We start from the raw sequence: 115343 nt of genomic DNA on the forward strand, positions 1-115343 counted from the left end.
CCTTATCAGGTATCGTTGTTGTATTTTCCCGAGCTACTGCATCTACCGGGCGGATTCGAGAGATATTGGACACATCTAATGAAGATGGGTCAGAGCTGGAGTCTGTTTCAACACATCATACACGGATTAAGGGACAGGTGGAAATGGACCGGGTGAGCTTTCATTATCCGGGCAGTGATTTGGCTGTACTAAAGGATATCTCTTTTAGGGCGCGAGCGGGCGAGCGGATAGCTATTATGGGGGCCACTGGCTCGGGAAAATCTTCACTTGTGCAGTTGATTACGCGTCTGTATGAAGAAGATGAAGGTCATGTGCGCTTTGACGGAAAGGACGCTCGTGAACTGGATGCGTCCATATTACGAGAGGCTATTGGCTATGTGCCTCAGGAGGTACTGCTATTCACCGGCTCGATTCGGGATAATATTGCTTGGGGGCTGGAGAATGCCAGCCTGGAGCAAATTCAGGAAGCCGCACGCATGGCGCAAATCCATAATATGATTGAACGCTTGCCGCAAGGCTATGACACGATGCTCGGGCAGCGTGGCGTCAATCTGTCTGGCGGACAGAAACAGCGGCTTTCGATTGCCCGCGCACTGGTACGCCAGCCGGCAGTGCTGATTTTGGACGACAGCACAAGTGCGCTGGATGTAGGGACAGAAGCAGCACTACTGAATGCACTCGATGGTCTGTCCTGCACGACATTTCTCATTACGCAGAAGATCAGCTCGACCGCATCGGCAAATCAGATTTTACTGCTGGATGAGGGTCGCCTGATGGCAAGCGGAAGCCATGAGCATCTCATGGATAGTTCGGATCTGTATCGGCGTATCTATGAATCACAATATGGAAAGGAGGAGTCGCATGTTCAAGGAACTCATTGAACCGTTCCGTCAGCCTACACCGCCGTCTGGTGTGCTGCGAAATCCGGCGGGAGCTGAAGGGCGCCACAAGGCCAAAGCGAAGAACTGGTCTGGCACCTTAGGACGGATATGGGCTTATCTGGCTCGCCGTAAGGCCAAACTGATGCTGGTATTGTTCATGGTCCTGCTCAGCTCCGGGCTAGCTCTGCTGGGTCCATATCTGGTCGGCGTAGCGGTGGATGATTTTCTCGAAGGTCCGGGTGGACGCATGTGGATTTATTTTCTCATCGGATTAGGAGCTGTATATCTGCTCAACTCGCTGACCTCCTGGCTGCAAAATATCTGGATGATCGAGATTGCCCAAGAGACGGTGTACCGCATGCGTTTCGATCTGTTTTCACATTTGCATCGACTACCGATTCCTTTCTACGGCAAACGTCAGCAGGGAGAGATCATGAGCCGTTTGACCAATGATATCGAAAATGTCAGTTCTACGCTGAACAGCTCCGCCATTCAGATTTTTTCGAGCATATTGACGCTAATCGGTACACTCACGGTGATGCTGTGGTTAAGCCCGCTGATGACCCTGCTGACTTTTATTGTGGTGCCGTTAATGGCTGCCGGGATGCGCTGGATCACACGTCGTACCGGGCCCTTATATAAGGAACGCCAGAAGAATGTGGGCGAACTGAACGGATACATCGAAGAAACGCTGTCCGGGCAGCAGATTATTAAAGCATTTTCGCAGGAAAAGAGAGTCATCCATGGTTTTGGCGAGCGTAATGACCGTATTCGGCTGTCGGGTTTCTGGGCCCAAACGATTTCAGGCTTCATACCGAAGCTGATGAACGGACTGAATAATCTCAGCTTTGCTATTGTAGCGGGGATCGGTGGGATTTTGGCCATTCGCGGCTCCATTACTATAGGTACAATTATTGTATTCGTAGAATATGCCCGCCAGTTCACCAGACCGCTGAACGATTTGGCTAACCAGTGGAACACCCTGCTGTCTGCCATTGCCGGAGCTGAGCGTGTATTTGAAATATTGGATGAAGATGAAGAGTCCAAGGATGAACGCGGCGCAGTGGAAGTAGGGCATCTAGAGGGGGCGGTGCGGTTTACGGATGTTTCCTTCGGTTATGATGAGGGAAGCGCTACGCTGGAGGGTATTTCCTTTGAAGCCAAACCTGGTGAAATGATCGCACTAGTCGGCCCGACCGGGGCAGGGAAAACGACACTGATCCAGCTTCTTTCCAGATTCTATAGCCCCGACAAGGGAACGATTACGCTGGACGGGCGCGACATTATTACCATCCGGCGTGAAAGCTTGCGTTCCCGCATGGCATTTGTGCTACAGGACTCTTTCCTGTTTCAGGGGACAATTCGTGAAAATATCCGCTTCGGCAGACTGGACGCCACCGATGAGGAGGTTGAACAAGCATCGAAACTGGCTAACGCCCATTCCTTTATCATTCGGATGAAGGACGGATACGACAAGGTGCTGGAAGTGAACGGCAGCGGCATCAGTCAAGGGCAAAAACAGCTGCTGGCTATTGCCCGTGCTATTTTGGCCAACCCTTCTATCCTTGTACTCGACGAGGCAACCAGCAGCATTGACACCATTACAGAGATGAAGATACAAGAAGGACTGGAGCGGCTTATGCAGGGTCGAACAAGTTTCGTCATCGCGCATCGGCTGAATACCATTCGTCAGGCTGACCGGATTCTGGTCTTGAAGGATGGCCGTCTGGAGGAGCAGGGTTCTCATGATGAATTGCTGGCTCACAAAGGCTTTTACAGTGATTTATATTATGGTCAGTTGAGAAAGCAAAGCTCTTAAGCGGCTCGCGATTAACAGCTTTGCAGGTATACTTAAAAAGGGCTACCCCGGGGTGGTCCTTTTTAAGTATGCCTTTTTACAGGTACGTACTATTAAAGGTTTACATCATCGAATATACCCATACCCCGTATATGTATGTTAGTATGAGTGTGCAAGAATAAAATCCCACTTCAAAGGAGAGATCATCATGAAAATCGCAATCATGCTTTTCGATGGAATTACAGCGTTAGATGCAATAGGTCCATACGATGTGTTTGCTGCTACACTGAAATGTGAAGTGAAGTTTGTCGCTAAGCAAAAAGGGTTAATCAAGCTGGACTCAAATATGGGTTATTTGCATGCCGATTACAGTTTTTCTGAAGTTATTTCAGCTGATATTCTTGTTGTTCCTGGATGCAGTCCGCCAAATTATAAAACCCCAATGAATGACGAAGAAACGTTAAATTGGATTCGCCAAATACATGAAACTACGAAATGGACCACGTCGGTTTGTAACGGCTCTTTGATTTTGAGCGCAGCAGGCTTGTTAAATGGAACCGTAGCCACCAGTCATTGGGGTTCCTTAGGCCTGCTCCAATCTCTTGGAGCCATTCCAACAGATGAGAGAGTGGTTCGTCAGGGCAAAATGGTTACAGCAGCCGGTGTCTCCTCTGGTATTGATATGGCACTCCAGTTAATAGCTTGGGAATTGGGAGAAGACATGAGTAAAGGAGTCCAGCTGATTTTGGAATACGATCCTCAGCCTCCGTTTGACACGGGTTCACCCAAGAAAGCTCCTGCTAAATTGGGAGAACAAATAAGAGGCATGTTACAGGAGTTTGCAAAACAGGAGCCCAATAGCTAGGCTCAATAGGTCTGTATTTTTATTTACAAGGGCCCCTATATCAACTAATATGGTTTACACATAGTAAGGGGTTACATAGTGTAAATGGTTGGAGGGGGTTACAAACATGAGCAGCTTACCTAAGTCTGCTACATTTCCACTTTTCATTCTGATGCTGAATTTGTTTATTGCTTTATTGGGTCAAGGTATGGTGATTCCCATTCTGCCTGAATATCTGAAACAATTTAATGCGGCAGGAGCTGCTGCGGGGTATCTTATTGCCGCTTTTGGAGCAGCTCAGTTTATTTTTTCGCCCCTAGGTGGGCAGCTTTCGGATAGATGGGGACGAAAATCCATGATCATAACGGGGCTGTTTTTAACCGTCATCTCGGATCTCATGTTTGCTGTTTCTACGACATTGCCTCTTCTATATATTGCCCGATTTATCGGGGGGATAGGTATTGGACTAATGGTTCCTTCCAATATGGCCTACGTCGCTGATATTACCACTTCTGAAACCCGAGCTAAAGGAATGGGATACTTGGGCGCCTCCATGAATTTGGGTATGGTGCTTGGTCCGGGTTTAGGCGGTATGATCGCTGAGTTTGGCATCAGGGTGCCCTATTTTTTTGCTGGTGGACTTGGACTTGTAGCTACGCTGCTTAGCTTGTGTATGCCAGAGACATTACCCAAGGAAAAACGAAAACCCGCTAGCCAATGGGGCCGCCGGGAGCCAATTCGCAGCCAAATCCTAAATTCATTTCGGACATCCTATTTTCGTTATCTCCTCCTCATTCTGGTCATGACATTAGGTTTGATGAATTACGAAACAGTGTATGCTCTTTTTGTAGAACGAAAATACGGTTTTGATGCCACTAAAATCTCAATGATCATTACGGTTGGTGCAATTATAGGCATCGTTGTGCAGATTTGGCTGCTCGATTATCTCATCAAGAGACTTGGAGAGATGAGGCTAATACGTCTCTCTTTGATCATGACAGCCATCGCTTTATTGTTAATGTTACTTAAGATCAATTTAGGTTATTTGCTGGCGGTATCGGCACTGTTTTTTGCTTTTAATGCCTTCCTAAGGCCAACCGTAAGTACAATGATCGCGAACTCAGCTGGTGATCGTCAAGGATATGCCGCCGGATTGAATACAACGTATACTAGCCTAGGCAATATATTGGGGCCTATTTTAGCGGGTTTGTTGTTTGACAAGCACATTCATATTCCTTATATTTTTGGTGCACTTATTCTTGCATCTGCCCTTTTCTTAACCTTACAAAAACCAAAAAATGAGAAACGGATGGTTGCTAATGACTGAGAACTGGCACCAGAATTTGAAAAACAAAAATCGGGAAGAGCTCATTGCTGCTGCGAAGGAACTTTTTATGAAGCAAAGCTTTCTCAAAGTTAATGTTAAGGATGTATGCAACGTGGCTGGTGTAAGCCGGGTCACATTCTATAAGCACTTTCAGTCCATGAACGAACTGATCTTTGAGGTCCAGATGGAAATCCTGGAGAGCATGACCGAATTTGTTAGAAGGGCACCTTCAGCCGAAATGAGCGGTAAGAAGATGCTTACTTCGATGCTTGATGCATGGATTGATTACGCTTGGCAACATCCGGAATACATCAAGTTTATTCTTTTATTCGATCTGCATTACGAAGCTTATGATTCAAATCAAGAACTCAAAGAACAGTACAAAAATTTTGTTAGCAGGGGAAAGGAACGACATTTCCTGATGGATGCTCTGGAAGCTGGATTCCAAGATGGATCATTGAAGTCTGATACGGAACCCTTAAAGACCGCTCATTTTATCTTCACGTCTATGATGGGTATACTCCAGAAAATGAGTCTGACGTCCAAGGACGATTGGAATAACGAACTTGAGGATATAGAAATTGCTAACCGATTTGCGGGAATGTTGATTCAGTATTTAAGTCCAGAAAGTGATAAATCCCCAACCTTTTAGGCAGGAGTCCCCTAACGTAATCCAAAGAATTCCAGATCGTCCGATGGAGTGAAATAGAAGTACATGGCTCAGTCTGTTAAACTGTGAAAATAGAGCGGTTGCAGATACGTTGCTGTGTTAGCCTTATCTATTTTGTGGAGGTGCGGGGATGAACGGAAGTCTGTTTGAGCCACTGCTGCGTGACAGGGATTATATTCCCCGTTTTTTTGCTTACTATTACAAGCAATGGCATGACTATACCATGTCTTACCACGATCATCATTCTACCGAAATTATGTACATGATTTCCGGCTTTTGCAGGGTAGATGTACAAACGGGAGAGAATATGGAAGAAAGCATCACGCTGCGTAAAGGCGAGTTTATTATGCTAGACGCAGGTGTACCGCATCGACTGGTGGTGGAAGGAGAACAACCGTGCCGGATGCTAAATGTAGAGTTTGGTTTTTCGGAGGGAGTGAGAGTAGGACCGTCTATCCGACAAATGGCAGCAGAGGAGCAGGAGGTCACGACGCTCATGTCACGTCCGTTCCCGTATTTGGTACTATCGGACCCGGAAGAGGTATATTATGCGCTGAAAAGTCTCGTGCTGGAGCTGGACCAACGAAAAGAACAGCCGGGTGCAATGGCCGAGATGCTTTTTATGCAATTGCTAGTACGAATTGCACGTCTACGGGAAGAGGCAGAGCGCAGCAACACGCAGCAAACGGATATGTACATCAAACGATGCATTGAATTTCTCCATCTAAACTATGACCGAGATATTGTGGTTAAGGACATGGCGGCAGCCGTGAATCTGCACCCAGGTTATTTGCACCGTATTTTCAAAAAACATACTGGGCTAACGCTCACCGCGTATTTAACGATGCTGCGAATGGACAAGGCCCGTATGCTTCTTCAGCAAACGGACATTCCCATTCAAGAAATTGCCGATTATGTAGGCGTGGCCAGCAGGCAGTATTTTCATATGTTGTTCAAAAAGCACACAGGCCAAACCCCTGTAGAATACCGCTCAGCTGTGGAGCGCAATGTGAGGAACTATGCGGAGGAGGATGGGAGCTGATAATAAAAAACCTCTGAACCATTGCCGATTTAAGGTCGGTATGACTCAGAGGGCGTGGCTAAAGTTGGGTCATTTCCCAAGCCACATATTTTCCATCTGTTCAAGTGATCTCCCCTTGGTTTCGGGAACCTTGCGCCATATAAAGACTACGACGAACAACGAGATGGCTCCGAATAACCAGAATGTATTGGACGGGCCGGCTGAACTCAGCAGAGGAGGGAATGCCTGCGATACCAGATAATCGCCGGCCCACAATGCCATCGAAGCGATGGCTACCGCTTTACCGCGAATGCGGTTCGGAAAGATCTCTGAGATCATAACCCATACGATCGGCCCAAGCGATATAGCATAGGAGGCCACGTAGATCAATATCATGATGAGTACGAGCGGTCCGGTGGTCAAACCCATTTTGAATGCGGCTCCAATAATGACCAAACAGCAGGTCATCAATGAGGTGCCGATGATCAGCAGGACTTTTCGTCCCGCTTTGTCGATCAGCCATACGGATACGATGGTGAACAACACATTGATCAACCCGATCCAAATGGTTTGGGTCAAAGAAGCGTCCGTACCGAGTCCCATTCCTTTAAAGATAACCGGCGCGTAATACAAAATGGCATTAATGCCGGTAATATGCTGCATAATGGCGAGCATAACACCGATAAAGAGAGCGACCCGAATACCGGGAGCGAACAATTGCTTCAATGAGTCGTTCTCATTTTTGAATGATTCCTTGATATCAAGCACTTCCTGCTTAGCGGCTTCTTCACCGTGAATTTTCAGCAAAATCGGCAGCGCTTCATAAGGCCGATTTTGTTTAATAAGCCATCGCGGGCTTTCGGGTATGAAGAGCATCAAGAGCATAAAGATCAGTCCCGGAACGGCTCCCACTCCGAACATCCAGCGCCAGGCTGTTGAGACACCCCAGGCTTCATCCCCCAGGCTGACGATCCACGAATTCTGAAAATAAACCAGGAAAATCCCTGTTACGATCGCCAACTGATTTAAAGCAACCAAACGGCCTCGGTATTTGGCGGGGGCGATCTCCGCGTTGTACACCGGACAAACGGTGGAAGTGATTCCTATGCCAATGCCGCCGATCATGCGAAAGATAACATACCCGGTGAACGTGTCTTGAAGCGCAGAGCAGATCGAGCCGACGACGAATAAAAATCCGGCGGCCAGTAATACCTTTTTTCTGCCGATCTTTTCACTCATGTAGCCGGAGAGAGCTGCTCCGGTGACACTCCCGACAATCAGACTTGAAACGGCCCAACCAACCTGAAATTCGCTCAGCGAAAAACGCTGCTGTAGGAATTCGACTGCTCCCGAAACAACCGCGATATCAAAACCGAACAGGATGCCTCCGAGCGCAGCTACGATGGATACCAACGTCACAAAAAGCATATTGGGTTTTTCTGATTGAAGCGCTTTCTGTTGAGCGCTTTCATTATTGATGATTACTGCCATATGATCATCTCCCCTCCAGATCTCTGGAACCTCATTCCGTTCTTCGATGAGAAGTATAACATGCGCTTATAAAAGAAAGGCCGGTTATCGTCTTCAATAAACGGACCTTTTCATGCACGATTTTGGCTTCGGTTCCCGAATCGGAGATAGAGGGGCTGAACCTAGCATTACCTTGTCATTCGAGCTTAAAAAAATCCATGCCGATAGTCGGCATGGATGAATCTCACTATTTTTGGCCTTTAAACTCAGTGGGAGGAACGCCCGTTATCTTTTTAAAGACACGGCTAAAATAGTTCGGGTCCTTATAACCCACTTCAAAGCTGATTTCCTTAAGAGTAAGGTTGCCAGCCTTAATCAGAGAGATGGCTTTATCAATCCGCAGTCGGGTTACAAAGTCGATGAATGTTTCTCCGTATTCCTGTTTAAAAATTTTGCTGAAGTAGTGAGGATTCAAATGGATAAAATCAGCCACTTCTTCCAGCGAAAGATCATCGTTGAACCGTTCCTCAATATACATTTTCGCCCTACCCAGCATAGTCAGTGTTTGAACCTCCCGCTGTTCGCGTATCCGTTGCAGTGCTGACATGACGTACGTCTGCTGAAGCATTCCATTCTCCGCTTTGACGGCAAGCAAAGAAGCGTTTCCAGCCTCTGATGACTTCAGTTCGTCAAAGTGGCAGTAACCTCCATCCCGTTTGCGTAGGGTGGAGGCAAAAACGGCTTCGAAATAGGACTTGCGAAGTCCTTCCTCGCCGTTATGCAGCGATCCGATTCCAATGGCTGTCTTTATACCAAGTTGCTGCTGGGCAAGCTCGGAAAGCTGCTGAACAAGGTGATTAACCAACTGCCGCCAGTCGTTTTCGCCGGTGGCAGGCGGCTTGCGTAAAAAAGTGGCTACATGATGGTCAATCAAAGAGCTTACAATGGCATTCGGGCCATGCGTTTTTACATAGCTTCGGAAATGATCGTAAATTTTCTTTTTATCTTGCTCGTCCGTATATCCGTCAAAGGCGGCAATGATGGCGCTTCCCTGATCAAGAGGAAAGTCCAGCCATTCTGATAGCTGGGAAGCGCTCGAATCCACGGTCTGGTCGACCATAAGCATTAAAGCCAGCTCATTTTCTGCGAGCGGCATTAACTGTGAGATTTTATGCCTAAGCTCCAATTCTTCCGTACGTGCCCGCTTCTCGCACTCAATTTCTTCAATCAGTCGTTTCAATGTGCCGATGATCAGTTCTCGCTTCGCCGGCTTCAGAATATATTCTTTTACGCCCAAAGAGAGCGCCTTCTGGGCATAGGCAAAATAATCGTAGGCAGTGACGAGCACGAATCGGGTATCGGAAAGCCGCTCCTTTAATTCACGAAGCGCTTCAAGCCCGTCAATTCCGGGCATATTGATATCCAGAATGGCAATATGGGGACGGTGCTCTTCCGCGCATTCAATCGCCATGCGGCCGTTGCCAGCATGAATAAACCGGAATATCCCTGGCATCGCCCGTTCCACTGTCAATTCCAGTCCTTCCCTCTCCAAAGCCTCGTCATCCGCGATCAACAACCGATACATCAGTCCGCTCACTCTCCTTCTTGACTGGAATTCGTATGGTTATGGTAGTACCTCGTCCGATATTGCTATTGATTTCAACCATTCCTTCTTCCTTTCCGTAGAACAACTGCAGCCGCCTAAACACATTTTGCATTCCAAGTCCTGTTGAACTGCCGCTTTCGGCTTCGCCTTTAAGACGGAGTACGGACAGTCGGGTTTCCTCCGTCATGCCCTTTCCGTTATCCGAAATTTCAATTTGTACATCTTCGTTCGCTCTCGACAGCGTTAATACGATAATGGCTCCGCTTTCCATATCTTCCACACCATGAAGAAAAGCGTTTTCAATAAATGGCTGGATCGTCAGGGCCGGAATTTGCTGCTGAAGTACGGAAGCGTCAAAGTGAAGATCAAAGCGAATTCTGTCCCTGAAGCGCGCCTGCTGGATGGTTACGTATTCGCGGATATGATCCAGTTCCTCCTGGAGAGTTACGGGTTTGTCCAGCTTCTGCAGGCTGTACCGTAGCAGATTGGACAGCGAAACGATCAGGTCGCTGGTTTTCTCCGCTCCTTCCAGGATCGCCAGCTTGGAGAGCACATTTAAGGTATTGAATAAAAAGTGCGGGTTAATTTGATTTTGCAGAGCCAGAAGCTCCAGTTCCTTCACAAGCCGCCGCATTTCCAGACTCTGTTTATCCTTCTCGATGAGGATATTTAAATCGGTGGACATTTGCGAAATGGCGTCCGACAGTACGCCTAGCTCGTCATCCCGTCGCGGTTGGGGCCTAATATTCAGATCACCTGTGGCGATTCGCTTCGCCAGTCCGACAAGTCTGCCGACAGGGCCAGTAATGCTGCGCGAGACCCAGATGGCAAGCAAAACCCCCATCAGCGCGTTCATGCCGAATAACGCCACTCCCCATCCGTTCATTCGCTCATTCTTGTTCCGGATGTTCTCAATGATTGGCCGGTAATAAGCCAGTTCAGCATCGATCAGTTGCTGACCCTCCTCATGAATATAGCTGACGGTTTTCTCCGCTTCAATATAATGTTCAAAAGCCGATTGAGGATCTTGTGCCTTTGTATCCAGAACTGCGGCTTGTTTCTGTTCAAGAAATGTGGCCAACAGATTCATGTAATCCTCTTCGGCGAAAGAAGGGTCGGTCGAGTCGGAGACTTCCTGAATTCTGGCCTTCAACTGCATTAATTGGTATTCTGTCGGACCCTGCACAGCCTTATCGCCTCTTGGATTAAGCAGATAGGCATATAGGAGCTTTAAGTTGCTCTCCGCCGATTCGGAGGTTTGCTCAATGAGGAGAATTCGGCCAAGCATTTCATCGTAGCTCTGTTGTACGACTTTTCCGCTTTGGAATACAAAATAAGCGATGATATTGGCGAACACAACTAGAAGAGGGATAAACAGAAGCAGTTTCGTTCTGATCGTCATCGTCTGTCATCTCCGGTCATGTTGTCGGGAGTGTCCGCATGCATCTCATATACCCTGGTGTATGTTAATTCCTGGGGGGTGTTCCCCTTTAGATAATCATTCAGCAATTTTATGGCCTTAGCCCCCATTTCCTCTGGCTGTTGAACAATGGTCAGTTCGATTTTGCAATCTCTGATGGCTTCCAACGTCTCGGCCATATCGTCAAAAGCGAAAATCTGCAAACTCCGCGCGCCGCGCCGCTCCGAGGCTTCCAGAATGCCAAGGCCGTCCAGCGCACTGAATCCGACCATGTAGCGGATCTGCGGATACCGGGTGAGCATGTTCTGAGCTTGCTGTGCTGCCTGAAGCCGTGAAATATTTGAGGAGCGAATCTCCACAATGTGGAGCTTGGGATAGCGACCGATCACGGAACGAAATCCAGCAAGCCTGAGTCGCTGATTCTCGACACGCTCGCTACTGATCATAACTCCGATGTCGCCACGCTCTCCAGAGGCTTTCGCTAATAGCGCGCCCATCCGTTTTCCTGCTCCTTCGTTATCCGTTCCCACGTAAGCTAGTCTACGGGAGTCTGGTTCATCCGTATCGATCGTGATGACGGGGATGCCAAGTCCGGCTGCTTTGTCGATTAATCGGCGATACTCTGGATCATTTATCCCTTGAACCAGAATTGCATCCGCCTTACTAGCGATCGCTTTATCCAGCAGTTTGACCTGCTCGGACGGATTAATGCGGTCCGGCCCGATATAATCGAGCCGCATACCGTACTGTTCCGCTTCCTTTCGGGCTCCTTGTTCGATTGACCGCCAGTAATAATTATCCAACTCCTGTGATATCAGTACGACTTTTGTATCGGAAACCCCGTCTTTTGGAGAAACCGTCTTCAATAACTCTGCAAATTGGTGAATTTGAAAAGAAGACAAAGTGAACTGAAAGAGCAGCCAGGCAAATAGCAGGAAGACGGGGATAAGGATAAATGTCCATTTACGGTTTGACATGTATTGCTCCTTTGTCAATATTTAGAGACTTAACTCATTATACAGCAACAAAAGAAGCGTAGGCAGCTATCGTCAACGGCAAGCAGCATTTATTGAAGCGAAAGTTAGGATTTTTGACACCTAAATACGAAACTGGTCATGATTTTGATAACGCTTTCTACGGGCCTATTGCTACAATGACGGTATATACCCATTCTAATTACCGGAGGTTGAATGCCGTGTCATTTAAAGTAGCGTTTATTGGAGCAGGAAGCATCGGTTTTACCCGTGGAATTTTGCGAGATCTGTTAACGGTGCCGGAATTTAACGATATTGAAGTGGCTTTTACGGACATCAGTCAGCACAATTTGGATATGGTCACTGAGCTGTGCCAACGGGATATTCAGGAGAACGGTTTATCGATACAAATACAGTCCTCTACGGACCGAAAGATAGCTTTAAAGGATGCCAAATACGTCATTTGTACGATCCGGGTTGGCGGTCTTGAAGCCTTTGCGACCGATGTGGATATTCCGCTGAAATATGGCGTGGATCAATGCGTGGGCGATACCCTGTGTGCAGGAGGCATCATGTATGGTCAGCGCGGCATCGCTGAAATGCTGGAGATTTGCAAGGATATCCGCGAGCTAAGTGCACCGGATGTATTGCTGCTGAACTACTCGAACCCCATGGCGATGATGACGTGGGCCTGCAATAAATACAGCGGTGTGCGTACAATCGGTCTATGTCACGGCGTCCAGCATGGGCATCACCAAATTGCCGAGGTGTATGGTCTCGAGAAGCAGGATGTGGACATTGTGTGTGCCGGAATCAATCACCAGACGTGGTACATTCAGGCGTCACATGAAGGTAAGGATCTGACAGCCGGACTGCTGGAGGCTTTTGAAAAACATCCCGAATATAGCCGCACTGAAAAGGTACGCATCGACATGCTTCGTCGTTTTGGCTATTACAGCACAGAGTCGAATGGTCATCTCAGTGAATATGTACCTTGGTACCGGAAGCGTCCGAATGAAATTATGGACTGGATTGATCTAGGCAGCTGGATCAACGGAGAAACAGGCGGTTATCTGCGTGTATGTACAGAAGGACGTAATTGGTTTGAAACAGATTTCCCTAACTGGATGAAAGAAGACCCATTGGAGTACAAGGCGGAAAATCGCGGTGAAGAGCATGGTTCATACATTATCGAAGGTCTGGAAACCGGACGTGTATACCGGGGGCATTTTAATGTCGTTAATAACGGTGTGATTTCCAATTTGCCAGACGACGCGATTATTGAAGCGCCTGGATACGTGGATCGGAATGGTATCTCCATGCCACATGTAGGAGACCTTCCGCTCGGTCTTGCTGCCGTCTGCAATGTAAGTATTTCCGTCCAGCGTTTGGCTGTCGAAGCGGCTGTACACGGAGATGATAAGCTGCTGCGGCAAGCGTTTATGATGGATCCGCTAGTGGGCGCGGTGTGTAATCCGAAAGAAATTTGGCAGATGGTCGATGAGATGCTGGTGGCGCAGGAAGCATGGCTGCCGCAATATGGAGCAGCGATTGCCGAGGCGCGTCAACGTCTGGCTGCAGGCGATCTGATTCCAACCCGACCCTATGAGGGAGCAGCACGACTTAAGGTGAAGACGGTTGAAGAAATGCAACTGGATCGGGATGCCGCCAATAAAAATGCAGGGCAATCCGACAAAGGCAAGGATCGCGAAAAAGTGTAGAACAATAAGAGCAGAGATTGACTTCACTACAATAAAAGGGTGTTTTCATGGTCATGAGGGCCTGAAAACACCCTTTTACTGTCGATAGATCTGACGATTTGGCATAGTTGGCGTGCTGAAGTTTATCATTGTCGATTTAGGCTGACGGAAATTAAAGAATACGGTCTTACTTTTTATGAATTTGCTCTTTTGCCGTCGATCCTAAATCTCCCGAAAGCTTGTTATAGCAGGGATGTTCAACAAATGAAGAAACCGACTTCAGAAAAAGAGGGGCCGCGATGAACCACTAGGGTGGCAATTCATATGCCTAATTAATAATGTAGTCCTTAATTTATTCAATTTACAGCAGATTTCCAGCTCACTATAATCTAACATAGGAGGTGACAAAAAGGGGAAAATGTGAGCGCATGAACAAATAGAAAGCGCTTACCTTTTACAACTATGAACGCCGCTTTTTTTTGGAGAAAGTAGGCGTAACTCACATTTAATCATGTAACAATCAGGTGCCGACATAGGAAGATTCAACAAAATCCACGGAAAGATAGGTGAAGCAATTGAAAACAAAGCAAGTGCTTCGTAAAAGCATGAAGTATGCTTTTGCGCTATCACTCGTCGCAAGCAGCTTTCTACCAGGTGCAGGATTTACGGATAAAATACATGCAGAATCCCATGTGGACAATCCTTACCAAGGGGCGACAAAATATATTAGCCCTGATTATGCGGCTAGTGTCGACACATCGATTGCCAAAATTACGGATGCCAATCTGAAAGCAAAAATGCAAACGGTCAAAACATTCCCGACAGCCGTATGGCTTGATCGTATCGCTGCTATTAACGGCGGTGGAGGCAAGCTTGGCCTGGAAGCGCATTTGGACCAAGTATTGGCGCAAAAGAAAGGCAGCACACCGATTACGGCGGAATTTATTGTGTATGATCTGCCCGGACGGGATTGTCACGCCTTGGCTTCCAATGGTGAATTGCCGCTGACCCAGGCAGGTCTGGAAACCTATAAAAAGGATTATATTGACAAAATAGCTGCTATTTTTGCAAATCCCAAATATAAGGATATTCGTATCGTAGCGATCATTGAACCAGACAGTTTGCCAAATCTGGTAACTAATCTGGATGATCCGAAATGTGCACAAGCCAAGTCTACAGGAATCTATGAAGCTGGCGTGAAGTACACAATGAATAAGCTGAACGAGATTCCGAATGTGTACAAATACGTAGATATCGGTCACTCTGGTTGGTTAGGTTGGGATAACAACCGTTCAGCAACGGTATCCCTGTTTACAACCATTTTCAAAGATACTAGCAAAGGTCTGGCCAGTGTAGATGGCTTTATCACGAATACAGCCAACACTTCACCGCTGACAGAACCTAATTTGCCTGATCCAAATCTGAATATCGGTGGACAGCCGATCAAATCGTCCAAGTACTACGAATGGAATCCTAATTTCGATGAATCGGATTTCGCAGAGGCATTGCATAGAGATTTTGTCAGCGCAGGCTGGCCGAGCTCACTCGGTATGTTAATTGATACAGGCCGTAATGGATGGGGAGGACCTAACCGTCCGACTTCCGCAGTCGGCAGTGATATTAACTCCTATGTAAACTCAGGCCGTGTTGACAAACGCTCGCACCGTGGTAACTGGTGTAATAACAGCGGAGCAGGTATGGGAACGCCGCCACAAACGGCTCCAGCTGGCCATATTGATGCCTATGTATGGGCGAAACCTCCGGGTGATTCCGATGGTTCCAGCTCACTCATTCCGAACGATGAGGGTAAAGGCTTTGACCGTATGTGTGATCCTACCTATACAACCAAGGATGGCACATTAACAGATGCTTTACCGAATGCACCTATTTCAGGAGCATGGTTCCATGATCAGTTTGTAATGCTGGTACAAAATGCGTACCCTGCTATCGTGCCTTCCACTGGTGGTGTGGACCCAGCGCCTACAGCTCCAGCTGTACCGTCAGGCTTAAAGGCTGTTGTGGGCAATGCTCAAGTAACGCTGACTTGGAATGCGTCTACTGGTGCCGATAGCTACACGGTCAAACGCGCCACTAGCGAAGCAGGTCCTTTTACAGCCGTTGCGCCTCTTGTAACGGAAAGAGAGTACACGGATAAGGGACTGACGAACGGAACAACTTACTTCTATGTTGTAAGTGCTACGAATGCGAAAGGAACAAGTAAGGATTCCGCAGCGGTAAGCGCTGAACCTAAAGGTACACCGACAGATCCAACAGACCCTACAGATCCTACAGAACCAGCGGGAGATCTGGTTGTAATGTACCGGGCCGGGGACACTGATCCAGCGAATAACGCAGTCAAGCCTTTCTTTAACTTGAAAAATAAAGGAACAACACCTGTGAAGCTGAGTGAGCTGAAAATTCGTTACTATTTCACGAAAGATGGCAGCCAGGAGCTGCAATCTGCAGTAGACTATGCGCAAGTAGGTAATGATAACGTGCTGCGTACCTTTACTGACAACTATATTGAAATTGGTTTCAGTCCTGCTGCCGGTACGCTTGCTGCCGGAGCGCAAACAGGTGATATTCAGATCCGCATGAACAATAGCGACTGGTCCAACCTGGACGAATCCAATGATTACTCCTTCGATCCAACCAAAACCTCTTATGCAGAATGGAACAAAGCAACGTTGTTCCACAATGATAAGCTGGTGTGGGGAATCGAGCCTTAGGATTTGGTCAGAACATGTGCTCTTGAATGATTGAAAAGTATTAAAAGAAGGTTACGGCATAACTGTCGTAGCCTTTTTTACGTCTTCGAATAAAGAATTTGATGACCAAGGGAATAAGCATTGAAATTGTGTATAATGAAAAAAAGAATGCTGTTCTACTGTGGAGGGTCATCATGAGCAAAAAGTTAATCTTAGATGTAGATACTGGCATTGACGACGCGCTTGCTATTGCGTACGCGGTCCATTCGCCGGAATTGGAGCTACTCGGTATTACAACCACCTTTGGTAATATCTCGGTGGAGGAGGCAACACGTAACTCACTGATTCTGCTGGAAAAACTGGGGGTAGAGGCTCCCGTCGTGTCTGGCGCTCACAAGCCGTATGCTCGGGAGCTGTTTAAACCTTATTCCCGGCATATTCACGGCGAAGACGGTATTGGCAATCAGTTGAAAGGAGCACCTTCCCGTCAGGCTGCGTCTGGGGATGCCGCTGATTTTATAATCGGACAGGCTCGACGCCATGAAGGCAAACTTACCCTGGTAGCTGTGGGACCGCTGACCAATCTTGCGATTGCATTGGATCGCTGTCCCGAATTACCCCAATTGCTTGACCGCCTGATCATCATGGGCGGCGCGGTCACAGTGAAAGGGAATGTAACTCCGACGGCTGAAGCGAATATTTACGCCGATCCAGAAGCCGCAGCCTATGTGCTGGGAGCGGGCTTTCCGCTTACGCTCGTTGGGCTGGACGTCACGATGCAAACGCTGCTTCCACAGCAGGATGTGGACAAATGGCGTGAGCAAGGGACCGAGCTGGGTGCGTTTATGGCAGATATGACAGACTTTTATATGGAAGCTTATCGCAACTTCAGACCTGGTATTGCAGGCTGTGCTTTACATGATCCACTGGCTGTAGGATTAGCGATAGATTCCAGCTTTGTGGAGACGCGTCCAATGCACATTGCCGTTGAGGTGGGCGATTCCACCGAGGTTGGTCGCACCCGTGAGGTGCAAAATGAGAACGAAGCTCAAGCACTGACTACGGTTGACGTGGCACTTAAAGTCGATGCGGAGCGATTTTTGCGTCATTTTCTTAGCCGGGTGGTATAAAAAAATAATTCGAAGATTGCCGATGAATCTGCATCGGCAATCTTTTGTGCATACATGTTTTAAGGGCATTCACCTAAAGGCGGACTCACCGTTATAAAAATTCCATATCATGTTAGAATAGGTATAGTTAGAAAAACTGCCGGACCACAAAGGAGGAGATTCATTGTGTTTTCTGCTGCTCGACGACTGCCTTTGCTGGAACATATGTATAATCATGCCCCGACAGGAATCGTGATTTTGTCGAGGGAGGGGAAGTGCCTGTACGTCAATCCCGCCTTTTGCAAAATGGTCGGATATGAGCAGGAGGAATTACTAGATATCCGATATTACCATCTCTTATATAAAGAGGCTCAGGATCAGCACGGGTTGAGGGAGGCTTACGCAGGTTGGCTTAAGGCTACAGATCAAGTCTATAAGACAGAGCTGCGTTTGAAACATAAACGGGGAACATCCGTCTGGCTATCGCTGGAATTAACCATATTTGATGATGAGGCTACCGAACAATCTTATTTGATTGCGTATGCAATGGATATTACGGAGAAAAAAGATATGGAGCAGGTGCTCTCGGATAATGAGGATTTGTACATGCTGATTACGGAAAATACGCCGGATGTTATCTCATATAGCACAGCGGACGGCATACTCCAATATATTTCTCCTTCGGTGGAAAAACTCCTAGGCTATACAAAGCAGGAAATGCTCGGCAAAAAGCGGCTCCAATTCTACCATGTTGAAGATGCCGATTATATGCGTGTACATGGACTCTTCAAGGAAACAGGCATCATGAAGCGGCGTGTTCGTCATAAGGACGGGCACTATTTGTGGCTGGAAGTATCGTACCGCATTATTCGGGATGAACAGGGCAGAATCAAGCGAGTACTGTCCATCGGACGCAACATCACAGAGCGCCAGAAGAGCGAGGAGAATTTGGCAAAAGCTCAGCAGTTGGCGATGTTCGGCTCATGGGACTGGGATCTGGTCAACAATGTTATGCATTTCTCCAAGGAATTTCGTAGCATTTTTGGTTATCTTGTCAAGCCGGTTGAAACAAGTATTGACGCGCTCATGGCGGCTGTTCATCCAGAAGATACAGAGCGCATGAAACAGATTATCACCAACGTTATATTAAAGGGAGTTCACGAAGAAACCTTTTACCGGATTGTATTGCCCAATGGGGAACAAAAAGTACTGCGTTCAATCTGGGAAGCTGAAATGGACGAGCATGCAGGCAAGCCCGTTCAAGTGGTTGGTATGATCCAGGATGTTACAGAGCACCGGGAAATGGAGCAGCGTCTGCGCGAAAGTGAAAACCGTTATAGGTCACTGTTTCAGCATAATCCACTTGGGATATGCGCCGTGAATATGGAAGGTCATATCTTGAGTGTGAATCCGAGCTTGGTGGAGCTTACGGGTTATACGAAGGATGAGCTGCTTGGGGCTGACATACTTATCATGGCTTCCTCTGAGGAACAGGACAAAATCAAGCGTCATATGGAACTGGCCAAGCAGGGTGAGACGCAAACCTATGAATCGGAATTCATACATAAGGAGGGGGAGCGTCTATTCATTAAGATGACGAATATCCCGATTTTCGTGCAAGAGGAAATTGTAGGCTGCTACGGGATTATAGAAAATGTGACCCCTCTCAAAAGCTACATTGCTCAAATTGAAAAACTTAGTAATGAGCATTCGCTTATTTTGAATGCCGTATCCGAAGGAATTGTGGGTTTAAGTAACGAAGGACATGTCCGCTTTATGAACCCGGCAGCTGTCGAGATGTTCGGTGTAAGTTCGGCCAATCCGCTGAATGGCGCATGCATAGATATGATCCGCCATGCTGACGAAATTGGCAGTCATTTTCCAGACGAACAGTCCTCTATTCTTCAAGCGATTCGAAGCGGAGCCTCTTATCAGGCTGAGGAAGCTGTATTTTGGAAAAAAGACGGGTCCAGCTTTCTGGCCTCCTATCGAATCAGTCCTTTGATGGATAATGGCGAGCGAAAAGGCGCTGTAATGGTTTTTGTAGACAGGACGAATGAAAAGGAGATCATTCGGGCCAAGGAGTCTGCTGAACGCGCCGATCGGGCCAAGTCAGAGTTTCTCTCTGTGATGAGTCATGAGCTCCGTACACCGATGAACGGCATTATAGGCATGGCAGGGTTACTGGCAGATACTGAATTGGATGAGGAGCAGCGTAGCTATATAGACATTATTACCAGCAGCAGCGGTGCTTTAATGCAGATATTGAATGAGATACTGGATTTGAGCAAAATCGAAGCTGGCAAGATGTCTTTGCTACACGAGTCCTTTGTGCTAGATGATGTGGTCGGCAGTGTGGTTGACCTATTCATGACGCAGGCTATGGAAAAAGGCATTGAGCTAGAATGGCATGTGGATCAGGAAATGCCGGGGATGCTGGTCGGTGATCATGTGCGTATTCGACAGGTGCTGGTGAATTTGGTGAGCAATGCGATCAAATTTACGGAGCGAGGGCGTGTAAATATCTTTGTGGAAAGAAAGGCTTACAGCCGTCGTAAAAATAGATGCCTGATTGAGTTTAGTGTAACGGATACTGGAATCGGTATTCCAGCAGACCGCCAGCATCTATTATTTCAGCCTTTTTCCCAGCTTCATCCGGCACTGAACCGAAAATATGGAGGGACAGGACTGGGATTGTCCATCTGTAAAAACTTGGTTAAGCTGATGGGGGGTTCCATTGGTGTGGATAGCGATGAGGCTAGAGGAGCGACGTTCCGGTTCCAGCTGGATCTTAAGCTGCCAGAAGGTTCAACGCTTGCGAATATAAGCCGTGATGAACCTTATGAGTCAAAGGAAGGCTAAAAAGCGATAACCGTGATGCATGATGCATCACGGTTATTTTTGTAAGGAATACCCAAAGAAAAGATTGACAAACTGTTCTAACTGTACTATTAATGATAGTACAGTTAGAACAGTTCAGTATATACAAGTGAATCAGAATAAGTCTTGAAAGGAGGAAGTCCATGTTCGAGCTGGATATCCGCAGCCGCAAGCCGATCTACGAACAGCTTATGGACAGGGTAAAGGAAATGATCGTGTACGGATCACTTCAGCCGGATGAGCAATTGCCTTCCGTACGGACATTGTCCGCTCAGCTCACGGTGAATCCGAATACGATTCAGAAGGCATATCGAGAGTTGGAACGAGAAGGATACATTTATTCCGTTCAAGGCAAAGGCAGCTTTGTCACACCTGCCCAGCATCAGCCACAACAAATCAAGCGGGATGAGATTCGGGTGGCATTGTTAAACCAGATGATTGAAGCCGTCCATTTCGGTTTTACACAGCAGGAAGTGGACGACATATACGTGGAAGCTATACAAACAAAGGAAAGGGGGATGTCCCTTGATTGAATTAAGGGAAGTCACAAAGACATTTACAGAAGAAAAAGCTGTTGATCAGCTAGCCCTTACGGTAAAGAAGGGCTCCATTTTTGGACTGCTGGGCTCGAACGGAGCTGGGAAAACGACCTTGCTCAAAATTATTGCCGGGATTTACCGACCCGATGTTGGCAAGGTGTTAATCAGTGGACAGCCGGTATATGAGCAGCCTGAAGTCAAGCAGCACATTCTGTTTTTGCCGGATGCTCCCTATTTCTTCCCACAAGCGACAATTCGTCAGATGGCCCGGTTTTACCGCTCTATTTATCCAAGTTGGAGTGAAGAACGCTACACACAGCTAACAGGTATTTTTAAGCTGGACCCGAAGCGCAAACTTCACCGATTTTCCAAAGGGATGAAGCGTCAAGCCGCTTTTTTGCTTGCCTTGAGCTGTATGCCTGAGCTGCTGGTTTTGGATGAACCCATTGATGGTCTGGACCCCGTGATGCGCAGAATGATCAAAAATCTCTTGTTCCAAGAAACCGCTGCACGTGAGATGACCGTCGTAATTTCATCTCATAATTTGCGTGAGATTGAAGACATGTGTGATCATGTGGGCATTATGCACCAAGGACGGATGCTGTTGGAAAAAGAGGTCGACGACCTCAAATCTGATACGCATAAGGTGCAGGTTGCTTTTCGGGACAGCATGCATGAGGAAGCTGTCTGTGGCCAACTTTCGGTCGTACATAAGGAGCGGAGGGGCAGTGTTCTGCTGCTTATTATCCGGGGTGAGCGAGAGCGGATTGCAGAGACAATTGAAGCGTATGAGCCGCATGTATTCGATTTGTTGCCGCTGACGCTTGAGGAAATTTTCATTTATGAAATGGAGGACGCAGGTTATGACATCCAACCGATTCTTCTGTAGCGGCGGCGTAATTCGCCAATGCTTGACACAGCATGGCTGGATCGGTCTATTGTACTTGGCGGGATTGCTGTTTACAGTACCGCTGCCATTGTTTATGAGCATTGGTGATGAACAACCGCGAGTGGTTTTAAAAAGCTTGTTCGATAGCACAAACTCGGGTAATGAATTGCAAAAATTAATTTTAATGACCGTACCGGTGCTGGCAGGCGTGATGCTGCTTCGTTTTGTTCAGCGACAGGGGCCATCCGATTTGTATCATAGCCTACCTTTGCGTAGAGAGCATCTATTAACGGCACATTTCATTAGCGGTCTTATTCTTTTACTTGTACCTGTGTGGCTGACTGCGGGAGTAACTGCTTGGGTTAACACGTCAATCGAACTGCCTTATATTTTCCATATCCATGATATTGGATCGTGGGCTCTGGTCGTATCCGTCCTTACGATTTTCCTGTTTACCTTTACCGTGTTTGTAGGGACTTGTGTGGGACAATCGTTGCTACAGGCCGTAGTAGTGTATGTTTTGCTGCTATTGCCTCAGTTTCTATTCATGATGATGGGGCGTTTTCTGGAACGTAATTTATACGGTTATGTGCGGGTACGAGAAACCGTTGTCCAATATATTAACGGTTCGGAGTTTCGTAGTAATAATAATGTTTGGGAAAACTTATCGCCGTTTGTACGCATTGTGGAGAACTTGCCGCAGCGCGCCTTTTCCTACATAGAGCTACTTGCCTATTTAGGTATCTCTCTGCTGTTTGTCGCCTTGAGTTACGGTTTGTATCGTAAACGCTTGGTCGAAAAGGCGACTCAGGCCATAGCATTTCCTTTCTTACAGCCTTTGTTCAAGGCAGGGGTTATACTATGCGCCATGCTAGTACTAGGTGATTATTTTTATAATCCAGGTACAAGAGGAGTAAATTGGTCGATTTTTGGCTATACACTTGGAGCTATTTTAGGCTACATCGTTGTAGAGATGGTCATCCGCAAGACATGGCAAATTGTGCGTGTTCGTGCTTTGGTGGAAATGGTTGTTTACGGTGTGATCATGGGGCTGGTACTATATATCCCGATTTCGGGTTGGTTGGGTTATGAGGGGCGGATTCCAACAGCTCACTCCGTAGAAAAGGTTTATGTCGGGCAAGAGGAGCCTCTAGGGGGAGATGCACAAACAGAAGCTTATTACTCCCAAGACAGGGCTTACATCGCCTCTGTGCTGAATTTACATCGTGAACTCGTACGTGCACATGCAGCTGGTGAGAAAACGTTGTCCAAAAACCTGGCGGTTGAATCGGCAGTCATAGTCTACCGTTTGGATGATGGTTCCACCATGACTCGCCGCTATACATTCCCGGAGAAGCCCTTCCGGACAGAACTGACTAAAGTGATGGAAGCAGAGCCTTACAAAATGGTGAGGTACAAGTTGGATAAGCTGCAAGGAAAAGCAGAGACGATTAATATCCAATCCGTAGATGATAATGAAAGACGAGTGGTTTTAACCAATCCCAAAGAAGCACGTGAATTTGAAGATATACTCAGAGAAGAAGTATTAAATATGAGTTATAGCGAAATGCAATCACATCGATATCCCCTAGGGAGTGTTTCTATTACAAACAAAGAGTCATCCTTTACCAATAACGAACCGAGCTGGACTCGTGAATTTTCATTTGATTGGCCGGCTTCATATCACAAGCTTACAGGTTGGCTAGAGCAAAAGGGGTATGCGGATAAGGTGATCATTGATGCCAAGGATATTTTTTCGATACGGGCTGTTCCTATTATTACTGAAGAGCTTGAACCTTATCAACCCAATCAGTATATTGAAGACTATAAGCTATTTAAAAGCATCCAACAGAAGCATAAAGCAATAACGATTGAAGACCCGAAGCTGTGGAGCACTGTACTGGAAAAGCGTAGATCTAATAGCTATACTCCAAATATGACGAAAGGCACTTACCTGGTTCAGGTCAAGATCAAACCTTTATTTAGTTCAGATCCCCATACACGCTATTACTATTTTACTCCGAACGATATGACACCGGAGCTTGCAAAGGCTTTACCAGCAATTCCTTAAGCCCACGATATGGCTATACAGGATGACAAATCCCCTCCGTTTGGCGATGCCGGGTTCGATCTTGTGCTGAATAAGCATGAGTCATTTTCGCCAACGGAGGTACGACGTATTTTGCACTTGTTTACTATTTAAAAGCCATTGAATGGCAGATTGCAGACTTTCAGCCAGAGAAATATATAGAACAGCTGTATGGCTGTATTTGGATATCCAACGTGATGGGTGCTGGGACGTGAAGCAGCACCGTTTTTTGATCCATGCCAGAGCGATATAAAGAAGATTCGATACCAAAAAGGTCTTTCCCGTGGGGGAGGCCTTTTTTGCCATACGCAGCTTGAGTGCCTCCTCATTCGGATGATCGGATAAGGACATTTTTATCCTCCTCTCGTATACTAATCTTTACCATAATTGTACAATGAAGAAGCAATGGCTTACAGTCTCATTTCATTCATTAGATATAGGGGGATGTACATGTCTGATCCAAAGAGAGTTATAACCAAGCCGGAAAAGGATGAGTCTGTGCGGATAGCATGGTTTTGGCCATGGCTGGGCGGTACGTTTATGTTTGGATTGTTTTCAGTCATGTTTAATGTAGTTTGGAGTATGGTTGTGGCACCCCAAGTGCAGCTTCTGCTGAGGCATGAAGGTGTCACAGATACAACTGTGTTTGTAATATTACTTCTATATGCATGGATTATCGGTCTCATTTTTGCAGCTTATGGTGCCTTGAGTGCGCGTATGTCTAGCATGGGCAAGCTTTCGCTGATGCTGACTGGGCTATTATCATTATTATGTGGGCTGTGGTTGTGGATTGTAGGCATACAAGGGTCTGGTGGCCAACCTGCTGAAGTGGGAGGGGCGTGGGAGCTGTTTTCACTTTATCACGCTTGGGCAGAACCTGTACTAGAGGTATTGGGGTTATATACACAGCGTAGCGGAATCTGGTTTTTGCTGATCGCACTGCTACCCATAGCTGGCATGGTAGTCGGGGTTGGGGTAGATCGTTATCCTGCGGTGACCGACAAGCACGGAAAGGTGGACCATAGATGGCAATGGGTTGTAGCTGCAATATCTGCTGCGCTCATTATTGTGCTGGTGATTACGATCATGCTTCCTCAACGTCCGTACATTGCGGAAAGGGATTTCCCGGTAGTAGATGGAGCTACAGCGGCCATTCCATTCGCGCAGGATATGCTGCATGAATTGACCGGAATGAACAAGGTTCGTGCGGCTCACGAACTGAGATTCAACACAACACATCAGGCTTATGTCAATCTGATTGAAAAGAAGGCGGATTTGATACTGGTGGCGGGTCCATCTGATGAGGAATTACGCCTGGCAAAAAGTCGGGGAATTCAAATGAAGCTTACACCCATTGGGTGGGATGCATTTATTTTTCTCGTTCATAAAGGCAATCCAGTTAACGGACTTTCTTCGGAGCAGGTACGCAGCATATATGAAGGATCTATTCGTAACTGGAGTGAAGTAGGGGGAAAGCATCAGCCGATCGTTGCTTATCAGCGGGAGGAGAATTCAGGAAGTCAAACATATATGCAAAAGAAAGTGATGAAAGGTCATGACATGGCTGAACCTCCTCGGGAACTCCGAATTGGTATAATGGGTGAAATGATTAATGCAGTCGCAGATTTTAACAAGGATCACAATGCGCTCGGTTATTCATTTTATTATTTCGCAAATGTGATGCATAATCGTCAAGAGGTCAAATTTTTATCTATTGATGGAGTGGAGCCGAACAAAGAGCACATTCGCTCGAAACAATATCCATTCACAGCTCAACTGTTCGTGGTCACACGGGAAGGCGAGAAACCAAGCCCTTCGATGCAACGATTACTCGAATGGCTGCAAAGCGAAGCAGGAACCCGGGCCATCGAAAAGGGTGGCTTTGTTCCTGTAAACTCGTAATCCTGTAACGATGATTCGCATACAGTCACCGTATATTCACCTTAAGAGTGAAACGAAGACAGCAGGGTAATACATAGAATATACATGGCTGTGAATACAATACCCGCACAGCCATGTATATCACCAACATAAGGGGATGAACGAAAATGAAGAAAAAAACATCGGTCTGGGTGCTTTTACTCGCCGTAGCCATAGTGACAGCGGGGTGTGAAACAGGCTCACAACCAAGTTCGCAAACAGGACAAACGGCTCAAAATGAGCAAAAGGGTGCCGCCTCGGCACAAGCGAATGGTTCGGGAGCGACTGTAGATACACCGAAAACAGGAGGACAAGCAACCACAGATGCTACTCAAGCGAAGGTCCGCATGGACAATATTACCGCGTTGCGTTTGATTGACGGCCAATCCGGCTGGATCGGCGGAAATGGCTGGATTGCCCGAACGGACGCGGCTGCATCCGGTTCAGTCGGATCGACGTGGAATGTGCAATATCAGGGCCAAGGTACGGTTCAGCAGATTTTTGCCTTGAACGGGCAGCAGGCTTGGGCTGTTATGGCAGATAGCGGAACGCTGCTGGCCACTCGCGATGGCGGCAAACGCTGGGAGGTTGTCGGGACTGTACCTGAGCAAGGGCAAGCGGGCTTTTTACACTTTGTATCATCCAAGGAAGGGTTCAGTGGCAACCAATATACGAAGGATGGCGGGCAAAGCTGGTCCTCGCTCCCCGTGCCTGGCCACTTGGTAGGACAGCCATATTACCATGATCAGCAAAACGGCTGGGCAGTTACGCAGGACACAGACCGTTCGTTTCAGATTTTACACACGGTTAACGGGGGCCAAAAGTGGACTACTGTCATGTCACGGACAACGGAGGCGCCACTAAATGGAGCCATTATTCGTTCGGTAGAACGTGGCAACGCATGGATCGAGCTGGTTGGCGATACGGGGATGAATCAGACGTCGTATTCGCTTTGGCATACTGCCGATAGTGGACAAAGCTGGCGTGCTGTGCTGGCGAATACCACTGCTGGCGGCGGTCCGGCACCAGGTATTAGCCAGCAAGACAACCAGGTTCCCAAAAATGAAGGGGCTGCACCAGGTATGCTCTATGCGGTTAATAGCAATACCGCATGGATGGGCGGCTACTGCGCACCGTGCGACAAGCCCAATACCATCGGCTGGACGACTGACGGCGGCAAGACGTGGAACAATGGCAAGCAAGGCTTTGACGGTTATGGTGGTCAGCAAATCGGGATGGCAAATGCCAAGGAAGGCTGGGCTATTTTCTCGGATTCAGAGCAGGCCCCAGTCATGTATACCACCTCGGATGGTGGACAGCATTGGGCGCAGAGCCATGTATTTGACAAGCCTGTGGCATCAGGCTCCTAAGGAGGGAATGCATATGAGCCAACATAAGAAAAGTGTGATTACCTGGACTGACGGTCGTGATGTGCCGCTAATCGGGCAGGGCACGTGGCATATGGGTGAAAAAGCGTCACTCCGGCAGGAAGAAGTGCGCGCGCTTCAACTTGGCTTGGAGCTGGGCATGACGCTGGTGGACACGGCTGAAATGTATGCGGAGGGCGGCGCAGAAGAGATCGTCGGAGAGGCCATTCGGGGTCGCCGGGATGATGTCTATCTTGTTAGCAAGGCGTATCCTCATCATGCGGACCGTCAAGGACTGGCTCAAGCGTGCGAAGCGAGCCTAACCCGAATGGGAACGGAGTACGTGGACATGTATCTGTTGCATTGGCGTGGGAATATCCCGCTGGAAGAGACGATACAAGGTATGGAAAAACTGCGTGAGCAGGGCAAAATCCGCAGCTGGGGAGTGTCCAATCTGGACAAGTCCGACATGGAGGAGCTATGGAGCCTAAGTGGAGGCGAAGCCTGCGCTGTCAACCAAGTGCTGTATCACGCAGCTTCGCGGGGCATCGAATATGATCTGCTACCTTGGAGCCGTACGCATGGGGTGCCTGTGATGGCCTATTGCCCGATTGCCCAAGGTGGCCGCCTGCGACGGGGGCTGTTGGAGCATCCTGTTATGGTAGACATTGCTGCCAGCCACGGGGTAAATCCATCCCAAATTGCGCTCGCTTGGGTCATACGGGACGGTGATGTCTGGGCAATTCCGAAGGCGGTGCAGGAATCGCATGTACGAGAAAATGCAGCGGCAGCAAGTATTCGGCTCACTCCTGAACAACTTCAACAAATAGACGAAGTTTTTCCTCCGCCAACGCGGAAGCAGCCGCTGGATATTGTTTGAGGAAGGAGGAGCCCATGACAGAGCGAGAGACAGAACTGCATGAGGTAGATGATCATCTGGATTATGGATTATCCGTTGTATTCATCGGCTTTAATCCCAGCTTGAAATCAGGCGAGGTAGGACATCATTATGCGAATCCGCGCAACCGATTTTGGCGCATACTGGAGGGAGCAGGCTTGACACCTCGCTTGTACGATCCATCGGAAGATCGGGAGCTGCTAAAGCTGGGCTTCGGCTTTACGAACATTGTTTCCCGTCCCACGAGGGGAGTAGAGGATATTGCACGCGAGGAATACGCCGAAGGACGTCTGAAGCTATACGAGAAGCTAAAGGAATACCGCCCGAAGGTTGCTTGCTTTGTCGGCAAAGGCGTGTACACCGAATACAGTAAAAAATCCAAAGTGAATTGGGGATTTCAGCCTGAACCGCTCATTCCCGAGATGCATGAATTTGTGGCACCTTCGTCTAGCGGACTGGTGCGCATGTCGCTGGAAGAAATCACAGATATTTATCGCCATCTCCAAACGTTCCTTTCGTCAGAAATCGTCTGAAATGCAGTAAGCACGGTGAATACAGCTAGCACAAAAAGAACCACACGCTTCAGTCCCTGCTGGGAAGAGCGTGTGGTTCTTTGAGTTGTTTCTATTCTATTGTAAGGCTTTCGCCTGCCATGCCTGTTCCACGGGAACATAAGGATATCCCAGATCACGTGCAACCGCTTCGTAGGTAATATGTCCGTTCAGGACATTGGTGCCGCTAAGCAGTGGCTTGCTTCTGCGAAGCGCCTCCTGCACACCCAAATCTGCGAGTTGGAGAGCAAAGGGGAGCGTCGCGTTCGTCAGGGCGAGCGTCGAGGTTTGCGGTACCGCGCCCGGCATGTTTGCTACCGCATAGTGAATGACGCCATGCTTCACATAGGTAGGCTGATCGTGTGTGGTGATATGGTCAATCGTCTCGACTATGCCGCCCTGGTCGATGGCCACATCCACAATCACAGAGCCGGGCTGCATCGTCTGTACCATGGCTTCCGTTACGAGCCGCGGAGCTTTGGCACCAGTGATCAGGACAGCACCGATCAGCAAATCACTTTGCGCCACGGCTTCAGCAATGTTGGACGGGGCGGACACCAGCGTATGGAGCTGATTGCCAAAAATATCGTCTAGTTGGCGCAGTCTTTGCAGGCTCAGGTCGATCAGTGTCACATCTGCCCCGAGACCGATGGCGACCTTGGTAGCATTGGTACCGACCACCCCTCCGCCAATAATGGTCACTTTACCGCGTTTCACCCCCGGCACACCTGCCAGCAGAATGCCTTTGCCACCCTTTGGTTTTTCCAGCAGTTGTGCTCCAATTTGTACAGCCATTCGACCGGCAACCTCACTCATCGGAGTAAGCAGCGGGAGGCTGCCTTCAACATCTAGCGTCTCATAGGAAATGGCGGTTACGCCGTTATCTGTTAAAGCGCGGGCCAGCGCTGGCTCGGCAGCCAAATGTAGATAGGTGAATAAAATCAATCCTGGTCGAAAATATCCGTATTCAGAGGAGAGCGGCTCTTTTACCTTGATAATCAGATCCGCCTGGGACCACACATCCACAGCCTGCTGCACAAGGGTCGCACCTGCAGTGGCATAATCTCCGTCTGTAAAGCCGCTTTCAACACCTGCATGGCTTTCCACAAACACATGATGTCCGTGTTGAATCATTTGAGCTGCACCTGCTGGCGTTAGAGCGACACGATTTTCATTGTTTTTAATCTCTTTCGGAACCCCAATTTTCATTTCATTCACCTCTCCTAAAAATAATTGTTAAGAAAATTACACTATCATTTTTGTGCAGCCTGCCGATTAGTTACATGGACTCAAGCCGATAAATGCAATTCATGTTAGATTAGGTACAGTTTACAAGGGGTGAAGCTCCTTGACATCATACATTTTGTCGGATTATCTGACTTAAAGGCTCGACTTTTTGATGAATATATGTCATATAAAATGACATAAAGACATATACATAAGGAGAATGCCGATGAACGGTAAAAAAACATTTACCATTGCGGATGTGCTGGAACGTCCCGTTTTCCGGCGGGCGAAACTGGCGGCGGGGGAACAGGGTGTACATCGCCTTGTGGGTTGGGTCCATGTGCTAGAAATCACAAATGTTTCTCCGTTTGTGAGCCGTCATGACTTGATTTTGACGACCGGCCTGTGGCTCACCCGGAAGGGGGAAGAGCGTGCCGAGTATATGGAGCAACTGATCCGCTCGGAAGCCGCTGGATTGTGTGTGGAGCTGGGCACGAGCATTCATGAAATCCCCTCTGAAATTCTGGAGTTGGCGGAACGACATCACTTCCCGGTCATCGTATTTGAGCAGCCAGTGCGTTTTGTTGAAATTACACAAGATATTCATTCCCTACTTATTAACCGACATCATGAACTTCTAAAAGATCTGGAGCGATTTTCACGTCAGCTTCAGCAGGAAACCCTGCGCAGCACTGATATGAACGCCCTCTTGCGTGTGCTTCATGACTATGCAGCCCGGCAGGTCATCTACATGTCTTCCATTGAAACCAATCGATTCGTACCTTCCGTCCAGCCGGATCTAGCGGACCGTATTGCAGATTTTTATGCCAATGAAGTGGAATCTAGTATGACCGCCGATCGGGAGGGGCATCTGCTGTTTCACCTAAATGAATCCACTGCCGTCTTGTTCCAGCCCGTTGTATGCTTCGGTCAGGTGTTTTCCGCAGTAGGTTTGGTACTGCATAGTGAAATGCCGACGGAAGAAATGTCGCTGCTACTCGATTACACTGCCAAGGCAGCCGCTACATTGGTGCTGAGAACACAGTTTCTTGAAGACCGATTGCTGCGTAATCAAAATGAATTGATTCAGGATGTGCTGAGCGGACAGCTTCCCAGTGAAGAACAGGCTCAGACCCGGATGGGCCTGCGATTGTTATCGAAGGGGCAGTATTTATTTTGGGCAGGGGTCATTGAGGTAGAACATCAGGACAAGGATGCCAGTCAGGTACGCAAGGAATCCATCAATCAGGATGTGCTAGTGCTGCTTCGTTCATTGTTGAAAAAAGAAACGTTGCACAACCTGCTGATGATGAAGGGAAGTCAATGCTACATCCTTTGTGCCAAGGAGGAATTAACACTGCGTTCCGCAGCGCAAATGAAAAAAGTGCTTGCCCATACTGTTCAATATATTCAGAACTATGCCGCAGGACAGCTTGATAAGGTGCGCATTCATGCAGGCTTTGGTAAGGTAAGGTATCGCATGACGGGGACGGATCGCAGTTTTGAAGAGGCATATGAGGTCATTGAAGTGGCACGAAGCGTCCCAGTTATGAAGGATCGGTTGTTTTACGACAGCATCGGAATCTATCAGTTGTTGAAGGCGGTGCCCCGCATTCCATTTCTACAAGAGTTCGTAGAGGACCATTTGGGCGAGCTGATTGCGCATGATCGTGAGCACCATATGCAGCTTTTGGATACACTGGATGCCTATTTTCAATCCCATGGCTCCAAGCGTGATACCGCCGGAATTTTGTACATTCACAGACAGACCCTTTATAATCGGCTGGATAAAATTAATGAAATCATAGAGGGAAATCTGGCAGACCCTGACAAACGTCGTTGCCTAGAAATGGCACTACTGGCTTACCGGATGCTTCAGGCTGAAAATTGATTCTAAATAACTAGTTCTATTTTCCATTCTACTCATTTACAATGCGTGTTAACACTGAGATAATAGAAGAGATTACGGAAATATCTTGAAAGGGGATTAATATGAATATAAAAAAATGGATCGCCGTCCCTCTTATTCTGTTAATGGTAGCTTTGACAGGTTGCCAGGCAGTAGGTGGATTTGATGTAAGTAAAAGTTTATTGGGAACACTTGATGTGAAATCCCAGCAGACAACGGAGAAAATCTCTCTTAAATTGACTCCAAAAGAAGGAATCACGCAAGGAGATAAGGAAATCGTAGATTTGATTAATTCGATTTCCGTCACTGTGGATGAAGCCAAAGTACAATCGGAGGAACTTGCTTCTGCCAAAGGTACATTGCACATCGATAAGTATAATTTGCCGTTTGAACTTGCTTTAGACCGCCAAGGTTTGGCTATTCAACTGGAAGGTGCCAAAAAACCTTATTACATATCTTTGAACTCGCAAGAGAGTGTGAGCGGTCTGCCTGCTGGATTTGATCCATATGTATATTCCAAAGACGTGAGAGAACTGACGAAAACAGCCGCTGCACTTATGCTCAAGCATGCGCCTAACCCTTCTACCATTTCTGCAACGTCTGTAACCGAGGAAGTATACGGTGAGAAAGACAAAGTGAAACTGACCCATCTGCATGCTGAACTTCGTGGTGATGAGCTGGTAACATTGGTAAAACCGTTCCTGGCGAATCTGGCCAAGGACGAAGCAGGCTTGAAAGAGCTGATCGGGCAAGCCATTGATATGACTAAAACAATTGCTTCCGGCATGAATATTGAAGGTAGTGATAAAGTAACAGCGGAACTGAGTGCTAACAAAGAAAAAATGGTCAATGAGGCTTATACCGAAGTTAAAAAGTATTTGGATCTGGCCGTTGATCAGTATGATGTAGGCGTTAGCACCATGTATGCACAGTCCCCTGAAATCAAAACGGTCCTGAGTGCTAACACGGTTCTGAAAAGCGACATGTATTTTGATGAAAAAGGAAATGTTCGCAAAGCGGCTACAGACCTGACGGTTGCTTTGCCAGATGTGGACGGTCTTCCGGTGAAGTCCTTCACAATTCTGACCGAAACTCAATCCTGGAACGTCAATGGTAGTGTGACGGCTGATAAAGTGGATATTTCTAACGGTGTTATTGACTTGAATAAACAAGCTGAATTAACTCCGGGAGCGACGCTGCGCAATTTTGAAGCGAATTCTCCGATCTACAACATTTTAAAAAATGATTTGAAAATTACAAAAGTAGAAACAACTTTCGATCCTAAAGACGATTACTACGTCTTGGAGAATCGTGGTGGTACTGCCTTTATTCCATTGCGTGAACTGACGAGCGAACTGAACTCCGAGTTAAAATGGGATGCAGCTGCCAAACAGACTACTGTAATTGATGATATTACAGGTAAGACGATTAAGCTGAAAAGTGGCTCCAAACAGGCTGTATTGGAAGGAAGCACATTGACGCTGCCACAAGCTCCATATACGGATGAATATGGTACATTGTATGTTCCTTTCAAATCAGTTGCCGAGGCGCTTGGCGCCACAGTAACTCGTAATAATGATGGGGAATATGTACTGAAACGCGACTAAAAAGAAATTCAAGGAACCGGCCCAATTAGGGGCTGGTTCTTTTTTTGTTATATTGGTAAAATGCTCAGTAAAGCGATTAAAATAAGCGCTTACAAATTTTAAAAGTGCCATACTTTTATACAGGGAGAATTGAGATAATGATAGTATCATTCCAGCATAGCAAAACACATACAATTAGGGGGATATACGATGAAAGATATGGAACTATTGAATTCCAGAGAGGGACAAATGGTGCTTGCCCGAATGTACGGTCAACAGCAAATCTCTGAGCAAACGACTCGATATGAATCCCTTATACAGGCGTATCGGGAGCATTTTGGTGTAGGGGATATTGAACTGTTTAGTGCTCCGGGGCGCTGCGAAATTGGTGGAAATCATACAGACCACAATCACGGGAAGGTGCTGGCAGGCAGTATTACACTCGATACCATCGCTGCAGCTTCTAAAGTGGAGGAGTCTGTAATTACATTCTTTTCTGAAGGCTACAAGACGAAGTACGTCATCGATTTAACCGACTTGTCGCCAAAACCGGAGGATGACAGTACGATGCTGCTGATCCGTGGCATTGCTGCTGGTCTACTTGAATTCGGATACCGTATCGGGGGATTCCAAGCTTATATATCAAGCAATGTGTTCTCTGCTTCAGGTTTAAGTTCTTCCGCTTCTTTTGAAATGTTGATATGTACGATATTAAATCATTTTTATAACGAGGGAGCGTTAGATGCTGTTGTTAAATCCAAAATTGGTCAGTATGCGGAAAATGGCTATTGGAACAAGCCGTCGGGGCTGCTCGATCAGATGGCTTGCGCGTATGGCGGCTTGATTTCCATTGACTTTGAAAATCCCAAGGAACCGATCATAAATCCTGTTCATTGGAATTTTGAACAAAACGGATATTCCCTCGTTATTGTAAATACAGGTGGAAATCATGCTGATTTAACGGACGATTATGCGGCGGTGCCCAACGAAATGTTTGCAGTGGCTCAGTCTTTAGACGCTTCGGTTTGCCGTGACTTATTGCCGGAGGATCTATATGCCAACCTTAAAATGGTCAGGGGAAAAGCAGGAGACCGTGCAGTGCTGCGGGCGTTGCATTTTTTTGAAGAAAATAGACGTGTGGATGAACAGGTGAAATCACTGGAGGAGGGGCGCTTTAATGATTTCCTGAGGCTCGTTACCGAATCTGGTAATTCCTCATGGAAATGGCTCCAAAACGTATATAGAAGTGGGATTGCGCGGGAACAAGACGTATCGGTTGCACTGGCTTTAACCGAAATGTATTTAAAGTCAATTGATAACAGCGCATGCAGAGTACATGGTGGTGGCTTTGCTGGTGTCATCTTGACGATTCTTCCGAATGATCATGTGGATGATTATAAGGAGTGGATCAGCGGCATGCTGGGAACTCCGGTACTTGTTGTCAACGTCCGTGAGGACGGTGCTGTTAATGTTAGTGATTTGATACATGTTGAACGGACTCATTGCGAGTCTACAAACTAGTCAGTCAGTAGAAGACTTTAACCCATGGGTTAAAGTCTTCGTCCTTTTTATCGCCGATACAGCTTGGGTTTGCGTTATAATAAAGAGATGATAGTTTTAATGAAGGAGGGCCTGTCATGGCTATATACCCGTCCTGGTCCTATTCGCAATCGAGGGCTCAAACGTTCGATGAATGCTTACGCAAATACTATTATCATTATTACGGCTCGCATAATGGCTGGAATTCGGCGCAGGGCACTGAAGAGCAAGTTACGTTGTATCGGCTCAAGCAACTGAGCAACTTATATATTTTATTCGGGAATATTACGCATCAAATGTGCGAATCAGTCATACGTGGATGGATGGAAAAAGGGGCTATCCCGCGCACAGCATACCTCGAAACAGCTATGAAGAACATGTTGAATAACAGCTACAAGGAATCGCTACACCGTGAGCTATGGTTACAAGATCCGAAAAATCGCGTCATGCTGGCGGAGGTTTATTACGACGACGAGGTGCTTCCAGAACGGATCGCCCTTATTAAGGAGCGACAGCACGCGGTGATACAGAATTTGTACCGTACTGCGGTTTGGCGTGAACTGCAACAGGGAAAGGCCCGAATTGTAGAAGTGGAGAAGTGGGATACGATGCTCCTTCATGAGACGAAAGTGTATGTCAAAATGGATTTGCTCTATCGTAGAGACAATGGAGACATGGTCATCGTGGATTGGAAAACAGGCAAGGAAGGCGATTTTTCCGACCAACTTTTTTTGTATGCTTCCTATGTGCAGGAGCACTATCAGCTTCCTTTGGAGAAGATTGAGGTACGTGTGGAGTATTTGATGACAGGAGAGCATGAGGTATATCGTCCCGCGCAAGAGGATATCGACAAGGTGGTTGGTAATGTCGGACGATACATCGATGAAATGAAGTCCTGTCTCGATGACGATTACTATAATCGCCCCAAGCCCGAGTCTTTCTTCACTCCGATGCCTTCACGCAGAGCGTGCGGAGGCTGTAATTTTCGCGAGGTGTGTAAGTACCGAGCGGTGTGAAATGACTCGATCGCCTTTGCCCCCGGATTCCTACCCTAATTAAAGCTAGTGAATCCGGCTATATGGCAAATCTATAATTCTTCTATATTTTGAAACCGCTTTATAATTTAGAAGATGCGAGGTATGATAAGGGTATTATTGGAAAATGCGAAGGAGGAAGTTAGGAAGATGATGAGTACAGAACATGCACGTATTCTTTTTCAGGGAGATTCTATAACAGACGGAGGAAGGGGACGGAATGAGGATGCGAACCATTGGCTGGGTCAGAGCTATGTGTATCTGATCGCAGGTGCATTGGGGAGCCGTTTGACTACTACGCAGCCAGAATTTGTGAACCGGGGAATTTCGGGGGATCGAGTTTCGGATTTGTATGCACGCTGGAATGAGGACATGTTTAGCCTGAAGCCAGACCTGCTCAGTATTCTAATCGGAGTGAACGATGCCTGGCGGATCGTCGAGCAGGAGCCGTCCGGGGTGACGGACCGATTTGAACGAGCCTATCGCCACCTTCTGGAAGAAACGCGTGAAGTGATGCCCGATATCGGGCTGGTGTTGTGTGAACCGTTTATTTTGAAAACGGGAGCTACCGAGGCGCGATGGGACATTTGGCAAGAAAAAATAACGGGGTATCAGCGTATTGTACGTCAGCTTGCGGACGAATTTGGGGCCGTATTTGTACCGCTCCAGAGCATGTTGAACGAAGCCGCTACCCAGGCGGACGCCTCCTATTGGCTGCATGACGGGGTTCATCCGACAGCGGTTGGGCATCAGTTGATAGCTGATCAATGGATAGATATCGTGCAAAAGAGTCCGCTGGCGATTCGCTAACAGGGTCATACATAGTCTACTCCTTGTCATTTTTGGGTAATACACGATTATGGACATCATTACTTATGTTATGGTTCCATCCAAAAATGAATGTCAAAGGGGGTGCTTCTTGCTTCGTTATGAACGGAGCAAGAGAGGGCTATGGAAACGATAAATATCATTCTGGTTATATTACTTATCGCATTAACTGCGTTTTTTGTGGCCTCGGAGTATTCCATTATTCGTGTGCGGGTATCTCGCATCAATCAATTGGCCTCTGAAGGCAACAAAAATGCGAAAGCCGTTAAAAACATTTTGTCTCGGCTGGACGAGTATTTATCTGCTTGTCAGCTCGGAACCACATTAACCTCAATGGCGCTAGGCTGGCTAGGGGAATCTACTGTTGAACATCTGCTACACCCCCTGTTTGTATTGGCTCATATTCCGGCAGGCCTGACGGGAGTGCTCTCCTTTTTGCTGGCTTTTTTGATCTTGACCTATTTCGAGGTGGTCATTGGGGAGCTGGTACCGAAAACATTCGCCATACAGATTGCTGAACCCATGGCATTGTTTTTTGCCCGTCCGATCACGATATTTTATAAAATGACCTATCCCCTGAATTGGGTGCTCAGTCGTTCATCGCGTGTCATTACGGGTCTCTTCGGGCTCAAAAAGGTATCTGAAGAAGATGCAGCACTCAGTGAAGCTGAGCTTCGTTTGGCGTTATCTGAAGGCTTTCGTAGTGGTGAAATTACACCGACAGAATATCGATATCTGAACAATGTATTTGATTTTGACGACCGTGCGGCGCAGGAAATTATGGTACCGCGCATCCATATCCGTTCCATCTCCCACCAGGCAACAGTGGCCGAGTTTATGGAGCTGATCGAGGACAAAGTTTATAATTTTCTACCTGTAGCTGAACATGGAGACCGGGATCGTATTATCGGAATGATTCGCGTCAAGGAAGCCCTGCATGATTTGGCACGTGGGCACAGCACAGGGAATACGACGATGGCTTCTTATATTCACCCGGTACTTCAGGTTATCGAGACGGTTCAGGCTCGGGATCTGCTGATTCAGATGCAAAAACGACGCATTCCAGTAGCGGTGCTGGTGGACGAATATGGTGGAACATCTGGACTTGTCACACTGGAGGACATTATGGAGGAGATTGTTGGAGATATTCCTTCCTATACCGACACCGAACCCCCCGCAGCGTTAACTCCACTCATTACAAAAACAGATGATCATCGTTACATACTCAAATCGCAGGCGCTCATTCATGAGGTCAATCGGCGCTTGGAGACGGATATTGAGGCCGGGGACGTATATACGATTGGCGGATGGATGCTTTCAGAGCGTTTTGATATCCAGCAAGGAGAAAAGCTGACCATTGGTGCATGGGAGTTTACCGTACTGGAAAAAAACAGTCACCAAATAGACACAATTGAAGCGATTAAGAAAGCAGTCGTTGAACAGAAAAATGACAATGATTTTTAATAATGGAAATTGACTTTGTCGGTAACAGCTCGCTTAAGATGTGACGAATGGCCTGTAAAGCTTGTGACAGCGCGATTCGTCCGTTTTAAGATGCAAGTTGCTACCTGGTAACATATTGTTTTTTGTAATTAGGATAGGGGACTTAAGACTCTGTATCTTTATGCTCATAAATATATCTGTCTGTGAAAAATTCTACTAGAAATGTAGCAATTTTATGGTAAAATGGAATCAAATTTGAGTTTTTTGGGGTGGGCTACAGTACATGAAGATGTCACTAGGTACGAAAATGGTTACTGCATTTGTCTCAATTTCTGCAATAACCTATGGAACAAGCGCTTTTTTTATTTTTGTACTCAAGGACTGGCTGGCTCAAGGTACACAAGAATGGGTGTACACTTCGATCATTCTGTTATTGGGTGTCCTGTGGAGTGGCATTTTGGGCTGGTTGATCTCAAAATTACTCACACGGCCAATTGTTAGGTTGGCAAAGGCGGCAGAGGAAGCTTCGGCGGGGAACCTGTCTGTTGTAATTCCTGAACGTCGTTCGGAGGATGAAATCAAAGTTCTGTATGATGCATTTCGGCATATGATGCTGAACATTAAAGATATGTTCAATGAGATCTCGTACAGCACCAGAACAACTTCGCAAAGTGCGGAAAATCTGAGCTTGGCTATTGTGCAGGCTACCACACAAATTGAGTCCATGTCTTCGGTGGTAGAAGATATTTTGAATGGCGTGGAGCAGCAAAAGCAAGCATCTGCCCAATCTATTAAAACAGCAGACCGAATGCTGGGCGATTTTAAAATGATGCGTAGCAAATCGGGGCATATGCTGGAACTGTCAGGCCATATGGAGCATTCAGTAGATTCGACGCAGACTGTATTTTCATCCCTGATGGATGGAATGGGAGAGCTGACAGCATCACATGGTCGTTCGCAGCAGGTAATTGCACGACTGGAAAAAGAAGCTTCCCAAATTGAAGCGATTACAAGCACCGTGAAGGATATTGCCGAACAGACCCATCTGCTGGCGTTGAATGCTTCCATAGAAGCGGCGCGTGCGGGAGAAGAAGGGAACGGGTTTGCGGTAGTGGCTCACCAAATTCGCGCACTTGCCGCCCAAAGTACGGAGTCTGTGCAGCAAATAAATGCCATCGTTAGCCGTGTCCAGTCACAAATCGTAGAGACAGTGCAGTTGATGCATCAGCAAACGTCATTGGTCAGTGCTGAGGCGGAACGGACAAGCTCTGTGGATCAGACGCTGAACCGTTTGAACGCTATTGTACGTGAATTTGTCGAGAGCATCCGATTAATGGAAGAAGCCGTGACGGAGCAGACGAATCGGGTAGATCAAACCTTTGAGCAGATCCATCGTATTCAGCAAATGTCAGGGGCCTTCTCTGAAGGAGCTCATAAAATTTATAAGGCTGCTCATGAGGAGACAGCAATTATGCAGGAAATTTCGTCTTCTTCCGAGGATTTGAAAGTGCTTACGAATAAACTCATGATGAAAACACGTGGAATGCAACTATAACAGAAACCATCATGTGAGGCATGATATATACAAACAAAATATAGCCGCTATACACCGGAAAACGCAGCAAAATGGTTCCCCGGTGTGTAGTGGCTATTTTTTAATTTCAAAAAACTCACATTGTTTTCTGGGGTGGTAAGCCAGATCACTGACGCTGGATTGCACGACAATGGTTTGATCGTCAAAACGGATTATGATTCCGCCAGAGCCAATCAATTGGTCATCCTGAAATACCCGGACACGCAGATGACGTTCCAGTGCCTCGCTGAAATCCTGATCTGTAATTAATCGGCGATTAATGGCCATGAGGGTTCTCCTTTGAATATAATATCTTTTATCATAAAGGTAAGGTATGGAACAAGCAAGAAACACGGCTAGAACATAATCGGCTATTGGGTATAAAATAGAATGCAGAGAAAGAGATCAAAGGGGGCTAGCTATGGATAGGTCGTGGTCAGGGCCTTGGTTCGATGCCAACGCGCCAGAAGGGTTCGAGGCTTTTACTCCGTCACATGGGTTGGCTATATTGGGACTCATTGTATGCGCTTTGATGCTGTGGCTGACTCGGGGATGGATTCGGTCGAACAAGCCTATAAGCGAGGGAATTCGCTGGTTGTTAATTACAGTCCTCATTCTGTCAGAGGTGACTCTGAATATTTGGTATGTGATGCAGCATATTTGGGATATCCAGACCTCATTGCCATTAGAACTGTGCAGTGTGACACTGCTGCTGTCAATCCTGATGCTCATTTTTCGAAGCCGCTGGTTATATCCGATTATCCTTTTTGCCGGAATTGGAGGGGCGCTTCAAGCCGTACTCACGCCTAATTTGGCATACGCATTTCCGCATTATCGTTTTATCCATTTTTTCATAGCTCATAGTGCTATTATTCTGGCAGCCTTGTATATGACCTGGATAGAAGGACTCCGACCGACGTGGAAGAGTGTGGGAGGAGTGATGCTTTTTCTGAATGGCCTGGCGCTGAAGGTGTGGATCGTGAACGATGCTCTCGGAGCTAACTACATGTTTCTGGCCGGAAAGCCGTCAACACCGTCGATATTAGATTTTTTAGGGCCATATCCTCTGTATATTGTGGCAGAAGAGGCCATTGCGCTCCTGTTCTTTTCTCTTCTGATGCTGTTGTTCGAGGTGCTTCCGGGAGGCAGGCTGTATGTCCGCTCACGTAAAGGAGCTGTGCATAGTGCTGACAGGTCGTCATAGAGACGACATAGAGAGGTTGTAGAGGCGTTGTAAAGCCATATAAAAGCAGCCTTTTCCACAAGTATATGACTAGGGATAAGGCTGCTAAGAAGCCTAAACAGTTGTACGAATGGGTATAACGTTCCCCATTCTAATACTTAACGCAGTAGTGATTCTGCTCCGTCTACATAAATTTCCGTACCCGATACATGAGATGACTCGTCTGAGGCGAGAAACAGGACCAGATTGGCAACCTGCTCTGGCTCACCAGGGGCATCCTCTAGCGGATGCTCTCCGCCCTTCGGAAATTCGACTGGAATTTGTACCTTCTTCAAGTCTTCCGAAGGGTACGTGTTATCGTCAATTTGCGTGTCGATAGCTCCCGGGCATATCGCGTTGACCCGAATTTTGTAACGTGCCAGCTCCAGCGCTGCCATTTTCATAAAAGCAACCTGAGCTGCCTTGGTGGAGGCGTAGGCTGAGAATCCAATACCCGAAAAGGTTCGATTACCGTTGATGGAGCTGGTAATGATAATGCTGCCACCGCGTTCTTTCAGGTAAGGGACGGCATATTTAACGGTAGCAAAGGTGCCACGAAGATTAATGTTCATCGTGCGGTCCCATTCCTCCAGCTCCAGCGTTTCAATGGGGGCCATGGTTCCGTTAATGCCTGCGTTGGCGAAGACGATGTCCAGCTTTCCGTACGTTTCCACGACTTTAGCGAACCCCTGCTGAATCATATCCGGCTTGGATATATCACATTCCAGTACAAGCGCCTCGCCGCCAGCCTGCTCGATGATTGCTTTGGTCTCCTCTGCATGCTTGGGTGTCCGATCCAGCATGACCACCTTGGCGCCTTGTTCTGCAAAACGGATCGCGGTCGCCTTGCCAATTCCTGAACCTCCACCACTGACCACTGCTATCTTTCCTTGCAATCTCTGCTCTGCCATTGACTATTCCTCCCATTCCGTTCATAAACTAAACCTGACTCGTTATTCCATACCTCTGGACGTTGAGGGTGAAACAGTCACAGCTGGATTTCACCCCATTTGCGAAATATGGTAACATAGGCGAACCAGCAGGAACTTGTAGCAAAAATATATAGCAGGAACAAGTATGGAGAAGACCGAGTGACGGAGGTGGATCGAATTGAGCTATAACGCAAATGACCGACCCGAATCGACAGACGCTATAGCACTGACCGGAAAAATGAAACCGTGGGCACTAAGCGGCCCCAGTATTCAAATCGATCCGTTGTTTCCCTATTACGCCAACCGTTCGCGGGACAGTATAGCAGATGAGATCGCCCTTGCGGGCTACCAGACCGTTCATTATTTTGTCGTACGTGAAAATGAAGTGGATGGAGCGCTTGTTGCTGCTTTTCAACGCAGAGGCATAGCGGTGTGGGCAATGGTGCTAGGCAACGGTTCTTTTGGCGTGTCCCAGCTGCCGCCGGAGTGGAAAGAATGGCGCATGAAGCTGCTGCGCGAACCGAACGACGGATTTCAGCGGCTTTCGCATTTTGCCCAGGAGTATGTGGAATGGAAAAAGAACGCCGCTGCCCGGCTCGTCACCGACATTCCGTTCGACGGGTTCGAGGTGGCGGAGCCTTATTTCCCCGAATGGAACGGGCTGCGCAGTGGAGTGTACGGGGATATTGGGCCGCATGCACAGCGTACCTTTCGCGAGCGCAGCGGTGAGAACATTCCGGATTTCCGCGACAAGCATGCGCGGAATTACTACCGGAAGGTTCCGAACCTGTACGCGCAGTGGGTCGACCTGCGCGTGGACGCCGTGAACGGCCTGATCAGCGAGCTGGTGAACGGCGCAGGCGGTGTGCGCGATGTCCGGCCGGACATCTGCGTGGCGACATGGTCGCTTGCTGTGAGCGGGCGCGGCGATGTTCCCGGCCAGCTGCGGGAATGGCAGGGTCTGGACGCGGTAGCCATGATCGGGTGCGTCGCCCCGGATATGCACGTACTCCAGACCCATTGGCCGGACTGGATGCGCCGCCGTCTGCCGCCACAGTATATTCGCGGCTATGCCCGCATCGCGCAGTCGATTCGCGCCGCTTATCCGGGCCTGCCCCTCGGGGTGCAGGCGGATATCGGTTCGCTCGCGCGGATGGTTCGAGACCGCGAGTGGACGCGGCGGTTCGGGGCTACCGCCCTGGAGGGCGACTACGACGCCTGGACCGCCTATGAATACCATGTGGGTGGTTACATGTACGATGAGCCGCCCAAACCGCTTAGGGCGGAACGTTCAGCCGAAGATGAGGTGGTTATTTCTTTCAGCAAGCGAATTGTCACGCCGTCTGTAGATGAGCTGCGTATTTGGAGCCGGGAGGACAGAGCAGGTACAACATGCGACCTGAGCCGCCACCTAAGGAACGATTCATTAACGTTGCTGGAGCTTGTGGACGCCGTAGCAGACGGAAACCGTCTATTGCTGCGTGTACGCAATTTACCAGCGGGGGCGTTCAGCTTGCGCCTTGATGGTGTGCAGGATACACCGCAGCTATGGCTGCTCAAGGGAAGGAAGGCACATCGCAATCTGCCAGAGGATGAAGTGAGGGTTCCTTAAAATTTGGGTAATAACAAAATAACAGCTGTATAAATGGCTCATTTGCCGTAGCATTTTTGAATTGTATACTTTGAGGCAACATCTTTCAAAACATAAACTATAGTGGAGTGAAAAAAGTATGTGGGATTGGGATTACCTGATTCGGGTCATGTTTGCAGGATTATGCGGCGCGTTAATCGGTTATGAGCGCAAAAGTCGGATGAAGGAGGCGGGCATTCGCACGCATTTCATTGTCGGTATTGGCGCAGCGCTCATGATGGTGGTATCCAAATATGGTTTCCAGGATCAAGCCGTCTGGTCTAACCTGTCGCTGGACCCTTCCAGAATAGCAGCACAGGTTATAAGTGGAGTGGGCTTTATCGGCGCAGGGATGATTTTTACACAAAAAAATAGAATTAAAGGACTGACCACTGCCGCAGGCATCTGGACTACCGCCGGAATCGGTATTGCCGTAGGTGCAGGGATGTATGGGCTTGGTGCAGGTGTAACGTTGTTTATTTTAGCGGCTCAGTCCTTGCTCCATAGTCGTTTTTATCAGATGGCCACCCCGTCCACGCAACAAGTGGTTGTTCAGGTCGACAATGAGCCGGGCGTACTGAATCGGATCAAAGAACTGCTGAAGCACAAGAAGCTGACGATTCACAGCTTTCACGTCGAGCGCATCAATAACGGCGAGCAGTTGGTTATTCATATGCTCTTAAAGCTGTCCCGGTCAGAGGGAGTGGAGGAACTGCTGTCACTGCTTCAAGAGATGGAAGGTATTCGTTCAGTCGAGACCAAGTCCAATTAGACGAATTTACTGCTCATACAGTAGCTTTTTTGTCGAACGCTGGCGGCTTTTATAACGAAAAAAAACTTTAGAAATAATGATTGAAAACGCTTCCTTTTGTGTATATACTCTTACTACATCACAGAGGCAGCAGCCAAACAAAGACCCCATGCATATGCACAGGGCCGTTGTTATCATCCAGATATTACTTTACTTTGACTGGAGCTGGATATTTTTTACCCAGCGTATCCACAGTGACTTTTTTCATCGTAGCCGGTTGGATCGGTTTGTCATTGCTATCCCGCTTGGAATTGACGATAGCATCGACCACATCCAACCCGGACGTTACTTTACCGAAAGCGGCATATTGACCGTCGAGGTAGTCCGCATCGGCAACCATGATGAAAAATTGCGATCCGGCCGAATCCAGATCCGCTGAGCGGGCCATGGATAATACGCCACGTGTATGTTTGAGTGTATTGTTAACACCATTGCTCTTGAATTCGCCTTTGATACTGTAGCCGGGGCCACCTGTACCGTTACCTTGCGGATCACCACCCTGAATCATAAAGCCTGGGATAACACGGTGGAAAATGGTACCGTTATAGGCTCCCTTTTGCACCAAAGAAATGAAATTGTTAACCGTGTTCGGTGCTACTTCCGGATACAGCTCAAGCTTAATTTTCTTGCCATCATTCATGACAATCGTGACAATCGGATGGGAAACAGCCTTGTTCTTGTCTTTAGTCGCAGCAGGAGTTGTAGTGCTTGTTCGGCTGGCAGCTTCCACATCGGCCGCTTTTGTACCGCATCCAGCAACCAGCACGAGCATGATGGCCAGTAGGCACAGCGTGTACCATGGGCGTATCGTTTTTCGGTTCATTGATATTCCTCCTGAAAGGTTGGATGATGTAACATCCTAATTTTAAAGTTTGGGGGCAGCGCAGAACACTTTTCCATTTTCTATCATACCTTTTTTGCTGGGCATAAGGAAATACGGGTTTGAAAGCCGTATTCTTGACCCATACTGCTGCTATTCCCAAGGAAAGGGGCAGGATCATGATGGAGGTAGACAAAAAGCTGGCAAAAGGTCTCATATGGGGTATGGCGTTCAGTCTGCCGGTTTGGGTAGGGGTGCTGTACTCAGTACAACATATTCGTGACTGGCTATAACATAAAGCGTAAAGATAGGCCAAAACCGTTATGGTTTTGGCTTATTTGTATTTGTGCCAGTCCAAATTGCTGTTATTCAGCAGATGCTCAAAGTTGTTATCTAGCTTCTTCTGTTCAGCTTTTTTTGCTTCGACGGCACGCTGCCGTTCGTCTTCTTTACGCTTGTCCTGTTCTGCTTGGGCTTCATTGGCTTGAGCCTTAAGTTTATTCAGCACATCCTGACTCAACAGATCCTTTAACGTAGCAGGTTTGTCCTGAGCCGCAGGAGCAGGGGAAGACGAATTTCTCTTCTTAGCCATGTCATCAACTCCATTCCATTCGATTATATCAGCTTCTTCACGGTTGTTCCACGATTGAAGGATGAGGGGGCGGTAGACTTTTCTAATTTAGAGGGTAATAATGGAATGAGCAGAAGGGACGTGTGGCATCATGCATCTATATTGGAAGCGAAATCTGGTCATTTTGTGGATTGGAGTATTGTTTTGCAGCATGGCCTATTCCGTGTCTATTCCGTTTTTACCTATATTTCTGAATACGGAAATGGGTGTAAATGATCATCTGGAACTGTGGTCGGGGATTGCCTTTGGAGTCACTTTTTTAGCCAGCGCGCTGATTGCCCCATTTTGGGGTTCGCTTGCGGATAAGTATGGACGTAAGCCGATGCTGATTCGTTCAGGCTTTAGCCTGGCGGTGTTGTACCTGATATGTGCTTTGGTGACAGATCCATATGTGTTCGTAGGAGTACGGTTGTTTCAAGGCCTACTATCCGGGTTTATTCCTGCTGCGATTGCGCTGGTCGGAACAGGTTCGCCTGAGGAGAAAACCGGCTATGCACTCGGTATTATGGCGACCGCTGGGGCAACAGGCAGCATTATAGGTCCGTTAATTGGCGGTGTGGTGAGCCATTATTATGGCAATCGGAATGCCTTTTTTTTCTCAGCAGCTCTTGTACTGGTATCTGCGTTAATCGCGACCTTTGGCGCTAGAGAGGACAGCTTCAAGGGAACCAGTACCCGCTCGCATGTTCGTGATGATATCAAGGAGGCTATTGCTAATCGGCCTTTGTGCTTTTTGCTTATTCTGGCGGGATTAAGTACTTTTTCCGTCATGATCTTGGAACCGTTAATTACGGTGTATGTGCTTGAAATGGGAGTTGACCGTAGCCAGGCGTCTTTAAGTTCCGGGATTGTATTCTCAGCCGTAGGCATCGCGGCGGTGCTGATGGCTCCCCGATGGGGACGGATTGGAGGACGGACCGGATTTGCACACGTGCTGCTGATTGGGCTGATCGGTTCGGGAATCGGGAATATCTTACAATTTTTTATAACCAACTTTGTTGGTTTTGGTGCGCTTCGGTTTGGATATGGATTGTTTTATGCGTCCGTCATGCCTGCTATCAACGCGATGACTGTGGAGGTCACCAAGCCGGAGTTTCGCGGACGAGCCTTTAGCTTGAGCCAATCAGCCACTCAACTCGCGACAATGGCAGGGCCGTTGATTGGCGGTATGCTTGGCAGCTGGATGCCGATCCGCTGGATCTTTGTGTTAAACGGTGGCATACTGCTGCTTGCAGCGTTGCTGCTAGGGGTGAAGGGGAAAAACGTGTTCCCGGTTTCAGCCAAGAAGAACGTCACGGATCAGGATATTCATTCTGCCGGATAAGCGAATCACACAGGATTGTCGAAGAGGACAACCTTAGAGTTCATAGAGCAGGTCTTTTTTTGTGTTATTAGATAATTATCCCAAACCTTTACTTTTAGTATACTTATTCATAACCCTCTACACTGATAATATGACAAGGAGGGATATATTATGATAAGAGACGACATTTTGTGTCAACAGCTTGAGAAAGCTCGTCAAAAGCTGTATATTTTGCAAGCAAAATATGGTTTTAATCATGCCAGTGTGCTCAGACAGTCTGTAATTATGGATAACCTCATCAATCAATATAACCACCTTTTTTATATAAAAGAAAAAAAGCCAACTGCATAAATGGAAGCGATGGGCGAGAAACTTTTGGTGAGGTCACTCGCCCTTATATTGTAGCGCTGATACTTATCACAACGATGCTTGTCTTAACTTTTATAACTAGTGTGCAATCTTTCATTTTAGGTACGGTTTGTTTGATGTGCACTCAGTAAAACACCGATAATAACGACCAAACCGCCAATGATTTGGCGCCATGTAATTGTTTCTTGCAAAAGCAACACAGAAAATAAGACTCCAAATATCGGAACCAAATTCATCAGAGAAACGGAACTACTCGGTGACAGCTTGATTAATCCGTAATTGTAGAGCAAAAATGCGATAACGGAGCAGAATACACCCAGATATACTAATAACATAAACGATCCGGTTGTCGGAACCTGCCAACGATCCTTTTCTAATAGAGCCAACGGTATGAAAAAGATACTCCCTGCAACGGTTTGATAAAAAGATAACGTCACAGGCGGATATTTGTCCACAACCTTGCGCGTCATGAAAGTGTAAAACGCCCACGCAAAACCCGTCCCGATTAATATTAAATTTCCGATTAGTTGATTCTTACTATCCGAACTTTCGCCAACTGAAGTCAAGAAATATACCCCGATCATGGCCAGTGCTATGCCGCAAATTTTATATTTGGATATTTTCACTTTATACAAAATAAGTTCAAGCAGCGACGTAATTGCGGGATATGATGCAACAATTAATGCTGCGTTGGAAGCGGTAGTCAGGCTAACCCCTATATTCTCCATTGAAAAGTAGAGAGTGATCCCCAAAACACCACTAAACGAAATCGTAGCCAAATCTTTTGGCTTTACTTTGACATGTTCTTTTTTAATCAGCAAAACGATACCTAGCACAACGGAAGCTATAATAAATCTGGAAAGACCCAAGGTAAGAGGGGGGAACGTCGTGTAGGCTGCTTTGGTGGCAATAAACGATGTACTCCAGATCAATAGGGCCAGAATCGTAGAACCGTAGTAAATCCGGTTGCTTTCGCTGTGATGAGCTATGACTTTGTTCAAGTTAAATCCTCCCTGAAGTAATTCCCTGTGAAATATAATAGTTGCTACTATAGTGACTACTATAAAAACGTTACTAAAAAGATAGTGTGTATATCAGTTTTTGTCAAGGGGAAGTGATATAGTAAGGATGAACACGAATTGAGGAGAAGACGTCATGAAACCAAAACCAAATATATTAGAAATTCTAAGAGATTTGAATTTTAGTGAATATGAAGCCAAGGCTTATGTGACCTTATTGGAAAGCTCTCCACTTTCGGGATACGCCGTTTCATTGAATTCCGGGGTACCGAGATCCAAAATTTACGAGGTTTTGTCTGGAATGGTTAACCGTGGGGATATCATGGTCAGTCAAGAAAATACCCCTCTATATGTGCCGCTTCCGCCACATGAATTGATTGCCCAGAGAAAACGCAAAGCAGAGCAGATTTTCAATGTGGCGCAAGAGAGTTTGGAGCAGTACACAGCATCATTTCAAAATAGAGAGAATATTTGGAATATTTCGGGGTATGAAGCCATTATCAATCGCATAAATGAAGGGGTAAAGGGAGCAAAACACCGAATTTTATTAGAAATTTGGAAAGAGGATGCCGAGGTGTTCCGAGATGCCTTAGAGCAAGTCGCTCAACAAGGAATTGAAGTGATCATTGTAGCGTATGGGGAGCTTAACTTTGATTTCGCTACTGTTTACCGCCATGATATGAGTGAGGAGATTACGTCTGAAATTGGTGGTCGGTGGATTGTACTTAGCATAGACGACCGGGAGGTCGTAGCTGGCATACTTTCACTTGGTGATGACAGCCGCGCTGCATGGACGTTGCATCCGGGGCTGGTGATGCCGATTACTGAAGTGATTATTCATGATATTTATATCATGGAGATCCTATATGAGTTCCGTGAACAATTAGAGGAGAAATTCGGCCCTAATCTAATTCATCTTCGCAATAAATTTGCTATGGGCCCGAATGGCAAAGGATATTATGTTCCTTTGACTGAAAAAAGCATTAAACGTGTATAGAGATTGTCCGAGGTTCGATGTGCAAAAATAAACAGGCCCATGGAGTGTTATTCCATGAGCCTAATTTTATTGATGTTGTGTTCTATTATTTTACGGTTACAATCACACGTTGATAATGCTTTAAAGGATGTTTACCATTGTCCTGTACCTCTGCGATGATATGAATCGTATTTCCAGACTTAGCATCTGCAGGAACTGTGAAACTTGCTGTATTTGTGTCACTTCCTTGCAAGTCAATTGTGTTTACTTTCTCGCCTTTAGCTACTTCTCGGTGAAGCCCAAGCTGCATTTCCCCCAGCAATTCAGGTTTAACTTGTGCGGGTTGGACTTTGGAATCTTCATACGTGTCGGCTTCAAAATATCTCCACCATTTGTAAGACAATTGATCACCGTCGGGATCTGCACCTTCTGCATGCAGGGTTATTTTCTCCCCTGGGCTAGCCGTTAGGTCTAATCCTTCTTTAATGGTCAATGTTGGATTATGGTTGGCATCTTTGTAGTCGGATGCAATAGCCCAATCTGCACGAGCAGCAAAGTCATTTTGAATATCATCAAACCAACGCATCAAAGAATATTCTGCTTCGAATTTTTTCGTATGCACATCATAATCTAACACGGTATTTCTAAACAATTTATCGTTAACGACACCGAAACGACCTCCCCAGCCACCATAGGTTGGATTTTCCATACTCCGCAATCCGTTATCAATTAAATAGAAGAAGGATGGAGAATCACCTTCAGAAATAAAGTCATACTTGTCGTATTGTGGATTTTTCTTTAAGTAGGCTTCACTGCCTCTTTGTTCTTCATCCAACTCGCCTTTGATGATATTGCCATCGCCCATCAAGGCATACATATTGAGCAACTTGCCATGACCCTCTTTAATATTTTTGAAATTCCATTCCCCGTGCAACTTGCTGTTTACTTCTTCTGTGTGCATTTTCCAAGCATAAGCGAAATGCCAGAAGTTAGATTGATCATTAATAATTCTGATGTCAGGCCAATTTTTAGCGATGTAATTATTGTAGCTATCGTCCTGGTCCAGAATGATGTACAGTACGAGTTTATCACTTGCTTTTTTTCGAATCGTTTCCCATTGATCTGTATTTTTATATTCGTCTTCAATGGACTTTAAAGCTCTGGCCGTGGTATTGGTTCCACCCCAAGTTTGTACGTATAAATCTCTTTTGTCATCGTCCAGGAAAAGCGTTTTAAGGAAATTGGAGCCTTCCGTTTCTTTGTCCATTTCACCTTTATTTGAAATGTTACCTATTTTGGTAACGCTCTTGATATATTCAGGCTTTGGATATCCCTCGGCATGTTTAATTAAGTTGGGATAAATCTCTCCGTAGGCATCAATCATATCCGTTACCCATTGGGTTCCGGTCCATCTAAATGGCTTGATACCAGCTTTTTCATCACCTGCATAATGATATACAGAGCTAGTCAGTACAATCCCGGACAAATCCATTTCATTGGAGTAAAGAAGGAAGCGAATGACAGAGTTCATATCATCTACTTCTCCATCGGTAGTGATCACCGTTCTGGCCTTGGTAGTTTTATTTTCTACTTTATTTTCCGTTTGTTTTTCTGTTGGAGCAGCGCTTTCATCTTTCACAACGGCGGGCGCCTTACCACTGCAACCACTGATGATCAGAATACATATCATGGCTAATAGAAAAATGCTTAACCCTTTTCTTTCTCTCATTTCTGTTCCCCTCTCTGAACGTTCCTATGATGTTTTTTGTGGATTATAACCATGTAGGTATTCTTTTTATTCAAGAATTAGGCATAAAAAAAACCTAAACATATATATGTCTCAACAAAAGTCGAGCATATATACATTTAGGTTTTGCCTGCATGATCAGTCACAATCCTGATCCAATTCTACATCATTATCTGAGAAAATGAAAGCGGTTTATGAATGCCGGCATAAAATTAGTTTTACGCTTTGAATAAACCGGATTCTTTGACTTCAGACAGGAAGTTGTGGAACTCAGGAATGTTCAGCTGTTGCTGAGCATCGGACAAAGCGACTGCCGGGTTCGGGTGAACTTCCACCATGATACCGTCAGCTCCAGCAGCTAGGGCAGCTTTGGCGCAAGGGGCCAGGATGTCCTTACGTCCTGTAGAGTGAGTCACGTCTACCAATACAGGCAGATGGCTTTCCTTTTTCAAAATCGGAACAGCGGAAATATCCAGCGTGTTACGCGTCCATTTTTCGTACGTACGAATACCGCGTTCAATCAGCATGACTTGCGTGTTACCACGGGAAACGATGTATTCAGCAGCATGAAGGAACTCTTCCATTGTGGCAGCCAGTCCGCGCTTGAGCAGAACCGGGGTTCTGGTTTCACCCGCAGCTTTGAGCAATTCAAAGTTGTGCATGTTGCGCGCACCAATTTGGATAATATCGATGTATTGGATCGCTTCCTCCAAATGTCTTGGATCGACGATTTCACTGATTGTAGCCAGCCCGAACTCGTCGCCTACACGTTTAAGAATTTGCAATCCTTCTACGCCCAGTCCTTGGAAATCATACGGGGACGTACGTGGTTTGAACGCACCACCACGTAGAATCGGCACACCGGCTTCCTTGAGAGCCGCACCTACTTCGCGAGTTTGCTGGTAGCTTTCCACCGAGCAGGGACCTGCGACCATAATGGAGGCTTTGCCGCCCACCAGCGTATCTTTAACCTTGATAACTGTGCTATCCGGTTGATTTTTGCGGCTGACGATCAGATGTTTTTTGTGTTCTTCTTTTTGATAGTTCAAAGAAGCCTTGAAAATATTTTTGAACAGCTGGCGAATCGTAGCATCGTCAAATGGTCCACGGTTAGCCGCGATCAGCTTGTCCAGCATTTGTTGCTCGCGTACCGGATCAAAGTCAGGTACCCCTTGAGCTTCCTTCAATTTTCCAAGTTGTCCCGCCAGTTCAGCGCGTTGGGACAGCAACTCCAGCAATTGCAAATTTGTAGCATCGAGCTGTTCCCGCAACAGCTCCAAAGAATTTTCATTTGTAGACATACAGTACACCCTTCCCGAATTTAAATTTGTTTTTTCTGTTAGCCCATGGACTTTTTTTTGCAGAAAATAACACAAAAAGGCATTCGCCGCAAGGGACGAATGCCGTGGTACCACCCTAATTACAGAAGTATACATACGAATCGTCAACGTCGTTCAGTCGACGGCAGTAACTTCTGATCTTGATGCCCGTAACGGGGGCTTCCGGAAACCTCTACTGCGGACAAAGGAATGAATCCTTCTGTCGGTTCAAGGCTCGACTCGGGAGTGAATTTCAACGCGGGATTGCGGTACGCTCTCAGCAATTCGTACCTTTCTGTGGGAATCCGTTAAACGTCTACTTGTCTCCGTCGATGTCTTTGTTCATGGTATTCAAAAGATTTGACCTTATTTTAAACAAAGTAGGTGCAGAAGGCAAGCCCTGATTATCAGGTTCAGTTTTCGCACCGTTTTGAATCGGTTATAATGTGAACAGCAACGGGACCCCCTTGCAATCTAAAAGACGTGATGTCCGAGGAGGAATTATGAGCAAAATCAGAGTATCGGCGGTTCAATATCACCTGCATACGATTGACTCATTCGAGCAATTTGCCCTGCAATCGGAGCATTATATCAAAACAGCGGAGGAATTTGGCGCGGAATTTGTTCTGTTTCCCGAGTTTTTTACGACCCAGCTTATGTCGATTGGTGACAGTGAAGGCAAAGCTTTGACGATCAACGACCTGCCGGATTTTACGGACCGGTACCTTGAATTATTCACTTCGTTCGCACGTCGAACCGGGATGCATATTATCGGTGGCACTCATGTAGTTAGGAGAAACGAACGTTTATATAATACGGCACATTTGTTTTACCCGGACGGGCGTGTGGCCACTCAGGACAAAATTCACATTACACCGACAGAGGTGCATGAATGGAATATGGCTCCCGGTGAGGGGCTGAATGTGTTTGAGACGTCCAAGGGCACCATAGCGATGCTGACCTGCTATGATATTGAATTTCCCGAAATCGTTCGCATGGCGAAGACCAAGGGAGCAGATATTATTTTCTGTCCTTCCTGTACGGACGATCGTCACGGATTTTACCGGGTACGGTATACAAGCCACGCCAGAGCGGTTGAAAATCAGGTGTATGTCGTTTTAACGGGGACTGTCGGCGCTTTGTCTACGGTTGATTTTATGCGTGCCAATTATGGACAAGCCGCAGTCATTACACCCAATGACATTCCTTTTCCGCCACGCGGCATTATGGTGGAGGGTGAACTGAACAACGATATGATTGTGACAGCAGATCTCGATTTGCAGCTGTTGTACGATGTGCGCGAGCGGGGCTCGGTTACAACCTGGCGTGACCGTAGAACAGATTTATACACAGACTGGAGCTAATGAAAGGAAATAAGCCATGTATCGCAAAGAATGGTTCATCTTTGACGGCGATCGACCGCTACGGGCGGTGATTCGTAATTATTCTACAGCCGATTATGAGGGGTTGCTGCGTATTCAGCAGGAGAGCTTCCCCCCACCTTATCCGCAGGAGCTGTTATGGAGCCGGGAGCAGATTGCCAGCCAGACAGAGCATTTTGCAGATGGAGCGCTGTGTGTGGAAATTGAGGGGGAACTGGCGGGTTCGGTAACCAGCCTACTGATGCATTATAACCCCGAACATCCCCAGCATACATGGGATGAAGTAGCGGATGACGGTTATATTCGTACGCACTGTGAGGACGGCAAGGCGCTGTATGTGATTGATTTGGCGGTACGTCCTGCTTACCGCAGATTGGGTCTGGGCAAATGGCTGATTTTTTCCTTATATCATCTTGTGATTGAACGGAGACTGGATCGTTTGCTGGGCGCGGGGCGTATGCCTGGTTATCAGCATCATGCCGACCAATTGAGCGCAGAAGCGTATGTGGATGCCGTAGTGTCTGGTGAGCTGAAGGACCCGGTATTAACTTTTCTGCTTCGTTGCGGACGGGTGCCCGTTTGTATCCTGCCGAATTATTTGGATGATGAACAATCGCGTAATTATGCTGTCCTCATGGAATGGCGAAATCCGTTTCATACCCATCACTAATTGTAGAGGAGCGTGTCCTATCCTATGGAATATCATCGCATTACTCATATTGAAGACCCCTTGTTTGCGAGCATGCATCAGCTAATGCAGAAAGTATTTCCACCAGAGGAAGTGCTAGAGTACAGTCTGTGGAAGGAACCGCTGGAAGACCCGGGTATTCGTGTCTTTGTTGCGGTACAGGATGATAAGGTAGTTGGTGCAACAGAGTATCGTTATTATGAGGACTTTAATGTAGCTATGACAGATTTTACGATCATCGGACAATCGGGACTGGGCATTGGCCGTTTTCTTTGGACACGACGCCAGAATGACTTGCACGCGCTTGCTCAGGCCAGCGGACAGCAGTTGCAGGGGATGTTTGCTGAAATCTATGACCCTTACCGTGGCAACGAGCATCCCTTTGGTGGTGTCAAGCCAATGGACCCGTACGTGCGACGTGAGGTGCTATCTCATCTGGGCTATAAGCGTTTGGATCTGTACTACGTACATCCGTCCTGGAATAACGATGGTGTAGCAGTAGAAGGGCTGAATTTAGGCTTTATGCCTGAGGATGATAGTGGAAGAAGTGAACGCCAAATTGGTGGCAGCTTTCCTACGTCGTTACTATACAGTATTGCCGAACAAGCCTGCTGTCTGGAACGAAATGATAGATGGATTGGAAGCCAAATCGACAGTAGCATTGCTGCCTTACAACATGTGAAGTTCAAAAGGGTGCATTCAAGCCATGTGTATCATCTGTGTGGCTTGGGTAGCACCCTTTTTGCATTCTCTATCTGTCCTTTCATATTCCTTGATCCCTGGGTTCGGGCTTCGCAGATGCGACTCCTCGTGGGTTATCTTCGGCCGAGATATCATCTGTAGTTGTCTTGTCCGCAGACCTGCGGTCATCCTCTTCCACGGGATTCAAGGCTTTGTAGCGCTTATACTCCATATCGGCTTGAGACATCGGATCTTTATACATAGGAGATCAGTCAACTCCTTTCGGTTATACACTTCATTACCCGCATAGCAGAATAGGTAACCGTTTTCTTTCACCCGATAAAATGAAGTGCTTAATCCAGCATATCGTCGCTGTCCAGTTGCTCTTCTTCGTCTCCATCGGTACCATTCAGCAAATCGGTACCATGCAGGAATTCGGCAGGAGCAGAAGGGTCAACAGGACTGTTCGGTGTCAGTTCATCGGCATCTGGGACGTCTTCGAGAGGAGTATCTGGGCCCTCGGTTAGATTCTCCCAGTTGGTTTCTGCATTCTGTAGAGAAGGCTCAAAATCATTGTCATGTAGCTCATTAACTCGATCATCACGATTGGCCATGTTGCTCAGCTCCTTTGCTTTTTGTTGCTTATTCCGACCTTACCCAAACAGTAGAACGGCTAAACCTTGAGTTAGTGTGTCTGTAGGAAGTTAAAATCATGCGAATAGGAATATGCCCATTCTCAATTAGCGTTTTTTTGGTAACTGCTGTGATATGATAAAGAGGATAGGGAGGGATATGAATTGGAATGGTACATGTTTGGTCCGATGATTAGTCGTATCCGAGTAGGTCAAAAGGCATCTACCCCGGGATTTTCCCGTACCCTCATTCGGCGCCCGGAAGGCTTATACTGGACAGATGGCGGACAGGCCGGAAAAATAGTAGAAATACGCGATTATTTATTTTCCGATATTTGGACGATCTATGAGGATGAAGATTGTGAACCCTGGTTGGGGCTTAGAGAGCAGAAGGAGCGGCTTGAACAGGAAATGATCATTAATCAATATGAAGATTTTACAAAAAATGAGTAAAAAGAACATGATACCCTTCTTATGAAGAAGGTATGCACATCATCGTATAGAATAATATAATTTCAGGACGTAAAAAATGTTAAAACGTATACAAACTTGTAAATCCTACTATGTAACTTTGAGGTGCTTAACATGAGGCATGTGCCCAAAGCTGTCGCCGCCCTGCTAGCGGTCATTGTGTTGTTGTTGTCGCTGGGCTACTCCGCCTATGCGGCCAAAATGACCCCGGAAAGGGATTATAAAATACCCTCCTGGGATATGAGATGGGGAGCGGTAAACGAGGATGGCTCTTTAGATGAGGTAAAGGATTCCAGCAAGGCCTGGATGCATATTGAAAATGATACACAACTGCTTAGGCAGCCCGGTAATATAGGCTCTGCCTGGATTCGTATGAAGTTACCTTCGCTAAATGATGAAACGCCAGCGGTACTTTTTGAAAATATTTATGGCAGGCATATTACGCTGTATAAAGATGGGACCAATTTTTACGAATCCTACCGTGGGTACAATTATGAGAATAATCGTATTCTGATTCCGCTGAAGCCGGAAGACAGCGGTAAAACATTATACATATGGACGGAAAGCAGTAAGAATAGACTGGGCATTATCGGCAATGTGATGACCGGTGATTATCGTGATTTGTTGGGGACCTTGGTCAGAATGGATGTTTTAGATATTGTACTGGGCAGTACGTTTATCTTTATGGCACTAGTACTACTGATCTGCTCATTTTTCATGTTCCGTCCGAGTATGGCTATGTGGCTGTCCCTAAGTGCAATAGTATTGTCTATTGGTCTGATGATCGTAACGTATTCACCATTCTTGTATACATTCTATCGCGGCTATGGCAAGCTGTACTTACAACTTTTTGATGTGGCACTATTTATTCTGCTGCCTTCATTAGCCTTCTTTTTTGAACAAAATATCAATTCGATTATACTGATTCGCAAATTCAGAAAGTTGTTAACCGCATACTCTTTGTTCTGCTTTACCATGATGATTGTGAATTTAGGAGCACAGGAGCGGTTGAACGATATATATTATTTTTTTAGTGTAGTCATCTTGGGTATATTACTCGTCGCCTTAATGATACTGCTGGTATTTGCTTCGGTTCGCATGGCACTTAAGGGTGATCACGAAGCGATCATTTTATCGACAGGCTTTGCATTTTTTGCAGTCATCTCTATCGGGGAACTGAGCTGGTTCTTCATTCTGGACGGACACTACAATATGTTTTTGTGGAAATGGGGCGTGTTCGGTTTTGTACTGGCGTTGATCGCGATATTGGGCAGAAGGCTGGCAGAAAAGCACAAGCAGGTGGTTCGGTACTCCAGAGAACTGGAAATGTTCAATAATGAGCTTCAACGTTCGGAGAAAATGGAGATTATTAGCGATCTGGCTGCATCTGTAGCTCATGAGGTACGTAATCCCCTTCAGGTTACACGTGGATTTCTTCAGTTGATGAGCAAGCAGGAGGATGGTAAAAATAAAGACTATCTACATATCGCTCTGGAGGAGCTGGATCGAGCTTCCGCGATTATTACTGATTTTCTGACTTTTGCCAAGCCAGAATTTGACCAAACCAAAACGTTGACCATATTAGACGAATTCAAACATATTGAAGGAATCATCAGTCCAATGGCTAATTTGCAAGGTGGAAAAATTTCACTGGATATTCCCCAGGAAATCAAAGTGCGCGGGAATTCCTCCAAGTTCAAGCAGGCGTTCATCAATATCATCAAAAACAGCATAGAAGCGCTGCGAGATCAGGGTCATATTCATATATGGGCTTATGTGGACAACGGAGAAGCGGTCATTCATATTCGGGATAATGGTGAAGGGATGGATGCTCAGACTTTATCCAGACTAGGTGAGCCTTATTTTTCGAATAAGACAAAGGGCACGGGTTTGGGGATGATGGTGACTTTTCGGATTATTGAAACGATGAATGGCAAAATAACTTTTACAAGTGCAAAAGGGGTGGGAACAGAAGCGACCATCCGCTTCCCCGTAGCCGGATAATATCCGGCTTTTTTGCATTCGGAGAAAACGGAGGGAAGCTTGCTGAGCCCACCCACATGAGATTAAGGAATATAGATTAAATAAGCATTAACAACCAATTTACCACATCGAGCGAGGTTTCTGGGATGCAGCGAGCACGCCGGAGGGGTCTGGAGGAATTACCAGAAAAAACTGATCAGGCGTTTCCTCTAACGTTTTGATTTGGATATGATCGGGGATTACGACTCCTAACACATCACGAATTGCAGATTTGGGATCTGACATCAGTTTCTCTCTGAAACTGGCATCCTCCCAAGCTTTTTGAATGACTTGTGTTTGAAGAACTTCAGTAGCCATCAAAAATCACCCTCTCATTCAATTGGTTATATTTACCTAGTCAGTATACCACGAAAGGCTCAGAAAAATCTAGCATTATTTCATATTTTTGGAGAGCCAGTAGTCAAGTCCGCCTCTTCTCAAATGCGCGCGTCCGCCTTCAATTTCCGCCGCCACTTCGCCCAGTTCTGCTGCAATAGAATGTGCAAAGCTACGTAGGCCGTGGATAGAAGGCTCCAGGGTCTCTAACTGTTGGACTGCTTGATCGGCAATGTTCACATAGCTGGCGAGCGCACCGCGTACATAAATTGCTTCCTGAATCTGTTGGGGTCCCAATCCTTCACAGTAAGCTGTCTTTTGCTCGGCACTGATATGGGACAAAAGACAGTTATAGCTATGTTCGACCAAATCTTCTGCCCAATCCGCCCAATCATCCGACATTTGAAGCACGAGTAGCGCCAAGTCCGTCATATTTGTAATAGTCTGGACCAGATCGGCACGGCCTGCGAGCAGTAAAGCACCCGTTCCGGCCATTTTTAATGGACTTGCTTTCAGCGCGACCTTATTTCTTTCTCCTTGAAAATAGTCCTCTGTTCCTTCGGATATCACACTAACGGCCCATTCATCAACATACGTTCGGGCATATGACCAAAAAGGAGAGGTTGCCGGAAAAAGGTCCCGATATACGCTTATACACTCGGTATAGAAGAGCTGGCTTAAGGCGAGTTGCATTTTACGGTTGTCTGCTGCTGTGTCCATCACATCATCTTGAATTAAATAGTGAGCCATGATAAACACGTTGCCAAGTGACAGCTTGTGGCATGTTTCGGGGGGGAGTCCGGTGAGTTCTTGCAGCCAAAATGGAAGCAAATAGCATATGTAATTACGCGTGCTGTCTTCCCGCAACGGATTAAAACGCGCCAGAAAGTCCAAACCCTCTTGCTGAAAGGGAGCTGGAAACGTGGACGTCCGTTCCTCTGCTTGACGAAATACTTTTTCCAATTCGTCTTTGTATGCAAAATACCATTCCATCGCCATCACCTGCATCTCTTATGAATATTTTTATAGCGATTTCTAGTTGTTACCAGCCATTATACAACAGATTGCAATTTTCAAGATTTTGTTATTTTTACATTGAGAATGTTGTAAAAAGGATATCGACAAAAATCCCGGCTGGGAAGATCCCGCCGGGATTTTGTTTTTTTAAATTAGATGATCTCTAAATAGTCAATATAAGCATCCCATGTCCCATCATCGGCTGTTACAACAAGCTCAATCTCTTGATTTCCGGTTCCATGGCTGACATTGTTTAAAGTATAGACCGCAGGACTGCTCCCGCCGAAGTAGAAGGTACCCTTCGTTTGTCCACCAATTTTCAAGTCAACTTTGGCCATGTTGGAATTATTTGAAGCACCACGGAGTGAAAAACTATGGGTGCCGCTGGTAAAATTCTGTGTGAATTTCACTGAATCATTGTTGGAGTATAAAGCCACTCCGTTGAACGGCGAGCTGATATTTGAAGTATACTGACCGCCTTTGGTCATATTCTCTGCTTCCACTTTTGTGCCTTTGTTTGGCGGCGTTTCGCCGTTTCCGCCATCAGGCGCTACCGCCCGGCCATTGCTTGGTGAGATCATACCAGAGCAGAGGTTACGGTTTTTGAGGTTCTGTGCAATTTGTGGAATAGCTTGGAGTGTAGTCTGGTACTGATCATGCATCAGGATCACATCGCCGTTTTTAAGTTTGCCCGCAGCAGCTACGATCTGTGCGGTGGAGGCGCCGTTCCAGTCTTGGGAGTCAACGTTCCACAATACTTCGGTAAGACCGTTTTGGGTCTCAATGGATTTGAGGGTTGCGTTGGTCTCGCCATACGGAGGACGGAACAACTTTGGTGCCGTGCCAGTAATGGACTGTATCGTTTGCTGCGTGCGTGTAATTTCCGATGACATCTGCGATGTGCTCAGTTGTGTCATATGCGGATGTGACCATGAATGATTACCGATCCACATGCCTGCTGCTTGCTGGTCACGTACAAGCGAAGGATTATTCTGCGCGTTTTGTCCAAGATTAAAGAGCGTCGCGCGTAAACCGTTTTGCTTCAGAGCACTAAGCAGCGCTTTGGTGTTAGAGGGATTGGGACCATCGTCGAAGGTTAACGCTACATAACCGCTCGAGCAATCAGCCGCAAGCGCCTGGTTGCTTGAGATCACCAGCGAGCCTGTGAATAAAGACAAGGTGATTGCCATAATCGCCGTCCATTTTCCTGCTTTAGCTATAAACATGGGTCTACCTCCTAGCTATTTTAATATAGTATGGATGTTCCGATACTCCGAACCGATTCAACTCTTTACTAGATTTGAAATTTTAGTCGATCTCCAAATAGTCAATATAAGCATCCCATGTCCCGTCATCGGCTGTTACAACGAGCTCGATCTCTTGGTTTCTGGTGCCATTATTGCCGCCAATCGTAATTGTATTACTAGTTACATTGGCACTCCGACTGCTTTGGTATCCCTCTATAGTAAGTGAAGCTTCATACATCTTGTCCATGTCTTCCCACTTTTTGAAGTGCTCGCTGACCGATATGGTTTTGCTCGTGCGTTTGGATGTCCCTAAAAATAACCTTATTTTTTTGTTTCATTGGACTTTTCTCCTGTAGCCTCACTATGATGCAGTGCATTCTGTAGTAGCTTGATGCAACATGTCTTTCAAAAATCAAATTGTAAACGTTTACAATTTGATTTTATCATATTTTCCTTAATATATAACTTGAAAAATTTCAAGTTATATTGTAGAAAGTATAGTTCTTACTCACTCTACAGGATAGAGTTCCCAAGTAGCGCGTGTAGATCGAAGGTTGGGTGTAATTGTGATAGCAATGTTCATAATTTCTTTTTCCCGTCTTATGGTTACTTAACAGGCGAAAATATGAATAAAAATAGCGGGAAAAGAAAATATTATTTTAAAAAGGATGAAAGAAGGGTCTGCAACATGAAAAAACAATGGAAATTGACCGCTGCTATCCTATATGGAGGAGTGATAATGTATGGTACTGCGGGTGCAGCAGGAGCTTCCGGGACCGAACCGGGTAATTCGTTGCAAACTCTCACTCCCAACGGTTCTATCCAAGGGGCAGCCCACCAATGGAATGTTGAACCACAGGACGACCACGGACATGGGCATGTTCACAGACATAGGCACGGCAAAAGGCCTGGCGGCTTGAATCACCATCTCAACGAGAAAGTAGCTAGGTTGCTGGGCATCACTCCTGTCCAGTTAGAGAAAGAGCTGGGACAAGGGAAGTCGTTGGCCGAGGTTGCTAAAAGCAAAGGCATCAAAGAAGATCAGCTCATTGATAAATTGAAGAATGAAATGACCGTGGATCTGAAACGGCTTGTGAACCGTAAAGGCCCGATTACATTCGATCGTAAGTCCGGAGATTCGAGTGAAGCTCAATTGAAGCGTTAGTCGGGGATACCGTGGTATATCTGCTCTTGAATAAGTCGAGGAGTAGATCGTTTGACAATAAAAAAAGGATGGTGGAAACCCATCCTTAAATTTCTACTTCCTTATCTTGTGTTATGTCATATTTAGTTACTTTACTGGTGTATTTATCTACATAATAGAATCCATAAGTTGCAATGTGATCAGGGAAATCTTCGTAAACTCTTATACAATATTTAGTTCCTTCCAAACCTTCAACCATTAAGTTTAAATTATATTTAACAGCATCCTTTTTTATTTTATCAGAAAGAATATTGAGTGCTTGATTTTCTGTAATCATCTTTTGCTGTTTACCTAAATACAGTTTATTATTAATGAGGCTGATTTGTCTGCTTTCTGCAATCCCAATATCCTTAACAGAGATATACGTGTTTCCGTTGTAAATCAAGCCATCGGCAGTGTTCTTTTTTGTACCCTCTAAAAATACATCAAACTTTTTCACAACAGCATTTACGCTTGTTCCAGATGCAGCCATTGCGGTTGCACCAGTAATCATCATACCAATGGTTAAGCCCACTAATAGCCCCTTTAATTTGTCATTCATTTTAATTACCCCTCTTATGTATGCTAATTCCCTCACTATAGTATCCTAAATATCACCATACATAAAGTGATTGTTGTGGGGGGAGCAGAAGAGTCAACTATCTTTAAAGAGCTTAAAAAAATCAATGGTTTCTTTTAAATCTTCATCATCCGTATAAATGTCCATCACCTTGCCTATTTCAATTGCAAAGTCCACATACTTATTTGGTTTAGCCGTAATGATATTCTTGTATATCTCCAGACCCGTTGGATGATTCACAGGATTCTTATAGGAGACACCTGCTATCTCCAGAAGTTCAGTGGCAGAACAAATGGTCGCTATCACTTTATTATCATTATTCAGTGTATTGATTAAAGCTAAAAGTTGCTTGTTCGTCTTTAATGGAGTGTTATCTCCACCAGGTATAATTAGGAGTTGAATATCCTCCGCAGACACTTCATCAAGGGCTACCGAAGGCGTAACTTTAAAATCCTCATAGGAAATCACTGGGTCTTTGGTTACACCAATCGTAACAATGTCCCCTTTGGTTTTCATAAAATAGGTTGCTAACATAATTTCAAAACTCACATAACCATCATAAATTAGAACATGTGATTTCATTTATACACCACTCCAACATTTAATTTTGTAGCTTTGTATTCGTTAGACGTGCCTTCAGGAAGTTTACATATAGTCAGAATATATCACCTTGATAGGTTTAATTCCATAATTTACAGCAAATATAGTCTGATTGTTTTTTTGGAGTCTCTAATTTTTGTGGTCATGGGTAGGAGTGGTAATTCGTTCAGGTTTAGAAGTTGAAATAACCAGTCGCACGAAATCAACCAGCGACTGGTTATTTAGCTTTGCTAGAATGTGAGCCGAGCGATACCTATAACAGCTTTTAAGCTGGGAAATACGGCCTTGGGATACGCCGAGCCATTCAGCATATTCGCCTTGCTTGGCTGTTGGATGCTCGCGCATGAGTTTTCTTAGATTTTCAACTAATTGTTATGAAGACGACCGATGGTTACTTTTTTCCTTGTACGCAGGTTTCTTTACGACAGGAACAGGTAATGGACTCACGCCTATATTTCCCTTCAGATCGTTTATGCATTTTTTACATAAAAATGAATCCCTGAAATAGCTTAAATCCTGAATCGAATAGCATAAGTGACAGCAGACTCCAATATACTTCCGCATACTCAATAAACCTGTTTCACAATCTAAATAAAATTCTAAGGACTCACCAGCTTGAATGCCCATAGAGGCTCGCATCTCTTTAGGAATAACAATTCGACCTAACGTATCCAATGGACGTGTCATACCTGTATTTTTCAAGTGATCTTCTCCTTCCATTGTCCAACATCCAATGATCTCCTAATAAAAATATAAAAATCAATAAAGTAAAAGTATTTATGTTTGTTCCAAAAGATGGTATTATCGTGAAGGAAAATCAATAATTATACTATTAGTTTCCAAACTATATTGTTTATTGAAATTGAAATTGAAATTGAAATTGAAATTTTATGAAAATGCTGAAAGGGTGGTTTATCCATGGAAATCACACCTACGATACAGGCAGAAATTCAAACCTATTTGAAACGAAAAGGCTTAACGATGACCAAGTTTGGTCACACGATTGATTTGAATGTAGGTACAGTTAGTAGCATTGTGACCGGTAACCGATCTATTTCTGTTCACCAACTGGATAGCATTACTGCGGGAATGAATTTACCATCGGATTATTTTTACGAACGTTATATTGAAGAATGTATTGAAGAATCTCCGCTCAACTGGAAAAAAATCAGCCCTTTCTTATACCGATGTATTGAGCTAGGACGACTGGACTGCTTGCAGCGAGTTGTAATTCTGTTATTGGATAACCCTAATTATCCGCCATCGCTCTTTGAAGTTGCCGAAAATGTATACAAAGACGGTTACAATGAAGCAGCGGCTTACCTTTACAAAAAAGTGGCTGAAAGTGAGAAGCAGCAGCATTCAGAGCGATTGGCGATCTGCCAGTATCGTTTGTTCCAAATCAATATTGGACAAGATAGAGCTATAAATCTTCAAGCTGCCATTGAATTTGCCCCTTTTGTTGATCGTTTAGACGAGATAGAGCAATTAGATGCATTAAAAGATTTGGCGAACGTGTACAGATCATTAAGTATGTGGGACAAGGTGTATGAATTTGCACATCAAATGGGTCAAATGGGAAAGATCCAATATAATTTGGTTCATAACTCTAAGCGAAAAGGAACAGAGCCACGAAAAAAGCTAAGCAGGCCACTGTTTGTATACATAGTTTACTCCGAATTGCTGTGTGCTAATGCTTGCGATGCAAAAGGAGATCATGAACAGGCATTAGAACACATTCGCGGTTATGCTGATCTAAGTTGGGTAAAGGAGAAGGACCCTGATTCACTTTATTGGAAGAAGCAATATCTACAATGGGCAAAAATTAATACTTACGTCAACAGGCTTATGTCCGGGGATATAAGTGTTTTGCCGGATTACGTAGAACATATGGCTGCCGAAAATGAGATTTTTGCCGAGCTACTGAACGTCCTTGAAGTAGCTAATCGATACAATGTAGATGTGGACCATATCTTACAGCGCTTTGAACCCCAAATTGCAGCTCATCAGGAACCGTTGTCTTCTGACATGTATACACAACAGGTTTTACCAGAAGAATACGTAAGGTTCTGGTACAAGTTAGCCAAGTATAACCTGAATAAAGGTAGATATTCATATGGTTTCAAATGTTTAATAGATGCTTTTGAAAAAGCTGTTACTCTTAAACATGCACTTCTTATTGCTAATTGCGTTGGTTTGTTTGAGCGTTTTAGAGCATATGCCGAACCTGAAATACTAGCTCGGTACAACATGTGGGAAAGAAATGATCGAAAAGACGGATTTGCAATTTGTAGCGACTAATTTCTACTTGTATTTGCACTACCAGTTCCAACTGGAATCCCAAGCTCTAACACAATCCAAGTTCAAGGACATGTTGGTACAGCTTAAACAATTTTATTTTTTTATGGGCCAGCTTATCGCTGGTCTATTTTTTTGTATTATTTTGTAATTTTTTAGTTCAAAAAAGATCATGACGTATTTGTACATCCCTCCTTAAAATGAGATTCATTAGGAGGTATGCAGGATGAACAGGTATGAAACGGTAACGTTAATTCAACAGATGGAACACGCCAGACAACATTTGCATGATCTTTACGAAGAGTATGGCTTCGGACATGCTTGTGTACTTGAGCAGTCTATGCTTTTGGATGAACTGATTAATCAGTACAACCGTATGTATCAGACCAGAAAGCAGCCTCACCATGTTTTGGATCAGAACATTAACAACGACGATGTTATGTTCAGTACATCCTCCCCTTTCTCTTTATGCAAAACTGTGGCTTCTCCCACGTAACGTTTATTATTATTCTATATAATGACTTATTTTAAAATAAAATACATATTCATGTCATAAAATGTTAATCACTTTTTTGAGGGGACGGCATACTAAGGCACAGAAAAGCAGAGCTCAATAAGTGAGCCCTGTCAAAGTTCATTGGAATCATAACCCCATGCTGAAACACAGACGCATAAGATTAGCCAAGCTCCTGCGTGCTTTTGGAAGCACGTTTGGAGGAAAAGAACTGGAAACGAAACGAATGCCAGTTCAACCGCTGTCTGCCTTTGGAACCAACAATCCAGTTGCCGCCGGGCAGATGGGCAAAAAGCCAGCTGATGCCCAGAGAAACACTTGCCACGACGATAAACGTAATGAGCGTAGCTGTAAAATGATGATCGCCCAGTGCAAGCGAGCGGGTGTAGTAGGATATGAAGGCCAGCACGAGCGCATGGGCCAGATATCCTCCAAAAGAATAACGCCCGATCCAGTTCAACATACGGCGAAACGGCTCGGATCGTGTATCTTTTTGCAAATGGAGCAGCAGTCCGTACAATAAAAGCAGCTGCGAGACAATGAGCACAAAGGTGCTTGGCTTCAAATAGGTGGAAATATTAAGATTGATCGTATCGCCCGACTGGATCAGCATCGTGTGACCCATGAGCATGAACAAACCAATAAACACAAATACATTCCACGGCAACGTCTGTTTGGCCAGTCCACGCCACGTGTCTGTCATGTAAGCACATACTGCGCCCAGCATAAAATAGAAAAAGTACATGACAAAGTTATAGGTGCGATAATCCAGCAGAGTCTGCCAAAAGGACGGCAACCCAGTGCTCCATGCAGACATGTCATAGTAGGACCATTGTAACAGCAAAGCATAAGCTGTAGCGGCAATCAGCATAATAGCCACAACAAGCTGTTTGCGTCTTTTCGTGCTGTAACGACGTAGAAACGCTTGAACCTGCCCGGCTGCTTTTGCAAATAAAGGAAACAAAATATAAAACTGAAAGATCATCACTACAAACCATAGATGATATCCGCTGACCGGGATGATCATTTCCTCGAACATACCTTTGTAAAAATAAATATTTCCCCACTGCGACGTTGACCAGTTTTGAGTACATACCCAATAAATAACAGTCCAGCAAAGGAAAGGAACATAAATATCTCGAAACCGCCTGCCAATATAGCGAGGATAGCCAATCGGTTTGTTGCCGTTATAAAATAGCAGCGCCGCAGACAGGAAAACGAACGTCGGTGTGCCAAAACGTGTCAAATGATACAGCATCGCGAGCATAACAGAATCTGGCTGTTGGATGTCGCTGCGATAAATATATTCGCCAATGCAATGCTGAAGCACGACAGCGAGGTAGGCAAGGCCCCGTAGTTCTGTCCACTCCGCGATACGCGGCTTACTCATCCATATCACTCCTTTTCCGCAAGATACGCACATGTTTTTCCTAGCACAATTGTAGGTATTGTAACGTAGAAACATTAGTGCAGGATTAACGCCACCTGAAAGTAAGAAGAGTGAAGTAGTTCCAATTTAATATGATTGCGTTTACAATCTAAGTAAAACCAGAATAAATTAAAGTGAATTTATAACTTAAGGATACACACAGGAAGAGGAGAGGAAGGATGAAAAAAACGCTGCTGGTATATATGCTGTTGATTGCGGCCTTTGCTCTCTATGTGTTCAGGTATGAACAATCTGGCCCGTTGAATGGCACTTGGGAGGATAAAGGGCTGCGAGGCAGTATCGGAGAGACCTATATAATGATTACGTTCCAGTCCGGTTTGGAGTATTGGAAAAGCGGGCTCAAGGGCTTCGAGGATGCGGGTGATGCTTTAGGGGTGACTGTGGAGTATCGGGGAGCTACCCGTTATGATGCGCAGGAGCAGACAACTGTTATTGAGCAAGCAATTGCTCGTAAACCCGCAGGGATTGCGATTTCCGCGATTGATCCTCACTCCCTGATTCCGGTGATTAATAAGGCGCTGGATGCGGGCATTCCTGTGGTATTGTTTGATGCCGAAGCGCCGGGGAGCCGGGCGTATTCCTTTTTGGGCACGGATAATTATAAGGCGGGCGTGACCGCTGCGGATAAAATGGCAGAGCTGTTGGGACGAGAAGGTCAGGTTGCTGTTCTGACGCTGCCTGGACAGCAAAATCATGAGGAACGCTCGCGTGGCTTTCGCGATACCATTCAACGGCAGTATCCTGCGATGAAGGTGGTGGAAGTCGCAGATGGCCGCGCAGACGCGATGGTCTCCCGGGATGAGTCGCAAAGGCTGATGAAAGCTTATCCGAAACTGGCGGGCATTTTTGTGACCGATGCAACGGGAGGAACAGGTGTGGGTGAAGCGGTACTGAGCCAAAAAAACAGCCATCCGCTGAAAATCATTTCTTTTGATACGAATAAAGCGACACTGGATATGATTCGTGGTGGGACAATCTCGGCAACGATTGCCCAGGGAACATGGAATATGGGTTATTGGTCGCTTCAATATTTGTTCCATCTGCATCATCATTTGACGATTCCTGCACCTTCTTCCACTGGAGACAACACGCCGTTGCCCGTGCGGGTAGATACTGGGATTTCCGTGGTCACCCGGGCGAATGTAGATGATTATTATGCGAAATAAATTGTGGGAGCGTATCCAATTAGGGGTGCGCCAAATGATGCCGCGGTTACGCTTTCGCAATATGCCTTTACGTTATCAGCTCATGCTGCTGTTCCTGTTGTTTGGCATTGTGCCTTCGCTGGGATTAGGTCTGCTGGTCAATTGGACGGTGGAACGGATTATTGAGCGGCAGGTGGAAGACCATACGATGCAATTGATTGGCAAGGTGAACGAAGCGCTGGATACCAAAATGGAAAATTTGCAAAACATGACGTATCTGATTGCTTTTAACCCCGATATCGGGGAGTTCTGGAAAGGGAAGACGCTGGCTGACGGACACGCGGGTCATGTAAGTATCGTAACGCCGGAAAACCAGGGTGAGCGGGCACAGAACTCGGTGCAAAATCAGGCTCTCAGCTCCAAGCAGGCATTAAGTTCTGTACAGGAGCAGGATACACTATATGAAATGAAGCAATTTTTGCAGGGCTATACTACGTTATATCCTGAAATTGCAGGGATTCTGATCGTAAACGAAAAAGGCGACTATATAAGCAACGAAATGTACGCTCGAAGCACGCGTAGCCTGACGGAAGAAGGCTGGTACCAACAGGCGGCGCAGCATGCAGGCATATTCACTGTGCTAGGACAGCCGAGCCACCGTAATGTGACCACTCATGTCCGGTACAAGGACAGTGAAATTGTCTCCGTCGTTCGTTCGGTTACAGATCCGGAAACCGGACGCGTGCTAGGCGCGATTATGATTGACCTCAAGCTGCGGGCTGTATCGCAGGCTGCCAGAGATGTAACCCTGGGCAAAAGCGGGTATTTAATGGTGACAGATGCTGAAGGGCGCAGCGTGTACAGGCCGGATATGCCTTTGATTGAGCGTATCCCGCCGCAATGGTTCGGGGCAGGTGACAGCGGGATGTTTACCCGTGAAGCTGGAGGCAGGGAATTGCTGTTTATGTTCAGGGCTTCCGAATTCACGGGCTGGAGAACAGTGGGGGTATTCCCGGCACGCGAATCTACACTGGAAGTGCGGCAAATTCAGTTCTATGTCATCTGTTTTGTTTTCATTGTATGTCTGTTTGGCTTAACGGCATCCTTGCGATTATCGAGTTCCATAGCACAGCCGATTTTCCGGCTGATGTCCTATATGCGAACGGCAGAGACAGGGGATCTTACAGTTCGCCAATGGAGTGACCGTGGGGATGAAGTTGGAATGCTGGGGCGGAGCTTTAACCGAATGCTGGAGCAAATTCGCCGTCTCATGTCACTTAGCGAACTGAGGGAACGGCAAAAACGGGATGCCGAGCTGCGCAGCCTTCAGGAGCATATTAAGCCTCATTTTCTATACAATACGCTAGATACGATTCATTGGATGGCCCGAAAAAATGGAGCAGACGACGTGTCCGATATGGTGGGAGCGCTATCGAGATTGTTCCGTCTCGGGCTGAGCAAGGGGGATGACTTTATTCCACTGCGCTCCGAGATTGAGCATATATCTAGCTATATGCAAATCCAGCAAACCCGCTATCGTGACCGACTTCGCTGGGAATTGAATCTACCTGACGAGCTAAAGGATCTGTTCGTGTTGAAGTTAATGCTTCAGCCTGTAGTGGAAAACGCGATTTATCACGGCATCAAGGCCAGGCGTGGTCCAGGCACGATTTGGATAGAAGCTAAAGCTGAGGGCGACAAGCTGCTGCTGACGGTACGTGACGATGGCGCCGGGATGACGGCGGACCGTCTGCGTGAATTGCGTGAATGGCTGGAAATACCCCTGGAGGCGATGGAAGTAAAGCAGAAGCAAAAGGGAGTTAGTACCCATGGCAGAAGCTATGGCATGCTGAATGTACAAGCGCGTATCCGGTTATCTTTTGGCGAGGAATATGGAATTGTACTGGAGAGCAAAGAAGGGACAGGTACCTGCGTGACGATCACTCATCCGTTGCTGCTGGATATGGCGCAACTGAAGAAGCCTTATGAAAAAGGAGAGGGTCAGGATGACGAAATCAAAGGCCACACACAACTCGACAACGGCGAGTCTGATTGACCAGGCCATAACAGAAGTGACCATAGGCACAGCAAAACGTTACCAAGTATTGATCGCAGATGATGAGCCGATCATTCGTGAGGGGATACGAGATTGCATAGATTGGACGGCACTGGGCATGGAGGTGGCAGCAGAGGCGGAGGACGGAGAAGAAGCGCTGGAGCTGGTGGGTCAGCTTCATATCGACATCGTGCTGGTCGATATGAATATGCCGTTCATGGACGGGATTGAACTGATTCGGCGGCTGCGGGAAGAGCGTCCAGAATGCCGCTGTCTGATCATTTCCGGGCATGATGAATTTGCTTATGCGCAGGAGGCTGTCCGACTTGGCGTAGAGGATTATATTTTGAAGCCGGTAAATGCGGATCAGCTTCATGCTGCACTGTTGCGGCTTCGTCAGCGAATGGACGAAGAGCATAAGCGTGCCGCCTATGTAGAACAAGCCGCCGGACAGATTGAACGGAATATTCCGCTGCTGCGCCAGCGTTTTTGCCTGGAATGGATGGAAGGGCAACACACGGGAAAAGACATCATGGAACAGTTGGCGTTTTTACGGCTTCCATCGCGACCGCCTGCTCAGATCGGTGTGGTACGGTGGCCTGCGGCAGAGGCACGGCAGACGATTATGCGTGAGAATGACCGTCAGTTGTTTCTTTTTGCCGCTGAAAATATTATTGGCGAACTGCTGGAGGACCGACCGCATGTGTTGTTCCGCGATGCGAACGGGCTGATCGGCATATGTCTGTGGCAGGAGGCACCCGAGACGATAGGCGCTTCCATGGAACAGGCGATTGGACGCTACTTGAATATAGCGGTTCATACGCATGTGGAGTCCAACGCGGGTGGACTAGAAGGTGCAATTGACGCGTACCGGGTGAGTCGGGATCGAGTGTATGGCGAATCGCAGCTGTCTCCCATTGTACGTCGGGCCCGGCAGCTCATTCAGGAAGATTACGCCGATCGGGAACTGACGTTGGAAGCCCTTGCTTCGCGGCTACAAGTATCCGCCGTATATCTCAGCCGCGTGCTCAAAAAGGAGCTCAACGACAGCTTCGTGACCCTCGTCACGCGTGCCCGTATCCGTAAAGCAGTGCAGCTGTTGGATTCCACGACGTTGTCTATCTATGATATAGCAGAACGTACGGGTTACGACAGTCAGCACTATTTCAGCACCGCTTTTAAAAAGACTATGGGCGTGTCCCCTGTGCAGTACCGTAAAGGCGGGGGAATTCAAGAAAACACGGTGGAGTAGGAAGGATTGAAATGGGGGATGAGTCCCACACTGTCTAATAATAAACTGTAAGAAAAAATGTGTGTGTAATCACACCTACGCATTCAGGGGTTTGTTACGCTGGGGATAACGAACAAATATCTATAAATATTTGGAGGAAAACGATATGTTTTGTTATCAGTGTGAACAGACGCCGAGTGGCGGGTGTAAAGTAGTTGGGGTGTGCGGGAAGGATGAGACGATAGCGAGCTTGCAGGATACGATGATTTTTGCATTAAAAGGGATTGCTGCCTATGCGACACATGCTCGCCAGTTGGGCTATACCGATCCTGAGGTAGATCGCATCACGCATGAAGCGTTATATATGACCTTAACCAATTCTAACTTTAATGTACAAGAACATTTGGAGATGGCGATGAAGGTCGGAAATGCGGCTGTACGGATCATGGATGTGCTGGATCGTGCGCATACGGATCGTTTTGGCATTCCGCAGCCGATTACAGTCAGCCAGAATAAAATCGAAGGCCAATGCATCGTCGTGACCGGGCATAATCTGTATGCGCTGGAGGAATTACTGCGCCAGACGGAGGGTAAGGGCATCAACATCTATACCCACTCAGAAATGCTGCCTGCTCACGGTTATCCAGCATTGAAGAAATATGCACATCTCAAAGGGAATATCGGTAAGGCCTGGTACGATCAACGCAGACTGTTCGAAGAGTTCCCGGGCGCAATTCTGGCTACGACGAACTGTGTAATGCCGATTAAAGGCACGTATGCAGACCGCTTCTTCTCTTATGAAGTAGCCGGGCTGGAGGGAGTAGCCAAGATCATGGACGACGATTTCTCTCCATTGATCGAGCGCGCGTTGGCTCTGCCAGCCGCAGATGTAGATTCAGAGCAGGTGCTTACAACTGGATATCATCACGAGACGGTTATCGGGCTGGCTCCTGAGATTATTCAGGCGGTTAAAGACGGGCATATCCGTCGTTTCTTTGTCATTGCAGGCTGCGACGCACCAGGCAAAGGCGGCAACTATTATCGCGAGCTGGCTACATCCTTGCCGAACGATACGGTCATTCTGACCACATCCTGTGGTAAATTCCGCTTCAATGACGTGGATTATGGAACCGTTGGAGATACAGGAATTCCGCGTTATATTGATTTGGGGCAATGCAACAATTCGGGTTCTACTGTGAAAATCGCTCTGGCATTGGCGGATGCTTTCGGTTGTACGGTGAACGAACTGCCTGTCAGCATTGTGTTGTCCTGGTTTGAGCAAAAAGCCGTTGCCATCCTGCTGGGCTTGTTCAGCCTTGGCATCCAGGATATTCGCATTGGGCCGAAGCCGCCTGAGTTTATTTCTTCTGGTGTACTGGATGTGCTAGTGGAGATGTTTGGCTTGAAGCTGATTACAACAGCAGAGGAAGATATGAAAGCGATGTTGGCATTGTCGTAAGAGATTGGTGGGGAACTGCAAAGTGCAGTTCCTTTTTTGTTTCATCGTTCATCGATTCTTATAAAGATGTCCGTAAGAATCTTTAGTGCCAGTTCAGTATCTTTGGATTCACGAGTTCTTAGGAGAGTTAAAATGGTTTTTATACTCGAATCTTCTTCGGTAAGCTCATCATTTTCCTTCACATATGTAAGCAACTGATAGACGCCCACGTTCAATGCCTTCGCTATTTTCTCCAGATTTTTCAGTGATATATTTCTCTCCGCACGCTCAATGAAACCAATATAACTCGAATTGAATCCTGCTTTTTCGGCTAAAGCTTCTTGGGAAAGCCCTTTAGACTTTCGAATATCTCGAATACGTGTACCGACTAATTCCAAAAGTTCTGACATGAATACACCTCTCTATAGTAAGAATTTCACAAAATTCGATTCCAATCGCTCCAAAATGTAATATATAGACGAACTAGATCATCTCAATCTATATATTATTAATTGGAAGTCGCTTATTGGATTTTGCAAAATCCTCTAGTTAGAAGTGTAGAGAAAGAGTTACATCTAATTAATAAGTGTTAGTAAGTAAATTGAATTAAAAACTACTATATAGTAATATTTATTATGAAGCTTGTCCGGTAGCTAGAAAATTATACATCTTGATGGTTACATAATTGTGCTACGTTGCTCACATTTGTTTCAGGATTTTGCAAAACCCTCATTTATGAAATTTTAATTCAGGAGTTGATTCCCCTTGAAACATTACTCCTTAAGTCCCCAACTACATAGTGATTTCAATTTCAAACTGACTAAGTACAGTGACACCTACATATTCAATTGCATGATGGATTTTCAAAAGCTTGCCGAATACCAGATCAAGCTTGCACAGATGATGCGCGACCATCATCAGTTTCAAAACTGCCTCATTCTTTGTGATCAAGCGATGTTTTCTATGGCTAAGGCCATTTATGTTCATCGAAACCAAATCATACCATTGTATATTCGTCTATCCGTCACCGACCTGTTCCCGTTAATTCACACAGATGCTGAGCCTAATTTAGATATGGTGCTGTTTATCGGTACGGTACATTATCTGGTTTCGGGAGAAGATGATGTATCTAAAGAGCCGATGAAGCTGGGGGAAGTAGACAAGTTGCTTTATAAAACGGACTCTATTCTAGAGTCTCTGTCACAGCGGATCGTAGCTGATCCGTCTAAGCGGTATCCGTCTATTTATAAAGGAAATCCATTTAATGAGTCGTTAGATCTTTTATCAATAATACCCGATTCTTTTTGAGCCAATGATATAATGACGAAAAGGAAGATGTTGGATGCAGGCTAACGCTTCCACATCAGAAAGGGTGTTATTTCATATGCCTACATACAACAAACTGGTGCGGGATCGGATTCCGCATATTATTATGTCTCAGGGCAAGGAATGTCGGACACGCATTTTGGATCCTGAGGAATATAAGCAGGAGCTGAGAACGAAGCTTCGTGAAGAAGCAGAGGAATACTTTGAAGCGGACAAAGATCAGGATGCGCTGGAAGAGCTGGCGGATATACTGGAAGTCATCCGAGCGCTGGCAGAAGTACATGGGGCGAATGCAGAAGAGCTGGACAAGCTGCGGGCAGACAAAGCCGAGGCACGGGGCGGATTTCAGGAACGGGTGTTTTTAATTGATGTGGATGAAGCTTAATGTCAAGTGGTACACATGGAATAAACCTATTTTCTTATATATTATGTATAGTTAACGTTTGATGATTCTTATGTACATGCCATTGATGAGATGTTCGTCTGAATCAATTTTTCAAAAAATCTTCTGTTGTGAAGGCAGTTTTTTTTGTTTTTAACTATAGTTAGCAGTCGTAATATTCTTCCATTTGATGATACAATATAAACATGATTCAAAAGGACTATTTCAAATACGATGATTCGTTTAATTTATTATTTTCCTTGTTTTCACGAAGTTCATAAATAAGACGTTATCTAACATTTCACAATATGAGGAGAGAGAAATGAATTTCATCAAAGATTTTTTGAATTCCTACTTTATATCTCCAGTAGTAGATCAACAAAATATTTTCTACTTGTTTAGCACCGCTGCCCAAACGATTGCTGCACTTATTGCATTAATACTAGCGGGATATGCATTAATCTATCAGGCAATGGATAGTATTGAAAATAAAGATGAGAGCAAGATAGAGGTAAACCATCAGTTGAAAGTTGAATATTATAGTAAAATACTCAGCCTTTCTTGGTTAACTGGTATTACACTGCTTTTATGTTTTATTGTACTTTGGATAAATGGATTTAAAGATTTTTTTATAAGAAAACCGTATTTAATTACAGTAACTTTTGCAATGATTTTAATAACAATTTTTCAAGCGATCAAATTTGTAATTCAAATGATAGATCCAAATAAATTGAAAAAAGCTGCTGAACAAATACTTCAGGAAGATTATAAAAAGCCGATAGAACCGGTTGATGAAAATAAATTTGCCTCTGAATTTATTAAATTAGAAAGAAAAACAAAAGATACATTTGCAAAATACCAAGCATATTTAATTCCGATTAAACTTAAGAATTCACAGAGAGATTATATACCTTTGAGAGAAGTGGTTGAGACGTTTCACAAAAATGGACTTCTTAATCATGATGAATATGAAAGATTTATAGAAGTTATCAAGTATAGAAACTTAGTATTTCATGGACATCTTGATACGGTAGATAAATCAAAAGTTGATGAAACAGTAAAATTAAATGATGTTGTCAACCAGATAGAAGATAAAATTGAGAGTCGATTCAAAGGAGAATGAACCGTCAGATAACAATATATTCACGCGTTAGGCATACGCCCTTGGTCCGGCAAGAAGAATTTTAGAGAAGTAGGAAGCTGTCGGACACACTTGGCATTCGCCAAGCGTCGTGAATACAGGAATGTTATAGGAAATCAGCAAAAATAGATTCTGTCTAATTCGTGATTGAAATTAAAGGAGAATTTATCTTTATGAAACAGTGCTCTTATTGCGGTATGCAAGCTACAAGCTTTACAAAAGAACATATTATTCCTTCGGGTCTGTTAGAAATGTATCCAGATCAGGATGTAACTTTTAATACTACAACTACAAAAAGTAGAATGTATAAAGATAATCAAGGACAGTCCATTAAAGATGTATGTGCTAACTGTAATAATAATTTGCTTGGTAAATTGGATGCTTATGGAGTGAGATTGATTCGGCAATATTTCTTATCGAAATATGCTGAGAATTCAAGTATTAATATGGAATATGATTATCATCTTCTTCAACGATGGTTATTGAAAATAATTTATAATTCAATTCGAAGTGCTGGAATTGAAAGTAATTGGTTTAATGATGAAATTCAATATATTATTACAGACGATATCCAAGACAGGGTACCTCCAGTTTCGATATTTGGAGGCATTCATGTTGATATGACAGCTTTCGGTGAAGATAAGGCATTACTTACAAGCCCAATTAGTTCTTATAAGCCACTTTATGTTCTTCATTCTCCTTCAATATTAATCAATGGTATTCAATTTAATAGAAAACGTGGAAAATCCATTGCTCAGGATAAAATGAAAATTCGTCGTGCAGATCATATTATCACTATAAGATTTGGGTCTGCTATGTTTTTAGTTATTTTATGGAATAAAGAAATATTTCCGAGTGCAATTGAAAAGTTTAATGCTGAATTTGAAGCCAACTATCCATATACATTGATTAAGCCGGATCAAACTAATGTTGTCTTACAGAGGGCTATTGATAGCGTTAGTTGTTTGCAACCAGGAATAATTCAAAGTAAGAGGGCAATGATTGAAGCAGATGAAGATATTAGAATGGTACTAGGTGGAAGACGCATATCTGAGACACAAGAAGAATGGAATAAGAGTTGGTCACAAGAAGATCAGGAAAAAGGTAGAGTTTTAATTGATAGCTTGCTTTTTCCTGATAACAAAAGTGCACAAAAAAAATACGAAGAGTATTTTGGTAGTGAAAAAGTTGAACAAAAATAATTAAATGAATTTGAGAGATTAAGGTTGTAAGAGTATTTCAATGAAGTTGCCGACATCATATAACAGAATATTCACGCTGCGGACATTCGTTCTGGGTCCAGCATACGCTGGGTCGTGAATACAGGAACGTTATACGACAGAATTAAAAACAATAGGAAAGAGGATCATGTGATCCTCTAGATGTTAGAATTTTTCAATTCACTAAAGAGTTGTAGAGCGTCTTTGAAACCTTGTATGTAGATGCTTCTTTCTAAGATGGATTGGAGAGAAATTTGAGCATCTTCGTACAGAAAAGCCGTATGTTGAAGTTGATCGGGTAACGCTTCGCGAAGCGTTCTAAAGTATCGATCTGTCTCCGAAGAAAGCTGATTGTACTCCGTATGGTATTCCAGAAGCTCAGCAAAGAGTAATTCTAAACGTATTCTTATAAGTGGCTCTGTCAATGATTCTAATGCATTAATCATATGTTGTTCCTCCTTTTATTAACTTCATAGAGTTATTATATAACTTTATAGAGTTAATTACAAGGTGAATATTTGACTTTGTAGAGTTAAATCTTTGCTTTTCGTTGATGATTACTGATATGGGAGATAAGATAGAATTATGGAGGGGAAAAGATGACCGTAATCAAGTGTAATATAAGGGAACTCATGGCAGAACATCGAATAGATGATATAACAGAATTGATGGCAAAATCGGGATTGAGTCGGAATTCAATTAATAAGCTATATAGGGAAACAAATATAGAAACAACAAAGCTGGAGACTCTATTCAAGCTTTGCGATACATTTAACTGTAAATTATCTGATTTGATTGAATATCTACCTGGAGATAATCAATAGTGAGGGCAGATTCAAGAAGTGAATCCGTCGTATAACATAATATTCAAGCAGCGGGCTCCTTCGGAGCCTTGGTCTGCGGATGGATTTCGGGGAGGAATTTCAGCAGACGACCCCTTCGGGGTTCATGAATATAGAAACGTTATCTGAAATCGTAAACAAAAATGATGATCAGGAGTATTAAGATGAAGAATACAGGAAAAGAATACGAACTTTTTGTTGCTAAATTACAGCAAGCAATTCTTGATTCTGATGAATTTACATTCAAAAAAAATATCAAGGTAGAAGTTAATAAACTGATTGAAGATAATTGTGGAATTGAAAGACAGTTTGATATCTACTGGGAATATGAGCTTGGAGGACTAGTTTATAAATCAGTGATTGAATGCAAGGATTACAACTCTGATATTTCGGTTGATAAAATTGATGCATTTGTTGGTAAAGCAAGAGATATTCCTGATTTGAAATTAGTTTTTGCGACTAAAAAAGGTTATCAATCAGGAGCTAAAAAAAAGGCTGAGCAAAATAAGATCAATTTATTGATTGTTAGAGAACAAAATGACTCTGACTGGATGGATGAGAACGGTACTCCACTAATAAAAATAATAGGTATCGATTTTCATATTAAAGCCCCTCCAATCATCCGAACTTTCAATCCGGTAGTAGATAAAGAATGGCTGGAAAAAAACACAAATTTAGACGTGACTAAACCAATCAAAGCTTCAGGAATGAGTACCGAAATCATAATTGAAGATGTAATTAATAACAACAAATATTCTATTAATGATTTAGCGAATAGCTTAACCTCGTCTCAAAATGAAGAATATGGTGATTTTACAAAAGTAGAGAAGTTTGAAGAGGCTTATATTACTTATAGTGACTTGCGAATGAAATTGAAAGGCTACAAGGTTGAATATTCTATAGCACCTCCAGTTATAGAAAGAATTGAACTTGACTATTCTAAAGAGCTTATAGGCGTAATTGAATATATAGAAAAAGGAAAGAAGAAAACTATATTTTCTGATGGAATTATAAAAGAACGTGCAGTAAAAAGAATACACAATAATAACGACCTCAGATAACAATATATTCACGCGGCAGGTATACGCCCTGGGTCCGGCATGGAAGCATTTTAAGGAAGTAGAGGGCAGCCGGGCACCTCGGCATTCGCCAGATCGTGAATACAGTGAACGTTAACTGAAACCTTTACTGTGATTTGAAATATTAAAGATGATAGATATGAGTACTGGTGAGTGTCTAAACAATGAAGAAATAAGGAATTACGAATGAATCCAAGAAAGAGTAATCTCTTTCAAAGTACAGTTACTTTATAAAAAATTAATAAAATCAAATCAAAGATCATTTTAAAAAATGTAAGACTTAAGTTTTATAAAAATCGAAAACAACCTAATTTATAGACTTTTACTAAAAATCTATATTGAAAAATAGTTTAGTATATCTAAAGAGTTCAAAAACACTAACTTACATTTTAAAGATTATAGATATATCTTATTGGAATTTTATTATCATAAATCAGGGGGGAAACTATGTGTAAAACGAATGTATCAGTTAATGCAGGAGTGCATAATTCTACAGGTCTTGAGTTTCAAAAACATTGTGCTTTATTTTTCATTATTGAAGACTACGAAAATTTAAAAGACAAAAATTATTTTCTATCAATTGAACACCACGATGATATTTTGTTTTGTTTTAGAGATGAAAATAATGATATTAATTTTGTGAATTCACATCAAGTGAAAAAGGCTTCTTCAGAATGGACGATGAGTGAAGAACTGTTCGAAATAATTAAGAAAATTACTATCGTTGGGGATACATTAATTAATGAAAATTTTCCTAGATCACTTTCCTACTCACATAAGCTTTATTTTACTACTAATCATACGATTAAATTGAATAACGGAAAGAGAAAGAAAGGTGAGAAAAAGAGTTTAATTATCAATGAGGCAAACAACGAACAGCGTTTCACACTGATTGACGAAGAAATTAAAGATAAGATTATCGAGCAAATTGAACTAAATGGATTTCAAACAAAACAACAGCTTTCTAATGTTTACTTATCATTTGTGGATTTACCCAAGACTGCTAAAAGTCAATTAGCAGTTCTTATAGGAAGATGTGAAGATTTGTTAGGCGACAAGATAAGTGACTCAAAGGCTGTTATAGAGACATTACTTATGATGTTCAGAAAAATAGAAAATACATTTAATCAAGGAAATCAAGCTAAAATTTTAGACGAGTCAAAAAGAATAGAATCTAATACGATAAATGAGGTATTTAACATTATAACTAAAAAGAAAATGGCCTATAGATTTTGGCGTGCAAAGTCAGAAACGATTTGTAATGATTTGGATTTAGTTGTGAAGGAACGCAGGTCATTTGTATCTTATTTTGAGAATAGTTTCGATTTATTTAAAGATCTTGAACAAGGCGAACACCAAAGTATTTTAAGGTTTGTAGCTGAAAATTTAAATGTAACTACACAGTATACAACGCATATTGAGTGTGTTAAATATTTATGTGAAAAGTTTTTCGAATCAATGGACTCGCAACTAAGTAACATTGAAATTAAAGCTGCAATATATGCTGCATATGTAGAGATGGAGGATATTGATGAATACTAAACTAAAATTTAATAGATTATTTGTGTATTCAGAAGAAAAAGGAAAATTTTTTAATTGCTGTTTTGGAGAAAATGTAAATATAGTATATGGAAAAAATACATCTGGCAAAAGTACACTGTTTCATTCTATTTTATATGCAATAGGGATTAACGAGAATAATAATCTTTTGAGTGAGATATTAGAATACAATGTTTTTTTTAGACTCGATTGTAGTTTGCTTCGTAACGGTGCAATTGAAGAAATCTCATTTGTAAGGGAAGATGAAACATTAGTAATAGTATCAAATAAGGCACCAACCAAAAAATTTATAGGTATAAGTGCTAATACATCTACGGAGCATGTAAGATTAAAAGAATATATAAATAAAATTTTAGGATTTTATTTGAAATTAGAGCAAAAAGGTACAATAAAAAGTGCTCCGTTAGAGTCGCTAGTTTTACCATATTATGTTGCACAGTCTGTTGGCTGGGTGTACCTTAGAAAGTCATTTAATAACCTGGAATTTTTTAAGAATTTCAAAGAAGACTATTTAGATTATTATACTGGAATTACAAATTTTACGGATCGAGAAGAGAAGTCAAAGCTTGAACGGCTTCTTAGAAGTAAAGAAAATGAAATAGAATTTTTTTCTAATGTAGAAAAGAATAATGAAGAACTAGTTGTATCGAAGCTGGTGGACGAAGAACACTTAATCACTTCAATTGAATATTTAGAAGAGTATAGCTCAAAACAGTCAGCTTTAATCGATTTAGAAAAGAACTACACTTTAAAGTGTAATGAACTCAGTTTCTTAAATAAAAGAGAAAGTGTTCTACGAAAAGTTTTATTAAATCATAAAAAACAAGCTCCTCAAGATGGTAGATGCCCAACCTGTGAACAAACATTGCCTGATAATATTTCAGATTGGTACAAGTACTATCAAGAAGAAAATGACACTATTAACGAAATCAAAAATTGTAAATTAGAATCTAAAAAGGTGAAATCAGAAATAAATTCTTTAAGAAAATCAATAGAAACAGAAAAGTTGGAATTATCACAGCGTTATAATATTTTGAATAGACGAAATGAGTCTGGCATTACTTTAAAGAGTTGGCTTGATAACAAAGCAAATGTGAAGCTAATAGAGAATTGTGAGAAAAAAACCGGTCAACTTGTAATAGAAAAGCAGCAAATTAAAGAAGAATTAAAGAAGTTTAAAACAGAAGAAGAAGTTTTGCAGGAACGTAATAAAAAAGGTAAGGAGTTTTCGGTCTTATTTGTAAATTATTTAAAAGCAATGGGGGTAGTTAATCTTAATGAACGTAGGTATAACCATTTGTTCGAGATTACGGCATTCCCTTTGCAAGGGGTCGAATTGCACAAAACGGTTATGGCTTATCATTTTGCTTTCAACAAATATATTAAAGCAACTGGCTATGTCCATAGACTTCCATTTATGCTTGATGCGATTTTTAAGGAAGATATAGATCCAGATAATAAAGATGTAATATTACAGTTCATAGAAAAATATAAACCTAGTGATACTCAAACAATTGTCTCAATAGCAGACTCTAAAAATGAAAGAGAAGCTATAAAAGGCTATAATGAAAATTATTTTTTTAATAAAGCTACATTGATTTGTATAGGAGATTCTAGTAACGAAAGAGCATTTTTAAGTGATTATAATAATTCTCATAATGATTATATTGAGGAAACAATCAGATATATAAGCGGAGTCGATAAATAAAATCATTAGATATTATTTATAATGAATTGAATTGGGTGAATGATAAGTATTTCAATTGAGAAAGTAAATATTAAAACACTCAAAGAATAACTAAAAAATGTAACTGGAATTGAAATAAAAAATCAGGGCATCAGTTAACAAAATATTTACGCATCGGGCACACGCCCTCGGTCCGGCATGAGCCGGACACCCAGCATGCGTTGGGTCGTGAATTCGGAAACGTTATGCGACAGAATCAAAAGATAAAAGAGCCAATAGGCTCTCAATCTAAAGATAAATCTAATTCGTTATGTAGATGAAGAGCATCTTTAAAACCTTGCAAATAGATTTCACGCTCTAAAATAGCTTGAACAGAAAGATCTGCGTCATCAAAAAGGAATAGAGTCTTTTGTATATCCTCTGATAGTAGTTCGTGTAACTGCTTGAAGTAAAGATTCCATTCGGATGAGAACTGGTTGTAGCTGGAGTTGTTTTTGATAAAGAAAATATACTTTCATATAATTAAAGAAAATTCACTTCATGTGTGAAAGGAATAACAGATGATTAGTTACAAACCTTTTCAAAAATTATTGATCGACAGGGAAATTAAGAAGCAGGACTTACTTAAAATGACGGGGATTTCGTCTGCTACAATGGCGAAGCTCAATACGAATGAATATGTGTCATTAGAAGTAATTGATAAATTATGTACGGCTTTAGGTTGTCAACCAGGAGATTTATTGGAACACATAGCAGAGCAATGACAGATCAAGATCAAGGAAGAATTCTGATTGATCGAAGAAGTGATTCCGTCGTATAACATAAATATTCAAGCTGTGGCTCCGTTGGAGCATGGGTCTGTGTGAACTCTTTAGATAGCCGATTTAATAATTCTACAAATTGAGACTTTGCCAATCGTGAGCAGGCTAAAGTCTTTTTTCGTTTTCAAAATATATGATCGCTCTCCCGACAATCTCCATTCTCCTCAAATCCAATCCCGTATCCTCCCTCGCCACACAAAGGTTAAAATTTTATAAAAAAAGTTCAAAACCAGCAAAGACCTTTCCCGGCCTGGAATGATACCATGTGTTTGCACATAAAAAAAGGAGAGGTATTCGTTGCCTCACTTATGTAAGCGCTATCTCGTTTCAACTCTAATCAGCACTTACCTTCAAATTGACCCGCATCACATGAGGAAAGGGGAACTTCATATGAAAAAAGGAGCTGTTGTCGTATGGCTTCTGGTTTTGGCCCTGATGCTTTCGGCCTGTAATTTGGCGGAGAGTGGAACGGGTAGCAAGGAAAAAGGCTATGTGGGCATTTCCATGCCGACCAAATCGTCCGAGCGTTGGGTAGGGGACGGAGAGAATATGGTCCGGTTGTTTCAGGAGCAAGGCTATAAAACGGATTTACAGTACGCCGAGGACGTGGTGGAAAACCAAATCTCCCAAATCGAAAATATGATCACCAAGGGCGTCAATGTTATGGTGATCGCTTCGGTCGACGGAAACACGCTGACGGATGTGATTCAGAAGGCACACGACCGAGGCATTCAGGTCATTTCTTACGACCGTCTGATTCGCAACACACCGTATCTGACGTATTATGCGACCTTCGATAACTTTAAGGTGGGCGTGCTACAGGCGGCGTATATTGAGAAAAAGTTAGGACTTAAGGAAGGCAAAGGCCCATTCAATATCGAGCTATTCGGTGGTTCACCGGATGACAATAACGCTTATTTCTTCTTTAATGGCGCGATGTCTGTACTTAAACCGTACGTGGATTCCGGCAAACTGGTCGTGCGCAGCAAGCAGATGACGATGGCGCAGATCGCTACACTGCGGTGGGACGGAGCTTTGGCCCAGTCGAGAATGGATAATCTGCTGAGTGCGTACTATTCGGGGGCTAATCTGGACGCGGTACTCTCCCCTTATGACGGAATCAGTATCGGTATCATTTCATCCCTGAAAGGGGTCGGATATGGATCAGCGAACAAGCCGCTGCCGATCATTACAGGGCAGGATGCGGAGCTGGCTTCGATCAAGTCGATTGTGGCTGGGGAGCAGACGCAAACTGTATTTAAGGATACCCGCAAGCTAGCTGAGCAAACGGTCGTGATGGCCAACAGCATTTTACAGGGCAAACAAGCGGAAGTGAATGACACCGAATCCTATAACAACGGTAAAAAGATCATTCCTGCTTACTTACTTGATCCAATCTCGGTGGATCGGACGAATGTGGAAAAGGATATTGTCGGCAGTCACTATTACACCAAAGAGCAAATCGGACTGAAATAAGAGTAAGAATCCAAGCGAAAGGAGCATATCCCATGACTGGAATCATTTTGGAAATGAAGGGAATTACCAAAACCTTTCCCGGCGTGAAGGCATTGGAAAATGTAAATCTCAAGGTCAAGGAAGGCGAAATCCATTCCCTGTGCGGTGAGAACGGTGCGGGCAAATCGACGCTGATGAAGGTACTAAGCGGTGTATATCCGCATGGAACCTATGAAGGGGATATTGTTTTCCAGGGCAAAACGTGTGAGTTCAAGGATATCAAGCAGAGCGAGGAATTGGGCATTGTCATTATCCATCAGGAGCTGGCGCTGATTCCGTATCTCTCGATTGCTGAAAATATTTATCTGGGCAACGAACGCGCCAGTGGCGGTGTGATTGATTGGAAAGAGACTTTTGTGGGTACACGCGATCTGCTGTCCAAGGTCGGTTTGAGTGAGAATCCCAATACATTAGTTACGAACATCGGGGTCGGGAAGCAACAACTGGTCGAAATTGCGAAAGCGCTCTCTAAAAAGGTAAAGCTGCTTATTCTCGATGAACCGACAGCGGCGTTGAATGAGGATGATAGTGAGAATCTGCTTAATTTGATGCTGGAATTTAAAAGACAGGGCATCTCCTGCATTCTCATCTCCCACAAGCTGAATGAAGTCGCAAAGGTGTCGGATTCAATTACGATTTTACGGGACGGGAAGACGATTGAGACACTGGATATGAAAAAGGATGAGGTCATGGAGGATCGGATCATTAGCGGGATGGTTGGACGTGATCTGACCAGCCGTTATCCAGAGCGTCATGCCGAGATTGGCAAAGTCGTTTTGGAAGTGAAGGATTGGACGGTGTATCACGAGCATCATGCAGACCGCAAGGTGCTGGATCAGGTGAATTTGAACATTCGTCGCGGTGAAATTGTCGGTATTGCCGGGCTGATGGGGGCGGGACGGACCGAGCTGGCAATGAGCATTTTTGGCAAGTCGTACGGACGCAACATTTCCGGTCAGCTGATTAAAGACGGCAAGCCGATCCAGAACAACACGGTTACGGACGCGATCAACAACGGCTTTGCCTATGTGACAGAGGATCGCAAGGAGTATGGCCTCATTCTGATGGATGATATCAAGCGTAATATTTCGTTGACCGGCCTGAACAAGCTGACGAAGGGAGCTGTCGTCAATGAGCAGGAGGAAGTCGTTGTTGCAGAGGAAATGAAAAAAAGCATGAACATCAAAGCGCCGAGCATTTTACAGAAAACGGGTAATCTGAGTGGCGGCAATCAGCAGAAGGTGGTGCTGAGCAAATGGATTTTTGCCGGACCGGATATTCTGATTCTGGATGAACCGACACGCGGCATTGATGTGGGCGCCAAATATGAAATTTACACGATTATTCATCGACTTGCCGCTGAAGGCAAGGGAGTGCTGGTCATTTCGTCCGAGCTGCCAGAGGTACTAGGCTTGTGTGACCGGATTTATGTCATGAATGCTGGGCGGATCACTGGAGAGGTTAGCCGTGAGGACGCGTCGCAGGAAACGTTGATGAGATATATGACCAAGTCAGGAGGCGTGAAGCATGGAAACCATAACTAAACTATTTAAAAATAACATCCGCCAATATGGCATGATGATTGCGCTGGTCGTCATTATGATTTTGTTCGAGGTGCTGACGGGCGGCCTGCTGTTGAAGCCGATTAATATTACAAATCTGATTCTGCAAAACAGCTATATTCTCGTGCTGGCCATCGGGATGGTGCTGGTTATCATCACTGGGCATATTGATTTGTCCGTCGGCTCCATAGCCGCTTTTGTCGGTGCGGTTGCCGCCATAATGATGGTCGACTGGCAGCTTCCAGCATGGATCGCTGTGATTGCATCTTTGCTGGTCGGGGCGTTAATCGGCGCATGGCAAGGGTTCTGGGTCGCTTATGTACGGATTCCGGCATTTATCGTTACATTGGCGGGGATGCTGCTCTTCCGTGGATTGACCATGATCGTGCTGGAAGGTCAATCGATCTCTCCATTTCCAGGGGGATTCCAGAAAATCAGTTCAGGCTTCCTGCCGGATTTTTCATCTACCGGGTATAACCTGGTATCCATCATTGTCGGCATTGCACTCACGGTATGGTTTATCGTGAACGAACTTCGCGAACGCCGTTCTCAGCTTAAATATGGATTTGAGGTTCCGTCACAAACGTTATTTGTACTCAAGTTGATTGTGGTAGCTGCGGTTATCAATCTGTTCACCTTCATGCTCGCGAGCTACGCGGGGATACCTAACATTCTCGTGCTGCTGTTCATACTGATCGTTGTATACTCTTTCGTCATGAACCGCACGATTATGGGCCGTCATGTGTATGCGTTGGGTGGAAATGAAAAGGCAGCGGGTCTGTCCGGTGTCAAAACGAAAAAGGTAACGTTCTGGGTATTCGTCAATATGGGCGTGCTGGCAGCCATTTCCGGTCTGATCTTTGCTGCACGTCTGAACGCGGCTACGCCGAGAGCAGGTACGAACTTTGAGCTGGATGCCATCGCGGCTTGCTTTATCGGCGGTGCTTCGGCATCTGGCGGGATCGGAACCGTTTTTGGAGCCATTATCGGTGGTTTGGTCATGGGCGTACTGAATAACGGCATGTCTCTGATTGGTCTGGGTATTGACTGGCAGCAAGGCATCAAGGGCTTAGTACTTCTGCTGGCAGTTGCCTTCGATATTTACAACAAAAACAAAAGATCAGCTTAAGCCCAGATTTGATATCGTAAAACAAGACACCTCCAGTCCCACTTAAAATGTGGATGTTGGAGGTGTCTTGTTTGTTAGGTCTTGTCAGCCAACGCAACTAATCCGTAACCATTTGTCCGCCATTGACATGCAGCGTTTGCCCTGTAATGTAGGAACCATCATCCGAAGCCAGCAGCACATAGGCGGGGGCCAATTCATAAGGCTGCCCGGCACGCTTCATCGGCGTATTGGTGCCAAAGGTGCGGATCGCTTCGGGCGACTGTGTCGCGGCATTCAGCGGAGTCCAAATCGGGCCGGGAGCAATGGCGTTCACGCGGATGCACTGATCAACCAGATTATTAGCCAGAGCGCGGGTGAAGCTGACAATGGCTCCTTTGGTAGCTGAATAGTCGATCAGATTTTTTTGACCAACATAGGCCGTAACCGATGCCGTATTGACGATGCTGGCACCAGCCCGCATATACGGCAATGCTTCTGTAGTCATATGGAAGAAGGAAATAATATTCGTATCAAACGTATCACGAAGCTGCTGTTCGCTGATATCCAGATACGATTCGCGCACAAACTGAACACCCAGGTTGTTAATCAGAATGTCAATCCGACCGAAGGTTTCCATCGTTTGTTGAACAACCAGACAGCAGTTGCTTTTTAGCCTTAGATCGCCTGGAATTAACAAACAACGTCTGCCGAGCTTATGAATGACATCACGGGTTTCCATAGCATCTCGATGCTCATCGAGATAGGCAATGACCACATCGGCCCCTTCTTTGGCAAAAGCCACAGCAACCGCACGACCAATACCGCTGTCTCCGCCGCTAATAATAGCCACCCGATCCAGTAGCTTTCCGGTGCCGATATACTTTGGATTATCATAAATAGGGCGTGGAACCATCAGGTATTCCAACCCCGGCTGTCTATATTGATGCTGGGGAGGAAAGGTAATCGGAACTTCTTTACATTGGGTTTCTGTACCATAATAAGGATATTGCCAATTCATTGATAATCCCTTCTTTAGGCGTTTTGAAATCCAATATATTCAAAATGGGCCCAAGCGGTGACTCGGGATTATCGCCTTATCCCGAAATCGTCGCTCCATCTGCTGGAATATGGACACGTCCCTCCAAACCTTCACGGTTGATGTGTTCCGTAAGCTCGGAGCGGGTTAGTAAACAATGGTTGATTGCTTCCATATGGACAGCCACGATTTGTGTATAAGAGGCATGCTGCGCAACAGCCGTTACATCTTGGGCAGTCATAATGATGGGATCACCAACCGTAAACCGAGCCCCTCCAGCGTTCACAATTGTCCACTCCGGACGGTATTTATCCAGTGCTTCCGCGACTTCACTGCACCAGATCGTATCCCCGGCCAAATAGACGACAGGTTCACCTGGTGCCTGAAACACAAAGCCGGATACGGGTCCCATCTGTTCCCCGATTTCTCCGGTGCCGTGATGCCCGGTAGTACGGATGATCTCAATTTCTCCCACGGAGCCAGCCACCGAAATCGGAGTAACCTGTGTAAAACCGTCAGCAGTAATTTGTTCTTCATTTCCGGGCTGGCAGAAGACGGGAAGTTGTTTGTCCAACCAGCGTACTGCTGCCGGGTCCCAATGATCGGGATGCAAATGTGTGACGATCACAACATCAGGCTGTCCGAGTGCCTGCCATTGCGGCGGCAACGGAACCAGCGGATTACGGCGGGCATTTTCCGTATTGGGAACCGGCGGATTTGCGCCAGCATCACTCAACATCGGATCAATCAGAAATTTTACTCCAGCGTATTCGATCCATAAGGTTGCGTTGCGGATTAGTGTGATTTTCATCTATGGAAGCTCCTTTGGTAGTGAATGTTTTTGGACCGAGTGTATTTTCGGTGGTTCTTTGTTTCTGTTACAATCATATCTGACGCAAGGAGCTACAGGCTACGGCCTGCTGAAAGGAAAACCAGCATTATCGTTTCATCATGAAAGGAAAAATAACTATGGAACTATTCGTACCTGATGACACCGATCTGCGCATTCTTCATCATTTAATTGAAGACAGCTCTTTATCGCACAAGGAGATCGGCCAGCTTGTTCACTTGACAGGCCAAGCAGTAGGGGCGCGTGTTCGAAAAATGCAGGATGCGGGCATTATCGAGGGCTATACGCTGCGCTGGAACCCTGAGAAAATTGGACAGACGATTCATGCCTTTATTACGGTTTTTTTGAATTCAGGAACAACTCACAGTGCTTTCCAGGCTTTTGCACGGGAGCATCCCTATATTGTCGAAATCCATCGAGTGAGTGGGGAAGGCTGTTATTGGATGCGCTTGCGCATGTCATCACAGGCAGAGTTAAATACCATGCTGGATGAGCTTACGAAGTTTGGTAATTACAAATTGAGTTTTTCCATTGGTGAGATTTAACGATAAAAGCTTTCGGCACAAACGCCGAAAGCTTTTTTATTTGGGCGAGGGCTATGAGGTCAACGTTATAGGCTCATTTTAAAAATATGCTGCAATCCGTGTTGTCCCATTTTAGTGTTGCCTTCATCGATAAAGCCGCATTTGCGATACAGACTTTGGGCAGATAGATTACGGGCATTGACGCCCAGTACAATCTCGCGAATATGTGGGAAGTGTCTGGCGATGAACTGTGGTAGTAGAAGCAGCCCTTTCTTAGCGAATCCTTGTCCCTGATCTGCGTAATGAATAGAGAACGCGCGCAGCAGCAGTGCCTCAGAAGTATTCGTATAGTCCGCTAATTCATCCCCATCGTATAAAATGAAAAATCCAACGGGTCTTCTAGTAGCCGTAATCACGACAGGATGGCGGTGCGGATCTTCCTTGGCCAGTGTCAGCATTTCATCCGGCATTGCAGTAAACTGCTTCTGCTCCTCAGGCAAGTAGAAGGTATGTAAAATGGCATCATGTTCACAATGGTAAGGGACAAGCCCTACATTATTCATCATTACACTCCGATCTGTATGGATTTTTAACTTTCTTTATCATCTAGTTTGCTAAAAAAAGAAACCTGAACTCGCCTTACTTACGTATTACCCATACATAAACTAGCATAGTCAAAAGGAGACGTCTACGGTTATGAAACAGCTTACAGAATATCGGGAAAGCCAGGACGTATTGCGTCATGAGCTGAAGAATATTGAAAAATGGGAAAAGGAACAGAAGGACATTTTTTTCTGGGAAAAAATCGGTAGATGGCCTTTTATGCTGCTGGATCGGCTGACGCCCAAAGTCATTAAAGACAAGCTGGAGCAACTGCTTAATGAGATGGGTAGTTTCATTCAGAACGGCGGCAAATATTTGGTGAAGGAAGAAACGGTTCTGAACAGGCTGAAAAAGACGGCCCATGAACATGTAATTCAGCAAAATGGCGCAGATTCCGTGTCGGATACGCAGGACCTGCCTCGTGCCGGGGAAAACGCTGATCCGGAACATAGTGCCAAACCTAGGTGGGAGTTGAAGCAGGCGGCTGAGCTCCCGCTAACAATCATGGATCGGACTGCTGACGATATGACGTCGGCTCGCATTACCTTTGCTACCGCCCAGGGAGCAACAACGGGAATTGGCGGTGTGTTTACGATTGCGGCGGATATTCCTCTTTTGCTCGGCTTGTCACTCAAAGTGCTTCAGGAAATAGCCTTGTGTTATGGCTTTAATCCCCATGATAAGCAGGAACGCATTTTTATTATTAAATGTATGCAATTTGCTTCATCTGATATTGTGGGTAAGAAGGCCGTATTAGAGGAGCTGGCTTTGTTCGATGATCCTTCACGTCAGGCACAGGTTTTTTCCCAGATGCAGGGATGGAGAGAGGTCATTAACACTTATCGTGACCAGTTTGGATGGAAAAAGCTGCTTCAAATGGTCCCGATTGCGGGTATTTTGTTTGGCTCCATTGCGAACCGAAGCGCTATTAGTGACGTAGCTGAAGCAGGGAAAATGCTGTATCGGAAGCGTCGGATTTTAATGCGTTTGGCAGAAGTAGAGAGTGAGGAGTTACGTTAGGTGGGTATAAAGGTGTGCAGCGGCCAAAATGGCCGCCACACGTTTGCCTGTTACACTTCGGCTCCATTTTCTTCCGCCCAGCGGTTCAGGGTTTTATCTGTAGGAAGCAGGAAGGTTAAGATGCCGAGCAGTGGTAAAAAGCCGCACAGGAACATGATGTGAGTGATGCCTACCTTGTCGATCCAGTTGCCGAGCACAAGTGCGCCCACACCACCAAGGCCAAAAGCGAGGCCCGTAATGAGACCGGACACGGTCCCGATTTTGCCGGGCACGAGCATCTGTGCATAAACGACTGTGACCGAAAAGCTAGACAGCATAATAAATCCGATAATTGCCAGCAGGATCGCCGTCCAGAATTGGTTGGCATAAGGTAGTGCCAGCGCGAGTGGTGCGGCTAATACCATGGACAGAAAAATCATGTTGCGTTTACCAAAACGGTCCGCGAGCGGACCGCCAAAGAAGGTGCCCAGCGCTCCAGCCCCGAGGAACAGGAAAATGTAAAGCTGTGCATCAGCCAATGGCATTTTAAATACTTCCATCAGGTAAAACGAATAGTAGCTTCCGACCGAGGTCGAGTACCATGAACGGACGAATACCAGTAGAATGAGGACAATCATGGCAAACATAACGCGGTTACGCACTTCGGGCTTCATGCGGCGTGCCACCGCTTTTTTGCGTGCGATGCCTTCTGTACGTAGGACGTTACCGTACCAGCGTGCGATGAACGATTGCACCACAATTCCCGCTGCCGCAATACCTGTGAACCAGATCGCGCCAAATTGTCCTAACGGGATAAAAATCCAGCTCGTGAGCATCGGCGCCAGCGATTGGCCCGCATTGCCGCCAACTTGAAAAATGGATTGTGCCAATCCCCGACGCGGCCCGGCCGCCATATGGGATACGCGCGAGCCTTCAGGGTGAAAGGCAGCCGAGCCCAGACCCACAAAAATGACTGCGATCAACACCGCTTTATAATCGGCAGCATAGGCGAGCAACAGCATGCCAGTCAGCGTAAAGCCCATGCCGATGGGAAGGATAGCGGGCGTAGGCCGTTTGTCCGAAAACAAGCCAATCACAGGCTGCATGATTGAAGCTGTAAAATTGATCGCGAATGAAATCCAGCCGATCTGCGTGTAGTTCAGGCTCATAGATTCCTTCAAGATCGGAAAGATCGCTGGAATGACCGATTGAATCGAGTCATTGAACAGGTGGACGAAACTGATCGCAATCAGTATCGCAAAAACGGTGCCTTTCGCTTGTGGACCCGGGAGGGGGAGCGATCGGCCCGTTTCATTTTTTGTAGCAGATTTACTAGTCATGGCATCCTCCGAATATGTATGTATATTTTAAGATATAGGAAGCGATCCGTTTGCAGCAAATGGCTGAAAGTGGGATAAAGGCCACCTTTACTCATTACTGCTTGCCCATCCTGCTGGATACTCTTCATTGCTCCATTTAGTTAGAATTTCTAAAATGACATATCCAAATTCAAACATTTACCATCCTCAAAACCGATATATATGTGAGGATTTTGCATAAGTCCCAAGAGCGCTTTTCAAATCAGCAATATAGAGATCGAAGTGATCTAGTTCGTCTATATAATGTATTTTTGAGCGTTGGGAATGAAGTTATGCAAAATATTGATATTGAAATATAGATAGAAAAGGGGAACCACGATGAGAAAAGCAACGAAGATTTTGCTGGCAGTATCTATGGTATGTGGAGCGGTGGTGGGAACTGCGTTAAACAATGGAGAAACAGCAGTAGCGGCAAATGTAACGACGAACAACACTTGGAAAAACGCTAAAATTATAGACGTGATCGACCGGAATAACTACATACTGGATGATGGTTCTTTATGGAGAAAGAGTATAGATGGCCCGGTTATTGAGAAATTGAATTTGAAAGGCATTACAGGCAGTAAAGACAAGAGCCAAGGTTATTATGGCTGGACTGAGGACGGGAAGGTAGCTATCTGGGATGATAACTCCGACCCAAAAGTGACGGCTCAATCCTCAGGAGTTAAAGAAATTACAGGTGAGGGTTTGGCTATTAAAACCGATGGGACGATCTCCTGGGGAAGAGAACAGGTTGAGGGAATATCGGATGCTATAGATGGTGATAAGGTAAGTACCTACTTTACGGTTCTTACTCGATCCGGTGATGTATGGTATTCCACAGGGTACGAAGAATCTAAGCCCCGCAAGATAGGTCATGTAGATGGTGCGCTTGATATCAAAATGAGTACGGCGTATGCTGCAGTACTTAAGGAAGATGGCCATGTCACGATGCTGGATATGCTGACCAATGAACCACCGCGCGAAGTGGGAAGTGATATTGCTTCGATTTTATGGAAAAAAGATACACATGTCTTGATTACTGTACATCATGACGGGACTGTATGGAGCTATGACCGAATGAAGAAATATCCAGCTGTGCAGCTTAGCGGGTTATCTAATGTTGCACGGTTGGTTGATTCGCCTGACGAGCTTTTTGCACAATTAAAGGATGGCTCTTGGGTCGGCTATAAGGACGGAATCACGACTGCGCTGAGCTTGCCTACATTAACGGGTATGTCCTTGTTGACGACCTCCAAAGAGGCTGCCATCGGCGATACGATTCAATTAAATGTACAAGAGACATATTCGAACGGTTATCGACTAACACGTCATCCCGAAGCTAGTGAGATTGAAGTGGAGAAACCGCAGGTTGCCGAGCTACAGCAGAATGGTTCCGGTACACTCAAAGTAAGGGGCATTGGAAGCACATCCGTAGCTCTGCGGACCGAAGGAATACCCTCTTCTTTTACACTAAAGGTTTCGTCCGATCAAACCTTGACCGGGGCGGCTATACTGAACGGTAATGTGTATTTGCCTGTGCAGTCGGTGTTCAAGACGCTGGGTGGATCTGTTACCGTGGCGAACCAGACCTTTACGATCAAGCTGGGTAAAAACAATATCGTACTCCAAAAAGGGAGTTCCACCGCAATGGTGAATGGTAAACCTGTTGCACTGAAGGGCAAGGTTCAAACGGTTAACGGACAGGTTGTATTCCCGGGAACATTACTGACCGATCTGAAGTTGGGCGGATTCAAATGGAATCGTGACCGTCAGCAAGGAGAATTATCTGTGGGCGCTACCAAGCTGGTCATTGAGACGCCGGAAACGGCAAAAATTATCAGAGCCATTGATCTGGGCAGTCTGTCCAAATTAATTGGCAAAACCTATTGGGTCAATAACTTCTATAGCGCTGGAGAGCGATTTGGCAAGGTAACAGTTAAAGATATCGAAGTCAGCACGGACCCGAACGGTGTTAAATCTTACGAAGTTATTTTCCAGGGGGCCAATGGCGAAACTTATAACACGTTTTCCATCATCGGAGCTTCACGCATTCCACAAATGCTGTCTGATCCCGATCAATTTCTGACTTACGATCCGTACAAGAAATACCAATGGTCGCAAGCCATCTGGAACAAGATTAAAAATAATGAGGTAAGCTTGGGCATGAATACGACGCAGGTGCAGTTCGCATGGGGAAACCCAACGGTCAGAGAAAAGGGGGCTGCTTCAAACGGAACTCAAGTCGAAGCCTGGGTATACGGCAACCGTAGTCTTTATTTCAAGGCGGTAGCTTTCGTGAATGGCAAAGTCATAGAAGTATGGCTGTAGGGTAGCTGGTTTTTCTATAACGGTTTGAACGAGGTGTCTCCAGAGTCGTATATACGGCTCTTGGGATGCCTTTTTTTCATTTAACACAACTAAGCTCTTGATTTAACAAACTTAAGATATGATTCTTTATGTCATACATCTTGTTATATAGATAATAGCTCCGTAGAGAAAGTATGAAGAGCACAAGAGAAGAGAGGATCTGATTTGAGAATGAAATCGCTAAGGAAACCACTATCAGTTGCACTACTATCTTTACCATTACTTCTAGGTTCCCTGGGTGGAAGTTATGCGAGTGCGGCAACCCTACCAACAACGGTAACTCCAACAGAACCGTCATGGGGATACTTCGTAGATCATTATAAAAATAATAGTTCTGCAAATAAGACGGAAAGCTCTAATCCGACCCTCGGGTTGCTCTCCGAATTTAATAAGTTTTGGACTCCGGGCGCTACCTGGGATACAGGTACCAAGCTAAACGGTAGCGTGCTGGACGCCAATATTCAAAAAGTGATTGATATAGCTGCCCGTCGCACTTCCAGTGAGGCTGATGCAGCTTATTTGGATGATCGCAGAAATCAGAGCTACAGTGTGATCGACGGGCTGGGTTCGCTCACTGATGTATATCGAAAGAATGCAGGTGCCACGACAACGATCAACGATATTCCGGCAGATGCTCTGACTAAGAAATACGAAGATGAGGGAACGAATGCTGGGAGTACAAGCTCCAATCTTGGCAACATCGTAAATCTGGTAAATACCTTGCGCGGGGAATACTCTACGACGAACCCGGCTAAGTCTTATTTTAGCTATCCTCGCCCGTTTCGCTGGAGCGATAACTCAGTAGTTGTTCCGAGCCTTATTCCCGCTCTCAAAGCTGATGCTACTAGCGATGGCGGCTTTCCTAGCGGTCATACCAATGCTGCGTATCTCAGTTCTATTGCTATGGCCTATGCCGTGCCGGAGCGTTATCAAGAACTGCTGACGCGAGCTTCGGAGCTGGGCAATAACCGTGTTGTTGCTGGTATGCATTCACCGCTTGATGTTATGGGAGGGCGTGTCATGGCAACGGCGATGGCGGCTGCTATCCTGTCTGATCCAGCCAATAGCAGCTTGAAGAAAGCCGCTTATCAGGATGCTCGTAAACAACTGCTGTCTCAAAAAGGTACAGCTCCAGATCGGTTCAGCAATTATGTCACAAACAAAAAAAATTATAATCAACGATTAACATACGGATTCAGCCAGGTTAATCCAACTACGACACCAATGACAGTGCCTAAGGGAGCTGAGGTATTGTTGGAGACACGCTTGCCTTACCTGGATAGCACACAACGTCGTTGGGTTTTGGCTACTACAGGGATTCCTTCCGGCTATCCTGTACTTGATGCTGAGGGATGGGGACGATTGAACCTGTTTTCAGCTGCGGATGGCTACGGTGCTTTCGCCAATAATGTGACGGTGAATATGGACGCTTCCAAAGGCGGTTTCAATGCATTGGATCGCTGGCGCAATAATATCTCTGGTGTTGGAAAGCTGACTAAAAAGGGAACAGGTACGTTGAAGCTAATGGGGAACAATACGTATTCCGGCGGTACACAGATCGACCAAGGTACTTTGGAGGGAACTTCGGAAACGGCTTTCGGAAGTGGTGGAATTACGAATAACGGGGGAACTCTTCTTAAAAATGCTGCTGGAAAGCTGATTATTGGCGGAAATTACAGACAATCTGCCAAGGGAACACTTGAGCTTAACCTGCGCAGTAAAAATGATGTACTCAAAATAAAGGGAACAGCTATACTCAACGGAAAATTACGTCTGAATTTTTCTAACAAATATGTACCGGCTAATGGTGCTACGATCTTAACTTATGCTAAACGGAATGGAGCATTTTCTTCGATTGAAACGGTAGGTTTACCAAGCAATTATAAAATGAAGGTTATCTATACAGCTGACAGTGCTCAGTTGAAAGTCACTAAGTAAAACGTAATTAACTCTCTATACAACAATTGAAGTGCACCTTTAAAATACATGGGGATAAACCAGAAGGTTATCCCAACGTGTATTCTAGGGGTGCACTTTATGGTTTAAGGATAGGGAGTATTAGCTTAACGGTTATCGATCTTTTCCGGGTACATATCATGGTTCATCATGCGGTGCTCCGCTATCTGTTCATACTTCGTTCCTGGCTTGCCGTAGTTGGTATACGGATCGATAGAGATGCCACCGCGTGGCGTGAATTTGCCCCATACTTCAATGTAGCGAGGGTCCATCAGCTTAATCAAGTCATTCATGATGATATTGACGCAGTCTTCATGGAAATCGCCGTGGTTACGGAAGCTGAACAGGTACAGCTTAAGGGATTTGCTTTCTACCATTTTAATATCGGGAATGTAGCTGATGTAGATGGTTGCAAAATCAGGCTGTCCTGTAATCGGGCACAGGCTGGTGAACTCCGGGCAATTGAACTTTACAAAATAATCCCGATACGGATGTTTATTATCAAAGCTTTCGAGAATGGCGGGATCATAGGCAAAAGTGTATTGTGTGCCTTGATTGCCAAGTAGGGTAACGTCGGTCATTTCTTCGGGTGTTCTTCCGGTCATATGGATGAGGCTCCTTATAGTTGGTTTAGTGGTAAAAGGAATAGGGAGTTATGGTGTGAGGGTTAGGTGACGCTCCGCGAAGGATTTGAGCTTCCGATCGCTGTTGAAATGGGATTCTTTCTGATGATTTGAAAGATATAGGTTAGAATCCCATTTCAAAGGCGAACGCTATCGCTTCTCCAGCTTCAAATCCTCCGCTTCGCTGCCGACCGCCGTCACCACCATAAAGTCCCTACCCGTTTACATATTGGTTGGGGCAGAAGTGAATATGCTCGCTCCTATATGAAAGGAGCGTTATTTTGCGAGAAACCCCGCCCTCACGGACGTGGGTTTCTCTTGTTTTATAGCTTCGACTAATTTGGCGTAACTTGTGTATCACATACAGCTCATACGGAATATATTACATATAAGTGTTATACGCCGCGTTTGTTGCCCCATACGAGGGTGTGGAGCTGTGGGAGTACTCTTACGTCGTTTAGTCGGGAATCGTCCATGACACGGTCGATAAGCCATTCATAACGATGGAGTAGGGACTCCGCAATCTGTCCGGTGTTCTCCGTGTTCACATCTGGATTACCCGTCTGGAGGAACAAGGGTACGTGTGGATAGCGCTCGTGAACGGTGCGGGCGTAGGCAAGATCGGTGTCATCGAAGATGACGACCTTCAAGCTGCAAGCTCCGGTATAGAGCCGCGCAGATTCATTAGCGGGTTCCTTCAAGCCTGTTGCGGTTGGGACGTTGGACGTAGCTCGGGACTCGCCAGCCATCTTCCGGTTTGACAGACGGGCGACGATATCATCCAGCACATCCCAGTTGGTCGTCATACCCGAGCTGGGTGGCTTCGGGGATAGGGTTACCTCATCGATATCGTACAGCCATTCCTGCCAGCGGGAGCCTTGTGTTTCGACAGCGGTGGCAGTGCCTTGGCTGCGTAGCAGGGTGATTAGCTCCCCAAGCTGCGGTAGCAGGGCAGGATTGCCTCCAGAAAAGGTCACATGCGAAAACCGTTCGCCACCGATGGCCTTCAGCTCCTGCCAAATGTCTGTGGCACTCAGACGACGGATCTGATCCTTGGAGCTGCCGTCCCAGGTAAAGGAGGAGTCACACCACGAGCAATGGTAATCGCAGCCTGCGGTACGAACAAACATCGTCTTACGACCAATGACCATCCCTTCGCCCTGAACGGTGGGACCAAACACCTCCAGTACGGGAATAGGGGCTATTTGGGTCCCGTGGGAGGCTATCATGGGTTGGTGAGTAGTCATGGTATTACTCATCGAGCATCCACTCCCGTCGGAACTCGGCGTAGCTGGTAGGTGTCTCGAACAACCGTACAAACTCGGTACGTCCACCTTCGACACGGTTGCAGTATGCATCCGAGGTCAAGGCTGACTCCATTTGTTCAAAGATCCAGACGACCATATTTTCCGCCGTTGTATTCATTGGAGGAAGCGTCTCATTCAAGTAACGATGGTCTAGAAAAGGTTCAATCCGCTCTTTCCAGATCGTTTTGATGTCACCAAAATCCAGCGTTAGACCCGTTTCGCCCGGTATACCGCTTATGCCAAAAACGACGATGTAGGTATGACCGTGCAGATTTTTGCATTTGCCTTCGTAGCAGTGCAAATGATGTGCTGCATCGAATGTAAATTGTTTGCTGACCAATACACGTTTGCGGTGATAACGCAGCTGAGAGTGACTAATGTCTGTCCCGAACTGCTGGAGCTTGTCGACAATGCGAAAGGTACCTGGCTCACGCATGACCTTCAACTCCTTGGGAGGAAGCTCCGCGCATCGCGAGATATTGCTCGAGTCCAGCACGGCGAAGTTTGCAAGCAGGGCATTCGCCACAGCCGTCGCCAATGACGCCGTTATAGCACGTTAGTGTACGTGTTCTTACAAATTCAAAAGCTTTCAGCTCATCGGCCATCTGCCAGGTTTCGGCCTTGTTCAGCCACATGAGCGGGGTATGAATCACAAAGGGATAGTCCATCGAAAGGTTCAGTGTGACGTTCAGCGATTTGATAAAAGAATCCCGGCAATCGGGATAGCCGCTGAAATCCGTCTCACAAACGCCTGTAATCAAGTGGCGCGCTCCTTTTTGCTTGGCGAGAACTCCCGCGAAGCTCAGGAACAGAAGGTTGCGACCGTCTACAAAGGTGCTAGGCAGTTCGCCTTCCTGTTGTGTAATGTCAATGTCGGTGCGTGTGAGGGCATTAGGGGCTAGTTGATTAAGCAGGCTCATATCCAGTACCGTTTGCGGAACACCTAGTTCACGGGCGATTCCAGCGGCTACTTCGATTTCCTGCTTGTGGCGTTGACCGTAATCGAACGTCACGGTTTCTACTTCAGCAAAATGTTTTTTTGCCCAAAATAAACAGGTTGTGCTGTCTTGGCCGCCGCTGAATACGACGACTGCTTTTTCGTTTGCAAACATAAAAAAACCTCTCGATCTTCTTGGAATGGTGCAAGACACGGAGTCTTGTCACTTGGAAGAAGGAGAGTTCTTGAACCGACTTCAACAAAAAACAGGCCTTGCCCCGCGAATTCATTTTTCTTGCGGAGGACAAAGCATCGTTAGTTTTTTATAGAGGGAGTTCGCGAACCTCTCCCATGCATGACGCATGGATTTTCTTCATTAGTATCTGCCACGAGGACAGACGGCTTTAGCATTGTCATTATAGCATGGCAGGGCTATTTGATAAACACTCCACCAAATGGAATGACTTCCCGTAAAAAGCGCTTGATCACGCCATCGTCGTTCATATCCTGTTGGAGCCGCCGATGATGTTCCCCGGCATGGAATAGTACGGTACCCTGTCCGGTCATTTTAAAATGATAGTTCATATGCTGGCTGGCCAGATGGTTGCCGTACACGGTCAACTCCAGTTTGGCGTTTTCGGGATAGGCAATGACGCTGCTCGCATCCACATATATCGGCTCTGTCGGATGAAGCTGTTCTTGACATACCAATCCCTGTGTCAAAAGACCGATTTGACCCACACCGTCAAATTTCATTTTTATAACATCGCGGCTAAACAACATGTTTTTCATGCTTAGCAGCTTGGTACGCATTTGAATACCGGAGCTGTACCAGAACAGGTTGCGAAAATCGTATAACAGATCATCGCTTCCTTCAAGCTTAATCATTTTTAGACTAAAGCCAGGTGGAAGTGCGGCAATTAGGCGACAAGCACCTGTGAAATCGGCCTGAATCAGTTTGTGTTTGCGATACATGCCCTTTATATTCATTAGTTTATCACTACGGCCTGAGCTGGGTCCGCGGTATGCGATGATTTGCTGCGGATGCAGAACGTGCAGCTTTTCTCCTTCCGCCAGATCGAGCGTTACGACCGAACCGACGCTTTCATCATGGTGTTGTCCTGCTTGTATGTCCATTCAGACCTTTCATCCTTTCAGGCAGTTAGTATCTTCCCGAACGTCGACGCATCCCGTAACGCAGCAGTCGGATACCGATAAAATAACCGGCCAGCAGAATTATAGCTGTGATGATGAGCATTTTATTTCGGTGTGAAGCCTGATCACGTTGGGTTTGAAGATTTTTTAATTCTGTGACAGTGTCAGTCAGCTTGCGGTTTTGCTCCAGTAATTGGGCGTTTTGCTCTTGATAGGCTTCTAAGCTGTTACGGGCCTTCTCCAGATCCTCCTGTGTTTGTCGGTAGCTTTCCTTGAGCTGATACACATCACCGGGCAACCGCGAAAATTGCTCGAAGCCTTGGTACACATCATCCCAATAAGCAGCATGTACTTCGGGTACACGAGTTATCCCAAAAATAAACAAAAGTGCTATAGCAGCGCAGACAATGCGGCGGTACAAAGCAAAACGACAAGTTGGTCGTGCCAAGAGATGTTCCCCCTTTTGATAAACCAAGATGTTAGATGATATAGATCATTACCCATATGACATGGTTACGTATAATATAACGATTCGGATGCAGATTTTAGAATAAACGGACGACAAATATGAAGAAAATGTTCTCAAAAAAAGTCGATATATTAGTTTAAGTGTACCTTAAAACGGGTATATCAAGGAAGCGGCAACATTCCGGCATTTTTCCCAGCATACGAGTAAAGAACGATCCGCACTGATCAGGGGCTTAAGTTGAATAAATGAACTGAAATATATTAAAAATTGATATAAAAGGAGATTTTGCAAGATGAATGAGAGAGAACAAAACTATAAAACTTTAAAAATCACTGTAAATGGAAAGCCGTTATCAAAGGATCTCGTCGTAGATAGCACTACTTTTGCTCCTATATCTGATATTTGCACAAAAACGAATGTTTCTTTAACAGAAACTACAATCTCATAAGTAAATATAGAAGTAGACTATAATATAGCCCGGCATACGCCGGGCTATTTTTGCGCATTCATGTAATTCAAATGGTTTAAAATGTTATTTACCAAACTAGGTCCCCCTTCATAAAGATTCCCATGTATAATTTTCACAATCAAACATACGTTCCCTGACAATATAGTGTCAGATAACACTGTTAATTTAGAGTTACATGTTCTTTTAGGGGGAATTTACCAGTGGTGAAGTCAATGCTCAATGTAACGTACACATGGGACAAAGAGTCTATATCTGCGAATGGGTCCAAACAAGTAAATCTACTGATAGAATGGGGCTATGGAGCTATACGCAAAAGAAAAGGAAATCTAATACCGAAAGCAGCGGGATGTGACCTTCAACTCCAGTTCATTCCAGAAAACGGGGTAAGTCTATTAAAAGCTGAAGGGGTAAGGCTCGGTTTTAAACGCTCGGAAAACGGAGATAGCATGTTTGTTCACTGTGGTGATGTAAGGCGGGGAAAATATAGACAGGCTATTTTGACGTTTTCTATACCGGCTCACTCGTCCGGAAGACATACGATTGGAATGATGGAGTGGAGCTGGCGCAAGCCATCGCAGGAAAAGCGAACGCTGATCCGGACAGATCAGCTCTACATCCATTTTACGCATCATCTTGGTCTGCTGAGCATTCCATCCAACCCGAAGGTGGAAAAATACATAAAGCTGAATGAGACGTCCCCTATTGTAAAAAAGGCATTGCGTATGTACGAGAAAGGGGAATATGAGCAAGGGGCGTTTATCCTTACCAGACAAGCAGATGAATTACTTATACGTGCAGCAAGAAGCGATGATATGGACTACCTGCAGGAAGCCGAGTTGCTTCTGGCTATACGTAATAAATGGAGTGGTACTTTTGTATCGTTTACAGCGTATAGTTCTAAAGTCTTTTTTAATAAGGCGATATCGCTAGAAGATGTTCGTTTTACTGAAAATGATACTTTGAGATAGGCAATTATGCTAGTTTATTTGTGTAATATAGTGAGTCTAATTTACTATCTTTTTGTAAAGGAGAGACTTCCTTGACTGATCGGTTGATACGTTTAATGCGGATTATTACTATTGTTCAGGCAAATCCAGGGATATTGGCAAGAGAGCTTGCCGAACGTTGTGAAACATCAGAACGTACCATATACCGAGATATGGAGGCGCTAAGCGCTATGCATATACCGATTACGAATATGGGGCATGGCAAGGGGTACATTTTTATTAGCAATTTTGCTTTGTATCCTCTAAATTGGACGGAAGAAGAGGCAGAGGCTTTTACTAAGCTGGGAGAGATTATGGAAACGGTAAAGCCTCTTTTACCGCCAGCTTTTGAAAGTGCTTATGAGAAAGTGATGGCCTCTAGTCAGAAAAAAAAGATGGACCAGACGAGCTTCGCGCAGGAAATGAAAAATATTGTCCGGCTCGGCTCGACACTTGATCGGGAAAACCAGCCCTATCTGCTCAGGCTGATTGTTTTAGCGAGTCTTACGCAGCAGACGATTGAAGCGGAATACAGCTCACCTCAAAATGAAGATGTATCACTCGTTCAGGTGGATCCTTATTGTTTGGTTCCGCAGGATCGGCGATTCTATATGCTTGGTTTTTGTCACAAGCAATCCGCGATGAGAACCTTTCGGATCAGTCGATTTCGGAACATGAGAATTTTGCCGTATACGTTTCAAAAAAATACAACTGAAATGGAAATGTTTTTTAAAGGGACCTGGTCGGTGACCAAAGGAAATCAGAATATCCGGTTTGTGGTACGTTTTTCTGCCGAGTCTGTATATCGGGTCAAAGAAGAGGAGCTGTTCATCAAGCCTTTTCTTAGGGATTTGCCGGATGGAAGTTTGTTGTTTGAGGTGACGGTCAATCATGACCGTGAATTTTTGGATTGGCTCACTTCCTATGGAGCTGAGGCCGAGATTCTGGAGCCTTTACGGTACCGCAAACGAATGCAAGAAATGCTGCGGACCTGGGGGACATTCTATTTCGATAAAAAGGCAGGAAATCAAGAATAACAGGGGGAGATCCCCCGGAACGGGCCGGGGAGCTATCCGCTTAACGGTCCTTAAACAGGTTGGCGAGATTGCCAAAAGGACTGTACTGCTCCTGTTCTTCTTCTGGTGAGGAGTAGACGAGCTTCGATCCACGGCTTTCCTCATCGTCAGCAGCATTATGAACTAATGTAATACGATCAAAATGGTACATGAAAACCTGAGCGGTGTTCACGGCATCATCCAGTGCCCGGTGTTGTTGACCGTCAAAGTCAATGTTGCACAATTCCAGCGCCTGAGACAGGCTCAACTGACGGTACTTTCCATTGGAACCAAACAGACGGGAAATCTGCTTCTGTATATCATTTGTATTATGAATCCATCCGAGATCTACATGATGGGTACGACAATGGGATACCAGCTTCTGACGGTCATCCGGGCCCCATGCGCATAAATAATAAGGGGAATCCGTACCGAGCCAGGCTATGAATTCCTTCACAGCTTCAGGAAATAGTGGAGCGGCATCAATATCTCGTTGAGTAATACCTGTGAACTGAACGGTATCTGTAGAGAGTACAGGCCGATTCGAGGGTCTTACAAAACTGTGAAACGTATCCGCAACGTATAGGCCATCGTCTCCCTGAACAACTTTGACGGCACCAATATCAATGATTTCGGAGGAATATCTGGCGTTGCGGCTAACAGTAAATTCAAGATCGTAAATAATGTATTGCATTTCAGGACTCCTTTCACACATATAACTGATCCCGATGGGTATCGGGACGAATGTTCTCTGCCCGAATGACTCTTCTCCATCATACCTCTCGGTTCACAACTTGTCAGCGGTTAAAAGGTTTGCTTTTAAAAAAAATATGCGATGTCCAAATGAGCTTGGACTATCGCATATCTAAAAACGCCTGACATACAGCAGCATCCGAAACCACTAGGATTCCGGATGCTGCTTTTGCTAGCTATTGAATTAGGCCGGGAGGTCTAACTTTTGTCCCGGATAAATGCGGTGAGGATTCTTCAACTTATTCAACTGCTGAAGCTGTTGCCAGGTGGTACCATGTTTGCGGGAAATGTCATACAGCGTATCCCCGGATTTCACAACATATACATGGTTATTTGTAACTTGTGCAGAATTTGATGTCTGCTGTGGCTTGGCTGTTTGAGACTTTTCCGGCGCCGGTTTTGCGGGTGCTGGTTTCGCAGCCGGTGTAGGAACGGGTTGCGGCTTTTCCTGCACAGGTGCAGGTGTTGCGGTTGAGGCAGACGGCGCAGCTTGTGTGGCAGGGACAGAAGTTTTACCGTCAGCCTTGGCTTCTTGAATGCGACCGTCCGCTTGTACTTGCAGGCTAGCGGAGCCGACCTTTTGCATATAGCGGATTAACGCCTCATCAAGCGAGCCGAACATACCTGCTTGTGGATATTTAGCGAACATCGTATATTGGTCACCACCTACGGCAGTAAAATCATTGGTGGCCAGTGTGTATGTTGCCTCAGGATCAAGTGTTTTTCCGCCGATCAGGATGGAATGAACACGGCTGCCTTTGGCTGCTGATGTGTCTATTTTGAACGTGATACCTGATACCTGTGGGAAACCTCCGCTTGGCTCTGGATAGGAGGCTGTACCATTTTCCAGTGCGCCCTGAATGTCAGAGCCCTTCACTTTCAGGGTAACGATCTGGTTGCCGAAGGGCAGTACAGTGATGATGTCTCCCTTGGTTACCGTCCCCGTCTTGATGGAAGCCCGGATGCCGCCACCATTCGTTAAAGCCACGTCTGCTCCCGAAACGTCACGCATAGCATCGGTGAGCAAGTCACCGAGATTGGTTTCACTTGCACGTACCTTTTCGCGTGCTCCTTCCAAATCCACACTCGTTTGCGTTACAACCTCTTTAAGAATAGGTTCCTGGTCCTTTTGAATGGAGGCGATCAATGCAGCAATCTCAGTGTTGGGCTGAACATCGACTGCTTGAGTCGAATCAATCAGCTTGGCTTGCTTTTGCGTAACCTTACCGCCGTCGACCCATAAGTCCACAACACCCAAATACTTGGTGTATTCACCTGCGCTAGCGATCAATGTACCATTGTCACTAACCAAGCCTTTTTCCAGTACGGTATGGCTGTGTCCATCGATGAAAATATCAATGCCAGGCACTTCCTTAACAACCTTGAGGCTGGTGTCTTTACTAGACGCATCTTGCCCCAAGTGACCAAGAACAACAACGACATCTACTTTGCTGCGGATTTCATCCACAGCCGCTTTGGCCTCAGCCGCAGGATCGGTGAATTGAATACCCTCAACATTTTTGGGATTCGTCTTATAAGCCGTTTCTGGCGTAGTCAGACCGATAATACCGATTTTAACGCCGTCCACTTCTTTAATAACATAGGGTTCGAACAAACGTGTTCCGTCGGTTTGTTTAATATTGGCGCTAAGCACAGGGAACTGAATTTCCTTACTTAGCTCAACAAGATGCTTCCAACCATAATTAAACTCGTGGTTACCCGGAACCATAGCATCATAGCGCAGCTTGTTAATCACTTTCACAATACTTTCACCGTTAACCAAAGTAGCGAAGGTCGTTCCGTGAACGGTATCCCCGTCATCCAGCAGTAGTGTATTGGGATTGGAAGCCCGGTACTGATCAATGATACCCGCCAGCTTGGCGAATCCCATTTCCTTGTCGTTCGCGACCACGTGGGCATGGGTATCGTTCGTATGTAGGATGGTGATGTGTTTACCGCTGACTGGAGTCGTTGCCGTTCCCGCTGTTCCCACATTGGTTGCTGGGTCTGCTGCTGCTGTACCGAGACACCCAAGTAAAAGCGCGGCAGTCGTCAGGATTGACGAGAGTTTTTTCCATGAGTTCATGTTGTTCCTTCAACCTCCCATAAAATGAATGAATTAGAGAAACCGCTTACGACCACATTTTATCAGATGATTGTAAAAATAACTTCTATTTTATATCAAAGCATTAAATTTTTTTGATATATCGGTTGTTAAATCTATCGTCTAGTTACCTATATTATAGAGGAAGTAATCAACAGCAGCTCACAGAATGAGAACTAATGTTCTGATTTATGATTAAAAAAAAGGGCAGTCTCTTTGGGCAGCCCGATCCGGGGTAAATAGTGATCCAACGTTTCGTCAGCTAGTGGCGGTTTTCCTTCACTCAGCAAAAGCACGGCAAACCGATTGGCCTGCTGTTCAAATTTTCCTGGGGAAAAGTAGGAATGCTCCTCCATAAAAAAGCGGCTGATGCCTTTATGCAGTCGGTCATGTCCCAATTCATGCGCACAGACGAACCGTTTCCATTCGGGTGTGAGGCCATTGTGGATAACGATAAATCTTCTACGCAGCTTGTGGTAATACAGCCCTTTGGTTGTGGGGCCTAGATCGCAGTATCGGATATGGATACCTAGGGCTTTCGCAATATCGAAGGGGCAGTTGGTACGGTATTTTCGGACAAGTTTATGAATGAGTTCGTTCATACGCTCACCTGCTATCCCTGATCTTTGCCCGTTCGGGGCTCATTGGGCTTTTTATGTTTGTTCATCTGCTTGGCTTCCCAGAACAGACCTGTCAGCACGTCTTTGATCCGTTGACGATCTTTTTCATCCAGCGGAATGCCATCGAACATTAATTCGTCGTCTTCCTCCAGCATTTTTTTAAAATCCCGGCGGTCTTTAGAGGTTGCCCATTCCGGCACAGTAGAAGGATAAAGTTCATGTGGACTTTGCTCCATTGAATCATCGTCTCCCCAATATCCGGCGGCCTTCATCATTTCGGTATAGGATACGCTAAGCGCGTCCGCTATTTTGCGGAGAGTGGAGGGTTTGGGAATTCCGCGCAGTCCATTTTCAATGCGGGAAATTTGTGAATTGCTAATACCTGCAGCATCTGCCAACTGGTTGATGCTCCATTGTTTGTGCTCACGCTGCTGCTTTAAGTAAGTTCCGAATGCTGGCTGTTCCACAATGGGGACTCCTTTCTGCAAGAGAATCATAGATATTAGTTTTATTATACCATTAGGTAAATAGTAAAAGCACGTAATATGCCAAATGGCATAGGAAAATGAAGCGAATATCCTGTTTTTGGAGGTATACTGCTTTTTTTGACGATGGATACCTATCCTAAATAATGTTATGTTATACTCAAGATACGAACAAAAGGGGAACAAATTGTAAATACGAGCGTTTTTCTATTTCAGGATTTTGCAAAATTCGATTCCAGTCGCTTCGAAGTGCAAAATCCTCATTTAAAAATACATCATTGTCAAAAGGCATAAGATAAGGAGTGATGCTTTACATGAGAAATAACTTACCCGAATTGGACCGTCGCAAAACGCAGAATGCATTGGAGGGTGTGTTTGAGAAATACCGAATTTATAAAACGATTACTTTTATGGATCGGGAGAGCTTTATTACTGCTGGCTATACGGATCGCCCGAACGGACCAACGAATGTGACAAGCGATCCAACGGCTCGGACAGCCGTATATAATGTAGATGCTCCTGCCGCCCGCTTGGCCTACTGCGAAATGGTGGATGCGGTAGTGAGTCGCTTGAATGAACGCGAACAGCTGCTCATCCGTGAACGTTATTTAAAGGATGACGATGTGTTTGATTACAAGGTTTACAATTATGTGTTAGACCCGCCAGTCAGCAAGGATACGTACACGAAGCTTCGTACGCGTGCTTTTTACAAAATGGCGCTTGCACTGGCGGACCAAGGCGTTTTGAATCTGGCAGGCTTGCAGAAGGGCGCGGATCGAAAATTGGGTTAATGTAATAATTATCCACTTGTTCTCATTTCTATTTTAAAATCGTTTCCTAAAAGGCTTTGATTTCCTGTAATAACAGGGATCAAGGCCTTTTTTCATTACGGGAACACATGTTCTCAAAAAACCTCCGAACATCATCCCTAGTCTCTGCTTTTATCGTCCATTTCCCCGGCAACGCATTCGTTATTAGGGTGTAAGATTATATCATCGGGAATCAAGACAAGAGGACATACCGAAGACACACACAGTCAAACGTTAGCCGGCCATTAGGGCCGGTTTTTTCATGCGGTGATCGTCTCTGTCGGTTCCCGGGAATTCGTTGAATAGAAAGGAGGAGTCGTGTTGCCTAAGCAAGGGATGCTGCAATGCATGAGTACGAGGCTACGCCGGCTGAGAACACGGAAGTGGAAAAAAGCCTGGCTGAACAGCCACAACATGCGAACGCAGGGTACGCAAAGGTGGCATGCCGCAGGATGAGACAAGCCTTTAAGCAAAAGCTCATTGAAATTATTCCAGCGCTGCAAGGGCGTGTATACGATGTTCAGCCACCGTCGCAGACGGCAGAGGAGCCGTATGCTGTTATGGCGCTGGGCGAGGAAATCTGGAAGTCTTCCTGGGCCGGCTATCGGCAGGTTGTTCGCATCAAGCTGTACGCAGGACAAGCCGGACTGGCGCAGGCTGATGTATGGGCAAATGACCTGATTGCCGGACTGCACCGGGAACCAGTGACAGGTGCAGGTGAGGACACATCGGCTTTTACCGCGCACTATTTGGGCGTGCGGGATGCAGAAAAGCTGGACACTGTTACGGGGAAGGCGTATAGAACGCTGCGTTTTGGCGTGTATGTGCCTGAAACGGAAAGTGGTTCGGCCACTACAGCAAGCGGTGCTGCACAGCCGGAAGAGTGGCTGGCCGCGCTGGTCCGCTGGACGCAGAAGCAACTGGGCGAAACGTGGTGGGTATACGCCGACGCATGGCCCGCACAGCCGGGGCGGCAAGCGGTACTATGGCGGATGAGCGGCTGCGAAACTAGGATGGCGGGAGCCTCCATGTATGAGCTGCGCAAACGGTTCATCGGGCATATTACCGCCCCGGACACCACCGAGGAAAACCGTGCAGCTTCCGCACTGATCGAGGGCTTTGCCGCTCAAATCCAACTTCCTCTGGATCAGGACAAGGGCCGTTATATGTCTACAGCTGAAGCTTCAGCCGATTTGCAGGCAGATGCCATTTTAGATGGTCAGCTTCGGCTTATGCTGGTACAGCGGCGTATGCGCCCAGCTGAGGAAGCGGCGTTGATTCGCAGAGTGGAAATTCATCCTATTTTGAAATGAGGTGGTCCGAGTGACCTTGGAAAACCATGAGAAGGCCCCGGTATATGCCGGGCAGGAAGCAAGTGGCCCTCGCTATACGCTGGAGGAGCTAAAGGAGCACGCAGAACAATTGTTTTCCGTGAAAGAAGAAGTGCTGGCAGGCGCCTTTTTTGGCACACAGGACAAGCTGTTTACAGTAGCAGAAGCACACACTAAAATCGAACAATTTATGAAAGCGAAGGTGGACTAATTATGGCAGGCGGAACATGGGAAAACACGAATAAACCGGTATTGCCGGGTTTGTATATGAATTTTCAGGCAGCAGCAGCTTCAGCGATTCAAGGTGGGTCGCGTGGTACGGTCGTTGTACCCGTTAAGGCGAATTGGGGCCCTGTACGTGAGTTTGTAGAGATCGGCAGTGAAACGGCAATCAGTCAAATCTTTTCGGGAGACAGTCTGGATGGTGCGACCGCGTATTCGACGCTGTATCTGGCTTTGCTGGGCGGTCCGAAAAAGCTGTTAGCTTACCGTTTGGCAGATGATACAGCTGCTGAAGCATCTGTGACGCTGAAAAGCGGCGGTGAGACACCGGCGGATGTGCTGCGCCTGAAGGCTTTGCATACAGGTAGCCGCGGTAATGGTTTTGCTGTAACTGTACAGCCAACTTTGGGTGATGAGCAAGCTCGTGAGGTGCGCCTCTATGAAGGAACCAAGCTGCTCGGTACGTACAAAGGCAGTGACGGTACGGCTGCCTCCATTGCCAAGGCCATGAACGAGAACAGCGAAAACGTATGGGTGAAGGCTGAGGTTGTCGGCGACGGCGGCATTCCGGTGGATGTCAGCGGCGTACACCTCACTGGCGGCAACAGCGGCAATAGCAAGCTGGTTAATGCAGATTACATCGCGATGCAGGAGGCACTTGAAGGACAGGAATTTAATGTCTTGGCCCTGGATTATGCAGCCGATCTGGCATTGCTGCAAAGCTTCGCTGCCTGGATCAAGCGTGTCCGCAACGAAGGTAAAGGCGTAATTGCTGTATTCGGCGGTTCTGCGGCAGATGATGTGTCCAAAACAGCCGTCAGCGTGGCCTCTGCACGTTCCCTGGCACTGAACCATGAAGGCATCGTGAACGTCGGTACAGGCGTACGTCTGGCAGGTACGGACTACAGTTCTGCCCAAACGGCTGCTTATGTAGCCGGACTGATCGCAGGCCAACGTCTGAATCAATCGGTAACATATGCGGTTACGCCATTTGAGGATGTAACCCGCCGCTGGACACGTTCCGAGCAGGAGCAGGCTGTCCGTAATGGTGTCTTCCTGCTGTTCTTCGACGGCCGTCAGGTCAAAGCGCTGCGTGGCATCAACAGCTTGGTGAACCCGTCTGCTGGGCAAAACAACGCATGGAAGAAAATCCGTTCCATCCGCGTTATGGACGCTATTAACGCTGACTTGCAGCGTGCAGCCGAAGAGACTTACATTGGCAAAATCAACAACACGGTGGAAGGTCGTCTGGCGCTTATCGGTGCAATCAAAGAATACCTGGCACAGCTGTCGCTGAGCAATGTCATCGAAGCAGATGGCTACGATGTCATTCTCGACCCAGCTTACTACGGCGATGCGCCAGTCATCAAACCGGAGCCGGATCAAGTGTTCCTGCAATGGAACGTGAAGCTCACCGACGTGATGGAGCAGTTGTTCGGCACATTTTACGTGCAATAAATAAGCATTTTACGTGTATAAGTATTTCGCAGGCTATCGGCAGAAATGAAGTAGCTTGTTAACAACGAGGATTTTATGGAATCCCGAACTATATTATGGATTATTTTGAGGAGGAAAAAGAAATGTTGGATGCTTCAAGAGTCATTTTAGGTACGTATGGTCAGGCGCATGTGGACGGGGTGTGGCAGACGAATATCAATAAGCTGGAAGCTAGCGTAGAGATGGAAAAACGCGAGCTGAATCTCGTGGGCAACGAGTGGAAGGTGCACAAGCGTGGTATCAAAAAGGGAACGGGAACGATGAGTGGCTACAAGGTCACATCCGATATGATTCGTCGCGGTTTTAACCGTTTTGAGATTATTACAAAATTGGATGATCCAGAAGCCTTCGGACATGAAAGTATTCGTCTTATTCGTTGCACTCCTGACAAAATCCAACTGGCCAACTGGACAGCAGGTGAAGAAGTACAGGAAGAAACGACCTTCACCTTTGAAGGCTATGAGCTGCTAGATCCGATTGTAGCAAACTAAATTGGGAAACGGGGGATGGGATGCTGTGAGGCGTTCCGTTCCCCAAATACAAATAAACAATAAGGGAGAATGACTTATGAGCTTGAATGAGAATATGACAGAAGAACAAATTTTGGACAGCCTGTTTGAGGCCGCTGAAAAACTACCGGAGGAAACGGTTCGTATCAAGCGCCTTGATATGAAAATTGTGCTGCACGGCCTGACCTCCAGTAAGGTGGATAGCATTCGTGAACGCTGCACGATTCGCCGAACCGTGAAGGGGGCAGTAGATGAGAAGGTAGATACTGAAACGTTCAACGCCTTGTTGATTTCGGAAGCTACCGGCAAGCTGGAAGTGAAAGGCTTGTCCCTTAACGGTTGGGGCGATCCCCGGATTACAAGCCGCTTGAAGCTGTCCGGTGGCGAACAGTCTGTCCGCCGTATGCTGCTGGCGGGTGAACTGGATGCAGTAGGGGATAAGGTGCTGGAACTGTCCGGTTTTGGCGTTGAGATTGCCGATCTAAAAAACTAATCAGCTCCGGGGGAATGACGACGATGCTGTACCACTTGTGGGTCCGGCACCACCTCCGCCCCGGAGACTTTTGGCGGCTTCCTCGCGGTGAGCGCATGCTGCTGCTGGCGTTTGCCGAACAGGAAATGGATAGCATAGCAGCTTCAAAAGCATAAACAAGGAGGTGAACATGATAGATGGCAGAAGCATTAAATTACCGCATGAACCTTGTGATCGATCCTAAAAACGTCATTAAGGCGAACAGAGAATTGCGCGCAATGGAACGTTATTTTGAGCGGATTCAAGGACGTGTGTTGAAAATCGGCCGCACTCGCATGGCCCCGGAAATTGTGCTGAACGATATGGCCTCCAAAGGGCTGGATAATCTGTTGAACAAGATTAATCGGGTCAAATCCCAGATTATTAACGCTTCGGGGAATGTAAATGTGAAGGTGAATAGCGGCACTGCTAAAGCAGGTCCGGTTAAGTCTGATAACAATCTGAGTACGGTTTTGAAAGCAAATACTACTGCTGTAGAGGCCAATACGGCCGCTATTGCGGATTTAAGTACTAAGTTAGGCTCTCTGAAGATCGGTGGTGGGACGAAAGAAGAAGAGCCAAAGGGTTTTTTGGAAAATCTTAAAGATACCCTCGGGGGTGTCAAAAAGTTTGGCGAAGGCATGAAGGGATTTTCTGAATTAAAAACTAAAGGAGCAGCATTTAAAACGGAATGGGGTAAGGTCAAATCAGCAGGAGGAAATACAAGAAGACAAAAAATAGCTAATGGTGCGAAAAAAATATGGGAGAACAGAGCAGAATTAGGCAAGGTTACTGGTGAACTTTTTGAAAGTTTCGGCGGTACTGGAGATATGCTGGAAGGTGGAATGGATTTTTTTAAAGGCGGTAAAGGAGTGATAGGTAACATTATCAGTGGGGGCAGTTCAGTCGTAGATACAGTTTCTAGCGCAGCTTCTAGCATTATAAACCCAAGTAGTGCTGCTGGCGCGGTTGAGGAAGCTGGATCAGGCTTATTTAAGAACCTTTTAAAAGGTGGCGCGAAAAAGCTAATGGGGCCATTAAGTTATGGGATGGATATTATGAATATCGCTCAGTCCGCTCCTGGTAAAGAACGCTCACAAGCTGTAGGCTCTGCTATAGGCGGGGGAGTATTGGGAGCCGTCGGTGGTATTGTAGGTTCAGTGATTCCAGGAGCAGGTACTGTTATTGGCTCTACACTAGGGAGTATGGCAGGTGATTGGATAGGAGGTAAAATTGGCGGATTAGTCTCAGATTATGGTCCAGCCATGATGGACAAAGCGAAGTCCGCTGGTAAATTTCTTGGAGAAAAAGCTTCCCAGGTCACAGGTTGGCTTTCGGATAAGGCTGGAGACTTCGGTAAAGGCTTTTCTGATTTCTTTTCTTTTGGTAAAAAAGATGAACCCAAGAAAGCCCCAGCTAAGCCGCCTGAAGTACCTAAACCTGTTATACCACCTCAACCTGCTGTAGCTGTGGCTACCAAACCATTAACACCTATGCCACCTTTTCCGGGGTTACCACCCGGCTCTCAAGTGATGTATGGACCTCCGCAACCAGGTGCAAAAGGTGTTCCTAATCCTTACGGACCGATGGCTATAGCTAACCAGGGAGTCAATCCAAACCCACTACTGAATACTGCGGCTCATGCGAATAATGGAGCCAAAGCTAAAGGCAAAGGTAATGGTAATCCGACACCTCAAGTAGTTCAGATCAGTCCTGAACAAATGGGAACACTGTCTGGCTTTTTGAAGGATTTTAAAACGGAAACCACCAACCAATTCAATCTTCCTGCGGGGGCTGTACAGGTCACTGTACATGAGAACAAGCTGGATGTGGATGGGCTTATTACGCAAATTGGCTACCGTCTCAAAGCTGAAATTTTGCGTGCAACGCAGAATACCAAGCCAGCAGGCGCTGGAGCTATGTAATGGAGTAGATGGTAGCAATGGGGAAGGAGGAAAGAGATGGAATTTAGTTTAACGGATGGTAAAGGGAAAAAATTTCAGTTTCCGGTG

Annotated in this window: 106 protein-coding genes, 3 pseudogenes, 1 riboswitch and 1 other annotated feature (2 of these 111 cut by a window edge); of the genes and pseudogenes, 70 read left to right on the plus strand and 39 right to left on the minus strand. The window is 45.6% G+C overall.

Annotated elements, in window-relative coordinates; all coding sequences use genetic code 11:
* The 6 genes from AOU00_RS17985 to AOU00_RS18010 form a co-directional block, all read left to right on the plus strand.
* Nucleotides 1-881, plus strand: partial view of an ABC transporter ATP-binding protein gene (locus tag AOU00_RS17985; RefSeq protein WP_081330731.1) — the 3' portion only. 856 nt of this gene lie to the left of the window's left edge; 881 of the gene's 1737 nt are visible here — the last part of the coding sequence; its start codon lies beyond the left edge, outside the window; its stop codon occupies nucleotides 879-881.
* Nucleotides 862-2700, plus strand: coding sequence for an ABC transporter ATP-binding protein (locus AOU00_RS17990; protein ID WP_069291241.1), 1839 nt, complete (start codon nucleotides 862-864; stop codon nucleotides 2698-2700). Before AOU00_RS17985 ends, AOU00_RS17990 begins: the two co-directional genes overlap by 20 nt.
* A gap of 187 nt (nucleotides 2701-2887) precedes the next feature.
* On the plus strand, nucleotides 2888-3544 hold the full coding sequence (locus tag AOU00_RS17995; protein ID WP_069291242.1) for a DJ-1/PfpI family protein: 657 nt from the start codon (nucleotides 2888-2890) through the stop codon (nucleotides 3542-3544).
* A gap of 106 nt (nucleotides 3545-3650) precedes the next feature.
* Complete coding sequence (locus tag AOU00_RS18000) at nucleotides 3651-4850, plus strand: MFS transporter (RefSeq protein ID WP_069291243.1); 1200 nt, start codon at nucleotides 3651-3653, stop codon at nucleotides 4848-4850.
* Nucleotides 4843-5502 (plus strand): TetR/AcrR family transcriptional regulator, encoded by a 660-nt coding sequence (locus AOU00_RS18005; RefSeq protein ID WP_069291244.1) that lies wholly within the window; start codon nucleotides 4843-4845, stop codon nucleotides 5500-5502. Before AOU00_RS18000 ends, AOU00_RS18005 begins: the two co-directional genes overlap by 8 nt.
* A 148-nt stretch (nucleotides 5503-5650) precedes the next feature.
* Nucleotides 5651-6562, plus strand: coding sequence for an AraC family transcriptional regulator (locus AOU00_RS18010; RefSeq protein WP_069291245.1), 912 nt, complete (start codon nucleotides 5651-5653; stop codon nucleotides 6560-6562).
* 69 nt (nucleotides 6563-6631) lie between these two features.
* Here AOU00_RS18010 and AOU00_RS18015 read toward each other — a convergent pair whose 3' ends face one another.
* The 4 genes from AOU00_RS18015 to AOU00_RS18030 form a co-directional block, all read right to left on the minus strand.
* A complete protein-coding gene (locus tag AOU00_RS18015) occupies nucleotides 6632-8032 on the minus strand; it encodes a sugar porter family MFS transporter (protein ID WP_069291246.1) in 1401 nt (466 codons plus the stop codon).
* A 226-nt stretch (nucleotides 8033-8258) separates the two neighbouring features.
* Entirely contained in the window at nucleotides 8259-9596 is a 1338-nt protein-coding gene (locus AOU00_RS18020) for an AraC family transcriptional regulator (protein WP_069291247.1), read from the minus strand.
* A complete protein-coding gene (locus AOU00_RS18025; protein ID WP_069291248.1) occupies nucleotides 9571-11019 on the minus strand; it encodes a sensor histidine kinase in 1449 nt (482 codons plus the stop codon). The genes AOU00_RS18020 and AOU00_RS18025 overlap by 26 nt, the downstream gene beginning before the upstream one ends.
* Nucleotides 11016-12014: a sugar-binding protein gene (locus AOU00_RS18030; RefSeq protein ID WP_069291249.1), complete on the minus strand. Its 999-nt coding sequence runs from the start codon at nucleotides 12012-12014 to the stop codon at nucleotides 11016-11018. The genes AOU00_RS18025 and AOU00_RS18030 overlap by 4 nt, the downstream gene beginning before the upstream one ends.
* Before the next feature lie 218 nt (nucleotides 12015-12232).
* On the opposite strand from AOU00_RS18030, the gene AOU00_RS18035 reads away from it, so the two are divergent.
* The 7 genes from AOU00_RS18035 (at nucleotide 12233) to AOU00_RS18065 (ending at nucleotide 23907) form a co-directional block, all read left to right on the plus strand.
* A complete protein-coding gene (locus AOU00_RS18035) occupies nucleotides 12233-13732 on the plus strand; it encodes an alpha-glucosidase/alpha-galactosidase (protein WP_069291250.1) in 1500 nt (499 codons plus the stop codon).
* Nucleotides 13733-14277: 545 nt separating this feature from the next.
* A complete protein-coding gene (locus AOU00_RS18040; protein ID WP_081330732.1) occupies nucleotides 14278-16440 on the plus strand; it encodes a glycoside hydrolase family 6 protein in 2163 nt (720 codons plus the stop codon).
* Between the two features lie 173 nt (nucleotides 16441-16613).
* Entirely contained in the window at nucleotides 16614-17549 is a 936-nt protein-coding gene (locus AOU00_RS18045; protein WP_069291251.1) for a nucleoside hydrolase, read from the plus strand.
* Nucleotides 17550-17714: 165 nt separating this feature from the next.
* Nucleotides 17715-20390 carry a PAS domain S-box protein gene (locus AOU00_RS18050; RefSeq protein ID WP_069291252.1) on the plus strand — a complete coding sequence of 892 codons (2676 nt, stop codon included), beginning with the start codon at nucleotides 17715-17717 and terminating at the stop codon, nucleotides 20388-20390.
* A 161-nt stretch (nucleotides 20391-20551) separates the two neighbouring features.
* On the plus strand, nucleotides 20552-20941 hold the full coding sequence (locus AOU00_RS18055) for a GntR family transcriptional regulator (protein WP_061831053.1): 390 nt from the start codon (nucleotides 20552-20554) through the stop codon (nucleotides 20939-20941).
* On the plus strand, nucleotides 20934-21836 hold the full coding sequence (locus AOU00_RS18060; RefSeq protein WP_069291253.1) for an ABC transporter ATP-binding protein: 903 nt from the start codon (nucleotides 20934-20936) through the stop codon (nucleotides 21834-21836). Before AOU00_RS18055 ends, AOU00_RS18060 begins: the two co-directional genes overlap by 8 nt.
* The gene (locus tag AOU00_RS18065; RefSeq protein ID WP_069291254.1) at nucleotides 21811-23907 is read left to right on the plus strand and encodes a DUF6449 domain-containing protein; all 2097 of its coding nucleotides are present in this window, start codon (nucleotides 21811-21813) and stop codon (nucleotides 23905-23907) included. Before AOU00_RS18060 ends, AOU00_RS18065 begins: the two co-directional genes overlap by 26 nt.
* An 81-nt stretch (nucleotides 23908-23988) precedes the next feature.
* On the opposite strand, the gene AOU00_RS26685 is transcribed toward AOU00_RS18065, so the two are convergent.
* On the minus strand, nucleotides 23989-24276 hold the full coding sequence (locus AOU00_RS26685) for a hypothetical protein (RefSeq protein ID WP_069291255.1): 288 nt from the start codon (nucleotides 24274-24276) through the stop codon (nucleotides 23989-23991).
* A 99-nt stretch (nucleotides 24277-24375) separates the two neighbouring features.
* On the opposite strand from AOU00_RS26685, the gene AOU00_RS18075 reads away from it, so the two are divergent.
* The 4 genes from AOU00_RS18075 (at nucleotide 24376) to AOU00_RS18090 (ending at nucleotide 28643) form a co-directional block, all read left to right on the plus strand.
* Nucleotides 24376-25827, plus strand: a complete 1452-nt coding sequence (locus AOU00_RS18075; RefSeq protein WP_061831060.1) for a PstS family phosphate ABC transporter substrate-binding protein — start codon at nucleotides 24376-24378, stop codon at nucleotides 25825-25827.
* Nucleotides 25828-25973: 146 nt separating this feature from the next.
* Complete coding sequence (locus tag AOU00_RS18080) at nucleotides 25974-27215, plus strand: WD40/YVTN/BNR-like repeat-containing protein (protein WP_069291256.1); 1242 nt, start codon at nucleotides 25974-25976, stop codon at nucleotides 27213-27215.
* 13 nt (nucleotides 27216-27228) lie between these two features.
* A complete protein-coding gene (locus AOU00_RS18085; RefSeq protein WP_069291257.1) occupies nucleotides 27229-28092 on the plus strand; it encodes an aldo/keto reductase in 864 nt (287 codons plus the stop codon).
* A gap of 14 nt (nucleotides 28093-28106) precedes the next feature.
* Nucleotides 28107-28643: a mismatch-specific DNA-glycosylase gene (locus AOU00_RS18090; RefSeq protein ID WP_069291258.1), complete on the plus strand. Its 537-nt coding sequence runs from the start codon at nucleotides 28107-28109 to the stop codon at nucleotides 28641-28643.
* A 96-nt stretch (nucleotides 28644-28739) separates the two neighbouring features.
* Here the strand turns inward: AOU00_RS18090 and ald are convergent, their stop codons facing one another.
* The gene (gene ald / locus AOU00_RS18095) at nucleotides 28740-29870 is read right to left on the minus strand and encodes an alanine dehydrogenase (protein WP_069291259.1); all 1131 of its coding nucleotides are present in this window, start codon (nucleotides 29868-29870) and stop codon (nucleotides 28740-28742) included.
* Between the two features lie 244 nt (nucleotides 29871-30114).
* On the opposite strand from ald, the gene AOU00_RS18100 reads away from it, so the two are divergent.
* The 7 genes from AOU00_RS18100 to AOU00_RS18130 all read left to right on the plus strand — a co-directional run bounded on the left by AOU00_RS18100 (nucleotide 30115) and on the right by AOU00_RS18130 (nucleotide 39782).
* Complete coding sequence (locus AOU00_RS18100; RefSeq protein ID WP_061831065.1) at nucleotides 30115-31779, plus strand: PucR family transcriptional regulator; 1665 nt, start codon at nucleotides 30115-30117, stop codon at nucleotides 31777-31779.
* Between the two features lie 101 nt (nucleotides 31780-31880).
* The gene (locus AOU00_RS18105) at nucleotides 31881-33404 is read left to right on the plus strand and encodes a copper amine oxidase N-terminal domain-containing protein (protein WP_069291260.1); all 1524 of its coding nucleotides are present in this window, start codon (nucleotides 31881-31883) and stop codon (nucleotides 33402-33404) included.
* A gap of 189 nt (nucleotides 33405-33593) precedes the next feature.
* Entirely contained in the window at nucleotides 33594-34904 is a 1311-nt protein-coding gene (locus AOU00_RS18110) for a galactokinase (RefSeq protein WP_069291261.1), read from the plus strand.
* A gap of 116 nt (nucleotides 34905-35020) precedes the next feature.
* On the plus strand, nucleotides 35021-35938 hold the full coding sequence (locus AOU00_RS18115) for a PD-(D/E)XK nuclease family protein (protein WP_069291262.1): 918 nt from the start codon (nucleotides 35021-35023) through the stop codon (nucleotides 35936-35938).
* 123 nt (nucleotides 35939-36061) lie between these two features.
* The gene (locus AOU00_RS18120; protein ID WP_081330733.1) at nucleotides 36062-36766 is read left to right on the plus strand and encodes an SGNH/GDSL hydrolase family protein; all 705 of its coding nucleotides are present in this window, start codon (nucleotides 36062-36064) and stop codon (nucleotides 36764-36766) included.
* 141 nt (nucleotides 36767-36907) lie between these two features.
* Nucleotides 36908-38248, plus strand: a complete 1341-nt coding sequence (locus AOU00_RS18125) for a hemolysin family protein (protein ID WP_069291263.1) — start codon at nucleotides 36908-36910, stop codon at nucleotides 38246-38248.
* Between the two features lie 262 nt (nucleotides 38249-38510).
* Nucleotides 38511-39782 carry a methyl-accepting chemotaxis protein gene (locus tag AOU00_RS18130; RefSeq protein ID WP_061831071.1) on the plus strand — a complete coding sequence of 424 codons (1272 nt, stop codon included), beginning with the start codon at nucleotides 38511-38513 and terminating at the stop codon, nucleotides 39780-39782.
* Nucleotides 39783-39875: 93 nt separating this feature from the next.
* Here the strand turns inward: AOU00_RS18130 and AOU00_RS18135 are convergent, their stop codons facing one another.
* Nucleotides 39876-40088 carry a hypothetical protein gene (locus tag AOU00_RS18135; RefSeq protein WP_025723740.1) on the minus strand — a complete coding sequence of 71 codons (213 nt, stop codon included), beginning with the start codon at nucleotides 40086-40088 and terminating at the stop codon, nucleotides 39876-39878.
* 133 nt (nucleotides 40089-40221) lie between these two features.
* Here AOU00_RS18135 and AOU00_RS18140 point away from each other — a divergent pair, with 133 nt between their 5' ends.
* Nucleotides 40222-41004, plus strand: coding sequence for a YwaF family protein (locus AOU00_RS18140; RefSeq protein ID WP_069291264.1), 783 nt, complete (start codon nucleotides 40222-40224; stop codon nucleotides 41002-41004).
* Nucleotides 41005-41141: 137 nt separating this feature from the next.
* Here the strand turns inward: AOU00_RS18140 and AOU00_RS18145 are convergent, their stop codons facing one another.
* On the minus strand, nucleotides 41142-41933 hold the full coding sequence (locus AOU00_RS18145; RefSeq protein WP_061831073.1) for an SDR family oxidoreductase: 792 nt from the start codon (nucleotides 41931-41933) through the stop codon (nucleotides 41142-41144).
* A 259-nt stretch (nucleotides 41934-42192) separates the two neighbouring features.
* On the opposite strand from AOU00_RS18145, the gene AOU00_RS18150 reads away from it, so the two are divergent.
* Complete coding sequence (locus AOU00_RS18150; RefSeq protein ID WP_069292082.1) at nucleotides 42193-43566, plus strand: N-acyl-D-glucosamine 2-epimerase; 1374 nt, start codon at nucleotides 42193-42195, stop codon at nucleotides 43564-43566.
* Nucleotides 43567-43684: 118 nt separating this feature from the next.
* On the plus strand, nucleotides 43685-44356 hold the full coding sequence (locus AOU00_RS18155; protein WP_061831224.1) for an MgtC/SapB family protein: 672 nt from the start codon (nucleotides 43685-43687) through the stop codon (nucleotides 44354-44356).
* A gap of 184 nt (nucleotides 44357-44540) precedes the next feature.
* Here the strand turns inward: AOU00_RS18155 and AOU00_RS18160 are convergent, their stop codons facing one another.
* Complete coding sequence (locus AOU00_RS18160; protein WP_069291265.1) at nucleotides 44541-45218, minus strand: peptidylprolyl isomerase; 678 nt, start codon at nucleotides 45216-45218, stop codon at nucleotides 44541-44543.
* A 331-nt stretch (nucleotides 45219-45549) separates the two neighbouring features.
* Nucleotides 45550-45807, minus strand: a complete 258-nt coding sequence (locus tag AOU00_RS18165; RefSeq protein WP_023987317.1) for a YqkE family protein — start codon at nucleotides 45805-45807, stop codon at nucleotides 45550-45552.
* Nucleotides 45808-45937: 130 nt separating this feature from the next.
* Here AOU00_RS18165 and AOU00_RS18170 point away from each other — a divergent pair, with 130 nt between their 5' ends.
* Both AOU00_RS18170 and AOU00_RS18175 read left to right on the plus strand, forming a co-directional pair.
* The gene (locus AOU00_RS18170; RefSeq protein ID WP_061831221.1) at nucleotides 45938-47170 is read left to right on the plus strand and encodes an MFS transporter; all 1233 of its coding nucleotides are present in this window, start codon (nucleotides 45938-45940) and stop codon (nucleotides 47168-47170) included.
* Nucleotides 47171-47320: 150 nt separating this feature from the next.
* A complete protein-coding gene (locus AOU00_RS18175) occupies nucleotides 47321-47500 on the plus strand; it encodes an aspartyl-phosphate phosphatase Spo0E family protein (RefSeq protein ID WP_069291266.1) in 180 nt (59 codons plus the stop codon).
* 116 nt (nucleotides 47501-47616) lie between these two features.
* Here the strand turns inward: AOU00_RS18175 and AOU00_RS18180 are convergent, their stop codons facing one another.
* A complete protein-coding gene (locus tag AOU00_RS18180) occupies nucleotides 47617-48519 on the minus strand; it encodes a DMT family transporter (RefSeq protein WP_029516111.1) in 903 nt (300 codons plus the stop codon).
* Between the two features lie 154 nt (nucleotides 48520-48673).
* Between AOU00_RS18180 and AOU00_RS18185 the strand changes: the two genes are divergently transcribed.
* A complete protein-coding gene (locus tag AOU00_RS18185; RefSeq protein WP_069291267.1) occupies nucleotides 48674-49534 on the plus strand; it encodes a TrmB family transcriptional regulator in 861 nt (286 codons plus the stop codon).
* Nucleotides 49535-49619: 85 nt separating this feature from the next.
* Here AOU00_RS18185 and AOU00_RS18190 read toward each other — a convergent pair whose 3' ends face one another.
* Entirely contained in the window at nucleotides 49620-51242 is a 1623-nt protein-coding gene (locus AOU00_RS18190; RefSeq protein ID WP_069291268.1) for a DUF1593 domain-containing protein, read from the minus strand.
* Nucleotides 51243-51478: 236 nt separating this feature from the next.
* Nucleotides 51479-52561, minus strand: coding sequence for a bifunctional 3-deoxy-7-phosphoheptulonate synthase/chorismate mutase (locus AOU00_RS18195; protein ID WP_013309063.1), 1083 nt, complete (start codon nucleotides 52559-52561; stop codon nucleotides 51479-51481).
* Between the two features lie 88 nt (nucleotides 52562-52649).
* Nucleotides 52650-52921, minus strand: a binding site (T-box leader).
* Between the two features lie 161 nt (nucleotides 52922-53082).
* Here AOU00_RS18195 and AOU00_RS18200 point away from each other — a divergent pair.
* From AOU00_RS18200 to AOU00_RS18210, 3 genes and pseudogenes are all read left to right on the plus strand, one after another.
* Complete coding sequence (locus AOU00_RS18200; RefSeq protein ID WP_061831216.1) at nucleotides 53083-53943, plus strand: carbon-nitrogen hydrolase family protein; 861 nt, start codon at nucleotides 53083-53085, stop codon at nucleotides 53941-53943.
* Nucleotides 53944-53959: 16 nt separating this feature from the next.
* Entirely contained in the window at nucleotides 53960-54631 is a 672-nt protein-coding gene (locus AOU00_RS18205) for a GNAT family N-acetyltransferase (RefSeq protein WP_069291269.1), read from the plus strand.
* Between the two features lie 24 nt (nucleotides 54632-54655).
* Nucleotides 54656-55331, plus strand: a pseudogene (locus AOU00_RS18210) (GNAT family N-acetyltransferase).
* 81 nt (nucleotides 55332-55412) lie between these two features.
* Here AOU00_RS18210 and AOU00_RS18215 read toward each other — a convergent pair.
* Together AOU00_RS18215 and AOU00_RS18220 are read right to left on the minus strand one after the other, a co-directional pair.
* The gene (locus AOU00_RS18215; protein WP_069291270.1) at nucleotides 55413-55592 is read right to left on the minus strand and encodes a hypothetical protein; all 180 of its coding nucleotides are present in this window, start codon (nucleotides 55590-55592) and stop codon (nucleotides 55413-55415) included.
* Between the two features lie 91 nt (nucleotides 55593-55683).
* Nucleotides 55684-55944 (minus strand): hypothetical protein, encoded by a 261-nt coding sequence (locus tag AOU00_RS18220; RefSeq protein WP_061831212.1) that lies wholly within the window; start codon nucleotides 55942-55944, stop codon nucleotides 55684-55686.
* A gap of 183 nt (nucleotides 55945-56127) precedes the next feature.
* On the opposite strand from AOU00_RS18220, the gene AOU00_RS18225 reads away from it, so the two are divergent.
* Nucleotides 56128-56415 (plus strand): hypothetical protein, encoded by a 288-nt coding sequence (locus AOU00_RS18225; RefSeq protein WP_069291271.1) that lies wholly within the window; start codon nucleotides 56128-56130, stop codon nucleotides 56413-56415.
* Between the two features lie 132 nt (nucleotides 56416-56547).
* Nucleotides 56548-58437: an ATP-binding protein gene (locus AOU00_RS18230; protein ID WP_069291272.1), complete on the plus strand. Its 1890-nt coding sequence runs from the start codon at nucleotides 56548-56550 to the stop codon at nucleotides 58435-58437.
* Nucleotides 58438-58536: 99 nt separating this feature from the next.
* Here the strand turns inward: AOU00_RS18230 and AOU00_RS18235 are convergent, their stop codons facing one another.
* The 4 genes and pseudogenes from AOU00_RS18235 to AOU00_RS25915 form a co-directional block, all read right to left on the minus strand.
* A complete protein-coding gene (locus AOU00_RS18235) occupies nucleotides 58537-58773 on the minus strand; it encodes an NHLP leader peptide family RiPP precursor (RefSeq protein ID WP_061831210.1) in 237 nt (78 codons plus the stop codon).
* A gap of 75 nt (nucleotides 58774-58848) precedes the next feature.
* Nucleotides 58849-59784 carry a hypothetical protein gene (locus AOU00_RS18240; protein WP_069292083.1) on the minus strand — a complete coding sequence of 312 codons (936 nt, stop codon included), beginning with the start codon at nucleotides 59782-59784 and terminating at the stop codon, nucleotides 58849-58851.
* A gap of 176 nt (nucleotides 59785-59960) precedes the next feature.
* The gene (locus AOU00_RS18245; RefSeq protein WP_069291273.1) at nucleotides 59961-61034 is read right to left on the minus strand and encodes a polysaccharide deacetylase family protein; all 1074 of its coding nucleotides are present in this window, start codon (nucleotides 61032-61034) and stop codon (nucleotides 59961-59963) included.
* 82 nt (nucleotides 61035-61116) lie between these two features.
* Nucleotides 61117-61359 (minus strand): annotated as a pseudogene (locus AOU00_RS25915) (hypothetical protein); the annotation flags it as partial.
* Nucleotides 61360-61743: 384 nt separating this feature from the next.
* Between AOU00_RS25915 and AOU00_RS18250 the strand changes: the two are divergent.
* Nucleotides 61744-62220, plus strand: coding sequence for a hypothetical protein (locus AOU00_RS18250; protein WP_069291274.1), 477 nt, complete (start codon nucleotides 61744-61746; stop codon nucleotides 62218-62220).
* A gap of 85 nt (nucleotides 62221-62305) precedes the next feature.
* Here AOU00_RS18250 and AOU00_RS18255 read toward each other — a convergent pair whose 3' ends face one another.
* From AOU00_RS18255 to AOU00_RS18265, 3 genes and pseudogenes are all read right to left on the minus strand, one after another.
* On the minus strand, nucleotides 62306-62800 hold the full coding sequence (locus AOU00_RS18255; protein WP_061831207.1) for a hypothetical protein: 495 nt from the start codon (nucleotides 62798-62800) through the stop codon (nucleotides 62306-62308).
* Between the two features lie 93 nt (nucleotides 62801-62893).
* Entirely contained in the window at nucleotides 62894-63400 is a 507-nt protein-coding gene (locus AOU00_RS18260) for a DJ-1/PfpI family protein (protein WP_061831206.1), read from the minus strand.
* A gap of 282 nt (nucleotides 63401-63682) precedes the next feature.
* Nucleotides 63683-64120: pseudogene (locus AOU00_RS18265) on the minus strand (AbrB/MazE/SpoVT family DNA-binding domain-containing protein); the annotation flags it as partial.
* 216 nt (nucleotides 64121-64336) lie between these two features.
* Here AOU00_RS18265 and AOU00_RS18270 point away from each other — a divergent pair.
* The gene (locus AOU00_RS18270; RefSeq protein WP_069291275.1) at nucleotides 64337-65719 is read left to right on the plus strand and encodes a helix-turn-helix domain-containing protein; all 1383 of its coding nucleotides are present in this window, start codon (nucleotides 64337-64339) and stop codon (nucleotides 65717-65719) included.
* A gap of 223 nt (nucleotides 65720-65942) precedes the next feature.
* Complete coding sequence (locus tag AOU00_RS18275) at nucleotides 65943-66212, plus strand: aspartyl-phosphate phosphatase Spo0E family protein (protein ID WP_155765247.1); 270 nt, start codon at nucleotides 65943-65945, stop codon at nucleotides 66210-66212.
* Nucleotides 66213-66393: 181 nt separating this feature from the next.
* Here AOU00_RS18275 and AOU00_RS18280 read toward each other — a convergent pair whose 3' ends face one another.
* Complete coding sequence (locus tag AOU00_RS18280) at nucleotides 66394-67620, minus strand: acyltransferase (protein ID WP_069291276.1); 1227 nt, start codon at nucleotides 67618-67620, stop codon at nucleotides 66394-66396.
* 218 nt (nucleotides 67621-67838) lie between these two features.
* Here AOU00_RS18280 and AOU00_RS18285 point away from each other — a divergent pair, with 218 nt between their 5' ends.
* From AOU00_RS18285 to hcp, 4 genes are all read left to right on the plus strand, one after another.
* Complete coding sequence (locus AOU00_RS18285; protein ID WP_069291277.1) at nucleotides 67839-68846, plus strand: substrate-binding domain-containing protein; 1008 nt, start codon at nucleotides 67839-67841, stop codon at nucleotides 68844-68846.
* Between the two features lie 34 nt (nucleotides 68847-68880).
* Nucleotides 68881-70881: a cache domain-containing sensor histidine kinase gene (locus AOU00_RS18290; RefSeq protein ID WP_069291278.1), complete on the plus strand. Its 2001-nt coding sequence runs from the start codon at nucleotides 68881-68883 to the stop codon at nucleotides 70879-70881.
* On the plus strand, nucleotides 70832-72133 hold the full coding sequence (locus tag AOU00_RS18295) for a response regulator (protein WP_069291279.1): 1302 nt from the start codon (nucleotides 70832-70834) through the stop codon (nucleotides 72131-72133). The genes AOU00_RS18290 and AOU00_RS18295 overlap by 50 nt, the downstream gene beginning before the upstream one ends.
* Nucleotides 72134-72278: 145 nt before the next feature.
* Entirely contained in the window at nucleotides 72279-73571 is a 1293-nt protein-coding gene (gene hcp, locus AOU00_RS18300) for a hydroxylamine reductase (protein WP_028543172.1), read from the plus strand.
* A 41-nt stretch (nucleotides 73572-73612) separates the two neighbouring features.
* Here hcp and AOU00_RS18305 read toward each other — a convergent pair whose 3' ends face one another.
* Nucleotides 73613-73960: a helix-turn-helix domain-containing protein gene (locus AOU00_RS18305; RefSeq protein ID WP_069291280.1), complete on the minus strand. Its 348-nt coding sequence runs from the start codon at nucleotides 73958-73960 to the stop codon at nucleotides 73613-73615.
* Nucleotides 73961-74315: 355 nt separating this feature from the next.
* On the opposite strand from AOU00_RS18305, the gene AOU00_RS18310 reads away from it, so the two are divergent.
* The 4 genes from AOU00_RS18310 (at nucleotide 74316) to AOU00_RS18325 (ending at nucleotide 77601) form a co-directional block, all read left to right on the plus strand.
* The gene (locus tag AOU00_RS18310; protein ID WP_069291281.1) at nucleotides 74316-74858 is read left to right on the plus strand and encodes a hypothetical protein; all 543 of its coding nucleotides are present in this window, start codon (nucleotides 74316-74318) and stop codon (nucleotides 74856-74858) included.
* A gap of 76 nt (nucleotides 74859-74934) precedes the next feature.
* Nucleotides 74935-75261 (plus strand): nucleoside triphosphate pyrophosphohydrolase, encoded by a 327-nt coding sequence (locus AOU00_RS18315; protein WP_069292084.1) that lies wholly within the window; start codon nucleotides 74935-74937, stop codon nucleotides 75259-75261.
* 319 nt (nucleotides 75262-75580) lie between these two features.
* On the plus strand, nucleotides 75581-76381 hold the full coding sequence (locus tag AOU00_RS18320) for a hypothetical protein (protein WP_069291282.1): 801 nt from the start codon (nucleotides 75581-75583) through the stop codon (nucleotides 76379-76381).
* 161 nt (nucleotides 76382-76542) lie between these two features.
* A complete protein-coding gene (locus AOU00_RS18325; RefSeq protein WP_237166205.1) occupies nucleotides 76543-77601 on the plus strand; it encodes a hypothetical protein in 1059 nt (352 codons plus the stop codon).
* Between the two features lie 176 nt (nucleotides 77602-77777).
* Here AOU00_RS18325 and AOU00_RS18330 read toward each other — a convergent pair whose 3' ends face one another.
* Entirely contained in the window at nucleotides 77778-78065 is a 288-nt protein-coding gene (locus AOU00_RS18330) for a DUF6809 family protein (RefSeq protein WP_069291284.1), read from the minus strand.
* A gap of 153 nt (nucleotides 78066-78218) precedes the next feature.
* Here AOU00_RS18330 and AOU00_RS18335 point away from each other — a divergent pair, with 153 nt between their 5' ends.
* The 8 genes from AOU00_RS18335 (at nucleotide 78219) to mmsB (ending at nucleotide 87814) form a co-directional block, all read left to right on the plus strand.
* Nucleotides 78219-78443: a helix-turn-helix domain-containing protein gene (locus tag AOU00_RS18335; RefSeq protein WP_069291285.1), complete on the plus strand. Its 225-nt coding sequence runs from the start codon at nucleotides 78219-78221 to the stop codon at nucleotides 78441-78443.
* Between the two features lie 182 nt (nucleotides 78444-78625).
* Nucleotides 78626-79522 carry a restriction endonuclease gene (locus AOU00_RS18340; protein WP_069291286.1) on the plus strand — a complete coding sequence of 299 codons (897 nt, stop codon included), beginning with the start codon at nucleotides 78626-78628 and terminating at the stop codon, nucleotides 79520-79522.
* Nucleotides 79523-79987: 465 nt separating this feature from the next.
* Nucleotides 79988-81082, plus strand: a complete 1095-nt coding sequence (locus tag AOU00_RS18345) for a hypothetical protein (protein WP_069291287.1) — start codon at nucleotides 79988-79990, stop codon at nucleotides 81080-81082.
* Complete coding sequence (locus tag AOU00_RS18350) at nucleotides 81072-82808, plus strand: AAA family ATPase (protein WP_069291288.1); 1737 nt, start codon at nucleotides 81072-81074, stop codon at nucleotides 82806-82808. The genes AOU00_RS18345 and AOU00_RS18350 overlap by 11 nt, the downstream gene beginning before the upstream one ends.
* Nucleotides 82809-83347: 539 nt before the next feature.
* Nucleotides 83348-83551, plus strand: coding sequence for a helix-turn-helix domain-containing protein (locus tag AOU00_RS18355; RefSeq protein WP_019686344.1), 204 nt, complete (start codon nucleotides 83348-83350; stop codon nucleotides 83549-83551).
* Nucleotides 83552-83998: 447 nt separating this feature from the next.
* Nucleotides 83999-85084, plus strand: coding sequence for a multiple monosaccharide ABC transporter substrate-binding protein (chvE, locus tag AOU00_RS18360; RefSeq protein ID WP_053324803.1), 1086 nt, complete (start codon nucleotides 83999-84001; stop codon nucleotides 85082-85084).
* A gap of 32 nt (nucleotides 85085-85116) precedes the next feature.
* Entirely contained in the window at nucleotides 85117-86667 is a 1551-nt protein-coding gene (gene mmsA / locus AOU00_RS18365) for a multiple monosaccharide ABC transporter ATP-binding protein (protein WP_069291289.1), read from the plus strand.
* Entirely contained in the window at nucleotides 86651-87814 is a 1164-nt protein-coding gene (gene mmsB, locus AOU00_RS18370) for a multiple monosaccharide ABC transporter permease (protein ID WP_023987351.1), read from the plus strand. The genes mmsA and mmsB overlap by 17 nt, the downstream gene beginning before the upstream one ends.
* A gap of 97 nt (nucleotides 87815-87911) precedes the next feature.
* On the opposite strand, the gene AOU00_RS18375 is transcribed toward mmsB, so the two are convergent.
* Together AOU00_RS18375 and AOU00_RS18380 are read right to left on the minus strand one after the other, a co-directional pair.
* Nucleotides 87912-88811, minus strand: a complete 900-nt coding sequence (locus tag AOU00_RS18375; RefSeq protein ID WP_069291290.1) for a glucose 1-dehydrogenase — start codon at nucleotides 88809-88811, stop codon at nucleotides 87912-87914.
* A gap of 76 nt (nucleotides 88812-88887) precedes the next feature.
* On the minus strand, nucleotides 88888-89640 hold the full coding sequence (locus AOU00_RS18380; protein WP_069291291.1) for an MBL fold metallo-hydrolase: 753 nt from the start codon (nucleotides 89638-89640) through the stop codon (nucleotides 88888-88890).
* A gap of 158 nt (nucleotides 89641-89798) precedes the next feature.
* On the opposite strand from AOU00_RS18380, the gene AOU00_RS18385 reads away from it, so the two are divergent.
* On the plus strand, nucleotides 89799-90224 hold the full coding sequence (locus AOU00_RS18385; protein ID WP_025720601.1) for an Lrp/AsnC family transcriptional regulator: 426 nt from the start codon (nucleotides 89799-89801) through the stop codon (nucleotides 90222-90224).
* A gap of 65 nt (nucleotides 90225-90289) precedes the next feature.
* On the opposite strand, the gene AOU00_RS18390 is transcribed toward AOU00_RS18385, so the two are convergent.
* Complete coding sequence (locus tag AOU00_RS18390; RefSeq protein ID WP_081330734.1) at nucleotides 90290-90766, minus strand: GNAT family N-acetyltransferase; 477 nt, start codon at nucleotides 90764-90766, stop codon at nucleotides 90290-90292.
* 133 nt (nucleotides 90767-90899) lie between these two features.
* On the opposite strand from AOU00_RS18390, the gene AOU00_RS18395 reads away from it, so the two are divergent.
* Nucleotides 90900-91826, plus strand: a complete 927-nt coding sequence (locus tag AOU00_RS18395) for an EcsC family protein (RefSeq protein ID WP_069291293.1) — start codon at nucleotides 90900-90902, stop codon at nucleotides 91824-91826.
* 50 nt (nucleotides 91827-91876) lie between these two features.
* Here AOU00_RS18395 and AOU00_RS18400 read toward each other — a convergent pair whose 3' ends face one another.
* Nucleotides 91877-93145, minus strand: a complete 1269-nt coding sequence (locus AOU00_RS18400) for an MFS transporter (protein WP_069291294.1) — start codon at nucleotides 93143-93145, stop codon at nucleotides 91877-91879.
* A 357-nt stretch (nucleotides 93146-93502) separates the two neighbouring features.
* On the opposite strand from AOU00_RS18400, the gene AOU00_RS18405 reads away from it, so the two are divergent.
* On the plus strand, nucleotides 93503-95494 hold the full coding sequence (locus AOU00_RS18405; RefSeq protein ID WP_069291295.1) for a stalk domain-containing protein: 1992 nt from the start codon (nucleotides 93503-93505) through the stop codon (nucleotides 95492-95494).
* Nucleotides 95495-95704: 210 nt separating this feature from the next.
* On the plus strand, nucleotides 95705-97471 hold the full coding sequence (locus AOU00_RS18410) for an acid phosphatase (protein ID WP_069291296.1): 1767 nt from the start codon (nucleotides 95705-95707) through the stop codon (nucleotides 97469-97471).
* A gap of 125 nt (nucleotides 97472-97596) precedes the next feature.
* Here AOU00_RS18410 and queF read toward each other — a convergent pair whose 3' ends face one another.
* The 6 genes from queF to AOU00_RS18440 all read right to left on the minus strand — a co-directional run bounded on the left by queF (nucleotide 97597) and on the right by AOU00_RS18440 (nucleotide 101959).
* Nucleotides 97597-98094 (minus strand): preQ(1) synthase, encoded by a 498-nt coding sequence (queF, locus tag AOU00_RS18415; RefSeq protein WP_013309106.1) that lies wholly within the window; start codon nucleotides 98092-98094, stop codon nucleotides 97597-97599.
* Nucleotides 98095-98507: 413 nt separating this feature from the next.
* Nucleotides 98508-99371 (minus strand): 7-carboxy-7-deazaguanine synthase QueE, encoded by an 864-nt coding sequence (gene queE / locus AOU00_RS18420; RefSeq protein ID WP_069291297.1) that lies wholly within the window; start codon nucleotides 99369-99371, stop codon nucleotides 98508-98510.
* Entirely contained in the window at nucleotides 99364-99855 is a 492-nt protein-coding gene (queD, locus tag AOU00_RS18425) for a 6-carboxytetrahydropterin synthase QueD (RefSeq protein WP_069291298.1), read from the minus strand. The genes queE and queD overlap by 8 nt, the downstream gene beginning before the upstream one ends.
* A complete protein-coding gene (gene queC / locus AOU00_RS18430; protein WP_061831178.1) occupies nucleotides 99848-100531 on the minus strand; it encodes a 7-cyano-7-deazaguanine synthase QueC in 684 nt (227 codons plus the stop codon). The genes queD and queC overlap by 8 nt, the downstream gene beginning before the upstream one ends.
* Before the next feature lie 134 nt (nucleotides 100532-100665).
* Nucleotides 100666-100709: riboswitch (PreQ1 riboswitch) on the minus strand.
* A gap of 79 nt (nucleotides 100710-100788) precedes the next feature.
* Nucleotides 100789-101493, minus strand: coding sequence for an AIM24 family protein (locus AOU00_RS18435; protein ID WP_013309110.1), 705 nt, complete (start codon nucleotides 101491-101493; stop codon nucleotides 100789-100791).
* Nucleotides 101494-101518: 25 nt separating this feature from the next.
* Entirely contained in the window at nucleotides 101519-101959 is a 441-nt protein-coding gene (locus AOU00_RS18440; protein ID WP_023987365.1) for an SH3 domain-containing protein, read from the minus strand.
* 313 nt (nucleotides 101960-102272) lie between these two features.
* On the opposite strand from AOU00_RS18440, the gene AOU00_RS26690 reads away from it, so the two are divergent.
* The 3 genes from AOU00_RS26690 to AOU00_RS18450 all read left to right on the plus strand — a co-directional run bounded on the left by AOU00_RS26690 (nucleotide 102273) and on the right by AOU00_RS18450 (nucleotide 104472).
* Nucleotides 102273-102428, plus strand: coding sequence for a hypothetical protein (locus AOU00_RS26690; protein WP_165176511.1), 156 nt, complete (start codon nucleotides 102273-102275; stop codon nucleotides 102426-102428).
* Between the two features lie 221 nt (nucleotides 102429-102649).
* Complete coding sequence (locus AOU00_RS18445; protein ID WP_069291299.1) at nucleotides 102650-103417, plus strand: hypothetical protein; 768 nt, start codon at nucleotides 102650-102652, stop codon at nucleotides 103415-103417.
* 71 nt (nucleotides 103418-103488) lie between these two features.
* Nucleotides 103489-104472, plus strand: a complete 984-nt coding sequence (locus AOU00_RS18450; RefSeq protein WP_061831176.1) for a helix-turn-helix transcriptional regulator — start codon at nucleotides 103489-103491, stop codon at nucleotides 104470-104472.
* Between the two features lie 40 nt (nucleotides 104473-104512).
* Here the strand turns inward: AOU00_RS18450 and AOU00_RS18455 are convergent, their stop codons facing one another.
* The 4 genes from AOU00_RS18455 to AOU00_RS18470 form a co-directional block, all read right to left on the minus strand.
* Nucleotides 104513-105184, minus strand: a complete 672-nt coding sequence (locus AOU00_RS18455; RefSeq protein WP_061831175.1) for a 3'-5' exonuclease — start codon at nucleotides 105182-105184, stop codon at nucleotides 104513-104515.
* A gap of 243 nt (nucleotides 105185-105427) precedes the next feature.
* Nucleotides 105428-107329: a 5'-nucleotidase C-terminal domain-containing protein gene (locus tag AOU00_RS18460; RefSeq protein ID WP_069291300.1), complete on the minus strand. Its 1902-nt coding sequence runs from the start codon at nucleotides 107327-107329 to the stop codon at nucleotides 105428-105430.
* Nucleotides 107330-107523: 194 nt separating this feature from the next.
* Nucleotides 107524-107949 (minus strand): ImmA/IrrE family metallo-endopeptidase, encoded by a 426-nt coding sequence (locus AOU00_RS18465; protein WP_069291301.1) that lies wholly within the window; start codon nucleotides 107947-107949, stop codon nucleotides 107524-107526.
* Between the two features lie 11 nt (nucleotides 107950-107960).
* Complete coding sequence (locus AOU00_RS18470) at nucleotides 107961-108434, minus strand: helix-turn-helix domain-containing protein (RefSeq protein WP_069291302.1); 474 nt, start codon at nucleotides 108432-108434, stop codon at nucleotides 107961-107963.
* A gap of 332 nt (nucleotides 108435-108766) precedes the next feature.
* On the opposite strand from AOU00_RS18470, the gene AOU00_RS18475 reads away from it, so the two are divergent.
* The 9 genes from AOU00_RS18475 to AOU00_RS18510 form a co-directional block, all read left to right on the plus strand.
* Nucleotides 108767-109243: an ArpU family phage packaging/lysis transcriptional regulator gene (locus AOU00_RS18475; protein ID WP_013309118.1), complete on the plus strand. Its 477-nt coding sequence runs from the start codon at nucleotides 108767-108769 to the stop codon at nucleotides 109241-109243.
* A gap of 362 nt (nucleotides 109244-109605) precedes the next feature.
* Complete coding sequence (locus AOU00_RS18480; RefSeq protein ID WP_069291303.1) at nucleotides 109606-110574, plus strand: hypothetical protein; 969 nt, start codon at nucleotides 109606-109608, stop codon at nucleotides 110572-110574.
* A gap of 10 nt (nucleotides 110575-110584) precedes the next feature.
* Complete coding sequence (locus AOU00_RS18485) at nucleotides 110585-110803, plus strand: YqzN/YkzM domain-containing protein (RefSeq protein ID WP_013309120.1); 219 nt, start codon at nucleotides 110585-110587, stop codon at nucleotides 110801-110803.
* A gap of 2 nt (nucleotides 110804-110805) precedes the next feature.
* Complete coding sequence (locus tag AOU00_RS18490) at nucleotides 110806-112272, plus strand: phage tail sheath family protein (protein ID WP_069291304.1); 1467 nt, start codon at nucleotides 110806-110808, stop codon at nucleotides 112270-112272.
* A gap of 122 nt (nucleotides 112273-112394) precedes the next feature.
* Nucleotides 112395-112802: a phage tail tube protein gene (locus tag AOU00_RS18495; RefSeq protein ID WP_007429163.1), complete on the plus strand. Its 408-nt coding sequence runs from the start codon at nucleotides 112395-112397 to the stop codon at nucleotides 112800-112802.
* Nucleotides 112803-112878: 76 nt separating this feature from the next.
* The gene (locus AOU00_RS18500; protein ID WP_007429164.1) at nucleotides 112879-113313 is read left to right on the plus strand and encodes a phage tail assembly chaperone; all 435 of its coding nucleotides are present in this window, start codon (nucleotides 112879-112881) and stop codon (nucleotides 113311-113313) included.
* Nucleotides 113314-113336: 23 nt separating this feature from the next.
* The gene (locus AOU00_RS27490; RefSeq protein ID WP_019686368.1) at nucleotides 113337-113468 is read left to right on the plus strand and encodes a hypothetical protein; all 132 of its coding nucleotides are present in this window, start codon (nucleotides 113337-113339) and stop codon (nucleotides 113466-113468) included.
* Nucleotides 113469-113489: 21 nt separating this feature from the next.
* On the plus strand, nucleotides 113490-115256 hold the full coding sequence (locus AOU00_RS18505; RefSeq protein WP_061830305.1) for a hypothetical protein: 1767 nt from the start codon (nucleotides 113490-113492) through the stop codon (nucleotides 115254-115256).
* Between the two features lie 36 nt (nucleotides 115257-115292).
* Nucleotides 115293-115343: the 5' end (the start) of a LysM peptidoglycan-binding domain-containing protein gene (locus AOU00_RS18510; protein ID WP_061830304.1), read on the plus strand. The gene runs 594 nt beyond the window's last position; the window shows 51 of its 645 coding nt (coding positions 1-51); it begins with the start codon at nucleotides 115293-115295; its stop codon lies off the right edge, out of view.

This window comes from Paenibacillus polymyxa, assembly GCF_001719045.1.
Lineage (GTDB): Bacteria > Bacillota > Bacilli > Paenibacillales > Paenibacillaceae > Paenibacillus > Paenibacillus polymyxa_B.

Excerpts from the sequence above, each read along its gene's own strand:
- AOU00_RS18345 (WP_069291287.1), top strand. The coding sequence starts at position 79,988 with ATGTGTAAAACGAATGTATCAGTTAATGCAGGAGTGCATAATTCTACA.
- AOU00_RS18375 (WP_069291290.1), bottom strand. The coding sequence starts at position 88,811 with ATGAATTGGCAATATCCTTATTATGGTACAGAAACCCAATGTAAAGAA.
- AOU00_RS18400 (WP_069291294.1), bottom strand. The coding sequence starts at position 93,145 with ATGACTAGTAAATCTGCTACAAAAAATGAAACGGGCCGATCGCTCCCC.
- AOU00_RS18170 (WP_061831221.1), top strand. The coding sequence starts at position 45,938 with ATGCATCTATATTGGAAGCGAAATCTGGTCATTTTGTGGATTGGAGTA.
- AOU00_RS18295 (WP_069291279.1), top strand. The coding sequence starts at position 70,832 with ATGACGAAATCAAAGGCCACACACAACTCGACAACGGCGAGTCTGATT.
- AOU00_RS18250 (WP_069291274.1), top strand. The coding sequence starts at position 61,744 with ATGAAAAAACAATGGAAATTGACCGCTGCTATCCTATATGGAGGAGTG.
- AOU00_RS18390 (WP_081330734.1), bottom strand. The coding sequence starts at position 90,766 with ATGAATAATGTAGGGCTTGTCCCTTACCATTGTGAACATGATGCCATT.
- AOU00_RS18315 (WP_069292084.1), top strand. The coding sequence starts at position 74,935 with ATGCCTACATACAACAAACTGGTGCGGGATCGGATTCCGCATATTATT.
- AOU00_RS18270 (WP_069291275.1), top strand. The coding sequence starts at position 64,337 with ATGGAAATCACACCTACGATACAGGCAGAAATTCAAACCTATTTGAAA.
- AOU00_RS18480 (WP_069291303.1), top strand. The coding sequence starts at position 109,606 with ATGCATGAGTACGAGGCTACGCCGGCTGAGAACACGGAAGTGGAAAAA.
- AOU00_RS18320 (WP_069291282.1), top strand. The coding sequence starts at position 75,581 with ATGAATTTCATCAAAGATTTTTTGAATTCCTACTTTATATCTCCAGTA.
- AOU00_RS18350 (WP_069291288.1), top strand. The coding sequence starts at position 81,072 with ATGAATACTAAACTAAAATTTAATAGATTATTTGTGTATTCAGAAGAA.
- queF (WP_013309106.1), bottom strand. The coding sequence starts at position 98,094 with ATGACCGGAAGAACACCCGAAGAAATGACCGACGTTACCCTACTTGGC.
- AOU00_RS18235 (WP_061831210.1), bottom strand. The coding sequence starts at position 58,773 with ATGGCTACTGAAGTTCTTCAAACACAAGTCATTCAAAAAGCTTGGGAG.
- mmsA (WP_069291289.1), top strand. The coding sequence starts at position 85,117 with ATGACTGGAATCATTTTGGAAATGAAGGGAATTACCAAAACCTTTCCC.
- AOU00_RS18025 (WP_069291248.1), bottom strand. The coding sequence starts at position 11,019 with ATGACGATCAGAACGAAACTGCTTCTGTTTATCCCTCTTCTAGTTGTG.
- AOU00_RS27490 (WP_019686368.1), top strand. The coding sequence starts at position 113,337 with ATGCTGTACCACTTGTGGGTCCGGCACCACCTCCGCCCCGGAGACTTT.
- AOU00_RS18220 (WP_061831212.1), bottom strand. The coding sequence starts at position 55,944 with ATGGCCAATCGTGATGATCGAGTTAATGAGCTACATGACAATGATTTT.
- AOU00_RS17990 (WP_069291241.1), top strand. The coding sequence starts at position 862 with ATGTTCAAGGAACTCATTGAACCGTTCCGTCAGCCTACACCGCCGTCT.
- AOU00_RS18100 (WP_061831065.1), top strand. The coding sequence starts at position 30,115 with ATGAACGGTAAAAAAACATTTACCATTGCGGATGTGCTGGAACGTCCC.
- AOU00_RS26685 (WP_069291255.1), bottom strand. The coding sequence starts at position 24,276 with ATGTCCTTATCCGATCATCCGAATGAGGAGGCACTCAAGCTGCGTATG.
- AOU00_RS18140 (WP_069291264.1), top strand. The coding sequence starts at position 40,222 with ATGGATAGGTCGTGGTCAGGGCCTTGGTTCGATGCCAACGCGCCAGAA.
- AOU00_RS18120 (WP_081330733.1), top strand. The coding sequence starts at position 36,062 with ATGATAAGGGTATTATTGGAAAATGCGAAGGAGGAAGTTAGGAAGATG.
- AOU00_RS18380 (WP_069291291.1), bottom strand. The coding sequence starts at position 89,640 with ATGAAAATCACACTAATCCGCAACGCAACCTTATGGATCGAATACGCT.
- AOU00_RS18435 (WP_013309110.1), bottom strand. The coding sequence starts at position 101,493 with ATGGACATACAAGCAGGACAACACCATGATGAAAGCGTCGGTTCGGTC.
- AOU00_RS18045 (WP_069291251.1), top strand. The coding sequence starts at position 16,614 with ATGAGCAAAAAGTTAATCTTAGATGTAGATACTGGCATTGACGACGCG.
- AOU00_RS18290 (WP_069291278.1), top strand. The coding sequence starts at position 68,881 with ATGATGCCGCGGTTACGCTTTCGCAATATGCCTTTACGTTATCAGCTC.
- AOU00_RS18015 (WP_069291246.1), bottom strand. The coding sequence starts at position 8,032 with ATGGCAGTAATCATCAATAATGAAAGCGCTCAACAGAAAGCGCTTCAA.
- AOU00_RS18410 (WP_069291296.1), top strand. The coding sequence starts at position 95,705 with ATGAAATCGCTAAGGAAACCACTATCAGTTGCACTACTATCTTTACCA.
- AOU00_RS18000 (WP_069291243.1), top strand. The coding sequence starts at position 3,651 with ATGAGCAGCTTACCTAAGTCTGCTACATTTCCACTTTTCATTCTGATG.
- AOU00_RS18080 (WP_069291256.1), top strand. The coding sequence starts at position 25,974 with ATGAAGAAAAAAACATCGGTCTGGGTGCTTTTACTCGCCGTAGCCATA.
- AOU00_RS18495 (WP_007429163.1), top strand. The coding sequence starts at position 112,395 with ATGTTGGATGCTTCAAGAGTCATTTTAGGTACGTATGGTCAGGCGCAT.
- AOU00_RS17995 (WP_069291242.1), top strand. The coding sequence starts at position 2,888 with ATGAAAATCGCAATCATGCTTTTCGATGGAATTACAGCGTTAGATGCA.
- AOU00_RS18245 (WP_069291273.1), bottom strand. The coding sequence starts at position 61,034 with ATGTTTATAGCTAAAGCAGGAAAATGGACGGCGATTATGGCAATCACC.
- AOU00_RS18030 (WP_069291249.1), bottom strand. The coding sequence starts at position 12,014 with ATGTCAAACCGTAAATGGACATTTATCCTTATCCCCGTCTTCCTGCTA.
- AOU00_RS18165 (WP_023987317.1), bottom strand. The coding sequence starts at position 45,807 with ATGGCTAAGAAGAGAAATTCGTCTTCCCCTGCTCCTGCGGCTCAGGAC.
- AOU00_RS18285 (WP_069291277.1), top strand. The coding sequence starts at position 67,839 with ATGAAAAAAACGCTGCTGGTATATATGCTGTTGATTGCGGCCTTTGCT.
- AOU00_RS18240 (WP_069292083.1), bottom strand. The coding sequence starts at position 59,784 with ATGGAATGGTATTTTGCATACAAAGACGAATTGGAAAAAGTATTTCGT.
- AOU00_RS18075 (WP_061831060.1), top strand. The coding sequence starts at position 24,376 with ATGTCTGATCCAAAGAGAGTTATAACCAAGCCGGAAAAGGATGAGTCT.
- ald (WP_069291259.1), bottom strand. The coding sequence starts at position 29,870 with ATGAAAATTGGGGTTCCGAAAGAGATTAAAAACAATGAAAATCGTGTC.
- AOU00_RS18145 (WP_061831073.1), bottom strand. The coding sequence starts at position 41,933 with ATGGCAGAGCAGAGATTGCAAGGAAAGATAGCAGTGGTCAGTGGTGGA.
- AOU00_RS18490 (WP_069291304.1), top strand. The coding sequence starts at position 110,806 with ATGGCAGGCGGAACATGGGAAAACACGAATAAACCGGTATTGCCGGGT.
- AOU00_RS18190 (WP_069291268.1), bottom strand. The coding sequence starts at position 51,242 with ATGAGAGAAAGAAAAGGGTTAAGCATTTTTCTATTAGCCATGATATGT.
- AOU00_RS18460 (WP_069291300.1), bottom strand. The coding sequence starts at position 107,329 with ATGAACTCATGGAAAAAACTCTCGTCAATCCTGACGACTGCCGCGCTT.
- AOU00_RS18205 (WP_069291269.1), top strand. The coding sequence starts at position 53,960 with ATGTATCGCAAAGAATGGTTCATCTTTGACGGCGATCGACCGCTACGG.
- AOU00_RS18110 (WP_069291261.1), top strand. The coding sequence starts at position 33,594 with ATGAAAGATATGGAACTATTGAATTCCAGAGAGGGACAAATGGTGCTT.
- AOU00_RS18065 (WP_069291254.1), top strand. The coding sequence starts at position 21,811 with ATGACATCCAACCGATTCTTCTGTAGCGGCGGCGTAATTCGCCAATGC.
- AOU00_RS18200 (WP_061831216.1), top strand. The coding sequence starts at position 53,083 with ATGAGCAAAATCAGAGTATCGGCGGTTCAATATCACCTGCATACGATT.
- AOU00_RS18155 (WP_061831224.1), top strand. The coding sequence starts at position 43,685 with ATGTGGGATTGGGATTACCTGATTCGGGTCATGTTTGCAGGATTATGC.
- queC (WP_061831178.1), bottom strand. The coding sequence starts at position 100,531 with ATGTTTGCAAACGAAAAAGCAGTCGTCGTATTCAGCGGCGGCCAAGAC.
- AOU00_RS18105 (WP_069291260.1), top strand. The coding sequence starts at position 31,881 with ATGAATATAAAAAAATGGATCGCCGTCCCTCTTATTCTGTTAATGGTA.
- AOU00_RS18395 (WP_069291293.1), top strand. The coding sequence starts at position 90,900 with ATGAAACAGCTTACAGAATATCGGGAAAGCCAGGACGTATTGCGTCAT.
- AOU00_RS18160 (WP_069291265.1), bottom strand. The coding sequence starts at position 45,218 with ATGAACCGAAAAACGATACGCCCATGGTACACGCTGTGCCTACTGGCC.
- AOU00_RS18130 (WP_061831071.1), top strand. The coding sequence starts at position 38,511 with ATGAAGATGTCACTAGGTACGAAAATGGTTACTGCATTTGTCTCAATT.
- AOU00_RS18055 (WP_061831053.1), top strand. The coding sequence starts at position 20,552 with ATGTTCGAGCTGGATATCCGCAGCCGCAAGCCGATCTACGAACAGCTT.
- AOU00_RS18125 (WP_069291263.1), top strand. The coding sequence starts at position 36,908 with ATGGAAACGATAAATATCATTCTGGTTATATTACTTATCGCATTAACT.
- AOU00_RS18275 (WP_155765247.1), top strand. The coding sequence starts at position 65,943 with ATGAACAGGTATGAAACGGTAACGTTAATTCAACAGATGGAACACGCC.
- AOU00_RS18335 (WP_069291285.1), top strand. The coding sequence starts at position 78,219 with ATGACCGTAATCAAGTGTAATATAAGGGAACTCATGGCAGAACATCGA.
- hcp (WP_028543172.1), top strand. The coding sequence starts at position 72,279 with ATGTTTTGTTATCAGTGTGAACAGACGCCGAGTGGCGGGTGTAAAGTA.
- AOU00_RS18135 (WP_025723740.1), bottom strand. The coding sequence starts at position 40,088 with ATGGCCATTAATCGCCGATTAATTACAGATCAGGATTTCAGCGAGGCA.
- AOU00_RS18020 (WP_069291247.1), bottom strand. The coding sequence starts at position 9,596 with ATGTATCGGTTGTTGATCGCGGATGACGAGGCTTTGGAGAGGGAAGGA.
- AOU00_RS18340 (WP_069291286.1), top strand. The coding sequence starts at position 78,626 with ATGAAGAATACAGGAAAAGAATACGAACTTTTTGTTGCTAAATTACAG.
- AOU00_RS18230 (WP_069291272.1), top strand. The coding sequence starts at position 56,548 with ATGAGGCATGTGCCCAAAGCTGTCGCCGCCCTGCTAGCGGTCATTGTG.
- AOU00_RS18505 (WP_061830305.1), top strand. The coding sequence starts at position 113,490 with ATGGCAGAAGCATTAAATTACCGCATGAACCTTGTGATCGATCCTAAA.
- mmsB (WP_023987351.1), top strand. The coding sequence starts at position 86,651 with ATGGAAACCATAACTAAACTATTTAAAAATAACATCCGCCAATATGGC.
- AOU00_RS18305 (WP_069291280.1), bottom strand. The coding sequence starts at position 73,960 with ATGTCAGAACTTTTGGAATTAGTCGGTACACGTATTCGAGATATTCGA.
- AOU00_RS18215 (WP_069291270.1), bottom strand. The coding sequence starts at position 55,592 with ATGTATAAAGATCCGATGTCTCAAGCCGATATGGAGTATAAGCGCTAC.
- AOU00_RS18260 (WP_061831206.1), bottom strand. The coding sequence starts at position 63,400 with ATGAAATCACATGTTCTAATTTATGATGGTTATGTGAGTTTTGAAATT.
- queD (WP_069291298.1), bottom strand. The coding sequence starts at position 99,855 with ATGCGTGAGCCAGGTACCTTTCGCATTGTCGACAAGCTCCAGCAGTTC.
- AOU00_RS18500 (WP_007429164.1), top strand. The coding sequence starts at position 112,879 with ATGAGCTTGAATGAGAATATGACAGAAGAACAAATTTTGGACAGCCTG.
- AOU00_RS18185 (WP_069291267.1), top strand. The coding sequence starts at position 48,674 with ATGAAACCAAAACCAAATATATTAGAAATTCTAAGAGATTTGAATTTT.
- queE (WP_069291297.1), bottom strand. The coding sequence starts at position 99,371 with ATGAGTAATACCATGACTACTCACCAACCCATGATAGCCTCCCACGGG.
- AOU00_RS26690 (WP_165176511.1), top strand. The coding sequence starts at position 102,273 with ATGAATGAGAGAGAACAAAACTATAAAACTTTAAAAATCACTGTAAAT.
- AOU00_RS18115 (WP_069291262.1), top strand. The coding sequence starts at position 35,021 with ATGGCTATATACCCGTCCTGGTCCTATTCGCAATCGAGGGCTCAAACG.
- AOU00_RS18465 (WP_069291301.1), bottom strand. The coding sequence starts at position 107,949 with ATGAACGAACTCATTCATAAACTTGTCCGAAAATACCGTACCAACTGC.
- AOU00_RS18255 (WP_061831207.1), bottom strand. The coding sequence starts at position 62,800 with ATGAATGACAAATTAAAGGGGCTATTAGTGGGCTTAACCATTGGTATG.
- AOU00_RS18385 (WP_025720601.1), top strand. The coding sequence starts at position 89,799 with ATGGAACTATTCGTACCTGATGACACCGATCTGCGCATTCTTCATCAT.
- AOU00_RS18475 (WP_013309118.1), top strand. The coding sequence starts at position 108,767 with ATGAGAAATAACTTACCCGAATTGGACCGTCGCAAAACGCAGAATGCA.
- AOU00_RS18330 (WP_069291284.1), bottom strand. The coding sequence starts at position 78,065 with ATGATTAATGCATTAGAATCATTGACAGAGCCACTTATAAGAATACGT.
- AOU00_RS18090 (WP_069291258.1), top strand. The coding sequence starts at position 28,107 with ATGACAGAGCGAGAGACAGAACTGCATGAGGTAGATGATCATCTGGAT.
- AOU00_RS18085 (WP_069291257.1), top strand. The coding sequence starts at position 27,229 with ATGAGCCAACATAAGAAAAGTGTGATTACCTGGACTGACGGTCGTGAT.
- AOU00_RS18005 (WP_069291244.1), top strand. The coding sequence starts at position 4,843 with ATGACTGAGAACTGGCACCAGAATTTGAAAAACAAAAATCGGGAAGAG.
- AOU00_RS18355 (WP_019686344.1), top strand. The coding sequence starts at position 83,348 with ATGATTAGTTACAAACCTTTTCAAAAATTATTGATCGACAGGGAAATT.
- AOU00_RS18175 (WP_069291266.1), top strand. The coding sequence starts at position 47,321 with ATGATAAGAGACGACATTTTGTGTCAACAGCTTGAGAAAGCTCGTCAA.
- AOU00_RS18280 (WP_069291276.1), bottom strand. The coding sequence starts at position 67,620 with ATGAGTAAGCCGCGTATCGCGGAGTGGACAGAACTACGGGGCCTTGCC.
- AOU00_RS18405 (WP_069291295.1), top strand. The coding sequence starts at position 93,503 with ATGAGAAAAGCAACGAAGATTTTGCTGGCAGTATCTATGGTATGTGGA.
- chvE (WP_053324803.1), top strand. The coding sequence starts at position 83,999 with ATGAAAAAAGGAGCTGTTGTCGTATGGCTTCTGGTTTTGGCCCTGATG.
- AOU00_RS18150 (WP_069292082.1), top strand. The coding sequence starts at position 42,193 with ATGAAACCGTGGGCACTAAGCGGCCCCAGTATTCAAATCGATCCGTTG.
- AOU00_RS18455 (WP_061831175.1), bottom strand. The coding sequence starts at position 105,184 with ATGCAATACATTATTTACGATCTTGAATTTACTGTTAGCCGCAACGCC.
- AOU00_RS18010 (WP_069291245.1), top strand. The coding sequence starts at position 5,651 with ATGAACGGAAGTCTGTTTGAGCCACTGCTGCGTGACAGGGATTATATT.
- AOU00_RS18195 (WP_013309063.1), bottom strand. The coding sequence starts at position 52,561 with ATGTCTACAAATGAAAATTCTTTGGAGCTGTTGCGGGAACAGCTCGAT.